The 115,343-nt window shown below is 38.7% G+C and carries 107 protein-coding genes, 3 pseudogenes and 5 riboswitches (1 of these 115 running past the window's edge); of the genes and pseudogenes, 37 read left to right on the forward strand and 73 right to left on the reverse strand.

Translation table 11 applies throughout. The annotated features are described in order from the left end of the window. The first annotated feature begins 110 nt into the window (after positions 1-110). The 3 genes from FNK51_RS23385 (at position 111) to FNK51_RS23395 (ending at position 1,397) form a co-directional block, all read left to right on the forward strand. Positions 111-632, forward strand: a complete 522-nt coding sequence (locus FNK51_RS23385) for a hypothetical protein (RefSeq protein WP_141994854.1) — start codon at positions 111-113, stop codon at positions 630-632. 186 nt (positions 633-818) lie between these two features. Further along, the gene (locus FNK51_RS23390; RefSeq protein WP_098372359.1) at positions 819-1,013 is read left to right on the forward strand and encodes a hypothetical protein; all 195 of its coding nucleotides are present in this window, start codon (positions 819-821) and stop codon (positions 1,011-1,013) included. 171 nt (positions 1,014-1,184) lie between these two features. Continuing rightward, the gene (locus FNK51_RS23395) at positions 1,185-1,397 is read left to right on the forward strand and encodes a hypothetical protein (RefSeq protein ID WP_098372358.1); all 213 of its coding nucleotides are present in this window, start codon (positions 1,185-1,187) and stop codon (positions 1,395-1,397) included. Positions 1,398-2,045: 648 nt separating this feature from the next. Here the strand turns inward: FNK51_RS23395 and FNK51_RS23400 are convergent. The 5 genes from FNK51_RS23400 to FNK51_RS23415 form a co-directional block, all read right to left on the reverse strand. Then, positions 2,046-2,240, reverse strand: coding sequence for a hypothetical protein (locus FNK51_RS23400; RefSeq protein ID WP_141994855.1), 195 nt, complete (start codon positions 2,238-2,240; stop codon positions 2,046-2,048). A 206-nt stretch (positions 2,241-2,446) separates the two neighbouring features. Then, positions 2,447-2,617 carry a hypothetical protein gene (locus FNK51_RS26770; protein WP_181762326.1) on the reverse strand — a complete coding sequence of 57 codons (171 nt, stop codon included), beginning with the start codon at positions 2,615-2,617 and terminating at the stop codon, positions 2,447-2,449. Between the two features lie 157 nt (positions 2,618-2,774). Next, positions 2,775-3,068, reverse strand: a complete 294-nt coding sequence (locus tag FNK51_RS23405) for a YolD-like family protein (protein WP_141994856.1) — start codon at positions 3,066-3,068, stop codon at positions 2,775-2,777. Positions 3,069-3,228: 160 nt separating this feature from the next. Then, positions 3,229-5,886, reverse strand: a complete 2,658-nt coding sequence (locus tag FNK51_RS23410; RefSeq protein WP_141994933.1) for a heavy metal translocating P-type ATPase — start codon at positions 5,884-5,886, stop codon at positions 3,229-3,231. A gap of 41 nt (positions 5,887-5,927) precedes the next feature. After that, on the reverse strand, positions 5,928-6,248 hold the full coding sequence (locus FNK51_RS23415) for an ArsR/SmtB family transcription factor (protein ID WP_098372355.1): 321 nt from the start codon (positions 6,246-6,248) through the stop codon (positions 5,928-5,930). A gap of 233 nt (positions 6,249-6,481) precedes the next feature. On the opposite strand from FNK51_RS23415, the gene FNK51_RS23420 reads away from it, so the two are divergent. From FNK51_RS23420 to FNK51_RS23470, 11 genes are all read left to right on the forward strand, one after another. Continuing rightward, positions 6,482-7,165: a DsbA family protein gene (locus FNK51_RS23420; RefSeq protein ID WP_141994857.1), complete on the forward strand. Its 684-nt coding sequence runs from the start codon at positions 6,482-6,484 to the stop codon at positions 7,163-7,165. Further along, the gene (locus FNK51_RS23425) at positions 7,165-7,602 is read left to right on the forward strand and encodes a disulfide oxidoreductase (RefSeq protein WP_141994934.1); all 438 of its coding nucleotides are present in this window, start codon (positions 7,165-7,167) and stop codon (positions 7,600-7,602) included. Before FNK51_RS23420 ends, FNK51_RS23425 begins: the two co-directional genes overlap by 1 nt. 168 nt (positions 7,603-7,770) lie before the next feature. Beyond that, complete coding sequence (locus FNK51_RS23430) at positions 7,771-8,391, forward strand: class I SAM-dependent methyltransferase (RefSeq protein ID WP_141994858.1); 621 nt, start codon at positions 7,771-7,773, stop codon at positions 8,389-8,391. A 9-nt stretch (positions 8,392-8,400) separates the two neighbouring features. Continuing rightward, on the forward strand, positions 8,401-8,937 hold the full coding sequence (locus FNK51_RS23435) for a copper resistance CopC family protein (RefSeq protein WP_098372352.1): 537 nt from the start codon (positions 8,401-8,403) through the stop codon (positions 8,935-8,937). Then, the gene (locus tag FNK51_RS23440) at positions 8,934-10,013 is read left to right on the forward strand and encodes a copper resistance D family protein (protein WP_286178845.1); all 1,080 of its coding nucleotides are present in this window, start codon (positions 8,934-8,936) and stop codon (positions 10,011-10,013) included. Before FNK51_RS23435 ends, FNK51_RS23440 begins: the two co-directional genes overlap by 4 nt. Before the next feature lie 319 nt (positions 10,014-10,332). Beyond that, entirely contained in the window at positions 10,333-10,818 is a 486-nt protein-coding gene (locus FNK51_RS23445; protein WP_141994859.1) for an arsinothricin resistance N-acetyltransferase ArsN1 family A, read from the forward strand. 22 nt (positions 10,819-10,840) lie between these two features. Next, positions 10,841-11,026, forward strand: a complete 186-nt coding sequence (locus tag FNK51_RS23450) for a hypothetical protein (protein ID WP_141994860.1) — start codon at positions 10,841-10,843, stop codon at positions 11,024-11,026. Between the two features lie 56 nt (positions 11,027-11,082). Next, a complete protein-coding gene (locus FNK51_RS23455) occupies positions 11,083-11,538 on the forward strand; it encodes a MarR family winged helix-turn-helix transcriptional regulator (protein ID WP_141994861.1) in 456 nt (151 codons plus the stop codon). 52 nt (positions 11,539-11,590) lie between these two features. Beyond that, the gene (locus FNK51_RS23460; protein ID WP_141994862.1) at positions 11,591-12,964 is read left to right on the forward strand and encodes an FAD-dependent oxidoreductase; all 1,374 of its coding nucleotides are present in this window, start codon (positions 11,591-11,593) and stop codon (positions 12,962-12,964) included. Positions 12,965-12,989: 25 nt separating this feature from the next. After that, on the forward strand, positions 12,990-13,271 hold the full coding sequence (locus tag FNK51_RS23465) for a hypothetical protein (RefSeq protein ID WP_141994863.1): 282 nt from the start codon (positions 12,990-12,992) through the stop codon (positions 13,269-13,271). Between the two features lie 1,106 nt (positions 13,272-14,377). Beyond that, a complete protein-coding gene (locus FNK51_RS23470) occupies positions 14,378-14,692 on the forward strand; it encodes a hypothetical protein (protein ID WP_141994864.1) in 315 nt (104 codons plus the stop codon). Between the two features lie 153 nt (positions 14,693-14,845). Here the strand turns inward: FNK51_RS23470 and FNK51_RS27350 are convergent, their stop codons facing one another. Next, complete coding sequence (locus FNK51_RS27350) at positions 14,846-14,977, reverse strand: hypothetical protein (RefSeq protein ID WP_286178846.1); 132 nt, start codon at positions 14,975-14,977, stop codon at positions 14,846-14,848. A gap of 1,010 nt (positions 14,978-15,987) precedes the next feature. Here FNK51_RS27350 and FNK51_RS23475 point away from each other — a divergent pair. Genes FNK51_RS23475 through arsC form a run of 3 tightly spaced genes read left to right on the forward strand, consistent with a single transcriptional unit; the run spans position 15,988 to position 18,105 of the window. Beyond that, complete coding sequence (locus FNK51_RS23475; RefSeq protein WP_141994865.1) at positions 15,988-16,335, forward strand: ArsR/SmtB family transcription factor; 348 nt, start codon at positions 15,988-15,990, stop codon at positions 16,333-16,335. Positions 16,336-16,352: 17 nt separating this feature from the next. After that, positions 16,353-17,651, forward strand: a complete 1,299-nt coding sequence (locus FNK51_RS23480; RefSeq protein WP_141994866.1) for an arsenic transporter — start codon at positions 16,353-16,355, stop codon at positions 17,649-17,651. 34 nt (positions 17,652-17,685) lie between these two features. After that, entirely contained in the window at positions 17,686-18,105 is a 420-nt protein-coding gene (gene arsC, locus FNK51_RS23485) for an arsenate reductase (thioredoxin) (protein ID WP_141994867.1), read from the forward strand. A 570-nt stretch (positions 18,106-18,675) separates the two neighbouring features. Here the strand turns inward: arsC and FNK51_RS27355 are convergent. The 19 genes and pseudogenes from FNK51_RS27355 to FNK51_RS27395 all read right to left on the reverse strand — a co-directional run bounded on the left by FNK51_RS27355 (position 18,676) and on the right by FNK51_RS27395 (position 40,248). Next, a complete protein-coding gene (locus FNK51_RS27355; protein WP_286178856.1) occupies positions 18,676-18,954 on the reverse strand; it encodes a tyrosine-type recombinase/integrase in 279 nt (92 codons plus the stop codon). 140 nt (positions 18,955-19,094) lie between these two features. After that, positions 19,095-19,301 (reverse strand): tyrosine-type recombinase/integrase, encoded by a 207-nt coding sequence (locus FNK51_RS27360; RefSeq protein WP_286178847.1) that lies wholly within the window; start codon positions 19,299-19,301, stop codon positions 19,095-19,097. Between the two features lie 35 nt (positions 19,302-19,336). Further along, complete coding sequence (locus FNK51_RS27365; protein ID WP_286178848.1) at positions 19,337-19,516, reverse strand: hypothetical protein; 180 nt, start codon at positions 19,514-19,516, stop codon at positions 19,337-19,339. Positions 19,517-21,264: 1,748 nt separating this feature from the next. Beyond that, positions 21,265-22,242: an NAD(P)H-dependent flavin oxidoreductase gene (locus FNK51_RS23495; protein WP_141994868.1), complete on the reverse strand. Its 978-nt coding sequence runs from the start codon at positions 22,240-22,242 to the stop codon at positions 21,265-21,267. 72 nt (positions 22,243-22,314) lie between these two features. Next, positions 22,315-24,201 carry a sigma-54-dependent Fis family transcriptional regulator gene (locus FNK51_RS23500; RefSeq protein WP_141994869.1) on the reverse strand — a complete coding sequence of 629 codons (1,887 nt, stop codon included), beginning with the start codon at positions 24,199-24,201 and terminating at the stop codon, positions 22,315-22,317. Positions 24,202-24,414: 213 nt separating this feature from the next. Then, entirely contained in the window at positions 24,415-25,191 is a 777-nt protein-coding gene (locus tag FNK51_RS23505; RefSeq protein WP_141994870.1) for an acetoin reductase, read from the reverse strand. 43 nt (positions 25,192-25,234) lie between these two features. Continuing rightward, complete coding sequence (gene lpdA, locus FNK51_RS23510) at positions 25,235-26,617, reverse strand: dihydrolipoyl dehydrogenase (protein WP_141994871.1); 1,383 nt, start codon at positions 26,615-26,617, stop codon at positions 25,235-25,237. A 17-nt stretch (positions 26,618-26,634) separates the two neighbouring features. Then, positions 26,635-27,858 (reverse strand): dihydrolipoamide acetyltransferase family protein, encoded by a 1,224-nt coding sequence (locus tag FNK51_RS23515; protein WP_141994872.1) that lies wholly within the window; start codon positions 27,856-27,858, stop codon positions 26,635-26,637. Positions 27,859-27,965: 107 nt separating this feature from the next. Beyond that, positions 27,966-29,000: an alpha-ketoacid dehydrogenase subunit beta gene (locus tag FNK51_RS23520; RefSeq protein WP_141994873.1), complete on the reverse strand. Its 1,035-nt coding sequence runs from the start codon at positions 28,998-29,000 to the stop codon at positions 27,966-27,968. 21 nt (positions 29,001-29,021) lie between these two features. Next, on the reverse strand, positions 29,022-30,014 hold the full coding sequence (locus FNK51_RS23525) for a thiamine pyrophosphate-dependent dehydrogenase E1 component subunit alpha (RefSeq protein ID WP_098372333.1): 993 nt from the start codon (positions 30,012-30,014) through the stop codon (positions 29,022-29,024). Positions 30,015-30,491: 477 nt separating this feature from the next. After that, positions 30,492-30,851 (reverse strand): MFS transporter, encoded by a 360-nt coding sequence (locus FNK51_RS27375; protein ID WP_286178849.1) that lies wholly within the window; start codon positions 30,849-30,851, stop codon positions 30,492-30,494. Positions 30,852-31,160: 309 nt separating this feature from the next. Next, positions 31,161-31,358 carry an MFS transporter gene (locus FNK51_RS27380; protein ID WP_353617969.1) on the reverse strand — a complete coding sequence of 66 codons (198 nt, stop codon included), beginning with the start codon at positions 31,356-31,358 and terminating at the stop codon, positions 31,161-31,163. Positions 31,359-31,705: 347 nt separating this feature from the next. Further along, a pseudogene (locus FNK51_RS27385) lies at positions 31,706-31,901 on the reverse strand (IS110 family transposase); the annotation flags it as partial. A 725-nt stretch (positions 31,902-32,626) separates the two neighbouring features. After that, positions 32,627-32,728: riboswitch (glycine riboswitch) on the reverse strand. A 160-nt stretch (positions 32,729-32,888) separates the two neighbouring features. Beyond that, positions 32,889-33,890 (reverse strand): agmatinase, encoded by a 1,002-nt coding sequence (gene speB / locus FNK51_RS23535; protein ID WP_141994874.1) that lies wholly within the window; start codon positions 33,888-33,890, stop codon positions 32,889-32,891. A 415-nt stretch (positions 33,891-34,305) separates the two neighbouring features. Continuing rightward, positions 34,306-35,778 carry an aldehyde dehydrogenase family protein gene (locus tag FNK51_RS23540; RefSeq protein WP_141994875.1) on the reverse strand — a complete coding sequence of 491 codons (1,473 nt, stop codon included), beginning with the start codon at positions 35,776-35,778 and terminating at the stop codon, positions 34,306-34,308. A 182-nt stretch (positions 35,779-35,960) separates the two neighbouring features. After that, positions 35,961-37,139 carry an iron-containing alcohol dehydrogenase gene (locus tag FNK51_RS23545; RefSeq protein WP_141994876.1) on the reverse strand — a complete coding sequence of 393 codons (1,179 nt, stop codon included), beginning with the start codon at positions 37,137-37,139 and terminating at the stop codon, positions 35,961-35,963. 102 nt (positions 37,140-37,241) lie between these two features. Beyond that, positions 37,242-38,714 carry an aldehyde dehydrogenase family protein gene (locus FNK51_RS23550; RefSeq protein WP_141994877.1) on the reverse strand — a complete coding sequence of 491 codons (1,473 nt, stop codon included), beginning with the start codon at positions 38,712-38,714 and terminating at the stop codon, positions 37,242-37,244. Positions 38,715-38,851: 137 nt separating this feature from the next. After that, on the reverse strand, positions 38,852-39,673 hold the full coding sequence (locus FNK51_RS27390) for an APC family permease (RefSeq protein WP_286178850.1): 822 nt from the start codon (positions 39,671-39,673) through the stop codon (positions 38,852-38,854). 59 nt (positions 39,674-39,732) lie between these two features. After that, positions 39,733-40,248 (reverse strand): APC family permease, encoded by a 516-nt coding sequence (locus FNK51_RS27395; protein WP_286178851.1) that lies wholly within the window; start codon positions 40,246-40,248, stop codon positions 39,733-39,735. A gap of 151 nt (positions 40,249-40,399) precedes the next feature. Between FNK51_RS27395 and FNK51_RS23560 the strand changes: the two genes are divergently transcribed. Together FNK51_RS23560 and FNK51_RS23565 are read left to right on the forward strand one after the other, a co-directional pair. Further along, a complete protein-coding gene (locus FNK51_RS23560) occupies positions 40,400-41,203 on the forward strand; it encodes a MerR family transcriptional regulator (protein WP_141994878.1) in 804 nt (267 codons plus the stop codon). A 286-nt stretch (positions 41,204-41,489) separates the two neighbouring features. After that, entirely contained in the window at positions 41,490-41,816 is a 327-nt protein-coding gene (locus FNK51_RS23565; RefSeq protein ID WP_141994879.1) for a hypothetical protein, read from the forward strand. Positions 41,817-42,207: 391 nt separating this feature from the next. On the opposite strand, the gene FNK51_RS23570 is transcribed toward FNK51_RS23565, so the two are convergent. Further along, positions 42,208-42,420, reverse strand: a complete 213-nt coding sequence (locus FNK51_RS23570) for a cupin domain-containing protein (protein WP_286178852.1) — start codon at positions 42,418-42,420, stop codon at positions 42,208-42,210. Positions 42,421-42,798: 378 nt separating this feature from the next. On the opposite strand from FNK51_RS23570, the pseudogene FNK51_RS27400 reads away from it, so the two are divergent. Then, positions 42,799-43,191, forward strand: a pseudogene (locus tag FNK51_RS27400) (IS4 family transposase); the annotation flags it as partial. A gap of 410 nt (positions 43,192-43,601) precedes the next feature. Here the strand turns inward: FNK51_RS27400 and sdaAA are convergent. From sdaAA to cdaS, 21 genes are all read right to left on the reverse strand, one after another. Beyond that, complete coding sequence (gene sdaAA, locus FNK51_RS23575; RefSeq protein WP_141994881.1) at positions 43,602-44,471, reverse strand: L-serine ammonia-lyase, iron-sulfur-dependent, subunit alpha; 870 nt, start codon at positions 44,469-44,471, stop codon at positions 43,602-43,604. Between the two features lie 40 nt (positions 44,472-44,511). Further along, positions 44,512-45,174, reverse strand: a complete 663-nt coding sequence (gene sdaAB, locus FNK51_RS23580; protein ID WP_141994882.1) for an L-serine ammonia-lyase, iron-sulfur-dependent subunit beta — start codon at positions 45,172-45,174, stop codon at positions 44,512-44,514. A gap of 690 nt (positions 45,175-45,864) precedes the next feature. Further along, complete coding sequence (purU, locus tag FNK51_RS23585) at positions 45,865-46,734, reverse strand: formyltetrahydrofolate deformylase (protein WP_098372273.1); 870 nt, start codon at positions 46,732-46,734, stop codon at positions 45,865-45,867. Between the two features lie 252 nt (positions 46,735-46,986). Beyond that, positions 46,987-48,384, reverse strand: coding sequence for a dihydrolipoyl dehydrogenase (gene lpdA / locus FNK51_RS23590; protein ID WP_141994883.1), 1,398 nt, complete (start codon positions 48,382-48,384; stop codon positions 46,987-46,989). 113 nt (positions 48,385-48,497) lie between these two features. Then, positions 48,498-48,809, reverse strand: a complete 312-nt coding sequence (locus tag FNK51_RS23595) for an iron-sulfur cluster biosynthesis family protein (RefSeq protein ID WP_141994884.1) — start codon at positions 48,807-48,809, stop codon at positions 48,498-48,500. A 38-nt stretch (positions 48,810-48,847) separates the two neighbouring features. After that, positions 48,848-49,726, reverse strand: coding sequence for a lipoyl synthase (gene lipA / locus FNK51_RS23600; protein ID WP_098372270.1), 879 nt, complete (start codon positions 49,724-49,726; stop codon positions 48,848-48,850). Between the two features lie 251 nt (positions 49,727-49,977). Next, a complete protein-coding gene (gene gcvPB / locus FNK51_RS23605; protein WP_141994885.1) occupies positions 49,978-51,465 on the reverse strand; it encodes an aminomethyl-transferring glycine dehydrogenase subunit GcvPB in 1,488 nt (495 codons plus the stop codon). Then, positions 51,458-52,810 (reverse strand): aminomethyl-transferring glycine dehydrogenase subunit GcvPA, encoded by a 1,353-nt coding sequence (gcvPA, locus tag FNK51_RS23610; RefSeq protein ID WP_141994886.1) that lies wholly within the window; start codon positions 52,808-52,810, stop codon positions 51,458-51,460. Before gcvPA ends, gcvPB begins: the two co-directional genes overlap by 8 nt. 1 nt (position 52,811) lies before the next feature. Continuing rightward, positions 52,812-53,207 (reverse strand): glycine cleavage system protein GcvH, encoded by a 396-nt coding sequence (gcvH, locus tag FNK51_RS23615; protein WP_098372267.1) that lies wholly within the window; start codon positions 53,205-53,207, stop codon positions 52,812-52,814. A 164-nt stretch (positions 53,208-53,371) separates the two neighbouring features. Next, the gene (gcvT, locus tag FNK51_RS23620) at positions 53,372-54,481 is read right to left on the reverse strand and encodes a glycine cleavage system aminomethyltransferase GcvT (protein ID WP_141994887.1); all 1,110 of its coding nucleotides are present in this window, start codon (positions 54,479-54,481) and stop codon (positions 53,372-53,374) included. Positions 54,482-54,615: 134 nt separating this feature from the next. Then, positions 54,616-55,866, reverse strand: a complete 1,251-nt coding sequence (gene glyA, locus FNK51_RS23625; protein ID WP_141994888.1) for a serine hydroxymethyltransferase — start codon at positions 55,864-55,866, stop codon at positions 54,616-54,618. A 173-nt stretch (positions 55,867-56,039) separates the two neighbouring features. Further along, a riboswitch (glycine riboswitch) is annotated at positions 56,040-56,144 on the reverse strand. Positions 56,145-56,473: 329 nt separating this feature from the next. Continuing rightward, positions 56,474-57,853: an amino acid permease gene (locus tag FNK51_RS23630; protein WP_098372264.1), complete on the reverse strand. Its 1,380-nt coding sequence runs from the start codon at positions 57,851-57,853 to the stop codon at positions 56,474-56,476. A 299-nt stretch (positions 57,854-58,152) separates the two neighbouring features. After that, positions 58,153-58,209: riboswitch (glycine riboswitch) on the reverse strand. A 3-nt stretch (positions 58,210-58,212) separates the two neighbouring features. Beyond that, a riboswitch (glycine riboswitch) is annotated at positions 58,213-58,312 on the reverse strand. A gap of 109 nt (positions 58,313-58,421) precedes the next feature. Beyond that, positions 58,422-58,664 carry a hypothetical protein gene (locus tag FNK51_RS23635; RefSeq protein ID WP_141994889.1) on the reverse strand — a complete coding sequence of 81 codons (243 nt, stop codon included), beginning with the start codon at positions 58,662-58,664 and terminating at the stop codon, positions 58,422-58,424. Positions 58,665-59,266: 602 nt separating this feature from the next. Further along, a complete protein-coding gene (locus FNK51_RS23640) occupies positions 59,267-60,454 on the reverse strand; it encodes an amidohydrolase (RefSeq protein ID WP_141994890.1) in 1,188 nt (395 codons plus the stop codon). 1,003 nt (positions 60,455-61,457) lie between these two features. After that, positions 61,458-63,446 (reverse strand): acetoacetate--CoA ligase, encoded by a 1,989-nt coding sequence (locus FNK51_RS23645; protein ID WP_141994891.1) that lies wholly within the window; start codon positions 63,444-63,446, stop codon positions 61,458-61,460. A gap of 107 nt (positions 63,447-63,553) precedes the next feature. Continuing rightward, positions 63,554-64,825, reverse strand: a complete 1,272-nt coding sequence (locus FNK51_RS23650; protein ID WP_141994892.1) for a sensor histidine kinase — start codon at positions 64,823-64,825, stop codon at positions 63,554-63,556. Between the two features lie 214 nt (positions 64,826-65,039). Further along, positions 65,040-66,182, reverse strand: a complete 1,143-nt coding sequence (locus tag FNK51_RS23655) for an acyl-CoA dehydrogenase family protein (protein ID WP_141994893.1) — start codon at positions 66,180-66,182, stop codon at positions 65,040-65,042. Between the two features lie 115 nt (positions 66,183-66,297). Next, complete coding sequence (locus FNK51_RS23660) at positions 66,298-67,545, reverse strand: GTPase family protein (protein WP_141994894.1); 1,248 nt, start codon at positions 67,543-67,545, stop codon at positions 66,298-66,300. 116 nt (positions 67,546-67,661) lie between these two features. After that, complete coding sequence (locus FNK51_RS23665) at positions 67,662-68,414, reverse strand: PadR family transcriptional regulator (RefSeq protein ID WP_181762328.1); 753 nt, start codon at positions 68,412-68,414, stop codon at positions 67,662-67,664. A 245-nt stretch (positions 68,415-68,659) separates the two neighbouring features. Next, on the reverse strand, positions 68,660-69,406 hold the full coding sequence (map, locus tag FNK51_RS23670) for a type I methionyl aminopeptidase (protein ID WP_141994896.1): 747 nt from the start codon (positions 69,404-69,406) through the stop codon (positions 68,660-68,662). A gap of 276 nt (positions 69,407-69,682) precedes the next feature. Beyond that, positions 69,683-70,309 carry a sporulation-specific diadenylate cyclase CdaS gene (cdaS, locus tag FNK51_RS23675; RefSeq protein WP_141994897.1) on the reverse strand — a complete coding sequence of 209 codons (627 nt, stop codon included), beginning with the start codon at positions 70,307-70,309 and terminating at the stop codon, positions 69,683-69,685. 270 nt (positions 70,310-70,579) lie between these two features. Here cdaS and FNK51_RS23680 point away from each other — a divergent pair, with 270 nt between their 5' ends. Further along, complete coding sequence (locus FNK51_RS23680) at positions 70,580-70,900, forward strand: 2Fe-2S iron-sulfur cluster-binding protein (protein WP_098372254.1); 321 nt, start codon at positions 70,580-70,582, stop codon at positions 70,898-70,900. Positions 70,901-70,977: 77 nt separating this feature from the next. Here FNK51_RS23680 and FNK51_RS23685 read toward each other — a convergent pair whose 3' ends face one another. After that, positions 70,978-71,358 (reverse strand): VOC family protein, encoded by a 381-nt coding sequence (locus FNK51_RS23685; RefSeq protein WP_063233829.1) that lies wholly within the window; start codon positions 71,356-71,358, stop codon positions 70,978-70,980. A 434-nt stretch (positions 71,359-71,792) separates the two neighbouring features. Between FNK51_RS23685 and FNK51_RS23690 the strand changes: the two genes are divergently transcribed. The 4 genes from FNK51_RS23690 (at position 71,793) to FNK51_RS23705 (ending at position 74,404) form a co-directional block, all read left to right on the forward strand. Next, positions 71,793-72,260, forward strand: coding sequence for a DinB family protein (locus FNK51_RS23690; RefSeq protein WP_141994898.1), 468 nt, complete (start codon positions 71,793-71,795; stop codon positions 72,258-72,260). Between the two features lie 65 nt (positions 72,261-72,325). Further along, positions 72,326-72,739: a VOC family protein gene (locus tag FNK51_RS23695; RefSeq protein WP_141994899.1), complete on the forward strand. Its 414-nt coding sequence runs from the start codon at positions 72,326-72,328 to the stop codon at positions 72,737-72,739. A 379-nt stretch (positions 72,740-73,118) separates the two neighbouring features. Continuing rightward, entirely contained in the window at positions 73,119-73,619 is a 501-nt protein-coding gene (locus FNK51_RS23700) for a VOC family protein (RefSeq protein ID WP_141994900.1), read from the forward strand. Between the two features lie 233 nt (positions 73,620-73,852). After that, positions 73,853-74,404 (forward strand): ribonuclease FAU-1 family protein, encoded by a 552-nt coding sequence (locus tag FNK51_RS23705; protein WP_141994901.1) that lies wholly within the window; start codon positions 73,853-73,855, stop codon positions 74,402-74,404. A gap of 90 nt (positions 74,405-74,494) precedes the next feature. Here FNK51_RS23705 and FNK51_RS23710 read toward each other — a convergent pair whose 3' ends face one another. Continuing rightward, positions 74,495-75,142: a lysozyme family protein gene (locus FNK51_RS23710; protein WP_260398090.1), complete on the reverse strand. Its 648-nt coding sequence runs from the start codon at positions 75,140-75,142 to the stop codon at positions 74,495-74,497. A 227-nt stretch (positions 75,143-75,369) separates the two neighbouring features. On the opposite strand from FNK51_RS23710, the gene FNK51_RS23715 reads away from it, so the two are divergent. Continuing rightward, entirely contained in the window at positions 75,370-75,525 is a 156-nt protein-coding gene (locus FNK51_RS23715) for a DUF4021 domain-containing protein (RefSeq protein ID WP_098372249.1), read from the forward strand. Between the two features lie 249 nt (positions 75,526-75,774). Here the strand turns inward: FNK51_RS23715 and FNK51_RS23720 are convergent, their stop codons facing one another. The 5 genes from FNK51_RS23720 to FNK51_RS23740 form a co-directional block, all read right to left on the reverse strand. Further along, the gene (locus FNK51_RS23720) at positions 75,775-76,560 is read right to left on the reverse strand and encodes a glucose 1-dehydrogenase (protein WP_141994902.1); all 786 of its coding nucleotides are present in this window, start codon (positions 76,558-76,560) and stop codon (positions 75,775-75,777) included. 44 nt (positions 76,561-76,604) lie between these two features. Beyond that, positions 76,605-77,357 (reverse strand): SDR family NAD(P)-dependent oxidoreductase, encoded by a 753-nt coding sequence (locus FNK51_RS23725; RefSeq protein ID WP_098372247.1) that lies wholly within the window; start codon positions 77,355-77,357, stop codon positions 76,605-76,607. Positions 77,358-77,391: 34 nt separating this feature from the next. Continuing rightward, the gene (locus FNK51_RS23730; protein WP_141994903.1) at positions 77,392-78,180 is read right to left on the reverse strand and encodes an SDR family NAD(P)-dependent oxidoreductase; all 789 of its coding nucleotides are present in this window, start codon (positions 78,178-78,180) and stop codon (positions 77,392-77,394) included. Between the two features lie 113 nt (positions 78,181-78,293). Next, positions 78,294-78,944: a GntR family transcriptional regulator gene (locus FNK51_RS23735; protein ID WP_141994904.1), complete on the reverse strand. Its 651-nt coding sequence runs from the start codon at positions 78,942-78,944 to the stop codon at positions 78,294-78,296. 249 nt (positions 78,945-79,193) lie between these two features. Further along, a complete protein-coding gene (locus FNK51_RS23740; RefSeq protein WP_141994905.1) occupies positions 79,194-79,991 on the reverse strand; it encodes a DUF2935 domain-containing protein in 798 nt (265 codons plus the stop codon). Between the two features lie 345 nt (positions 79,992-80,336). Between FNK51_RS23740 and FNK51_RS23745 the strand changes: the two genes are divergently transcribed. Next, positions 80,337-80,975, forward strand: a complete 639-nt coding sequence (locus FNK51_RS23745) for a formylglycine-generating enzyme family protein (protein WP_181762332.1) — start codon at positions 80,337-80,339, stop codon at positions 80,973-80,975. A 283-nt stretch (positions 80,976-81,258) separates the two neighbouring features. On the opposite strand, the gene FNK51_RS23750 is transcribed toward FNK51_RS23745, so the two are convergent. Further along, a complete protein-coding gene (locus FNK51_RS23750; RefSeq protein ID WP_098372242.1) occupies positions 81,259-81,519 on the reverse strand; it encodes a hypothetical protein in 261 nt (86 codons plus the stop codon). Between the two features lie 175 nt (positions 81,520-81,694). Here FNK51_RS23750 and FNK51_RS23755 point away from each other — a divergent pair, with 175 nt between their 5' ends. After that, positions 81,695-82,408 (forward strand): class I SAM-dependent methyltransferase, encoded by a 714-nt coding sequence (locus FNK51_RS23755; RefSeq protein WP_141994907.1) that lies wholly within the window; start codon positions 81,695-81,697, stop codon positions 82,406-82,408. A 102-nt stretch (positions 82,409-82,510) separates the two neighbouring features. Here FNK51_RS23755 and FNK51_RS23760 read toward each other — a convergent pair whose 3' ends face one another. The 6 genes from FNK51_RS23760 to kdpA all read right to left on the reverse strand — a co-directional run bounded on the left by FNK51_RS23760 (position 82,511) and on the right by kdpA (position 92,968). Next, positions 82,511-84,061: a histidine kinase N-terminal 7TM domain-containing diguanylate cyclase gene (locus FNK51_RS23760; protein WP_141994908.1), complete on the reverse strand. Its 1,551-nt coding sequence runs from the start codon at positions 84,059-84,061 to the stop codon at positions 82,511-82,513. Between the two features lie 269 nt (positions 84,062-84,330). Next, positions 84,331-86,130, reverse strand: coding sequence for a S9 family peptidase (locus FNK51_RS23765; protein ID WP_141994909.1), 1,800 nt, complete (start codon positions 86,128-86,130; stop codon positions 84,331-84,333). A gap of 140 nt (positions 86,131-86,270) precedes the next feature. After that, a complete protein-coding gene (locus tag FNK51_RS23770) occupies positions 86,271-88,586 on the reverse strand; it encodes a histidine kinase (RefSeq protein ID WP_141994910.1) in 2,316 nt (771 codons plus the stop codon). Between the two features lie 63 nt (positions 88,587-88,649). Next, entirely contained in the window at positions 88,650-89,207 is a 558-nt protein-coding gene (gene kdpC / locus FNK51_RS23775; RefSeq protein WP_141994911.1) for a potassium-transporting ATPase subunit KdpC, read from the reverse strand. A 25-nt stretch (positions 89,208-89,232) separates the two neighbouring features. Beyond that, positions 89,233-91,272 (reverse strand): potassium-transporting ATPase subunit KdpB, encoded by a 2,040-nt coding sequence (kdpB, locus tag FNK51_RS23780; protein WP_141994912.1) that lies wholly within the window; start codon positions 91,270-91,272, stop codon positions 89,233-89,235. A 22-nt stretch (positions 91,273-91,294) separates the two neighbouring features. Next, complete coding sequence (gene kdpA / locus FNK51_RS23785; protein ID WP_141994913.1) at positions 91,295-92,968, reverse strand: potassium-transporting ATPase subunit KdpA; 1,674 nt, start codon at positions 92,966-92,968, stop codon at positions 91,295-91,297. 719 nt (positions 92,969-93,687) lie between these two features. Further along, positions 93,688-93,829: riboswitch (cyclic di-AMP (ydaO/yuaA leader) on the reverse strand. A gap of 242 nt (positions 93,830-94,071) precedes the next feature. Here kdpA and FNK51_RS23795 point away from each other — a divergent pair. Further along, positions 94,072-94,446 carry a Na-translocating system protein MpsC family protein gene (locus FNK51_RS23795; RefSeq protein WP_179086106.1) on the forward strand — a complete coding sequence of 125 codons (375 nt, stop codon included), beginning with the start codon at positions 94,072-94,074 and terminating at the stop codon, positions 94,444-94,446. Between the two features lie 556 nt (positions 94,447-95,002). Here the strand turns inward: FNK51_RS23795 and FNK51_RS23800 are convergent. From FNK51_RS23800 to FNK51_RS23830, 7 genes are all read right to left on the reverse strand, one after another. After that, entirely contained in the window at positions 95,003-96,004 is a 1,002-nt protein-coding gene (locus tag FNK51_RS23800; RefSeq protein ID WP_141994915.1) for a C40 family peptidase, read from the reverse strand. Between the two features lie 71 nt (positions 96,005-96,075). Then, positions 96,076-96,942 (reverse strand): carbon-nitrogen hydrolase family protein, encoded by an 867-nt coding sequence (locus tag FNK51_RS23805; RefSeq protein WP_141994916.1) that lies wholly within the window; start codon positions 96,940-96,942, stop codon positions 96,076-96,078. Between the two features lie 51 nt (positions 96,943-96,993). Then, positions 96,994-98,478, reverse strand: coding sequence for a sodium:solute symporter family protein (locus FNK51_RS23810; protein WP_098372231.1), 1,485 nt, complete (start codon positions 98,476-98,478; stop codon positions 96,994-96,996). Beyond that, the gene (locus tag FNK51_RS23815; protein ID WP_095393819.1) at positions 98,475-98,675 is read right to left on the reverse strand and encodes a DUF3311 domain-containing protein; all 201 of its coding nucleotides are present in this window, start codon (positions 98,673-98,675) and stop codon (positions 98,475-98,477) included. The genes FNK51_RS23810 and FNK51_RS23815 overlap by 4 nt, the downstream gene beginning before the upstream one ends. Positions 98,676-98,811: 136 nt before the next feature. Continuing rightward, complete coding sequence (locus tag FNK51_RS23820; RefSeq protein WP_141994917.1) at positions 98,812-100,044, reverse strand: Zn-dependent hydrolase; 1,233 nt, start codon at positions 100,042-100,044, stop codon at positions 98,812-98,814. A gap of 91 nt (positions 100,045-100,135) precedes the next feature. Continuing rightward, positions 100,136-101,755, reverse strand: a complete 1,620-nt coding sequence (locus FNK51_RS23825; protein ID WP_141994918.1) for an amidohydrolase — start codon at positions 101,753-101,755, stop codon at positions 100,136-100,138. Positions 101,756-102,073: 318 nt separating this feature from the next. Then, positions 102,074-102,958: a hypothetical protein gene (locus FNK51_RS23830; RefSeq protein ID WP_141994919.1), complete on the reverse strand. Its 885-nt coding sequence runs from the start codon at positions 102,956-102,958 to the stop codon at positions 102,074-102,076. A gap of 191 nt (positions 102,959-103,149) precedes the next feature. Between FNK51_RS23830 and FNK51_RS23835 the strand changes: the two genes are divergently transcribed. The 3 genes from FNK51_RS23835 (at position 103,150) to FNK51_RS23845 (ending at position 107,260) form a co-directional block, all read left to right on the forward strand. After that, the gene (locus FNK51_RS23835; RefSeq protein WP_141994920.1) at positions 103,150-103,881 is read left to right on the forward strand and encodes a hypothetical protein; all 732 of its coding nucleotides are present in this window, start codon (positions 103,150-103,152) and stop codon (positions 103,879-103,881) included. 616 nt (positions 103,882-104,497) lie between these two features. Continuing rightward, positions 104,498-105,451: an arginase gene (rocF, locus tag FNK51_RS23840; RefSeq protein WP_141994921.1), complete on the forward strand. Its 954-nt coding sequence runs from the start codon at positions 104,498-104,500 to the stop codon at positions 105,449-105,451. A 372-nt stretch (positions 105,452-105,823) separates the two neighbouring features. Next, positions 105,824-107,260, forward strand: a complete 1,437-nt coding sequence (locus FNK51_RS23845; protein ID WP_141994922.1) for an amino acid permease — start codon at positions 105,824-105,826, stop codon at positions 107,258-107,260. A 291-nt stretch (positions 107,261-107,551) separates the two neighbouring features. On the opposite strand, the gene FNK51_RS23850 is transcribed toward FNK51_RS23845, so the two are convergent. Then, positions 107,552-107,830: a hypothetical protein gene (locus tag FNK51_RS23850; RefSeq protein ID WP_141994923.1), complete on the reverse strand. Its 279-nt coding sequence runs from the start codon at positions 107,828-107,830 to the stop codon at positions 107,552-107,554. A gap of 393 nt (positions 107,831-108,223) precedes the next feature. Here FNK51_RS23850 and FNK51_RS23855 point away from each other — a divergent pair, with 393 nt between their 5' ends. Both FNK51_RS23855 and FNK51_RS23860 read left to right on the forward strand, forming a co-directional pair. Next, the gene (locus tag FNK51_RS23855; protein ID WP_141994924.1) at positions 108,224-109,555 is read left to right on the forward strand and encodes an oligosaccharide flippase family protein; all 1,332 of its coding nucleotides are present in this window, start codon (positions 108,224-108,226) and stop codon (positions 109,553-109,555) included. 179 nt (positions 109,556-109,734) lie between these two features. Then, entirely contained in the window at positions 109,735-109,926 is a 192-nt protein-coding gene (locus FNK51_RS23860; RefSeq protein ID WP_098372221.1) for a DUF3934 family protein, read from the forward strand. Between the two features lie 284 nt (positions 109,927-110,210). On the opposite strand, the gene FNK51_RS23865 is transcribed toward FNK51_RS23860, so the two are convergent. Together FNK51_RS23865 and FNK51_RS23870 are read right to left on the reverse strand one after the other, a co-directional pair. After that, positions 110,211-110,498 carry a DUF948 domain-containing protein gene (locus FNK51_RS23865; protein ID WP_181762330.1) on the reverse strand — a complete coding sequence of 96 codons (288 nt, stop codon included), beginning with the start codon at positions 110,496-110,498 and terminating at the stop codon, positions 110,211-110,213. Between the two features lie 107 nt (positions 110,499-110,605). Beyond that, positions 110,606-110,983 carry a DUF948 domain-containing protein gene (locus tag FNK51_RS23870; protein WP_141994926.1) on the reverse strand — a complete coding sequence of 126 codons (378 nt, stop codon included), beginning with the start codon at positions 110,981-110,983 and terminating at the stop codon, positions 110,606-110,608. Positions 110,984-111,146: 163 nt separating this feature from the next. Between FNK51_RS23870 and FNK51_RS23875 the strand changes: the two are divergent. After that, positions 111,147-111,476 (forward strand): annotated as a pseudogene (locus FNK51_RS23875) (four-helix bundle copper-binding protein). A 229-nt stretch (positions 111,477-111,705) separates the two neighbouring features. Further along, entirely contained in the window at positions 111,706-112,017 is a 312-nt protein-coding gene (locus FNK51_RS23880) for a hypothetical protein (protein WP_141994927.1), read from the forward strand. A 126-nt stretch (positions 112,018-112,143) separates the two neighbouring features. Here FNK51_RS23880 and FNK51_RS23885 read toward each other — a convergent pair whose 3' ends face one another. Then, a complete protein-coding gene (locus FNK51_RS23885) occupies positions 112,144-112,815 on the reverse strand; it encodes a hypothetical protein (protein ID WP_141994928.1) in 672 nt (223 codons plus the stop codon). Between the two features lie 337 nt (positions 112,816-113,152). On the opposite strand from FNK51_RS23885, the gene FNK51_RS23890 reads away from it, so the two are divergent. Next, complete coding sequence (locus FNK51_RS23890; protein WP_098372280.1) at positions 113,153-113,362, forward strand: YqaE/Pmp3 family membrane protein; 210 nt, start codon at positions 113,153-113,155, stop codon at positions 113,360-113,362. Positions 113,363-113,439: 77 nt separating this feature from the next. Here FNK51_RS23890 and FNK51_RS23895 read toward each other — a convergent pair whose 3' ends face one another. Continuing rightward, positions 113,440-115,343, reverse strand: the 3' portion of a protein-coding gene (locus FNK51_RS23895) for a helicase-related protein (RefSeq protein ID WP_141994929.1). It continues 667 nt past the right edge of the window; the window shows 1,904 of its 2,571 coding nt (coding positions 668-2,571); its start codon lies off the right edge, out of view; its stop codon occupies positions 113,440-113,442.

Here is a 115,343-nt window from a genome sequence, read left to right on the forward strand (position 1 = left end):
GTTATGAAATCCTGCGAATAAGTGAGCATTCGAGAGATATTCGCATCAAACTGAGGGAGTTCACTAAATATGGATACTTTTTCAATTTACATATATTGTAGAAGGAAGAAATGGAGGGATTAAATTTGAGGATTTTCAAGATATTTTCTATGTGCATTTTAATGATAATATTCTTAAATGCTTGTAGTTTAGAAACTACAAAAACGAAAAGTGGAATTTTGGAGATACCTAATGAAGATGAATATACAACTTTATTAGTGCAAGGTGTTGATGAGGACGGGCTAACTTCCCAGTCAACTTCAAAGGTCATTACAGATATTAATGAAATACAGGCTTTTATAGAAAAAGTGAACAAAATGGAAGTTGTGCAACCTCCTAATAAGGAGTTATTGGAGAAGAGTAAAGAATTAAATAAAAAAGGGAATTACTTTTTTGTTTTATCCGATAAGGAAACCATGGATAACAAAGTATACACTATAAATTTTTTTAGTGATGGAAGGATTATGTTTCAAGAACCGAACGGAAAGAAGCAAGAAACAAATGGAGCAGAACAGAAAATGATGTATTTATCAAAAGAAAAACATTCTGAAGTTCTTCTTGAAATGAAAGAATTATTAAACATTAAGTTTTAATTAACCATTCTTCAACTAAAAGGTCGATAGTTTAACAAAGGGTTGCTGCCGCAACCTTTTCTTATGGCACTAAAGGGGCAGGTTAGTTGAAGAACGGTAACAGAAAAAGTAGGGTAATTTGTAGGAGGTGCTAGTATTCGAGTTTTCTTATGTTTTTTTTATTTGTTTCTTTTAAGTGGTCTAGTAATGGGTTCAATGGAAAGTATTTTTTTTACTGATATTTTTGGTAAGGCAGGTAAGGTTATTCCAACACTTTTTGCAATACCTTTAATTTATTTGATACGGGATCATTTTAAAGAGATAAAAGAACTGGATTTTGGAATGATGTTGTTTTTAAGTATTGCTTCTTTTACAGGACTTGCAGTCATCTTTGTTGTTTAGAGATGTTAAAAGGTGATTTTAAAATTCCTTTAATGAACTAACGGGTGCGTTAGCTGAAGATCAGAGCTGTCTTTAAGGCAGCTTTTTCTTTATGGAACTATCGGGGCAGGTTAGTTGAACAAGGAATTAGATAATTAGGCTAATATTAGACTTAAGTTAGGGGGAGGTAATGTGGATGACAAATTAATGGAAATGCCCTTTCCAGAACTTATCTCAAAATTAGCGATAGCACCTTTATATATTTTAGTGGTAATAGTGGCTATTTTAAATGTAATACTAAATAGAAAAAATAAAGGGTGTTTTAATTTTTTCTTGATAATGGGTTCTTGGGTATACATTTGTATATATTTATTAGCACTGTATTTCTTTTTCTTTGGAAAATAAATAGTTATACAACTAGCATGAAAATAAGTTTCTTTAAAAATGAAAAATGACAATACTTAAGAAGACCCTGCTCAATCGTTTAAAAAAAGAGGGAGAGCGTTAATTAATTAGTCTATGGATTAGGGTTGACTGGATTAAGGTCAGTATCAGTATTGACACTTCCTAACCATTTTCATTCTTTGTGGTGAATCGCCGATTTTTGCGATTCATGGATGGCTAAAGGGTGCGTTAGTTTAAGATTGGAGCTGTCTTTAAGACAGCTCTTTCTTTATGCAACTATCGTGCAGGATAATTGCATAGGAATGGCTTAAGGTGGCGGTCAATGGGTGAGGTATACCCTGAAACAGGGTATACCCAAGACTCATTTTTTCCTTTTTTTATCCAAAAAGTCCAGAAGGAAGGAACAAAACAGTGCGTAGAACCCTATTACAAGAAGGTAGTAACTTGGAATGTCTCCTCTCACGAATAAGAAAATTGCAAATAACAAGTACGGAATTGTTAAAATGATTCGCAACTTTATCACATGGTCACCTCCATATTCATGGTTACCTTGGGAACTGCTTAACCATTTCAATCATTTCGGCTTCCGTATAACCAATGACGGATAGTGCGATTTCAATTTCTTCAGCAGCTTTATAGTCAAATAAATTAAAATTTAGACAATAAAGCGAACGCTTGTTTATTTTCTATTGCCAAGGAAACTGCTTCGACGTCTTGTAGTAACTTCAGGTCCTCAATGTAGAATTGGGCGGTTCTCATCGCTAAGTATTCATTCAGTGCAGTTGAACTGAAGAAGAGTCTTGTCAAAGTGGTGATTGCATGAGGGATGAAAATTTTATTCATCGTAGCACCTCTTACTCATAATATTCTGTTACTTAAATGAGGTACCATGTGTGGGTTGTAAACCTTTATTCCAGCTAATATGTGATGAGAAAAGTTACTCACCAAATGAAAATAATAAGGACTAACCAAGTTGATTAGTCCTCATGAACCATGCAGTCAATTGTCGCTGATAATATTTTTTCTGGAGTGCTGCGGAAATTATGCTTTTAATCAGTAGTAATCTCTTGTATTCCTTCATTTATATAAAAGAGTTTTTCTTCTATGCCTTGAAGGAAAATTCCCTCATCTAATTTTTTAATTTCCAAAAGAATTAACAAAAGCAAAAAAAGCAACAGAATACCAAAGATATACAAACTAAAAGTATGCACCTTTTTCATAGTTGTTTTTATCTCCTTTTTTGCTGAGATGGGGATGCTTTGTTAAGAAGTATTATATATTTGGAATTTCTCGATTATGTTCTTTTTAAATACTCTTTATTTTTATTTTTACAATCAAATTTACTGCACCAAAGTAAATTATTTTACAAAATATAATTTATATCTTTTTCACTCCCATAATAGTTGAAAAGGGTATGCTATGTATTCGTTCGTCCACATTAATTACTCTTAAATGTCCGTTCATTTGATCCACATAATGTACCAATCCTTCTACGCTACTCAGTCGATTATTTTTGTAAAGCGTAAAGGAAATCGGAAAAGTAAACTCCATCGAAACAGCAATTAAATCATTCATCTCTTCCAGGTATTGTTCATCCAATACGGGTTCGGGTTCATCGTAGTATTCCTCGCCAAAATAATGCCGTAGCATTTTTATAAGTTCAGGTAGCATCAGACTGGTCCATTTAATATTACCTCTGAACAGATGCGATTTGTAGATGGCTAACGATTTGTTAGCTTAAGATCGAAGCTGTCTTTAAAGCAGTTTTTTCTTAAAAATTCTAATTATAAAAAAATGAGATGTTTCTTATCAAGAAACATCTCATAAATATCTATTCTTTAAATTTTAACAATCTCATTGCATTTAAAATAACAATTAAGGCTGCACCTGTATCACTTAATACAGCCATCCATAGTGTAAGCCAACCTGGGAAGATAAAGACCAACGCAAGGACTTTAATAATGATAGAGAACCAAATATTTTGTTTAATAACCGTTAAAGCTTTTTTGCTTAACTTCATTGTATGAGATAATTTATCAAGATTATCAGCCATTAAAACAATATCAGCTGTTTCCATCGCGGTATCAGTTCCTGCACCACCCATAGCGATACCTAAATCTGCTGTTGCAAGTGCTGGCGCATCATTAATACCGTCTCCAACCATTGCCACCTTATGACCTTCATTTTGTAATTTCTTTATGGCATCTACTTTATCCTCTGGCAATAATTCTGCGAAATAACGATTAACATTCGCTTCTGAAGCAATCATTTTAGCGGTTCCTTCATTATCTCCAGTCAACATGACAGTTTGATTAACTCCACTTTGTTTTAATGCTTCTAAAGCTGATGCTGAAGTGTCCCGTATTGTATCAGAAACAGCAATAATCCCGATAACTTGATTTTGTGTCCCTATTATAACTACTGTTTTCCCTTTGTTCTGTATTTCATGAATATGTTTTTTTATATCCTCTAAATATACATTCATTTCTTCGAATAGCTTTAGATTACCTGCGTAAAAAATATCTCCTTGAATTGTAGCTTGAACGCCTTTTCCTACAATACTTTTGTATAACTCACCATTTTTAGGTTGGATTCCTTTTTCGTTGCCGTAACGAACAATCGATTTTGCAATAGGATGTGTTGAGAAACCTTCTAGTGTTAATGCTATGGACAGTAATGTCTCTTCTGATACGTTTATCGTCTTAATTTCTGATACTTTAGGCTTTCCTTCCGTTAAAGTTCCTGTTTTATCAAATGCAATGGCCGTGATGGCACCTGCTTTTTCTAAAAACGTTCCGCCCTTAATTAATATTCCGTTCTTTGCGGCGTTTCCAATAGCTGATACGATCGCAACAGGAGTAGAAATGACTAAAGCACAAGGACAAGCTACAACTAGTATTTCAAGTCCTTTATAAAACCACTCTCCCCAAGTGCCAAATCCAAGGAGTGAAGGTACAACCATAACTGCCATTGCTAAAATAAATACAACAGGTGTATAAATACTTGCAAACTTATCTACAAATGCTTCTGTTGGTGCTTTTTGTTCTTGTGCTTCTTCAACTAAGTGAATAATTTTTGATATAGTCGTATCTTCCACTAACTTAGTGACCCTAATCTCAAGAGAACCATTTTCATTTATAGTTCCTGCGTATACTGTATCACCAATATTCTTATCGATAGGAATTGATTCTCCTGTAATAGGTGCCTGATTTACACTTGATTCACCTTGAATAATTTCACCGTCTAATGGGATTTTATCACCTGGTTTAACAAAGATAATGTCACCGACATTTATTTCTTCAACTGGTTTTTTAATGATTTCTGAGCCAGCATAGATCCAAGCTTCAGGGGGAGCTAAATCCATAAGATTACGAATCGAATTCCTTGTTCGTTCAATTGATTTTGTTTGTAGTAAATTGCCGATTGCAAATAACCAAACAACGGTGGCACCTTCAAGCCATTCACCGATTAGAGCAGCTCCAATAGCCGCAACAGACATTAGGACATTCATATCCAGTGAACGACTTTTTATTCCATAGAATGCACTTTTAACTGGCTTAGCCCCACTTATCACCATTGCAATGGCGTAAAGTATTGAGGACATCATTGTAGAAACTCCATTAAATGAACCGATAAAGCCAAGAACTATTAGTACACCAGATAAGATCACTAAACCATTTTCGTTTTTATTTTTATGAGTCTGTATCGACTGATTGTTTGATGGTAAGGAAGCTTTAAATCCGATTTTAGAAACTTCAGTCATAATATCTTCAACACTATTGGAATGTTCGATTTTCATTTTTCCAGTCGAGAAATTAACGCTGACATTTTTAACGGATGGAAGGGTATTTAAGTGGTTTTCAATGCTCTTAGCACAACTACCACAATCCATTCCTTCAATTTCAAATGTTTTTATATTACCATTTTGATTTAAAGGTTCAATAGAAAATCCGAGTTTTTTGATTTCACTCTCAATCGGGATAAAGGCATCAGCGTTACTGGCTGCAACTTGCATTTTCGCTGTGCTGTAATTAACCTTTACTTCAGCTATATCCTTTAATGTGCTTAAACCTTTTTCAATGGTTTTTGCACATGCAGGACAATCCATTCCATGCACTCTATATGCCATCTTTTCGCCAGGAGGAAGAGAATTCGAGATTGTATCTTTTGTCGGTTGATTATTACTACTACAACGGTTTGTTTTCACGGTAATTTTATTTTCTGTTGTTTCACTGTTACAACAAGCATTGTTTTTTTGCTTTTTGTCACTTGTAGGGGAAGGGCTACAACAGCTTATTTTTTCTAGTTCATTGACGGTTTCCTTCGATGAATAAATGCTACAACAATTATTTTTTTCTTGAATTAAAATAGGTAATGGATTAATACCATCTACTGAAATATTGTTACTTGAACAACAACTTGAATTCTCTAGTTTTGCAATTGATTTATCAGAAGCGCTACAACCATTTTCCTCTTTATTTTCATTCATTTTATTTGAGCCACAACATTGTTCATCCAATTTAATCACCCCTAATCTATATGACGATCGCAACATGCAACATCATTTTGAACATCTCCAAGAACTGTATCAAACATCGTTAATAAATCTCGTATATGTTGATTTCGTAAACTGTAATAGCTGTATTTTCCTTCGTTCCTCCCCACAATAATTCCACAACCTTTTAAACACGCAAGATGTTGAGAGATATTAGATTGATTACCGCTAATCTCTTCTACAATTTGGGACACCGTTTTTTCTTCGTTTTTTATACTTTCGAGAATTTGAATCCTTGTTTTATTAGAAAATCCATGGATTAGTTTAACTTTCATATCGATATCAATATTTTGCATATATTTACCTCCGAACATATTAGACAGAGCTAATGTGTTTTGTTATTATCATATTAGCAACGCCTAATATGTGTGTCAAACAATATTAAATAATTACATAATTAATGAAAAGGAGTTTATTGAATGACTAAAAGGTAATGGGAGTATTGTGCGTTTAATCATTTTATTTAACTCTAAAGTATCCAATAAGATAAGTTTATAAGTTTAGAAAATAGTTTCAAAGAGGTGCTCTGATGACGAAAAGAGAAAATTCACCATTTAAGATTGCAGTAATTCTAACATTAGCTGTATTTGTTTTATTGGCTGCATTAGTTACGATTAACAAAATGAAGTCTAATGCAAATAGTGAAACAACTTATGATAAACAGCCACCAATAGAAGGTCAACCTACGTTAGGTGATTCTGATGCTCCGATAACAGTAGTGGAATTCGGTGATTTTAAATGCCCTTCTTGTAAAGCTTTGGGGGAAACAATTTATCCACAATTAATGAGTGATTATGTAGACACGGGCAAAGTGAAGTTTTCGTATATAAATGTGTTATTTCATGGGGATGAGTCCAAGCTAGGTTCATTGGCTGGAGAAGCAGTATATAAACAAAATCCAGAAAGTTATTGGATATTCCATAAAGAGTTATTTAAAGCACAACCAAGTGAGAATCACGACGGATTATGGATAACAAATGAGAAAATTTTAGAAATAGCTAAGACTATTCCTGAGATTGATGTACAACAATTACAAAACGATTTAGAGAACCAAACGAGTTTAGAAGAAGTAAATAAGGATGAAAAATTAGTTGAAGAGTTTAAAGTACAATCTACACCAAGTATCATGCTAAACGGTACGATGCTTGAAGACCCCTTTGACTATAAAAAGATTCAAAGCCTTATAGATAAAGAGTTAGAGGAAAGTAAATGATGAAAGAAGCTGCAAGAAGGTCAAATAATACACAGTTATTTCTTTATATGGCATGGCTAGTTTCTGTTGTGGCTACGTTGGGAAGTCTTTATTTTAGTGAAATTCGAGGGTTTATTCCTTGTGAACTATGTTGGTATCAGCGTATATTGATGTACCCATTAGCCTTAATTCTTGGAATTGGAACTTTTCAAAATGACGCTTCGGTAAAAAGATTTATACTACCAATGGCGATAATTGGTTGGTGTATCTCTCTTTTCCACTACCTTGAACAAAAAGTTCCAGGTTTTGCCGAATTAAAACCATGTGTAAATGGTGTTCCTTGTAGTGCAGAATATATTAACTGGCTTGGCTTTATCACGATTCCATTTTTAGCATTATCAGCTTTTTCTTTGATTATCGTGTTCATGCTTTTGATAAAAAAACCAAAAAAAGATTAAAGATAAAGGCGATCCGATAGGGGGAAGAGCTTGAAAAAGCATTCATCAGATATGGGCGCTACTCTAATTGTCACACTCAACAACCTACGAGTTCTAACTTCTCAGATTAAAAGACAAATAACAGAGGGCTCCCATCGAGGGAGCCTATTTTGATAGGAGGGGAAAGCGATGAATAACAAGTGGAATAAATTTATTTATAAATGTTGGTCGCCTATTTACGATTATGTCTTTAACGCTGGATTATTTTTAAAAGCAAGAAAAGAAATCTTTCATGAAGTTAGCTTGGACAAGGGAAGTAAAGTTCTTGTAGTCGGTGTTGGAACGGGTGCGGACCTCCCATACTTACTCCATAAGGGATATGAGATTACGGCTATTGACTACTCGGGTGATATGTTAAAACAGGCACAAGGGAAATATGCCGATTCATCCATAAGGTTTAGAGAAATGGATGCACAGCAAATGGACTTTGAGAACGAAACATTTGATTTTATTGTTGCCAACTTAATACTTACGGTGGTACCTGATGCGGAAATGACAATAAAAGAAATGGTAAGAGTATTAAAGAAGAATGGCAGATTTCTGGTGTTTGATAAGTTTGTACCAAAAGGAAAAAAAATAAGGATGGGGCAGAGAGTATTCCGTCCCATACTAAAAGGAATGGGAACAGATATCGGAATGGACTTTTATAACGTTTACAAAATTGTCGAAAACACCTGCGAAGTTATAGAGGATAAGGATGTTATGATGAATGGGTTGTATAGAAAAATAACAGCTAACAAGAAAGGATAGATCATAAAAATGAAAAAGATACTCTTTATGTTGATGTGCATGTTTATATGCATTCCTACCATAGCTAATGCACATACGGAACTTACTTCCTCCAATCCTAAAGAGGGGCAAATGGTTACCGAGGAACTGGATGAAATCGTTCTGGACTTTGCAGGATCTATCGAGGAATTAAGCACCATGAAACTAATGAAAGATGGAGAAGAGGTTTCCCTTTCTCAAGTTCAGGTACAAGACAAGAAAATGGTTGGGTCACCTTCTGCCCCTCTTGAAAATGGTTCGTATATCATTGACTGGACTATTGCAGGGGAGGATGGTCATCCCATTTCTGGCAAGGTTTCATTCACTGTACAAATAGAACAAATGCAAGAAGAAAAAGAAGAGGCACAACCAAAAGCAGCTAACAAAGAAAATGAACAGCAGGATAAAGGAGAGGTGCAAAAGGAAAATCAAACCTCATCCAATTCAGTAACAACCATCATCACCGTAATTCTTTTAGTCGTTTTATGCTTGGGTGTAGCTTTGATGTTCAGGAAAAAGCGTAAATGATGAATATACTTATCCCTTTTGCTGAATTAGGAAACTATATATTGTTTTCGATTCTTGCGGGGCATGTGGCACTACAATTTGTACCAGAAGAAAAAAAACCAGTAATTAGGATACCGAAACCTGTTTTGCTTCTTTCTACTCTGGGTATTATTATTTTTACATTAGGACCCATTGTTCAAGTTATCTCCTTTTTTAAGGAAGGTATTGGGTTACAACAAGCTACCCTGTCCGCCTTTACTGAATTTCAGGTAGGAAAAGCCTGGACTTTCATTAGTTTTATGGCGACGTTATTATGGATGACCATCCATGTACAAGGATCAAAATATGTACAGGCGTTGTTGTTATTTCTAATGTTCCTTGGAGTGGGCTATGCAAGCCATAGTGCATCGTTGTCATTTTGGTCGGGATTGTTCTCTCACACGACACATTTCCTTATTGTCTCATTATGGACAGGCATACTCATCCATGTTTCTTGGTTCTCAAAGAAACAGTCCAATTGGTTAAGGTTTTTACGATGGTTTACACCATTTGCTCTTGCCTGTTTAGTCATCATATTAATAAGTGGGTTTATCATAATGTTTTCTTTTGTGGAACCACAGGATTATATGAAATCTTGGATGCTGCCTTACGGGCAGATGCTGCTTCTTAAACACATAAGTATCATACCTGTTATCGCTTTTGCATTTGTTAACGGTTATCTTGTAAAAAAAGCATTGTATCTTTCATCTTTTAACCCACGTCCTTGGCTAATAGGTGAAACCATTTTACTGATGATTGTTTTCTATCTTACAGGAGTATTAGGGACGCTCATGCCTCCTCATGAAATTGATTTTACAGTAAGTTCAGAAGGTGCCTCTCCTTGGGTAGAATGGTTATTAAGCAAAGATATTATTGCTCCATTGTACATACAGTTCATCCCATCTCTTCAAACCATCTTGTTAATGATAATTTCCATCTTATTTTTGACGATGATTGTTGTAAGCTTTAGAAAAGCAAAACCCTATTTAGGACTCGTATTCGGAATATGTTTTATTGCGGCCTTATATATGGGGTTGATGCTGTCCATTTCCATATAAAAAGTAGAAAGTTCACTTATAAGCAATTTAACCTAATCCCGTTATAAAACCTCGGCAATTGCTGAGGTTTTTTTGCATATAAACAAATAAGAACTATAAAAGTAACATTAAGAACGATGTGATTCAAATAGTAAATTGCATTGCTCTTTTTACTCGTATTAATTAAAAACGAGGAACCCCATTTATGACTTAGTGAAAACGTAATGTTTGTATCACTTAAATTATACTTGCAACTTGCAAGTATTGGTATTATAAATTGGATATAGAATATTTGTAATGAATAATTTGCTTTTACAAGTGAAAGGAGAAGGGGAAAGGTATGATCATTCGTGAAGCGATGGAAGCGGACATAGATTTCATCAAAGAAATTTACAATCAAGGGATTGAGGATCGGGTTGCCACGTTAGAAACAGAACTGAAGGACCAAACTTACATGGAAGAATGGTTTGCCAAGCACATTGGACGATATAAGGTAATTGTGGCTGACCAAGAAGGAGAAATCGTTGGATGGGCTTCCTTGAACCCATATAACAATCGTAGTGCTTATAAAGGGGTTGCCGATTTATCAGTTTATATCTCAAGAGATCATCGAGGAAAAGGAGTTGGCGGTTTATTGCTGCAATCAATCGAAAAGCTCGCAAAAGAAAATGACTTCAATAAAATTGTGTTATTCACTTTTACCTTTAACCAGATGGGTCAAGGATTGTACAAAAAACGGGGATATCGCGAAGTAGGAGTATTTAAGAACCAGGGAATTTTAGATGGGGAATTTGTCGATGTGATGGCTATGGAGAAATTACTGTAAACAATTAGGGGGTAGGAGGATTATGACAGTGAATCATTCAAGCGTATTGTCTGTTGGTTATTTTGATGCCTATTTCAAGCTGGTTTTAGCTTCTCGTGAACCTGTGGTGGAAAAGGCAAAAGAATTCATTGAAACCAACTTTTTTAAAGGCAAATCGTGTTATTATGGCGAGCAAACTTACCGAAATTTCATGAAAAAAAATAGTTGAATCAAATAGTTGCAAAATGCAAATAATTTACGTATAAATAAAGAGAGGTGAAAGTAATGGAAAATGAAAACCTTAGAGGTCTCTTCCAACTCTTAACTAGACGTTTTGGATTATTGAATAAAAATTGTTGCAGCGCTGATGGAATTGAGATATCCCTTGTTCAAAGCCATATCCTGTATGAAATACATCGACAAAATAAGGCTTCCATCCAGCAAATTGCAGAAACATTGGGAACGGATATTACGACGTTCAGTCGACAAATCCAATCCCTAATAAAATTGAATTTAGTCACAAAAACCCCTGATGCGGAAGATCGGAGAATTTCTATTCTTTCTCTGACCGATGAAGGCGTGAAAACCAATCAAACCATCGACCAACAAATGAATGATTACTTGAATGAGATTTTCAAAACGATGAATGAGTTTGAAAAGGAATCAGTCGTGCGTTCTCTGCAATTGCTTAATGATCGAATGTTGAAGTCTTCCGTATGTTGTACTACTCCTTGGGGGTAGTATAATTTTTCGAAAATACTTGCAAATTACAACTAAAATATAGGAGGGAATAATGATGGTCCAATTTGATAATAGTACATTACCCGTAGCAATTATAGGTGGGGGACCTGTGGGGCTGGCCGCTGCCGCTCACTTACTAAAAAAAGGGGAGAAGTTTATCGTATTGGAAGCGGGGGATTCCGTTGGTTCGAGCATGTTGGAGTGGGGACACGTTCGAATGTTTTCTCCGTGGCAGTATAACATCGATAAAGCAGCAAAGGAATTACTAGAGAACGCTGGATGGACGTCACCTGACCAAGAAGCTTTGCCGACAGGTCGCGAATTGGTAGAAGAGTACCTTCTGCCGCTAAGTAACCTTCCAGAAATGAAGGAAAACATCATGTTACAAGCAAAAGTAGTCGGTGTTGCCAAAAAGGCTCACGATAAATTAAAAACAGGACAACGAGACACTGTTCCCTTTCAACTGTATGTAGAAGTGAATGGTGACACAACAGCCATTGAAGCGAAAGCAGTGATTGATTCATCAGGTACTTGGACCAATCCGAACCCGATCCTTTCAAATGGAATTTGGACGAATGCGGAGAGACAATTACACAAACAAATCCACTATGGCATCCCAAACATCGAACAATTAGAAAACAGATATCAAAATAAAACCACCGTGGTAATCGGAAGCGGCCATTCTGCCATCAATGCCTTATTGGATCTGGCAACCTTACAGCAACAATATACCGATACAAAGATCTACTGGGGTCTTCGTAAAAAACAGATCCATGAAGTGTACGGCGGGCAAGAAAACGATGGCTTGGCAGCTCGTGGAGAATTGGGCATAAGAATTCAGCAATTAGTGGAGTCTGGACGAATCCATATTCTTACTCCCTTTCATATTAACGGAGTGTATCCAACAAACGGTCAAATCACTGTGGTGGGGGAACTAAACGGAGAAGTATTCACACTTGGTGATATCGATGAAATCGTTGTGAGTACGGGTTTCAGACCTGATATATCCTTTTTAAATGAAATTAGGATAAACCTTGATTCAGCTGTGGAAAGCATAGAAGCGCTTGCTCCGTTAATTGATCCTAATATTCATAGTTGTGGAACCGTGCGGCCGCATGGTGAACAAGAATTACGGCACCCTGAAAAGAACTTCTACATTGTTGGCATGAAGAGTTATGGAAGAGCACCTACATTCTTACTGGCGACAGGCTACGAACAAATCCGTTCGGTAGTGGCTTATCTTACTGGCGATATTGAGGGAGCAAAAGAAGTACACTTGGAACTGCCTGAAACAGGAGTTTGCAGTGTGAACCTGACATCTAGCTCCTGCGACTCTGATACCCCAGCAACTGAAACTAAGGATAGTTCTTGCTGTGGGAGTCCTGTTTTAGAGAGATTGGAAATTAAAAAGAATTCTTGTTGCTAAAGAAACGGAACAGTGGAAAGTTGAATTGCTGGAACCATCCAAAGATAAACACTTAGCACAAAGAGAAAAAGGGAAATACGAAGTATATAGCTTGTTGGTGACTAACCAAAGCAAAAAAGCATACAACGTTAATATTGGGGCTTTTAGAAATGAACCAAGTAACAAGAAAATGTTTGGGCTAGCACCACAAGTGGAGAATGAGATAATGAACGCTGGTCAAACCTTTAGTTTTACAAACTTTCTAGTTAAGGAAAAAACAGAAGAATTGGAATGTTTTGTACCTTGGGAAGATGAACCTGTTACATAAAAAAATGGTAAGAAAGCATCAGGAAGAAAATATAAGGAATCCATTGTTTTTACTCCTTAAATATAAGTGGAGTTACTAACGGGTGCATGAAAAACGGACTTTCGAAAGTCCGTTTTTTGTTTTTTACGCCCCCCATTAACCCGTTGGAGGTTGTACGGTTTGGACGTGTTTTTGTACACTTCTTATGGGGTATACCACATAACGCACCTTTAATTCCTTACCCATAACAAATCTGGTAAAATGATTAAGACAAAAAACAAAGGCATTATGATCCAACCTATTTTCTTTGGTATCGTCTTCTTCAAGTAAGGAATTTTCTCTAATAGATAAAAACCCATTCCAATGGAGATAAAAACAAAAAGAAAACTCAACCAAATATTTTCAATCATAGGGGCAAAATATGTAATAATGATTACGAACCAACATCCCCTTGCTATAGCATTTAACTCCATCTCTTTTTCCTCACTTTTACTTCTTCCTCAGAAGAAATCCAATAGTTACAACTATTATCACTAGAAAGCTACCTATACACGCAGTAACTATGCCTTCTGTTTTGTCTTTTGCAAAAAAACAAATATATGTATTAACGGAAGCAAAAATTAAAAAAATTAATAACTTTGTAACTAAGTTAATTCTATTTATTGCTCTCACAGTAAATCACAGTCCTTAATGGTGAATTAACGATATCATATTAAAATAATTCGAACCTTTAAATAATAACAATAAAGAGTAATTATTCATAAGGGTAAAATAATCCATAGTAGATAAGTTATATAATTTTAATTAGACTTCAGTACCAATAAAAAAAGAGCTATAATCATAGCTCAAATTCATTTATATAATAGAAACCTGTTAGTTCTATAAGGATTTTAAACCAATCTTCATATATCCAACAACCAAAGCATCCAATCTTTCTCCTCCTAAAAGGCTGTAATTCACATCATTTTATCAGAAAACAATCATTTAGCTTTTAGGTAGAATATGGACATTCTTCTTCAACAAACCTGCCCGTTAGTAACTAAACTGTAAACGGATTGTTACGCAAATAGCATTGTTGGAGGAGACTTCAATATATATAATTAAGACTCGTTAAGGAGTGATGAAAGATGATAAGCGTTACAGTAGATAAGTTAAAATTCAAGAAACAATTATCGGGGATTGAACAAATCACACTGAAAGATTTTCTTTATACCTGGGTAGGTAGCTCAAGCAAGGGATTTGATGATTTTTTTCACCTTGAGTACACAGTAGATGTATTTGCCAAAATGGAAAAAACGACGAATGACACCGATTTGTTGATTTCTGATGATGATTATTTCAGATACATAACATTGACGGAAGATAATCAAATTGTGATAGGTGTTTTAGATATGAATTCAGAATTAAAACATAGAATAATTTCACTAGATATGATTAAATAATTCTTCGTTTTCTTTAACCCATACAAAAAAAGGCAGTGGTACACTGTCTTTTTTTAATTGTTCACTATATGTCTTATGCGACGTTACTGAATTATCCTGCCCCGTTAGTTTCCATAAGAAAAAGCTGCCTTAAAGACAACTCCGATCTTCAACTTATGCACCCGTTAGCCATCCATGAAATGAACAAAGATAGCTGTTAGCTGATATTATTATCGTTACACCAAGCACTAAAACAGGGAAGAACGCTGTATTTATGAAATGACTAGAAATCCATGTATCATACATTAAACTCCACCTCAGTTTTTGTTTTTAATGGTGTGAACGAAACTCTGGTGTTCCACTCAATGTTAAAGTCCATATTTTTTAAAGAGAAAACTACCAGCGACAAAAAAGAGAAATTTTAATATGTAAATTGAAAAAACTATTATTAGGATAGGGAGTCGTTTTATATTTTTCATCATTTTAATAATATGGCTCTTACTTAGAGCTCACAGTACGAATACACTGCGTTAGTTGATTAAGAAACACTATTTTTCATTTATTAGTATTCCGCCTTTTGACTGATAAACTCTCAATGTCTTTCCTTGTTCAGTTTGTTGATAATACTCTACTTCACAGTAGTAGTACCTTCTTCTACACCCTGATAATTCTTAGGAAACATAATGCTATGCTTTCCAAAGTTAGCCTCTGTATGTCCCCCTCTTGTAATATCGAATATGACGACCTCACAATCAGAAACATTATCCTGATAGGAGAAATAAAAAGGCGACTCCAAAAATGTCCTTGATCGGTATCTTATACGAATCTCCGTTTTTTTTTTTCAATTTATAAAAATGCCAAAAATAAGCCGACATCCCCACAAGCATTACAAATGACAAGATTAGTAAAGAGTAATACTGTGCCAATTTCCTTCAATTCCTTTTTTATAGTTTCTTCTTATACGTTTCCCGATGATGTTTCAATTCACTCGTTTTTAACCCAAAAAAGGAATGAAACCTTATGGAACTATACTGCCCCGTTAGTTGCATAAAGAAAAAGTTGCCTTAAAGACAGCTCCGTTCTTCAGCTAACGCACCCGTTAGTTCATCAAGAAAATTAACAACACCCTTAAACAAGTCTTTGAAGGGGGCTAATAGGCTCGGAGATATTTTGAAACCATCTTTTAAGCAGACTAAAATAAAAAATTATTTTGTTGAATAGTTAAGCCTTGATTAAATAAGAATATGCTTATACAATGATATTGAATAACCACATAAGCATTTAATTATATATTCAATTAGGCTAGGAGGGATAACATGCAAACGAATGAAGCGTTGGAAATAGAAGGTACTGCAAACGTTCTTAAACTTTTAGGTGATAAAACACGTTTGACCATGGTGAAAATTATGTCTGAACATGAATGTTGTGTCTGTGAATTTGTAGACCTGTTTGATATGAGCCAACCTGCTATTAGCCAACATTTAAGAAAGTTGAAAGATAGCGGAATTGTGAATGAAGCGAGAAGGGGACAATGGATATTTTACTCGTTAAACCAAGCATCCTCGTATTACTCATTTATTCAAACGGTTATCAAGGACTTGCCAAGTCAAGCATTTAAAGTAGAAAAATTAACAGCACAAGGAAAACGAATTTGTTGTGACTAACGAGGAGGAGAACATCAGTGGGTACAGTTATATTAGCGAGTATCATCTTTTTGCTGACGTTGACATTCGTCATTTGGCAACCCAAGGGATTGTCAATCGGCTGGTCAGCATGCGGGGGTGCGGTACTTGCCTTACTCGTTGGAGTTGTTGACTTCAACGATGTAATTACCGTTACGGGGATTGTATGGAACGCGACGTTGGCGTTCATTGCTATTATCATTATTTCTTTAATTTTAGATGAAATTGGTTTCTTTGAATGGGCAGCTCTACATATGGCGAGAGCGGCCAAGGGAAATGGAGTTAGGATGTTTGTGTATGTGAGCATTCTCGGAGCTCTAGTCGCTGCGTTCTTCGCAAATGACGGAGCCGCGCTCATCTTAACTCCGATTGTATTGGCGATGGTTCGAAACTTGAAGTTGGAAGAGAGAATGATCTTCCCATTTATCATCGCGAGTGGGTTTATTGCGGACACTACATCCTTACCGCTTGTGGTAAGTAACCTGGTCAACATTGTTTCTGCTGACTTTTTTGATATCGGGTTTATTGAGTTCGCATCTAGAATGATCGTTCCCAACCTGTTTTCATTAGTAGCTAGCATCCTGGTATTATATTTGTACTTTAGAAAGAGCATTCCGAAGAATTATGATATGGCTCAATTGAAGAAGCCAGTCGATGCCATTCGGGATGTAAAAATGTTTCGCCTGTCTGGGATTGTTTTAGGTGTTCTGTTGGTAGGCTATTTTATCAGTGAATTTTTCAACATTCCTGTATCCATCATTGCAGGTGTTATCGCCATTTTCTTCTTGGGTATGGCAAGAAGAAGTCCAGCTGTAAATACCAAGACCGTTGTAAAAGGCGCACCATGGGCGATTGTGTTCTTCTCCATTGGAATGTATGTCGTGGTGTATGGATTGAGAAACGTTGGATTGACGAACATTTTAGCCGACCTAATCCAAGTGACGGCTGATCAAGGATTATTCGCTGCTACTGTCGGAATGGGATTCATCGCAGCTATTCTTTCATCGCTTATGAATAACATGCCGACGGTCATGATAGACGCTCTGGCTATTTCCGACACGAATACAACGGGCGCGATTAAGGAAGCCCTTATTTATGCCAATGTCATCGGTTCGGACTTGGGACCAAAAATTACACCGATTGGTTCTCTGGCTACCTTATTGTGGCTGCATGTCCTTTCATTAAAAGGCGTGAAAATCTCATGGGGAACCTACTTTAAAACGGGTATTATCTTAACCATCCCAACATTGTTCATCACATTAGTTGGCCTATATATATGGTTGAACATTATTCACTAAACACATCATTTTACTCATAAAGGAGAGAAACAACATGACTAAAAAAACACTTTACTTCTTATGTACAGGTAACTCGTGCAGAAGTCAAATGGCTGAAGCATGGGGTAAGAAATATCTAGGAGACGAATGGCAAGTTCTAAGTGCAGGAATTGAAGCACATGGGTTAAATCCGAAAGCTGTTAAAGCGATGAACGAGGTTGGAATGGATATTACCAATCAAACTTCCGATATCATTGACCCTGACATTTTAAATAATGCCGATTTTGTGGTCACATTATGTGGCGATGCGGCGGACAAATGTCCCATGACGCCACCGCATGTGAGACGTGAACATTGGGGCTTTGATGACCCAGCAAGAGCGGAAGGGACCGATGAAGAAAAATGGGCGACCTTCCAACGTGTTCGTGATGAAATCGGAGAAAGAATTGAACGTTTCTCTAAAACGGGAGTATAAATAAAACTGAAAAGCCGAGTAATCACTCGGCTTTCGTTTTATCCATAGCATAAGTAAATGATTATATAAGAAGGGGAGAGAACAAATGATGAAAGTGGAAATCTTTGATCGTGCCATGTTCTGTTCGTCCTTTGTGACCAATATATAAACTTTGCATGCCTGGCTTCATAATCATTTCACGTCTTTTGTAGTTCCAAAGAGAAGCCTATGTACACATCTATATTCATAAATGACACTCAGAAAATGGTTTACACCGAGCCATTATTGTACACCGTAAAGGAAAGCGGGAAGGATATACCATGCATTCTTCAAATTAACTATTCATTTCTTTCAATTGCTGTTCATCTAACCAAGATCGGGGACGTCATAATATTCCTTGTGAAAGTAGTTCCGAAGCATTTTAATATGCTCTGGTAGCAGGCTGGTCCATTTTATATTTCCTCGGACGCGGATAGTCTTGTTCAACAACAAATCATAGAACAGTTGTTAAAGTGGAAAGATGTAAGGTTAAAGTTGTTAACATAATCAAAAAACGGCATCTATTTTGCCGTTTTCAGCGGTAACTTTTAATTAACTAATAAAAAAACTGTTTATGGCTTTTTTCTTCTGTTCAAAATCTATATGGGTGTACATACTCGTAGTAGCAAGACTTTCATGGCCTAATAATTCCTGTAACGTTCTTAAATCCACTTTATCTTTGTTTTCTTGCAATAGTAAGGTAGCAAACGTATGCCTCAAATGGATCAGAGAGAATCGGTGAGCGGGTAAACCAGCTCGTTCTAAAACCTCTTTAAATATTTTGTGCAATCCACGCGGATTTAAAGGCTTATTTTTTTGATTATAAAAGATTGGTTCACTATAATGTTTTTGCTGCTTTAAAAGAGTTCTTTATAGTCTTGAAATAACGGAAAGACAATGGGATGAAGGGGAAGGAGGCGTTCTTTTCTCCCTTTTCCTCGAACTAAAATCGTTTGATTTTCTAAATTTACTTACTCCCATGTTAAATCCACTAATTCTTGACGTCTCATTCCTGTTGTTCCAAGTAGTTTAAACATTAATTCATTTCTAATTCTTTGGGGTCGTGGATCATGCTCTAAATAGGTAAATAACTTTTGAAGATCCTGTAAGGTCATATATTCAGGTAAATTCTTATCGACTTTAGGTGCTTGAATACCTGCTGTGAAGTCAGACTTCATGTAATTTTCTTTTAGACAATATTTACTAAATGATTTTAAGCACGAAATGCGGCGTTGTAGCGTTCTTGGCTTAATACTATGATTGATGACTGATCTTGCACAAAACGACGCACACTGGACGACGTGAGCTCATCTAAGTCTAATGATCGGTTGTTAGCAGTTAATAACTCACCGTAGAGCTTTAAATCGAATGCGTAACTAGTTAAAGTGTTCAAGGAGTAATTTTTCTCAACTTCTAAGTGAGATAATCATCCGAAGCTTGAACGTAATTCATAATTATCATTCCTCTTGGGAATTATTCTGTCCAACCCAAGGAATTATGTTCGAATCCATTTATTATGAGTACTAACCGACTAATCGGAAGCAGCATTGAATATTATAGTCAACTTGAGCCAAGTTAGGGGACAACAATGAATCTTATGGGAACTTGAAGCTGAGACCACTTGGTACTATTATGTTTGTATCTAGTTTACATAATATATATTATAGGAAGTTATATTTTTATTGTTAATTTTATCTCATATCTTAAGAATACTTAACTTAGTGAGACGAAATGCAAATTTTTATAATTATCTGCACAATTATTTATTATTATCTTTTTATCTAATTACTCATTGTTAACTAATACTTTAAGTAAATCTTGTTACGTTTAGTTAGAAAAAAATGATTGATCTTCAATTTTATATTGGGATTAAATATTGGCAGTGAATTTTGCTTGGATTTAAGCTAATTTCACAATGAGTTAAGTCCCATAATATTTAATTCTCAAATGTCAATTAAATTTCAGGTTTTTATTCTCAATCGTAATTTATCTGTTAATGGCTAACATTTTTCGTTTTTGTCTATTTTGTTTGTTTACGATTAATCACTTAATCGTTTTAGTTCACTTATTATTTATTATACTTAGTCATTTGACTCTAAGGATCTCAAATCATTTTGTTGTATTAATTCTAATCTATATTATGTTTTTCCTTCATGTAAAAACCGGTTTCAGTATTTCTCGATACAAAGAATTTGGATAAATCTTCAGTTGTTGTGTATGAAGATATAGACATGAAGTAAATAAACGATTCCCCCCTTCTATTAATAAAAATAACGCCGCTCTGCTGAGACCCCTCTAATCTTTTTATTCAAGTTGCTCATTTGAAATTCTATAGTTTTCAAAACATTACGCTTAACTGACCTGATTTACCAATTTTGTTATTCTGATATATATAATATATGGCAATATGAGAAAAATCACGGGTTAACACTTCTAAAAAGTTATATTAATATATTTTCCCTTATAACAACTCTAAGGGTTTTTATCTTGAAATTTCCGCTTTTTCTTCCTGAAAGTGATTATAGGGTCCTCTATTTAGCAATATAATCTCTCTTTAAACTTATAACTGCCTATTTCATGAATAACCTTTAATAAATGATGAACAATCCGCCTGTTTTTAAACTTATTTTTAAGTAAAGGTTACGATTTTAAGGAACTGCTTTCATAATTGCAAGGAAGCTGCCAAAGGCTATAAAGTAAACCTTCAAATTGATTTTGTTAAAAAACACTTCCTACCTTCAGCAATCAGTTCTTTGGTATAATGGGTGTAATTCATTTATATGTAATTCGTAAAAGTCGATTTTTACATATAAATGAATTACAAGGTTTCACAAATCAAGGCAGATTATAAGTTAATGCGAGATGACAACATATTTTTATAAAACGGAATAATAATGTTATGTAAACTCTAATCACGAAATGTTGATTACCTATTTCTTTGGTTCTTTTACAAAAGTCTTTATTAAGAAGTTGAGGAAAGTTGGTTAGCAAGTTATTGATGAGTTATGTACCTTTTTTTCTTATTTGAAGGGGCATTTCGCGTTAGAGTTTCGATTAAACGAGTTTTTCCTTCAACCTTATGTCTAATAGACAAAAAAGGAACACGAAATAGCACTTGATCTCATGTTCCTGATACATTATTCATGTTCGAATGGATTCGATACGGCTTTGGATGAATTCGAACGAGGTTTTTGCTTCTTGGACGATTTGTTTTATTAGTTCATTGACGGTCAATATTTCTTTTATCAGTCCTACGGATTGACCGCAAGACCAGATTCCTCCGTCTAAATTTCCTTCAAAGTATACTTTCTTGCTTCGTTGTCCCGTAATCAGTGGAATCAATTCCTCTATAGTGGCACCTTCATTTTCAAGTTTGTCAACTTCTTTACTGACTGCATTTAATGCTACACGTGACGGACTGCCTATATTCCGTTGGATGACAACCGTATCCATTTCATTGGCAGATACCATCCACTGCTTCACGTTATCATGGATCGGTGCTTCTTGCGTTGCCATAAAGCGAGTCCCCATGACGATACCTTCAGCACCGAGTGACAAGGCACTAATCAGGCCTCTGCCATCCGAAAATCCTCCGCCTGCTATTACTGGTATAGTAACGGAGTCAACGGCTCTAGGGAGCATGACAAGCGTTCCTACATCCCCCATGCCTGGATGTCCGCCTGTTTCATTCCCTACAATTATAATGGCATCGACTCCTAATTTCTCAGCCGACATTGCGTTTTTGATGTTCGCTACCTTATGTATCACGGTAAAGCCGTGCTCTTTAAGTTTGGGCATTAAACTTTCTGGGCTTCGGCCACTCGTTTCAACAATTTTTACATCTTCGTCAATTAAAATATCGATGAACTCATCATTCGGAGTTGCCGTTTGACTTGGAAACAGGTTCAGGTTGACAGCAAAGGGCTTCTTGGTCATAGTTTTCACTTTGCGTATTTCATCACGTAGACCTTCTGGTGTCACCTGTGTTTTCGAAGTTATGATGCCTAGTCCCCCCGCTTCTGAAACGGCGGCTGCAAGCGGGGCTCGGCCAACATGAAACATCCCGCCGCAAATAATCGGATATTCAATCCCCAATAATTCTGTAATTCTTGTTTTCATTTGCCATACCCCTCTCATTTTCCATGGATTTCTATCAATCTACTCTTCTTACATAATGTACACACGCCATGTCTATATCCCATACTTATGAAGCCGCTTGTAAAATGTACTTCTGGGTATATCCATCAACTTTGCTGCAGCCGTTACATTTCCTCTTGATTTTTGTAATGCCTCTATCATTAAATCCCGTTGAATTTTTTCACGGATTGTCAGTTCATTTCCCTTGATGCCTTTTTTACCATGTTCATCCCATGAAGGGAAATCATCATGTCGGGTAACGGCCTGTGAATGCATGGAATTCAACACTTTAGCATAATCCAGAGGTCCTTCTGCAAGTAAGATGGTCAATCGCTGAAGTACATTCTGCAGTTCTCTAATATTGCCTGGCCAATTGTAATCATTTAAATGTATCAATAATTCTTCGGTTAATGGAATATTCCAATTATTCTTCGAACACAAGTAGTTGACTAGATAAGGAATGTCTTCAATTCTTTCTCTCAATGGAGGTACATGAATGGGGTAAACGTTCAACCGATAGTATAAATCCTTCCGAAAGGACCCTTCATTGACAAGCTCTTCAAGATTACGGTGTGTTGCAGTGATAATGCGAATATCCAATGAAATGCTTTTTGTGCCACCGATTGGAACGATTTTTCTTTCTTGAAGTACACGCAGTAAGGCAACTTGCATCGCTGAAGGGATTTCACCGATTTCATCGAGAAAAATGGTCCCTCCATTTGCCTGCTCGAACTTCCCTTTGTACCCTTGCCGTTTAGCCCCTGTAAAAGCACCATCAACATACCCGAATAATTCACTCTCCATTAAATCTTTAGGTATGGCTCCGCAATTTATCGTGACGAACGGTCCTTTTTTACGGAAGCCATTTTCATGAATGGCCATGGCAATAAGCTCTTTCCCGACCCCTGTTTCACCAGATATATACACATTGGCTTCTGTCGGTGCAACAAGCTTCACTTTGTGTAATGTGTTATGAAAGGATTCGCTAATCCCGCTTTCCCCTTTGAAGGCAAACCTTTCTGCAGGCATTGAAGCAGGGAAAAGCCTATTGGTTTCATGACCATGATTCTCTGATAAGAATAAACACTTACCTGAAATCCTATTATCCTCTTTGGATAGAAGCGGATTTTCCTTTACGATTCGATATCCATGATTTAATAGATCAGCCAATGCCATACCAATGGATTGAGGAATTTTTTTGCGAATCTGTTTACTGGCGGAGATTATCATTTCTTTATGATTACAAACGATAAAAGGCAAATCCGGATAGGTCTCTGCAAGTTCTATCGAGTGCTGGGTCAGTGCCAGCTCCTTTTTATAGGAACGCACTCCCATTTCCTGTTCGATCGTATACGCCAAATTGGCTACCATACCCAGCATGGAGGGATGGAAATAATCTACTGGACAAGATATATCCAAAACTCCCAATATCTTACCGTCTTCATTTAAAATGGGCATGGCAGAGCAACTCCATTTGTGGGAGGCAATTGAATAGTGCTCGGTACCTTGGATCATTACGGCTTCACCCGTTTTCAAAGCTGTTCCAATTGCGTTCGTTCCGACCTCACCCTCCGTCCAGCATACGCCCTCCACAAAATTTATTTTTCCTGCCTCCTCGAGGATTTTCTCGTTTCCGGAAAGTGAAAGGACATATCCATCCGGATCGACCAATAGAGCCATCATTCCAGATTCTTTTATCGATTGATTCATCCTAGTTAATTGGGGTGATGCCACTTCTAATAGGAAGGAGTTTTTTTCTCTTTGAATGTCCAATAATTCAGTCGTCAAAATGTGTTTGCCTTTGTTAAGGTATGGGTTGACTTGTTCTTTTTTGCAGCGATGCCAGGATTCCATTATTCGCTTGTTCAGACGATTTGAATCGAGAACCCCTTCACTGACAAAGCGTTCCCATGTGCGTAGATAACAACTAGTGGATAGCATATAATCCTCCTCTAATCATTTGGTTTAAACCTTCATTCGAACAGTCAATCTAGAGGAAAAATACCATGGAGTATAAAATAAGATGTTAATCGAGGTCCATTTAATTATAGTAGATTATGTATTCGCTTACAATATATAGATTTAGTTTACACAAAAAGCATCATGTGATCATTCACACGATGCTTCTCCTTCTAACAATATAATGCGTTAGTTTTATGAAAATATAACCCCACCATCAATCATGATGGATTGCCCTGTCATATAATCCGAATCCGGTGAAGCAAGGTAAGATACGAATTTCGCAACATCCTCTGGGGTTTCAGAGCGTCCTAAGGTTATGGAATCTGTAAACTTTTTAAATGTTTCACCTTTAGCAAGATTCATATATTGGCCCATTTTTTCATCGATTAAATCCCACATTTGCGTCCCGACAATTCCTGGACAGTATGCATTCACCGTAATGCCAAACTGGGCCAATTCCTGTGCTGCCGCTTGTGTAATGCCTCTTACGGCAAATTTTGTGGCCGAGTATGTACCTAATAAACTAAAGCCTTTGTAACTGGCGATGCTGGCAGCACTTATAATTTTTCCGCCTTCTTGCTTTTTCATTTGTTCAGCAGCGGCTTGCAGGCAAAAGAGGACACCATTTACATTTATATTGAAAATCTGTTCCAGATCCTCTTGAGTTACCTCCAATAGAGGCATTATTTGAGCAATTCCTGCATTTGAAACCATAACGTCAAGTTGTCCAAAACGTTCCACAACTTGATTCACCATATCGAATACTTCCCGTCTATTGCTTACATCCGCTTTAACGGCAAAGCTTTCACGTCCAATTTCCCTGATCTCATTCACGACCGATTCAGCCGTATCCATATTGACATCGTTAATGACCACATTCAATCCATCTTGAGCTAATCTTAATGCAATGGCACGTCCGATACCACGTCCGGCACCAGTGACTACCGCCGTCCTTTGACCGCTAGCCATACAAAAATCTCCCTTCTGTCAAAAAAAGCTTATTTATATTTTTTTATGAATGCACAGCTTGACCTACAACGTTCAAAAAAGCTTCATGTATGGATTCCGACAAGGTTGGATGTGCCGCTACAAAATCTCCCATCATATCTGCCGTTATTTCTGCATGCAGCATGACCGTACCTTGACCAATCAATTCTGTCGCATGTTGACCAACAATGGTAAAACCTAGAATTTCATTATATTGTGGGTTCACTAGGACTTTGACCTTTCCTACCGGTTTATTGGAAAGGATTGCTTTCCCATTTGCCGAAAAAGCGAATTCACCAACTTTAATTTCCCCATATTTTTTACGCGCTTCTTTTTCAGTCAAGCCTACACTTGCAATCTCCGGGGAGGTATAAATGCAGCGAGGGATTGCCCGGTAATTAACTTGTGCAAATTGACCACAGGCATTTAGAGCCGCAACTCGCCCTTCATGAAAAGCGACATGGGCAAGTTGTATGCCCCCTATCACATCACCACAAGCATATATAGATGGATTGCTTGTTTGCATTCGATCATCCACCGAAATGCCAAGTCGGGAAAAATCAATATCATTTCCCTCTAAGCCCATTTCGTTCACTCTTGGTTTTCTCCCTATTGATACGAGTACGTAATATGCATGAAGTTCTTCCAATTCGCCATCGCTTTTCTCTAAAAATACCGTCTTACTGGCTGCATTGATGCTTTTGACAGATGTGGATGTATGGACCGTTACACCTTGGGTTTTCAATTCTCCATGCAGGATGCTCGTAATATCATCATCTTCCCCCGGAAGCAGCTTTGGCCCCATTTCGATAACGGTAACCTTGGTGCCCATCCTGCTATAAATACTGGCAAATTCACATCCGATGACGCCGCCTCCGACAATTAGCAGCGAATCGGGAATGGCAGGAAGTGACATGGCATGGCCACTGTGGATGATCCATTCACCATCAAACGGCGCAAAAGATAAAGGAATCGGTTCGGACCCCGTTGAAATGATGATCTTACTTGCTTCAATCTCTTCATTTTTATTTCCGTTCTCGATCCGAAGTCGATGGCTCGTCAGGATAGACGCTCTTCCCTGAATGACTTTTATTTTATTCTTATTCATTAAATATCGAATGCCGTTCACTAGTTTAGATATGACATCTCTCTTTCGTTCCTGTACGGTTTCCCAATCGACTTCAATCGAATTGGAGGGCAGGCGAATTCCCATTTGCCCGGCATTTTTCACCAAGTCATACGTATCGGCACTTTTCAATAATGACTTCGTTGGCATACAGCCTTCGTTTAAACAGGTGCCCCCCAATGGCCCATCGACTACCAATATGACTTCCTTATCCTGCTGGGCAGCAGTGATTGCAGCTACATACCCAGCAGGACCGCCGCCTATAATAGCTATACGATTCAAGAGCTTTCCCTCCTTTTTTATAAAATCACGGTGATCGGCTCTTCTAAATACCGTTTTAGTGTTTGTAAAAAGGCAGCAGCGGGTGCCCCGTCGAGTACACGGTGATCAAAAGTTAAACTGAGTGGCAAGATCGTTCTCCTCTCCAATTCTTCGCCAATATAAAGCGGGGTATCATAAGCAGAGCCAATTCCCAGTATCCCCGTTTCCGGTGTATTGAGAATCGGAGTAAAATGCTCAACGCCATATGCCCCAAGGTTACTGATGGTAAAAGTGGACCCTTGCATGTCTTCAATAGGCAATTGACCGTCACGTGCACACCGGGCCAATTCCTTACCTTTATTCGATAACTGCCTTAGGGTACAATTTTCGGCATTTCTTATGACAGGAACAACGAGCCCCTTCTCCAAGGCCACCGCTAATCCAAGATGGATATGCTCATTCAAAATGATGTTATCTTCAATATAAGCACTATTCATTTTAGGATGCTCATTAAGTGAAAGCACGACAGCCTTGGCAACAAAGTCCGTTATAGTCAATTTAGTTGATTCCTGTTTTTGTAGCGTTTCAGTAGCCTTTTTTTGCAAAATGAATAAATCGGTGACGTCAACTTTCATCGTTAGAGTTAATTGGGCACTGCTTTGCAAGCTCTCTTTCATACGTTTTGCAATGATTTTCCTCATTCCGGTAACAGGGATCTGTTGCCGACTCTCTAAAGTAGGTTGGGGAGGAACTATTCTTTCTTCTGTTGTATTTACCGACATGGAATCCCTTTTTTCGATTACTTTCTGTACATCTTCTTTAGTGATTCTTCCTCCTGGCCCGGTGCCTTGAATCTTCTCAATGTCAAGATTCGCTGCCTGTGCCATTTTTCGTGCAACCGGGGTGATCATCAAACGATCTCCCATTGACAAAATGGGTGACTCTTTTGTTTTCGGCTTTTCTTGTTCAGCAATTCTCGACTGAGTTTGTTCAGCAACATGATCATCTATCACTATTTCTTCATTCGGATTTCCGATATGACAGATAACGGTTCCTGGAGGTACTCCTTGTCCTTCTTGGACAGCTATATTCAGAATCGTACCTTCCGCCGGAGATTCAATATCCATTTCGATTTTCTCTGAATTGATGCTGGCTATTGCCTCACCTTTTTCGACTGGATCCCCAACAGCCTTACTCCACAAAGAAACGGTGCCTTCTTTCATTGCCATGCCTAATTTCGGCATTACTACTTCGACCGCCATAACTTTTTTCTCCCTTCAGATTGGTTTCTGTGTCCAACTTTGGTTTTGTTGCTCCAACTTTTGCAGTTCTATTCGAAAAAGCTGGAGCATGCATCATATTGATTTATTTACACCCTAAGAATGGAAGGCTCCCCCAATAATTCTGAAACGACTTGTATCACTTTTTCTGATGTTGGAAGGTAAATATCTTCTAGCGGTGGAGAAAAAGGTACAGGTGTATGTGGTGCCGTAATCCTCTTAATTGGCGAATCGAGCGTGTCAAATCCCTTATCCGCCACCAGTGCGGCAATATCCGTTGCGACGCTGCATCTTGGGTTCGCTTCATCAATCACGATCAAACGATTTGTTTTTGCCACAGAATTGAGAATCGATTCTTCATCCAGTGGTGACAAGCTCCGAGGGTCGACAATCTCAACTTCAATGCCTTTAGCAGTAAGTTTTTCAGCAGCCTCCATCGCGGTGTGAACTTGTTTACCGATGGCAACGACCGTCAAATCCGAGCCTTTCCTTTTAATTTCAGCTTTGCCGATTGGGATTGTATAGTAGCCTTCCGGAACCTCTCCGACCATGTTGTATAGCGTTTTATCTTCAAAAAAGATGACAGGATCATTATCTTCTATGGCTGAAAGTAAGAGCCCTTTTGCGTCATAGGGGGATGAGGGAACAACTACCTTCAATCCAGGAATGCTAGTGAACAAGGCATAAAGGCTTTGTGAATGCTGTGCTGCAGCCCTGAACCCTGCACCATGCATCGTACGGATTGTCACGGGAACCTGTGCTTTTCCTCCAAACATATAGCGGAACTTCGCACCTTGATTCAATACTTCATCCAAACAGCTGCCAATGAAATCGTTGAACATTAGCTCGGCAATCGGTCGTAAGCCTGTCGAAGCGGCTGCCATGGCCGCACCCATATAACCGGCTTCCGCAATGGGAGTATCAAGGATTCTATCGCGGCCAAACTCTTGAACCAATCCTTTTGTGACACCTAAAACACCACCCCATGCTTCGTCATCCTGCAAATGATCAACCTCTGCGCCTCCGGCTACATCTTCTCCCATAAGAATGACATTTTCATCTTTTCTCATTGCCATGGCCATTGCTTCATTTATTGCCTGTGACATACTGATTTTTCTACTCATTTCAATTCCTCCTTTTATAATTTAATAGGATACATAAACATCTTTTAATAAATCGGAAGCCTCTGGATATGGGCTATCTTCACTGAACTTGACTGCTTGTTTAATAGATTCCTCAACGGCAATCTCAAGAGAAATCAGTTCTTTTTCCGCCAGCAGATTCTGTTTGAGTAAGTAATTCCTAAACAGGGAAATCGCATCTTTCTCTTGTTTATGCTCCTTTTTGTCTTGTTCTTTTTTATATTTCTGTGCATCTCCCTCGAAGTGTCCATAATTACGATAAGTAACGCATTCGATCAATGATGGACCTTCTCCCCTGCGAGCCCTCTGAACGGCTTCTTCGGCAGCCTTATACACAGCCAATACATCTTTCCCATCCACTCGGACACCCGGGATATTGTAGCTAATCGCCCGATCGGCTATCGTTTTACAGCTTGAAGCATAATTGAATGGCGTGGCCTCCCCATACCCATTATTTTCTGCGATGAATATTACGGGTAGCTTCCAAATTGCCGCCAGATTTATACCTTCATGGAATGTCCCATGATTATTGGCACCATCACCAAAAAAACAAACACTAACATGATCGGTCTTTTTATATTTCGCAGTTAATGCTGCACCGCATGCGAGCGGAAAGCCTCCACCAACTATCCCGTTTGCACCTAACATCCCCTTATCCAAATCGGCAATATGCATGGAACCGCCTTTTCCCTTGCAAAGCCCTGTCACTTTCCCATAGATTTCAGCCATCATCCCGTTAAGGTCACATTCTTTTGCGATACAGTGGCCATGCCCCCTGTGAGTGCTTGTAATGCTGTCCTTTTCAGAAAGGTGAGCACATACTCCTACAGCTACCGCTTCTTCCCCAGCATACAAATGGACAAAACCTGGTAAAATCCCTTTTGCAAAAGATTCATGAACTTGGTCTTCGAATTTCCTGATCTCCAGCATTTTTTTGTACATCCAATAAGCCTTGTCCTGTGATAACTTTATTTCATTCGATTGAACCGTTTCCATTTTTCAGCCCCCAATCATTAATAATGAGTCAATCTTTATATTGATATTGCAAATGCCGTGCCAAGATGGGAGGTCGGTAAATTAGGATTTTATCTATTTTTCAGTCGAAACAAAACGAGACAAAATGAGATTGTTGTCTCGTTTTGTCTCGTTTTTTAAAAATATACAATCACTCATTTGAGAATCTCTTTTCTTCGTTGCAAATACAATTGACTTTTATATATGTAAATCAAGGATAAACAAGAAGCCAAGCGCCTATTCAAGAAAGCCTTGGACTTTTCGTGCGTGTCTAAGCCTAGCGTAATAAAAATAGATGAGAAACATGCTTACCCTGCCTGATGGCATGCAGGTAAGGCAAGTTAGTTAAAGAGGAACAAGATCTTCTTTTTATTAAGAAGCGCGTGTCTTCTAAGTTGGAGTTCAAGTCATTTATAACAGTAACCTCTATAATATGTGGTGCACCAGTACCAGTTCATATTATAGAGATGGATTCAAGTGCAAGTTGTCCTTGAAATCACGAGTATTCTCCGCTGCTAATTGCCATTGGATCTTTGACGAAGGAAAGACCTTTTTCAAATTAAGCCCCACTGTAGCAATGATGGTCAAAACAGCGCAAATGATTAAATAAATGAAAGCTGATGTAAAGGATCCGTTGAATGTTTCAATTAAATAGCCCATTACCATCGGTGCAAGGAATCCACCGATCATCCCACCAAGGTTAATAACCCCGATTGCCAATCCAATATTATTCTTTGAAAATACTTTATGCGAAATCGTACACAAAGACTTAAACGTAATGACAAGGGTAACGGATGGTGCGTTGAATATTAAATACAACAAAATGACCAAGATAGAACATAGAATAGCGAGATATTTTTCCTTTCCATATAAGTAGGACTGACGAGTTTACCGCCTATTATAGTGCCGATCGCGCCAGTAAGTCCTGGAATGGAGGTAGCATACCCATAGACAGGAGGTCAAAGCCTCTTTCTCCTACTAGATAAGGAGGCATCCATGAAGTAAGTCCCAATATAAGCGGACTCATCCCAAACCACATTATAGAAAACTGCCATACAATTGGAATCTTCACTAAATCTTTAAAAGATATTTTCTCTAAAATCTCCTTTTCCGGAACTGTCCGCCTGCCTATTTTCCGGCTTCAAGTAATACCATAACAACGCTGCCACTAATGACAATAAATTGATTTTGCCAACCGATCCACACAAGTAATGGTGTGGCAATTAGCGGTGCTATTACGCCTCCAAGTGAATTGGATGACATCATTGTAGTCTGCGCACTAGGCCGCTCTTCCTTAGGAAAAACATCCGCAATCGCCTTGGAAATTGCTACCGGATACCCACCTTTTCATAGACCGAACATAAAGCGGTTGATAATCATGGACATTAGGGACCAAGCCATCCCTGTAAAAACGGTAAACAAAGACCAAAACAAAATAGCAACAACGGTTAGAACATGTTCTTGTTCGGAATACAGTCCAGCGATTACTGGTTATTGTACAGCTGGAATAAGTTATTGAGGCGAGGACATCGTAGGAAAAATGACAATTTAATTTGGTTTTCTCAGAGTGAAATCTCAACAATATTTTCAATCTGTGAAAAAGGGGGTTTTTACCGTAAAAGTTGGAGTTCATGCTCTATTGCCATTTTCCTTATCTTCACATATGCAGTAATTTCTAAAAAGGTTAGTAAAGAGACAACTGAATATAAGTTCCAAAAACACGATACTTAGAGAAAACCTGATCAAGCACTGCTTGAAATTGAATTTTCGTTTGTACATTTAACCTTATACATGTACATGTCTTCTAGTACTACTTCGAAGGATTATGATTTGAATTCCTCGTTTTTTATTTGGCTCCAAGACTTCTTTAATTTACTACTCGCAGAGATGGGAAATTCTGAACATGATTAAGCCAAGTAAACCTACTGAAGCTCCCACAACTTTACATATCCCAGCTGTGATCCGTCACTTACAAGATAATGGAAACCGTACATAACTCCCAACCCTGCGATTGGTTTGGCCCCTCCCGGTTTACATGGTCAGCTTTACAAGACGAGAACGGCCGTTGAACCCGTCGATGCTAAATAAGAGTTCTTTCAACTAATAATTTCAGTTATCGAACAGGCGAAAAAGCTAAAGTACATTTCGAACTTAAGATGCTGTTTTATTTTATAAGCTCCGAAATTAGCAGTAGATCGCCTCAATCAAAAAATGCACAAAAATAAGGCTGTTATTCGTTTTTGAAATGAATGACTAAAATTCTATCACTCTAACGAGGGCACTACTTTTATGGAATTGATTCAATCATAATATAGATTGAGGTGTGGGTATTATATAGGAATAGGAATAGGTATAAATAGTAATGGTGTCCCATTTGAGATGTTTGATTATTTTCTGCAAACTCATTCCTATTCCCTCCTCTTTTTAGATAGCTGCTCCAGTCTAAATCATGTCCCCTGTTTTTGCACGTAAAAAAAGGACAGAAAAGAGTAATGGTAACATTCCCTTCTCTGTCCTTTTATCTGAGAGTTTAACTCTCAGATAAAAAGAGTATTCCCTTTTGTGGCGTTTTATAAACGCGCTCTCCAGAGTTGCGTCCCATTGTGGTTCTTTTGCCTGAGAGATTTGTTCCAAGATTTTTTATGGAAATTGCTCATTCGGTCACTGTCTACATTGCACTCTCTCACAATCTTCATCCTTTATTTTTGAACAACTATAGTTATTCTGAATAAACAATTATTTACATAAGTGTTTTTATGATATTGCCTCTATATTTTTACATATTCAGGAAACTAAAAAAAAGATAAAACGGAGGAAAATTACTTTATATCAGCAAACGCTTTCAAATTTAACAGACTAATGCTTCTTTATGAAGTTCTGCTCTTGATGATCGCTGATTGCATCCTGGTTTTTCTCTTTTTCTTTTAAAACATAACTAAGCAAGTCTAATGAGAGGCGCGCTGCCACTTGTCCAGTTATTCCCGTATGATCGTAAGGTGTAGCTACTTCTACCATATCAAAACCGATTACTTCTCCTCTTTTTGCAATTCCATGGAGTAATTCGTTGACTTCATCATAAAGCAGGCCTCCAGGAGAAGGTGTGCCTGTCGCAGGGGCGATTGATGGGTCGAGGCCATCAATGTCCATGGTAATATAATATTTTTCACCTGCTGGAATAAGTTCCAGAACTTGTTCAAATCCCATCTTTCTCATTTGGCGGGGAGACAAGATGACACTTCCGTATTCTCTGGCAGCATCGACATCTTCTTTTTTACTGCTGCTGATTCCACGAATGCCCAATTGAAAAATCTTTTGAACATGATTCATTTCAGATAAGCGGCGGATGCAGCTTCCATGTCCAACCCGCATTCCTGAACGGTGATCTGCCCAGTCTAAATGCGCATCAATCTGGATCACATGAAATGGCCCGAGTTCACCCAAGCCCTTTCCTACTGGAATTGTAATGGAATGATCTCCACCTAAAACAACCGGCATTGCACCTTTTGAAACGATTTTTCGAATGGCTTCTTCCGTATTATCATGGGATTGCATCATATCCCCATGTACCATGTCTACATCGCCGCAATCAACAACTTTCCATTTCGGGCCAAGATACGTGATATCATTTTCAATATCATAGGCTCCATCTAACCCGAAACTATATAATGTAGAGCCTTCACGAATTCCTCTTGGACCCATTCTTGCGCCTGACTTCCATTGTGTTCCCATATCATTTGGAACTCCAATGACAGCTACATCTGCATCTAGCTGATCTAGATCCGGACATACGGGATATTTCCCGAAAGTACAGATTCCGGTAAAAGGTAAATTAAGATGTTGTTTTTCATTATTCGACATGTACTTTGCCTCCCACTTGTATTACGTACTCGTTAATATATGCAAGCTTCATGCCAACCTATAAAACTAGGAGTCAATAATGACTACTAGGAACCAACATATTTTCTGATTACTCGATTTTTCTTAGTAAACGCCACTGAGAAAGAGCTCGGAGAATATAATTCATATACTATGCTGTCTTATTAGGTCTTAAAAAAGACAAATCTTGATGAACTGGTCTTTTACTCGTAAAATAATCAAGTAGGCTGACAGCTTTCTTTCTGTTAAAGCCCATCTTCAGAATTAATATTTGAAAATTATTAAATTTTAAAATATTGGCAAATTAAAAAAATGCATCCTCTATTATTAGTCAAAAATTTCTTCGATGTAAGCATTACTCACTCTCTTTTACTCATTTATCTCTACTTCTCCATTTTTAATGATCAAACCACTTGGTTGGCTCCACTTCTAAATTAATGTTGATTTGTTTTACCTCACTAAACTCATCTAAACCAAAAGTTCCTAACCCCCGGCCAATTCCGCTCTGCTTGTAGCCTCCCCACGGTGCTTCGTTGTAGGCTAGATTGTAGGCATTAATCCATGTAATTCCGGCTCTTATTTTCTTAATCACTCTTAATGCCTTCGCACCGTCTTGGGAAAATACACCTGCTGCGAGGCCGTATGGGGTATCATTCGCAAGCTGGATGGCTTCCGCTTCATCTTTAAACTTTTGCACAGTCAGTACCGGACCGAATATTTCTTCCTGTACAATTCTCATGTCAGGTTTAGTGTCAACAAATATCGTCGGCTCAACAAAATAACCATTTTCAAGCCCCACGCTTGTGATACGCTTGCCTCCGCAGGCTAGTTTCGCCCCTTCTTCTATACCTAGTTGAATATAGCTGAGCACCTCATTCATATGGTCTTCACTGACAAGCGCCCCCATTTCTGTAGACGGTTGATCGCCAGGGCCGACCCGGATTTTTTTCGCCTTCTCTACCAGTCTCTCGATAAACTTGTCATGAATGCTCTCTTCAAGCAGTAAACGAGATCCTGCATTACAAACTTGGCCGGAATTGACAAAAATTCCATATAAAGCATAATCCACGGCTGTCTCAAAGTCTGCGTCGGCAAAAACGATGTTAGGTGACTTTCCGCCTAATTCAAGTGCAATGTTTTTAATATTTCCAGCTGCTGTTTTCATGATGTTTCTGCCTGTTTCTGTGCTGCCAGTGAACGAAACCATATCGACTTTATCGCTTTCCGCTAGTTCATTTCCTACTGTTCCCCCGCCGCCCATAACTAGGTTGGCAACGCCATCCGGTATGCCGACTTCTTGGATAATCTCAAATAATTTAACAGTCGTAATCGGAGTGATCCCGGCTGGTTTAAACACAATCGTATTTCCTGCAGCAAGGGAAGGGGCTATTTTCCAGGCTCCTGTCAGTAAAGGGAAATTCCATGGAGCGATTAGTCCGCATACCCCTACCGGCTCCCGAACAACCATAGCCTGTACAGGACCGGAAACCGGGTATGTTTGTCCATCGGGTTTAGTGACTAAACCGGCATAATATCGAAAACAATCCACTGCATCCGCAATGTCAAATTCCGCTTCTCTAAGAGGTTTTCCGGTATTCGCTGTTTCAAGCTGGCTAAGCTCAGATGCACGTTCTTCAAGTGTCTCCGCTATTTTAAATAGGTAGGAAGCCCGTTCTGAAGCTGGCAGATCTGACCAAATCCCGGAATCAAATGCGGTTCTCGCCGCATCAATGGCCATTCGGGTATCTTCTGCATTTCCCCTGGGAGCCTCTGCAATGAACTTGCCGTTTGCAGGGTTTACAACTTGACTCTTTTGTTTACTTAAAGAATCCATCCATTCACCGTTTATGAACATTTTCAGATTTAACACTGTAAAAACACCTCCAGTTTTTATGTAAGCCATGGTGGCCGCCCAATTAAAACTCCTATCAAGCTGACCACCGATTCAAAAACTCTTAATCCACATGAACACTTAATAACTCGACACATCTTCATTCCATCGAGGAACATTTAGAATTGGTCATGTCAAATTTTCTAAATCGATCTATATAGTTAAATTAATGTTGTGTTTTTCGCCTCATAAGTCTTTTGGAATAATGCCAAATAATCTTCGCGTGTCACTTTTCTTGAATTCGTCTGTGTACATAAATGAACTGCTGCCCCTTCAGCAAGGAATGGGAAATCTTCAGGATTGACATTATTTAAATCTCGAAAATCAGGAATGCCAATTTTACGAGCAAGCTCTTTTAACAATACAACACCTTCATAGGCAGTTTCTTCAATTGTTTTACCTTCTTTATTTGCTCCAAGTTTTTCAGCTACAATTGCATGCTTTTCAGGGTTTGAAGGAATATTAAATTCAAAAACATGTGGAAGAAAGATAGAATTTGCTACCCCATGTGGAGTATCATAAAGACCTCCAAGTGGTTCAGCCATAGCATGTACAGCACCAAGATCCGCGTGATTAAATGCCATACCTGCAATTAAACTGGCTACAAGCATATTTTTCCGTCCTTCTAAGTCGTTCCCATTTTCTACAGCTAACGGAAGGTACTTAGCAATTAATTCAATTGAATAAAGACTGAGAGCATCGGAAATGGGTTCAGCAATATTGCTGGTATAAGCTTCGATAGCATGTGTAAGTGCATCCATTCCAGTAGCAGCAGTAATAGATTTAGGCAGAGTTAGAGTTAATTCAGGATCTAAAATTGCTAGTTTCGGAGCCAGTCTAATGTCAAGTATAGCCTCTTTCTGTTTTGTAACTGTATCTGTAATGACAGAACCTGTTGTAACCTCACTTCCAGTACCTGAAGTTGTAGGAATACAAATAAGTGGAGTGATTTCTCTCTCTAGTAAATTAAAACCGTAACGATCTCTAAGCTCTCCTCCATGGGTTAAAAGTGTACCAATTGCTTTTGCTGTATCCATCGAACTTCCGCCGCCAAGACCTATCAAAAGATCTATTTCTTCGTCTTTAAATTGTTGATAGGCTCTATGGCAATCTACATCTTTTGGATTAGGAGTAATTTCATCAAAAACAATATAATTGACACCTTCTTGGTCTAACGAATCGGTAACCTTTTGTAAAATTCCAGTTTGCGCAAGTCCTTTATCGGTAATAAGAAGTGCCTTTTTTCCTCCTAGCTCTTTTGCTCTTTTCCCAATATTTTTAACTTTTCCGTTCCCAAACTCTATAGAGGTAGGAATATTGAAATTAAAATCCCAGATCATGATTAATTTCCCCTTTCAATTTTTCAAATATTGTAATAGTATAGTGACTCACACTCTTTTACTCTTTTACTCTTTTACTTTTTTATTTCTACTTATCCATTTTTAATGATCAAACCACTTGGTTGGCTCCACTTCTAAATTAATGTTGATTTGTTTTACCTCACTAAACTCATCCAAACCAAAAGTTCCTAACCCACGGCCAATTCCGCTCTGTTTATAGCCTCCCCACGGTGCTTCATTGTAGGCTAGATTATAAGCATTAATCCACGTAATTCCGGCTCTTATTTTCTTAGTCACTCTTAAAGCCTTCGCGCCGTCTTGTGAAAATACACCTGCTGCGAGGCCGTATGGAGTATCATTGGCAAGCTGGATGGCTTCCGCTTCACCTTTAAATTTTTGCACGGTCAGTACTGGCCCGAATATTTCTTCCTGAACAATTCTCATGTCCGGTTTGGTATCAACAAATATCGTCGGCTCAACAAAATAGCCCATTTCAAGTCCATAGCTTGTGATACGCTTGCCGCCGCAGGCTAATGTCGCCCCTTCTTCTATGCCAAGTTGAATATATTGGAGTACCTTATTCATATGCGCTTCACTGACAAGGGCACCCATTTGTGTAGACGGTTGATCACCAGGGCCGACCCGGATCTTTTTCGCTTTTTCTTTCAGTCTATCGATAAACTTGTCGTGAATGCTCTCTTCCAGCAGCAAACGCGATCCTGCATTACAAATTTGGCCGGCGTTGACAAAAATACCATATAAAGCATAATCTAGAGCTGTCTCAAAGTCTGCGTCGGCAAAAACGATGTTTGGTGACTTGCCGCCTAATTCGAGTGCAATGTTTTTAATATTTCCAGCTGCTGCTTTCATGATGCTTCTGCCTGTCGATGTACTGCCAGTGAACGAAACCATATCAACTTTATCGCTTTCCGCTAGTTCATTTCCTACTGTTGCACCACCACCCATAACTAGATTTGCAACGCCATCTGGTATGCCAACTTCTTCGATAATCTCAAATAATTTAGTAGTTGTAATCGGAGTGACCTCGGATGTTTTAAATACAATCGTATTTCCTGCAGCAAGGGAAGGGGCTATTTTCCAGGCTCCTGTCAGTAAAGGGAAATTCCACGGAGCGATCAGTCCACATACCCCTACCGGCTCTCGAACAACCATGGCCTGTACAGGACCGGAAACAGGATACGTTTGGCCGTCCGGTTTTGTGACTAAGCCGGCATAATAACGAAAACAATCCGCTGCATCCGCAATGTCAAACTCTGCTTCTTTAAGAGGTTTTCCGGTATTGGCTGTTTCAAGTTGGCTAAGCTCAGATGCATGTTCTTCAATTTTCTCTGCTATTTTAAATAAATAGGAAGCCCGTTCCGAAGCCTGCAGGTCTGACCAAATCCCGGAATCAAATGCGGTTCGTGCCGCATCAATGGCCATCCGGGCATCTTCTGCATTTCCGTTGGGAGCCTCCGCAATGATCTTGCCGTTTGCGGGGTTAACAACATTACTCGTTTGTTTACTCAAAGAATCCATCCACTCACCGTTTATAAACTTTTTCAGCTTCAACAATTTGAAAAAACCTCCTGTTCGTTATTCTTACTTTAACAATCCCGCTTTAAAAATAGGTAACGCTTTCATTTTTCCTTATTTTCAAAATATTCACACCTCCTTTAGTTACATATACTTACTTCAGTGTAAAAAACGGATTAAAAGTCTTCTACCTTTTGGGAAAGAATTTTTTCATTCATATCTTCTACCTCTTGAGGAATGATCTCCTCATCAAAATGAAACTCAGGAAGAGGCTTGCGGAAAAAATTTGTCATATAAAGAAGATATGCCAAGCCACATATCACCCAAATGCCTCCAAGAATCAATGCCTCTATTTCTAAATGTGACCATAACCACATAGTAAATACTGCGCCAATGAACGGTAAAAATAAATACCTTATGCAACTGTTAAAAGATCGTTTCTGATTTTTTATAAAATAATGGGCGATGACAGATAGATTAACAGATGTAAAAGCAATGAGCCCTCCAAAATTGATAAACTTGATGACTTGCTCCAGAGTTAACACGACGCCTAGTAAAGAAATTATTCCTATCACGATAATACCGTGTGACGGTGTTTTAAATTTGGGATGAATATAACCAAATAGATTTTCAGGCAATACTGAATCCCGGCCCATTGCATATAACACACGTGATGCGCTTGTAATTGAAGCAACTCCTGAAGAAAAGTTACCAATAATTACCGCAGTAATAAATAATGATTTAAATAGGTTTCCTCCAACAAGTATAGCGATTTCCATGGCTGCTGAATCAGTGTTTTCAAATGAAAAACCCGGATAGACCAATTGTGCTAAGTAGGATGAGCCAATATACAAAACCCCTATTAATAGCAACATTATGATAATAGCTCTTGGGATGGTTTTTTCAGGATTGATTGTTTCCTCTGACAAGGTAGTAAGTGAGTCAAAACCAAGGAAACTAAAACAAAGAATTGAAGAGCCTGCTAAGATTACTGACAAGGGAACCTCTGAATTGAATAATGGTTTACTCGAGAAAAGAGTTCCTGTCCCAACTCCATCTAATAAAAATTTTTGACGGTTAATATCCAGAAAAAACAAACGAAAATGATTTGAGCAATAACGAAAATTTTACTTGCGGATGCTGATGTCTTTACCCCTAGTATGCTTGGTACAACTATGATAGTAGTTAAAAGAATAATCCACACATAATGTGGAATCCCTGGAAACACTGCACTTAAAAAGACAGTGGACATCAAACACGTCACCATAGGTGTTAAAATATAATCAAGCATAATTGTCCAACCTACAAGAAACCCAACTTCAGAATTAATAGACTTTTGAGTAAATGTATAAGCTGAACCTGAGATAGGATATGCTTTTGCCATCTTTCCGTAGCTGAGGGCTGTAAACAGTATCGCTAGAAATGCAATAATGTACGCACCCGTAATTACACCATGTGAGGTTACGGCAGCTATTCCATAGGTATTAAAAAATACCATGGGGTTATTCCAAGCAATCCCTAAAAAAACAACCTGTGACAAAGTAAGTGTTCTAGCAAGTTTCTTCCGTTTCATAATCAGCTCCCTCACATTTATAAAGAATACTCAGAAGATTTAAATTATTGTGTATTTTGATTATAAAGGTTGTTGTAACACAAAGGTCAACACCTGTATTATATTTTTTAAGGGGGCGATTAAACTGAAAGAAAAATTAACAATTGGTGAGATGGCAAAGTTACGAGGGATGACTGCGGAGACCTTGCGCCATTATGATCGGATTAACTTATTCAAGCCGCAATATATCGATTCACATTCGGGATACCGCTATTATTCTATTTTCCAGTACGAGGTTTTAGGAACCATCAAAGAATTACGGCAACTTGGAATGAGTACGGACGAAATAAAGGATTATTTCAATGAACGCAATTTTAGTAAGTCTTTGGACATTCTTAAAGCAAAGCACGCAGATCTTGTTTCAAAGCTGAACGAATTAACAGACTTGGAGGAAAATATCCGCGAAAAAATTGTATATTTGGATCACGTAGCAAGAGAAAAGGAACTTCAAACGGTTATGTTTCGTGAATTAGGACGCAGGAAGTTAATTACATTGAATGAAAAAATCAATACTAATTTGGAACTCTGTTATGGTGTTATAAGGCTAGAAAATATGCTTGCTGAGAAGACACCGATTCTGGCCAGTAACAGACTAGGCATTCTCATTCAGGAAGCGGATCTTAGAACTAAACGTTTTGAAGAACCATCAGTCATTTTCGTTGTGGCAAAAAGTAAAGAAAAAATACCAAAACAGTACCAACGGATCGTTCCGGCTGGGTTATTTGCGTGTATCCGATATAACGGAGAATTACTATGGAACCGAAGCGAAAGCTTGAGTAAAATATTTGATTATCTTGATGAAGGTGGTTATCAAATTACCGGCGATGCGCTGCAAATTATGCATGTTGATATTACGATCACAGATAAACCAAACGAGATTACCTTTGAAATTCAAGTTCCCGTTCAAAAGGTCTGACCTATTTGCGCAGGACAAATGTTTATTTGTATGGTTTAGACGAAAGATATAGGAGAAGTTTTGATATGGAATTGAACTAGCTAATGGCTAGTTCTTTTTTCAGAAGGGATGCCAACGAAAAAACAATTAAGTGGAAATCCTCACTCTTCGCGTTGTAAAATTTACATATTACCCCTATACACCGATGAAAAGTTTCGTTCATTTCTACAAAGTCGTAGAGCACTGATGCTAAATTGGCATTATTACAAGTTATGGGGAAAAGATTGAAGATTACATCGGAGATCTTGTGATAATATTTAAGGTGATTTTGAAAGAATATATCTCTTTCGTTTTACCTGAAGAGTTTTTGCCCATAGAAAAAGCTGTAACATTTATTGTTGATCAGTTCGATGTTATTGTAGAGATTATTACCACTGAAAAACCCAAACCAATATTGGACTCAACTATCATTAAAAAATATATGGATGGTGAATTAGATACTCAAACGCAAGAAACTATATTATCTAATATTCTAGATAACATAGTTTCAACTGTTCGAGAACTGCCCATGTGTACCACTCGTCGAGAAGAACTGTTGGCGTCAGTAGATTTATTAAATATCTTACATACCTAATATTCAACAAAATAACTAATGGAAGGTTAGTCTTATTCAAGAAAAGGGCGCGATTGCTAATGAGAAGTCGCTTTTTTTTACTAAACCGATCACAATAGTTCTATAAATGATTGAATATAATAATTATGAATCCCATCTAATCTTCTTACGTGAAAGTAGCTGTTTTTTTAAAGTTGGTTGTGCAAAATATCGCCTATAATAAGTGCAAAATAACTCCTAAAGTGACAGTATAGGGATAAATTTTGCCGCTTGGCAATCCCTTCAAATGACATCGGTTTGCAATAATTTTTTTCAATAAAAGTAAAGATGTCCCTAATTCTTTCATCCTTCATTTATATAACCCATTATTCTCTTGGATGAATGGCAGTCGAAATAACACCCATGAATATCCTTATAATGCTTCTCGATGGAACTGCAACAGCAAGACTACATTGTCTTCATGCCCCTTTACGGTATGGACATCATTAGCATTAATAAGCAGAAGATCATTTTCTGCCAAATGGTAGGAATCTTGATTGACGATAACCTCAATTTCTCCCTGAATCACAAGAAGAATTTCAATTCCTAAATGAATATGCTGTGAATGATGGCGAATATTTTGCAAACTGATTTGATAAGAATCTTCTATTACTGGTTTTAGACATGAACATTCACCTTTTTTACTGGGTTCTTACCACAGCCCATCAAGCTATGGCAAATCATAATCCCTAAAATGAAAAAAACGCTATTTTTTTATGTAATATGATGGGGAAGGAAGGTGTTTTTTTGTGTAGCGAGATTCCAAATGAACTTTTACTCTTTTCTTAGGAATTACAACGATTTTTTTCCCCACAAGCTCTCCAACAGCTGACCAAAAAAAGTAAATTTTGTTCAATGGACGAGTAAGTATCAAGCCAAAGATTTAATAATGAGGTAATGAACATCTCAACAGGACACGATCACGATCTTTATTCATTACGTTGACAAGTTCTTTAAAACATGAAAATCTTTCTTAGAAATAGATTATTGTAAAGAAATCAAGAGAGCATTAGAATGTCATCTCTATGGACAACTGATTGGCATCCCCCTCTGTTTCTCCACCATGTTTCTAATGCGGCAGCAACTCCTCACCACGAAAAAACAAGAACTCAGCGAATATAAAGCCATTTATATCAACCATTTATATCATCAAAGATTATTTATTACTAATGTTAAAAGCGATACAAAAAAGCATCCTAGAGTTAGCAAAGATACTGCTTCGCCTTTTTACCCTCCTACAGAAAAACGGGCGAAATCCCACCACTTTGTGAAAAAGACAGTCTTTGATATATTGAAAATCGTCTATCAGTATACTATGTCTAATAAGAAATATTATGCTTTTGCTGTCTGTCTTTAGTGCACTTTATTTTTTATTTACGCCCAGTCAATTTAACCAATAAACTTAACATCATCAATCATCCAACCTTATCTTTTACATAAATAATTGATGTTTTAACAATAATTGTGTCAGTTGCAGCCACATTATTAAATGCAATGGTAAGCTTAAATTCATAAAAAAAACTCTAATTCCGTCATCGAGGATTGATATTCAAAGGGTGTCAGTCCTACAATATATGACTTAGCCGATTCCTCTGAAACCGTAAGTTCCGTAACTAAAGCGTGGGTTCGCCTTATATCCCTGATTAGTCATGAACAGGTTTAATTTTGCACCTAGAAGTGACTTTGTTTTTTCTCCAATGCTATTGCAATACAGAGCAAACTTTTGAGGACAATGATTTCATTATTGAGCCTAAGGCGTAGGTTTATTTATATGCCGAAAATTTCCTTTGCCAATTTACGCCCAGTAGGAGTCGCAGCCAGCCCGCCCTCTGCCGTTTCGCGAAGTGCAACCGGCATGGTCAATCCTATTTTATACATGGCGTCGATAACTTCGTCACATGGAATGCGGCTCGTAATGCCTGCAAGCGCCATATCAGCTGCCGTTATCGCGTTGGAGGCACCCATTGCGTTACGTTTCACGCAAGGAACTTCAACCAATCCAGCCACTGGATCACAAACCAGTCCAAGCATATTTTTCAATGTGATCGCCATCGCTTCTGCGGCTTGGCTCGGTGTACCGCCGGCCAGTTCTACTATCGCAGCTGCGGCCATGCCACTTGCCGAGCCCACTTCTGCTTGGCAGCCACCAGCCGCTCCAGAGATGGAAGCGTTGTTTGCGACCACGAAACCGAAGGCAGCGGAAGTAAAAAGAAATTCAATCATCTCTGTTCGGGTTGGGTTTAATTTTTCTTTCACAGCAAATAATGTCCCGGGAACAACGCCCGCAGAACCGGCAGTCGGAGTGGCACAAATCATTCCCATTGCTGCATTCACTTCGTTCGTCGCAACAGCTTTACTGACGGCATCCAATAATAAATCGCCTGCGAGCGCCTTGCCCGACTTGATATAATTTTGCAAAAGAACGGCATCCCCACCCGTTAGACCTGTAACGGACTGCACTCCTTTCAGACCTCTTTCCACCGCTTGTTCCATCACTGTCAAATTCCTGTCCATCTTTTCAATGATCTGTTCTCTCGACAAGCCTGAGAACTCCATTTCTTGTAAAATCATGATTTCCGCGATTTTTACATTTTTACTTTCAGCAAGTTCAACCAACTCTGCTACATTTCGGAACATGTTTTTACCTCCATATCTATGCCAACACTTTTACTGATTATCATTCAACCATCCTTATGACTTGCGACACATTTTCCAATCCTTCAATTTCCTTCATGATATCGCTCTTGATTTTCTGATCGACCTCAATCACCATGAGGGCCATTTGACCTTTTTCTTTTCGTGAAACTTCCATATGTCCTATGTTAATTTCATGATTCGCCAATACTGTCGAAACGGAGGATATGATTCCAAAAACATCGTTGTGCACGACTAGAATGGCTGGGTTTTCACCCGACAATTTAAGCTTGAACGTATTCAACTCCGTTATTTCTATCGTTCCGCCGCCAATTGAGATTCCCACAAGTTCTAATTCTTTATCTTCGTCGAACAGTCTGATTTTGACTGTATTAGGATGATCCATCACAGTATCCTCGATTGTAAAGGAAACTTCCATACCGGCTTCTTCCGCTATCGTTAAAGAAGCAGGGATTCGTTCATCATCCGTATCAAAGTCCAATATCCCGCCTACGACGGCAACATCCGTACCGTGTCCCCTGTATGTTTTTGCAAAAGAGCCATATAAAGAAATGATGGCTTTCTTCGGTTGCTTTCCGAATAATGTCCTTGCTACTCTGCCAATTCTGGCAGCTCCTGCTGTATGTGAGCTTGAAGGTCCAATCATGACGGGACCGATTATATCGAATGCAGATCTGTATTTCATCGTGTAATGCCCCTTTTCTGGGAAAAGATTTGTTTAACCGTCTTCATTATGCCGCTTTTTGTTCTTCTTTCGCCCTTATTCGTGAAAGGGCCTAATCTTTTAATTTTGAATACGATTACCAAGGAAACCTACCGAATCTCCCACAACTTGCACATAACCCAGCTGTGATAAGTCACCTTTACAGGATCATTGAAATCGTACAAAACTCCAAACCCTGCGATTGGTGTGGCCGCCCCGGTTACATTATGGCTCAGAAGCAGGGAAAAAGCTTTACAAGACGAGAACGGCCGTTGAGTGCGTCAATGCTAAAAAAAGAGTTTATTCAACTAATAATAATTTCAGCTATCGAACAGGCGAAAAAGGTAAAGTACATTTCGAACTTACAATGCTTGTTTATATTTATAATCCTCCGAAATTAGCAGTGAATCGGCTCAATCAACAAATGTACAAAATGAGCTGTTATTCGTTTAGGTAAACGAAGGCAAACCCTTTTATGGAATTAATTCAATTATAATAGAGATTGAAATGTGGCATTAATATAGGAATAAATAGTAATGATGTCCCTTTTGAGATATGACAAAATACTCACAAGGTCGAGGATTTTGTCTGCTCTAATAGAATTAGTAGAGAAAAATCTCTAAAAATAGTGTAAAGTTTATCTCCTATCTTTGAAGCATCATAATATTGTATTCACTCAAACACGATTGTTTTATTACCATGAATAATAACTCTATCTTCAATATGCCAAGAAACAGCTTGGGCAAGAACCTGTCTTTCCACATGACTTCCGGTAACCTTTAATTCTTCGATTGTATGTCTATGATTAACCCGCTTTACATCTTGCTGAATAATGGGTCCTTCATCAAGATCATTCGTAACATAATGAGCAGTTGCCCCAATTAACTTTACACCACGGTTATAGGCCCTCGCATAAGGGTTTGCACCGACAAACGCCGGTAAGAAAGAATGATGAATGTTAATAATTTGATTTGGGAACTCCGATACAAAGGTTGGGGAAAGAATTTGCATATATCTAGCCAAGGCAATAAAGTCTACTTTCCCTTTCAATAGATCTATTGCTTTCTGTTCTGCTTGTTGCTTCGTTTCATGAGCTAAAGGAATATGATAATAAGGTATGCCATAACTTTCTACTATTTTTTTTAAATCAGGATGATTACTGATCACCATCGGAATTTCCACTGGAAGTTCATTCGATTTCCAACGCCATATAAGCTCCATAAGACAGTGATCCATTTTGGATACAAAGATAGCCATTCGTTTTCTTTTATTATTGCCGCTTAAGCTCCATTCCATCGCATAAGCCTGGGCCAGCACATGTAAGTCCTCTTCAAGTTTTGCATAGGAAGCATCAAAGTCGTTTAAATCAAATTCGATTCTCATAAAAAACATACCAGCTTGTGGATCCGTCGTATGTTGGTCAAAATGAACAACATTTGCTCTGTTTTCTAATAAAAGGTTAGATACGGCCGAGATAATACCTGGTTTCTCTGGACAAGATATTAATAATTTAGCACGATTAACATTCACTACTTGATACAATGGACTCTCACCATCCTTTAGATTTGTAATAAAAATATGTAAAAACTTTCGAATTCAGAATGATGGCTAAACTCAACCGCTATAGGTGTCCGAACAATACCGTTACTACAATTTCATTTCTAGCAATCTTGAACTACGGTGAGGGAGGGCTATGGACCTTGAATTTTTTTTACTGACTCCCACCTATCAAATGGTTCGCCTTCCCCCATGAAGGAAGAAGTATTCAACTCTTCTTTTTACTATCCTTTATATCTATGAGTGTATTTCCTTACCATATACAGCTAGGGCAGCTTCCCCAATTGCTTCCGCTAATGTAGGGTGAGGGTGTATCGTATGTGCAATGTCCATAGCTGTTGCATTTAATACTCGTGCAAGACCAGCTTCCGAAATCATATCGGTTACATGTGGCCCAACCATATGCGCTCCTAACAACTTACTAGATTCTTCTTCAACAACGAGTTTGACAAAACCGTCTGATTCACCAAAAACAAGAGCCTTTCCAATCGCACGGAAGGAGAACTTCCCTGTTTTTACTTGATACCCTTTCTCCTTTGCATCCTCTTCTGTTAACCCAACACTAGCTACCTCCGGGTTACTATATATGCATTTGGAAACAAGAGATTGATCAAGTGGCACTGGTTTTTCTCCTGCCATATGTTCAATGGCGATGATCCCTTCATGTGAAGCAACATGGGCAAGCTGTAATCCTCCAATCACATCTCCAATTGCATAAATGCTAGGCTCATTCGTTTGATAAAACTCATTTGTTTGAATCACACGTTCGACTTCAACTTTGGTATTTTCAAGGTGAATGCCTTCTATGTTTGCTAATCTTCCGACAGATACTAATAATTTTTCTGCTGAAAATGACGTGTCTTTTCCTTTATATTCCGCCTTTATAGAGACACCGTCACCTTTTTCTAACGATTCTGGAAGCACCTTTGCCCCTGTTACGATTTTCACACCTTTTTTCTTCATTAGTCGCTGTACTTCCTTTGAAATATCTTTATCTTCCGTCGGTAAAATGCGATCGGCATACTCAATCACAGTCACTTCTAATCCAAAGTCAATAAGCATCGAAGCCCATTCTATTCCAATAACACCGCCGCCGACAATAATGATGGAATTTGGGAGCTCTTTCATTTGTAGCGCTTCATCCGATGTCATCACATATTCGCCATCTGCTTCTAGGCCGGGTAATGTCCTTGGACGAGATCCTGTAGCTATTAAAATATTTCGAGAGCTTAATATTGTTTCCCGTTCATCATTATTAAATCTCACTAAAACATCTCTCGACTGTAAAATACTCCCTTTCCCTTCAAACACATCTATTTTCCCTTTTTTCATTAAATGTTGTACACCTTTAAATAAGCGTTCAGTAATTTCTTCTTTCCTGGCCTGTACTTTTGAGAAGTCCAGTCCAACTTCCGGTGCAATAACACCATATTTATCTGCATTTTTTGCATTCGAATATATCTCTGCACTTCTTAATAATGCTTTACTTGGAATACAACCTGCATGAAGGCATGTTCCACCAAGTTTACCTTGTTCAACTACCGCCGTTTTTAATCCTAATTGAGACGCACGAATGGCCGCAACATATCCACCGGTGCCCCCACCGATGATAACAACGTCATATTTTTGATTCACCTAATACTACCCCCTTTTGTTTTCATAACCATAGAGATATATCGATAGTCTAAGATAACAACTAACTTATTAAACACGATCTATTCTATTAATAGGTAAACGATCATGATACTTTAAATTATTTCAATGGCACATGCATTGGATGCAAAGCTTTCTCCAACAATAAAGCCACTATCTTCTATATAATCAATTTCTGTTTCTTCATCTAAATAACGTTTTGTAAAATGATCTAATCTAAGCTGAACTCCCTCATATTCAATAATTACATCGTTTCTGCGGGGCTCGTCCAATAAGAGGGAGAACTTCACCGACACCCCGCAGCCGCCGGCAATATCAGCGTCAATGCGAGGAACTTGCGCACCCTTACATGTCATTTCCTTCAGTTTATTCATAGCTGCCTCTGTTATCTTTATTTTGACTATCATCTGATTCTCCCCTTTCTTAATGGATTATTGAAAAATGATTACGCATTAGCCTTAGTTGCACGGACTTGTTCATCTGCATGATAGGAGGAGCGAACAAGCGGACCGGCTTCGCAATGACTAAACCCTTTTGACATGGCAATGTTTTTCAGTTCTTCAAACTCTTCTGGACTCCAATATTTTTCGACTTTCAAATGTCGTTTAGTCGGCTGCAAATATTGACCAATAGTCATTATGTCTACATCGTTAATACGAAGATCATCCATTGTTTCCATAATTTCTTCTTTTGTTTCTCCTAGACCAATCATAATGCTTGATTTCGTAGGGATAGTGGAATTCATTTGCTTTGCCCGCCTTAAAAACTCTAATGAACGTTCGTATGTTGCACGTGCACGAACTTTTTGGGATAAGCGTTTTACTGTTTCAATGTTGTGATTCAAAATGTCTGGCCTTGTATCCATTAATGTTTTTAAGCTGTCATATTCCCCATTCAGATCTGAGGGGAGAACTTCAATGCTGCAAAATGGATTTTGCCGCCTCACTGCCTTTACAGTTTCTGCAAATACCTTTGCTCCGCCGTCTTTTAAATCATCACGAGCAACAGCGGTAATCACCACATGTTTTAGGTTCATTTGCTTTACTGATTCTGCGACACGTTCGGGCTCTTCCCAATCAAGTTCTGATGGTAGCCCTGTTTGAACTGCACAGAACCTGCAAGCTCGGGTACAAACACTTCCTAAAATCATGAAAGTTGCCGTTTTTCGTACCGCCCAGCATTCATGAATATTAGGACATCTTGCTTCTTCACAAACAGTATGAAGTTTTTTTTCACGCATCATTTTCTTTAAGCCTGTATATTGTTCATTCGTATTTAATTTAATTTTAAGCCATTCTGGTTTACGAAGATCAGTGATGGACATTTTATTTCTCACTCCTATGAGCAGATGTAATTTTAGATTTAAAGAGGTTGCTCCATACGCCTAAAAAAAAAGACCGATAGAGTTTCTCCGTTGCTCTGTCTTTTTAGTTCTCAAGACTATTTTCTCCTTGCACCACTTGGCACTATTTTCATCCTTTATAAACACGCTTAAATGAAACCACCTTGAATGAAATATTGAGATTCTTGTCTTTATATTCATCCTTGGTGGTTCATGTTCATTCAAACATTCATTTATGACGTTACCGTTGCTTCCTCTACTACTACTTCTTCTTTGGAATAACGCAAGATAGGTTGTCTAGCTGCTTGGACCTCATCCAATCGCCCAATCACTGTTGTATGTGGTGCTTCTAAAACAACCCCTGGGTTTTCTTCCACTTCTTTGGCAATTGTAATCATTACCTCCGCAAATGCATCGAGTGTTTCTTTCGACTCTGTTTCTGTCGGTTCAATCATCAAACATTCCTCAACATTTAACGGGAAATAGATGGTCGGCGGATGGTAGCCGAAATCTAGCAGGCGTTTTGCTATATCAAGCGTTCTTACACCTAGCTTTTTCTGTCTGGATCCGGATAGGACAAATTCATGCTTGCAAATTTGTAAATATGGCGCTTCAAAGTATGGCTCCAATCTTTTACGAAGGTAATTAGCATGAAGCACAGCACTTTCTGATACTTGGCGAAGCCCAACAGGCCCCATCGTGCGAATATAAGTATACGCCCGCAGGAGAATTCCGAAGTTTCCATAATACCCTTTTACCCTTCCGATAGAGTGCGAATAATTAGCGTTCAGCACATATTTATCACCTTCTTTTTCTATGCGCGGAACTGGCAAGTATGGAGTAAGTTTCTCTTTCACACCGACAGGGCCTGCCCCTGGACCGCCACCTCCATGAGGAGTCGTAAATGTTTTGTGAAGATTTAAGTGCACGATGTCAAAGCCCATTTGACCTGGTGTTGTTTTTCCTAAAATGGCATTGGCATTCGCTCCGTCATAATATAATAGCCCACCTGCTTCATGAACAACCTGAGCGATTTCCACAATTTCTTTTTCAAAAAGTCCAAGGGTATTCGGATTCGTCAACATTAGCGCAGCTGTATCAGATCCCACATGTTTCTTTAATTCTTCTAGGTCAACTAATCCATTTTTATCGGATGGAATCGTGATCGTTTGAAAACCAGCAACACTTGCACTTGCAGGATTTGTACCGTGCGCTGAGTCTGGAACAAGTACTTTCGTTCTGGTTTCACCTTTTTGAGCATGATACGCCTTAACCATCATTAAACCTGTCCATTCCCCTTGAGCCCCTGCGGATGGCTGTAATGTTACAGCATCCATTCCTGTAATGACGGCTAGCTCTTCCTGTAATTCATATAAAACTTCTAATGCACCTTGTACTGTTTCAACGGGCTGATAGGGATGAATGCGGCTAAAGCCTTCCAACCGTGCCACATCTTCATTTATTTTCGGATTGTACTTCATCGTACAAGAACCCAGTGGATAGAATCCATTATCGATTCCATGGTTTTTATTAGAGAGCGCTGTGTAATGGCGGACAAGCTGCAACTCTGATACTTCTGGCAGCTCAGCAGGTTCGTCACGGATTAAGTGCATTGGAAATTTTTCATTTATATCAACATAGTCAACGTCACTATCCGGAATACTTGAACCTACCCGTCCTGGACGACTTATTTCAAAAATCAACTCATTATATTCAACCATTTACAATCGCCTCCAAAGCATCAACAAATTGGTCAATTTCTTCTTTTGTTCGCTGCTCAGTCACAGCTAGCAGCATTTTGTTTTCAAAACCGTAATCACTTTCTAAATCAAATCCACCGATAATACCCGCCTTAAGAAGTTTTGCATTGACTTCCTTTACCGAACGAGGAAGCCCGACTATAAACTCATTGAAGAATGGTGCCTCATTGATTATGGTATAGCCCTTCTGTTCTAGAGTTTTCGCCATGTAATCAGCTTTCTCAATGTTTAGCTGTGCCATTTGACGAATCCCTTGCTTTCCAAGTGATGTCATACAAATAGAAGAGGCAAGAGCATTTAATGCCTGGTTGGAACAAATATTCGATGAGGCTTTATCACGGCGAATATGCTGTTCACGTGCTTGAAGTGTTAACACAAATCCACGCTGTCCTTTTTCATCTGCTGTTTGGCCTACAATTCGTCCTGGGATTTTGCGCATGAGTTTTTTATTTACCGCAAAATAGCCGCAGTGTGGACCGCCAAAGGACATCGGGATTCCTAATGGCTGCATATCACCGATCACAATATCTGCCCCAAGTTTCCCAGGTGCCTGCAAGAGTGCTAGTGCAAGAGGATTGGCGCTTACGATTAAAAGGGCACCTTTTTCTTCCGCAATTTTCTTAATTGCTTTTATATCCTCAATGGAACCGAAGAAATTTGGATATTGAACAATTACGGCAGCAGTGTCATTATCTATTTGTTCTTGCAGCTTCCCTAAATCTGTAATCTCATCAGCTAGGTTTACTTCCTCAGCTGTGTATCCCGGACCACCTGCTACTGTATGTAAAATAGCACGGGATTCAGGATGTACCGCTTTGGAAACAAGAACTTTCGAACGTCTCGTAGCCGCAACAGCAAGTGATGCAGCTTCTGCAAGCGATGTAAAACCATCGTACATGGAAGAGTTAGCCACATCCATTCCTGTCAACTCACAGACCATCGTTTGAAATTCAAAAATTGCTTGTAATTCACCTTGACTGATTTCCGGTTGGTAAGGTGTATAGGCTGTGTAAAATTCGGAGCGTGAAATCATATGGTTTACCACACTTGGAATGTAGTGATCATATGTCCCCGCGCCTAGGAAAGTCGGGTAATGATTCGCATTTTTGTTTTTTGTAGCAAGCTGGTTCATTTTTTTCACAAGCAGCGGTTCAGGAACCGCCTTTGGGATGTTTAGCTCCCCCTGCAGGCTGATTTCAGCTGGAATATCTTCAAATAACTCATCTATAGAAGAAATATTTAAAAATGTTAGCATCTCGTCTTGGTCTTGTTTCGTATCAGGAAGGTATCTATAAGTGGCTGTCATATTATTCCTCTCCCTCATTAGTAAATGCTTGATACTCATCTTCGTTTAGAAGTGAGTCTAATTCTTCTGGATTGGACATTTCTACTTCGACTAACCACCCTGCTTCAAATGGATGCTCGTTAATCGTCTCTGGAGCGCCTTCTAACTCTTCGTTTACAGTAACTACTGTTCCTGAAACAGGTGAGTAAAGTTCGGAAACTGCTTTAACTGACTCGATCGTTCCCATCGATTCATTGACAGTTACTTCATCATCAATCGCTGGATTTTCAACAAAGACGATATCACCTAACGCTTTTTGTGCATAATCAGAGATTCCAATACGAACACGGTTTCCTTCTAATTGTTGCACCCACTCATGTTCTTTGCTATATCGAAAACTTGATAATAATTTCGTCATTGTATTTTCCCCTTTTCTTTTCTTTTTTTGTTTTTTAACTATTCCCATAATTCAGACTATAATTTAGGTAATTTTGCTCTTAAGTAGTCGATTTTAGGCTGCATGCAAGGTAACGGATATCGACTCATGAAAACTACACGATAACTCTATTAAAATATTTCCGCTTACCTTTTGTAGAATGGTGCATTAACAATAACGGCTTCAATCTGTTTATTTCGGATTTCCACTTTTATCGGTGTCCCCACTTCAGCTTGATCGGCTGATACCAAGGCAAGACCTAAGCTTTTCTTCAAAGATGGTGATTGTGTTCCTGATGTAACAATACCTATTTCCTCTCCATCTTTAGAAATTACCTTGTAACCATGACGCGGAATCCCCCGGCCTGTTACTTCAATCCCTACTAATTTTCGTTTTAATCCAGTTTCTTTTTGTTCTGTAAGAGCAGACTTTCCGATAAAGTCACTTTCTTTGTTCGTCTTTACGACAAAGCCGATTCCTGCTTCAAGCGGGCTGATATCATTACTTAGTTCTTGGCCATAGAGTGCAAGACGTGCTTCCAGCCGAAGCGTGTCCCGTGCACCAAGTCCGCATGGTTTTAATCCACTCGTGGCTCCTGTTTCTAAGATCTTTTCCCAAAGTGCTACCGCTTTGTCTGCAGATAAATAAAGCTCATATCCATTTTCTCCTGTGTAACCTGTACGGGATACAAGTACATCGGAAATCCCCGAGATGTTGACGTGCTGGGCGAATTTAAAAGAACCAATTTCTGATAAATCAATTTCCGTTAACTTTTGCAAAATGCCTTCTGCCTTTGGTCCTTGGATGGCAAGCTGAGCGATGTCTTCCGAAATATTTTGGAGCTCCATCTCTCCTTTTACATGCTGCTTCATCCATTCGTAATCTTTCTCAATGTTTGCAGCATTAATGACAAGTAAATATTTTTCATTTCCTAATTTATAAACTAATAAATCATCGACCGTTCCACCGTCTGGATAACACATTGCGGTATACTGTGCTTGATTGATGCCAAGCTTTGTTACATCGTTTGTAACAAGGTAGTTAATATAACTCTCGGCATCTTTCCCTTCCACAAGTACTTCTCCCATATGAGAAACATCAAAAAGTCCTGCTTCAGTTCGAACAGCTTCATGCTCTTCTAAAATGCTGGTAAATTGAACCGGTAGAGCCCAGCCACCAAAATTTATAACTTTTGCCCCGTATTTTTTATATACTTCAAAAAGCGGTGTTTGCTTTAATGCTGTTTCAATACCCATGATTTACCCCCAATTATGATTTTCTGCAAAATAGTTCAACTGTTACAGGTTTCTTTATTGCTAGTAGTATCTCGCTGCCATGGCAGTTGCTCAGGTTTCAGCAAAGGCATAATTCCATTAAGCTGCCCCTTTCTTTACACAGTAGTTGGCTGTTGAAATAACGGATAAACATCACAAATCTCTTTGGTTGTTTCTCTTGCTTTCTGAATGACGTCTTTATTACCTTTACTCTTTAGAACAGTTGCAATCACTTCACCAATTTTCACCATCTCTTCCCTCTTCATGCCTCGAGTTGTTAAAGCTGCTGTCCCCATTCGGATACCGCTCGTAACAAATGGCTTTTCTGGATCATAGGGAATCGTATTTTTATTCACGGTAATGCCTGCGTCTTCCAATAATTTCTCCGCTTCTTTTCCTGTTAAATTCCACGGACGCAAATCTAAAAGGACAATATGATTATCTGTTCCACCAGAAACAAGTGCTGCACCTTCATTCTTTAATGTTTCGCCAAGTGTTGTAGCATTTTCAATGACTTGTTTCGCATAATCCTTAAAGCTTGGTTGTAAAGCTTCGTTGAATGCAACTGCTTTTGCTGCAATGATATGCATAAGTGGACCGCCTTGAATTCCTGGGAATATGGATTTATTAATCGCTTTGATAATTACTTCATCGTTCGTTAAAATGATGCCCCCCCGAGGTCCTCTTAATGTTTTATGAGTTGTACTTGTCACAACATCCGCATATGGGATTGGGGATGGGTGAAGACCAGTAGCTACCAGCCCGGCTATATGAGCCATATCCACCATAAGTTTTGCACCAACTTGATCGGCAATTTCTCTAAATCGTGCAAAATTAATCGTTCTTGGATAGGCACTTGTTCCTGCAATAATCAATTTAGGTTGTTCTTTCTTTGCGATAGCTTCCAACTCATCATAATCAATTAACTGAGTATCTTCTCTAACTCCATAAGACACAACTTCAAACCATTTTCCTGAAACGCTGACTGGACTTCCATGAGTTAAGTGGCCACCATGTGAAAGGTTCATTCCCATTACCTTATCACCAGGCTGAAGGAGTGCGAAAAAAACTGCGAAATTGGCTTGTGCACCTGAATGAGGCTGAACATTTGCATATTTGGCACCAAAAAGCTTTGTTAGACGCTCAATGGCCGTTTGTTCTGCCACATCGACAAATTCACATCCACCATAATAGCGCTTTCCTGGATAACCTTCTGCATATTTATTTGTCATCACGCTTCCCATTGCCTCTAATACATCTGGGCTAACAAAATTTTCTGATGCAATCAATTCCAGTGTTTGATGTTGACGTTGTCCTTCTTTCTCAATCGCTTTAAAAATGGTTGAATCATTTTGTTGTAAACTCATTTCATTTTCCCTCCCGGACATTTTTGTTAATTCTGAATTTTTACATAATTTTCAATTCCAATATGGTGCTCTTTCCCGCTACAGGCCTGCTTTTCTATGAAAACTGCTAAAAACAGTATGCTTTACAACCTTTTTTGCACGCAAAAAAGGACAGAAAAGGGTCGTAGCGTTCTCTACCCTTCTCTGTCCTTTTACCTGAGAGTTTAGCTCCATTTTTTAATAGAGCCTTTCCCCTTTGGTGGCGTATATGTTTATACGCGCTCTCCAGAGGTGCGTCCATTTGTGGTTCCATCTACCTGAGAGATTTATTCCAAGGGTCTTTTTGGAACTTGCTCCTTCGGTGGCTTGTCGCTTTGCACTCTCCCACAACTGTCATCCGCTTATTCAATTTGGTACATTTAGAATAGTTGTTGAGAATAATTATGTCAAGCATTTTTGAAAGCGCTAACAATACTATTCTAAAATATTTATTTCGAATTATCATAGAATCAACCAGATATCTTTGGCTTTTTAAAACGGGCAGATTTTTTACTCACCGAGTTGGAAAAAATGGAGCGGCAACTATCTGGACAAACACAGCAAATAGAATCAAAGGATTTCTTGCCTCTTAATTCCCCGCTACCTCTCTCTGATTCGCCTGATCCACCTTCGTTATGCGCATCTTATAAATCGCAATCAGCATAATGAACCAAACAGGAGTAACGAATAAGGCAACACGAGTGTCGTCCGCAAGTGCAAGAACAACAAGGACGAACGCTAGGAAAGCAAGGATCAAGTAATTGGAAATTGGATAAAGTGGTAATTTAAATTTGTTCTTTTTCACTAGATCTGGTCTTGTTTTACGGTATTTCAAATGACTGATGACTGTAATTCCCCAAATAAAGATGAAACATACGGTAGAAATACTTGTAATCAAGGTAAATACTCCTTCAGGCATTAAATAATTCAAAACAACAGAAATTAAAATGACAACAGTTGAAAAGAACAATGCATTGGAAGGTACTTTACGGTCATTAAGTTTTGCAAACGGTACAGGTGCATTTTTATCTTTGGCAAGTGAGTATACCATCCGGCTTGTACTGAAGATTGCGCTGTTACATGCCGAAGCAGCCGATGTTAGGACTACAAAATTAACGATACCAGCAGCTCCAGCAATACCTACAGCCACAAATACTTGAACGAATGGGCTTTCCGTTGGGATGATTGCGTTCCACGGATAAACACTCATAATGACAATAAGTGCGCCAATGTAGAAAATTATAATCCGAATAGGAATATTATTGATCGCCTTGGGGATAACTTTTTCTGGATCTTCTGTTTCACCTGCTGTAAGTCCTACAAGTTCAATGCCCACAAACGCAAACACTACCATCTGGAATGAGAGGACAAAACCATTTATTCCATTTGGGAACATACCTTCGTGACTCCATAGATTCGTGAAACTTGCTGCGCCTGAATCAGTGGAAAAGCCTTTAATAATCATGAAAATACCGATAACAATTAATGCTAGAATAGCTATGACCTTAATTAATGCGAACCAGAATTCCATTTCGCCAAAAAGTTTTACGGTTGCAAGATTCATAAATAGCAGAATGACTAGTGCAATTAATCCAGGCATCCACTGCGGTACGGAGGGAAACCAATACTGAGTATAAAGTCCAACTGCTGTTAAGTCGGCCATTGCGATTGAGATCCAGCAGAACCAGTATGTCCAGCCGGTTACAAATGCTGCCATATTACCTAAATAGTCTCTTACAAAGTCAACAAAGGAATGATAGTTCAAATTAGATAAGAGTAGTTCTCCAAGTGCGCGCATGATTAAAAAACAAATGATGCCTGTAATCATGTAAGCAAATAGAATTGATGGCCCAGCTAAATGAATAGATTTTCCTGCTCCAAGAAATAATCCCGTTCCGATTGCACCACCAATAGCTATGAGTTGTACGTGCCTGTTTTTTAACCCTCTATCCAACTTTTGTTCCTGCATACGATTCCCCACTTTCTACTTTTATAGGCTACTTGGAATTTTTTCCTTATAAAGGTTCAGTCCTTGAGTGTGAATTATTAGCATACTGGGAGACTGCCCTATCACTGTAAGCGCTTTCTTGTTGGGTACTAGATATAGTTTTTTGAAATAGATCTACCAGCCTTTTTTGAAAATATACCATTAGTTGTACAAATGAAAGGATAGACTCATTTATCTACATATCTCCATGCACTCTCCTCTCTTTTTATCTTTCCAAGTACAAAAAAAGACAGAGGAAAGATAGGGATTTTCCTAACTTCCTCTGTCCTTTTACCTGAGAGTTTAGCTCCTTCGGTGGCCTATGGCGCTCTTCAGAGACGCGTCCAATTGTAGTCCTTTTACCTGAGAGATTAGTCCCCTGCTTTTTAGGGTTTGCTCCTTCGGTGCTAAACAATGTTTAGTCTCTCCCACAATCTTCATCCGCTGGTATAGAGTTGTACTACTAGTTGTATATTATCGGGTTTTAATAGATATTTCAATTATTATCTGAAAAAGCTCTATTTTCTGATAATTAAATATGGACAAAAGTCTATAGTTTTAACATAATTAATGTATGGAAAAAGAGAAAATTCGAGACTCGCGAAAATCCTTGCAGCAGTAAAGATTGTCTAGGAGCTTCCTCCCTAAGTTCAGCAGTATCAGAAGCCTTCTCTTCTTTATCAACTTCCTCTTCAGCCCCACCACCTGCTATATTAGCAATGATGACTATTGCTAGAACCCATACCCACCACTTCTTTGGCTTCTTTAGCTTGATTTTCTTTTCCTTAACCATTAAGCCTTATACCCCCTTTACAGTTTTTCAGACGGACTGTTGTAAACAAAAATAGAATAACATAATTTGGATCAATACGGTTTATATTTATCATCAAGCATTCATTTTCACAATGCTTGACGTGTTAACGAAACCATCTCCCATTTCACTTTACCAGCGTCAAACCAGGCCTCTAATTTGGTTAGCCTCTTTTTTTAAAACATATCCATAAAGTATGATCAATTCTATACCTTACCTTGATAAAATGACATATTTTAAGGGCGTGTTTAGGATGATCCAAACACACCCTTATAAAAATTCAATTGATTCATTCTATAAAAAGGGTTGATTTATTTGCATTCCCTATTTACAGATAGGTGAAAATTCGAAGTTATCGTTGCCTTTTCCATAGTAATAGGGTGGTTAGATTTTTTATTTATAGAATCAATCAGCCCCTACCTCGCACCGTGCATGAAAGTTTCCCTTCACACGGAGATCCGTCTATCAGGTACTGCCATTAGCCTTTCTCCGCAATCGTTTTACTTTTTACTAATAAAAATATCTAATTCAGCAAATCCTGTGGTAATCTGAACCACACCTTACAAATGAATCTATTCTTTTCCTTAATCTAACTCATAATAACCACAAACAACATACCCTACTGCTTTTGCTGCCACGAGAAGGGCATCTTCATCGATATCAAATTTAGGATTATGATTAAAATAAGGTTTTTCTACTCCTTTAGGTGTACATGCAATGTAAAAGAAGCAGGAAGGGATTTTTTCAGCATAGTAAGCAAAGTCTTCAGATGGCGGCATTGCTGGAAATTCCATTACTTCTTTAATATCTTTATCCTTTGCATTCTTAAGAAACTCAGCAACCTTTCCTGTTAGTTCGGGATCATTATATAAAGGTGGATAGTCATTCGTATATGTAAGATCACATGTTACACCAAACTCTTCTTCAAGTCCTTTTACAAGGCGTTTAACTTCCTTTTCAATTTTTTCTTTTGTTTCAACAGTCATATAACGGATATCGCCTTCAAGCTCTACGCTGTCTTTTATTATATTAAATGTTCCTTTTCCATCAAAAGATCCAATAGTAATCACACCAATATCAAATGGACTTAATCGACGGCTAATAATCGTTTGAGCAGCTGTAACAAAATGAGCACCAGCCACAATGGCATCATTCGCTAGGTGTGGTGAGGAACCATGTCCACCTCTGCCTTGAATTTTTAATTTCAGATAAGCCCTGCCGTTAAAAGAATATCCAGCGTGATAACCAACAACTCCTGCTGAATCCATTGGCAGCAGATGGATTCCAAATATATTATCTAAATCGTCAATCACGCCGGATTCTACAATACTCTTTGCCCCGCCTGGCGGAACTTCTTCCGCATGCTGATGAATAATTTTGATTGTACCGGGAATTTCATCTTTTAATTGAATGAGGCAATCCGCCAAGACTAACAAGTAGGCTGTATGGCCATCATGACCACACGCATGCATAACGCCTTCATTTTTTGATTTAAAGGGTATATCCGTTTCTTCAACAATTGGAAGCGCATCAAAATCAGCTCGAAGACCGATGTTTTTTCCAGGCTTTCCACCTTTAATGGTCACGATAATTCCGTATCCATTACCTACATTAGATTGAACTTCTACGTCCTTTTCTTTATAAAAATCGATAATATATTGAGCTGTCTTTTCTTCTTTAAAAGAAAGCTCAGGATTTTCGTGTAGGTGCCTACGAATTTCAATCATTTCAACTTTACGGGATTGTAGCATTTCCATTAATTCACTTCTCATAATCTTTTCATCCCTTCATTATTTTTCGAAAACGCAGTTAAATGTGGCATTTTACATTTCCAACAGCTAATTATTCTGCAATAGGGTTCCGGTTGCTACCAGCCTGTGATTTTTTAGGAGCATTAGATGTTTTAGCAGTACCTTTTGCACCAAAAAGATAATAGATGATATTGAAAGCACAGCGAATATAACGTTTACGAAAATCCCTATTGAAGCCGCTGTTTCAAGCTTTCAATTTGCTGCTATTCCACCGTAAACAGCAGCTGAAGAAATCGCGACGCCGAATGCACTGCCAAGTGAGCTTGCCACCTGTATATGGCTTATTTTGAAATACAGCAAAGTCAATCAGAACGATATCTTTGCTATTTTCAACGATTAAAACAATAATGCCTATGATTGTGGCAACGAGTAGGACGATTGAAATCGGACTTGTCCATCCTAATCTGCTCCGTAATTAATAAATACATTCAAGGCAATCATTATAATGGTAAAAATGATCAAGCCAGTGTAATCGAATTTATAGGCACCGTTTCCTTTCTGGTTTATCTTTCAGCAGAAACATACCAATTATTGCAATGAATGAAAATCCACCTCCGCCACATGGAAGTTGCGATTGACCTTCGCAAAAGATATTACGTCTTTTCCCGTTTACCTTTCTCCTGCTTCTTCATAGCCTTCTAATTGCTTCCTCTAAATTAATTATAATAATACTATTCAAATATAATGAGTCATTATTGGGTATATTGCCTACAGGGACACTGTTGGATAGTTCTTATCGTCATCCAGGTGTTCATAAAGGCAGCGAAATTCATAATCATGAACTATTACGCCTGCAGCTCTGGATTTATGCTAATGAGCTTTCCTTTTTCGTATATCGTGTAAAAATATTTTCATATTGACTTCGAAAATAAAAACCCATATCCAGAAATAGAAGTGCTTGTTGGGGAAATAGCACCAGGCCCATTAAACTAAAAAAGACGGAGCTTTTTGCTCCGCCTTAATGCTAGAATATTTTTTTCTCATTCAACTCGAGAGCTAATTCTTTAAAGAACTGTAGCGATTCTGGATTTCCCATTGAGTCTGCATTCACTACCTTATCAAACTCGAACCCTAATAACACTTTACGAATCGGGACTTCCATTTTCTTTCCGTTCAATGTTTTTGGAATTTGTTCAACGACATGGATTTGGTCAGGAATAAAGCGAGGGGACACATGCCCTCTGATTTGTTCCTTGATTTTTGCCGTCAATGAAGTATCCAGGGCTTTACCGGGCTTAAGAACAACGAACAGTAACAGTGAGGAACCCCGGCCAAGCACTTCCCTATCAATGACAAGGCTTTCCATCACCTCGTCTATCGCTTCGACGACCCGGTAGATATCGCTAGTTCCCATCCGTACACCAGAACGGTTGATGGTCGAGTCGGAACGTCCATAAATGATACAGCTGCCCTTGTCGTCGATTTTTATCCAATCACCATGTTTCCATATGCCAGGATACGTTTCGAAATAACTCTCGTAGTATCTTGACCCGTCTTGATCATTCCAGAAGTATAACGGCATGGACGGCATCGGTTTGGTAATGACCAATTCACCGACTTCATTAATCAATGTTTGACCATACTCATCAAAGGCTTCCGCACAAACCCCTAATGCCCTTCCTTGTATTTCTCCGATTCTCACGGGCAATGTTGGGACACCGCCAACAAAACCGGCACAAACATCGGTTCCGCCACTGGATGAACTGAGCCAGATATCCTTCTTGACATTCTCATACACCCATTTATAACCGTCGCCAGACAATGGAGCTCCAGTGGAAAAAAGAGCCTTCAATTTGGATAAATCATATTTTCCCATGGGTTTATTTCCTAACTTCATGGAATTGGTAAGGAAAGGTGCACTTGTTCCAAAGAAAGTCATGCCTGTATCTTCCGCCAATTCCCAAAGGGCATTCACATTCGGAAAAGAAGGACTGCCGTCATAAAGGACGATGCTCCCTTCATTAAGTAGACCGCCCATAAGGAGATTCCACATCATCCAGCCTGTCGTCGTAAACCAGAATACAGTATCCTCGGAAGTCATGCCTTGATGGATTCTTGTTGATTTAAAATGCTCCAATAATATACCGCCATGCCCTTGTACAATTGGTTTTGGCATCCCGGTTGTACCTGATGAATAAAGAATCCACAGCGGATGATCGAACGGAACACTTTCAAAAGATAATTCTGTCTTTTCTTTTAAAAGGTCATCCCAAGGAATCACATCTGCCAGATTCACTTCCAAATTCTTTTTTTCTATGTAAGGAACTAACACGGTATGCTTGAGAGTGACCAATTCCTGTATAAGCTGTGAGACGACTGATGTTTTATCATATACATTTCCATTGTACTGATACCCATCAACCGCCAGTAATACAACCGGTTCAACCTGTTTGAAACGATCTATGACACTTCTTGCCCCAAAGTCAGGTGAGCAACTGGACCAGATGGCACCTATGCTTGCTGTTGCCAAGAAAGCTATGACCGCTTCAGGAATATTCGGCATATAGGCAACAACACGGTCACCGGATTTCACACCAAGTTTCCTTAATGAATGGGCGACAGAAGCTACTTTTTCTTTCAGCTCTTTCCAGCTAACCTCTTGCTGCCTGATATGTTCGGAACGAAAAAAAATCGCCGTTTTTTCTTCTTGATCATTCAATAATGCATTTTCAGCATAATTTAGCCTTGCCCCCTCGAACCATTTCGCACCTGGCATTGTTTGCTCCGCTAAAACCCTATCATATTTCCTGGCTGCTTTTACATCACAATATTCCCAAATGGAAGCCCAAAATTCCTCCAGTTCATCTACCGACCATTTCCATAATTCATGATAATCATGAAATGTTAAACCTTTCTTTTCTTTTAACCATTTCACATATTGAGTCAATACCGTTTGCTCGATTTGTTCCTTTGTCGGTTCCCAAATGATTTGTCCATCTGTAAGCGATTTCATTTCATCATCTCCCTTAGGTATCAAATGCGTTATTGAATCATTTCATAATATTGGTAGTTTACTTAAATTGTAATCTATGAGTTTAAAACCGTCAATTTACACTAAACTTAAATCAGCTCGTTTCTATGTATAGGCAGGTTAATAGAGAAACATGTCCCTTTCCCTTGTACACTTGATACATGTACCGTTCCATCCATGCTTTTGATAACGCTATATGAAACCATCATTCCTAATCCCGTCCCTTTATTTTTTGTCGTGAAGTAAGGCTCACCTAAACGGTATATTTGTTCCTGTGTCATCCCAATTCCCTGATCTTGAATCTTAATTTGGATGGTGGTGGCAGCACGAATTAACTGTATGTATATTTCACCATCATGGTGCATCGATTCTACGCCATTCTTTAAGATATTGAACAAGCACCGCTGGAATTTCTTCCTTTCCCCCATGACATAATAAGCTTCATCTTCGATTAGGGATAGCTTCAATTCTGTTCGATTATTGTTAGCCAATGGTTTTATGTTGTTCACGACATGCTGAATTTCCTCGGATACCCTTAATCGCTCTGTGTTTTCAGGGCTTATGGCAGCAAACGTCAAATAATCATTAATGACATCTGTGGCCCGATCTAATTCCTTCAATGCAATATTTGCATAATTGACCTTCGTGTGGGAAGACACGTCTTCGCTTAACATTTGAATATATCCCCTGGTAACTGTAAGGGGATTTCTGACTTCATGAGATATGCTTGCAGCCAGATGACTAACGAGCTGCAACTTTTCCGCTTTCACTAATTTTTCGAGAACCTGAAAATTAGTGAGGATGACTTCCCATAATATGATCACAACAACGATTCCTATGACTTGAATCGTGAAGTATTGTTTCCATAGACTTATACCGATAGTAAGTTCAAATATTACTGTTGAAATAAACTGTGTGAGAATATGAACTATGAATATTAATGATATACCAATGCAGATTTTTTTACTGACAGACATTTTTAGATAGTATTTAGATATAAAAAACAAGGAAACACCCATGAGTGGAAAAGTGATGCATGAGATATAAAATCCATTTTCCCCCCCTGATAAATAGCGAATAAGAAGAGTGATGACTATCAATATGATTCCTAGCCGGTAGCCTCCATATAAACCGCCTAAAAGAAAAGGGATCCATCTAAGATCCCAAACAAAATCCTCTTCTATAACAACGGGAAACAGCATGCATAGAACAAGTGAAAGAATAGGGAAAATCGATAGGAAGGATCCTTTTAATGCATCTAAACGGTATACGTACTTCACTAGATAGCTCATTTGCAATAAAAAGATCGGAAAAAGGATAATTAAAAAGTTAATCAGTAAATCTTTTGTCATAAGATTCATTATTACACCGAACTTTCGATATTTTTCGAAGATTTAGACAGGTATATCAATCATAACAAGATAGAGAATGATAAGCTAGTGAAATTTCCATGCTGGACTAAAAAAAGATGCAGCTAGAGGGACCAACAAAGAAAGCGGATGATTCAGGGCTAAAAAAAAACACTGAAACGACGAAGTCATTTCAGTGCCATCAAAATAATATCCGAATACGAACTTAATAAAGAGCTGACTTTGCGAGCGTGGTGATTGTCGCATCATCCATCGGAGGATTATGAAGTCCTGCTCGTACATCCCTATAGTAACGTTGCAGGGGATTATTTCGTTGTAAGCTTTTGGCACCGACGACTCTCATCGCTTTATCGACGATGGAAATCGATTTGTTGACGACCGATAACTTAACAGCACCCAATTGCTTCGATAATTCATCATGACTTTCAGGGTGCCGCACCCATTTTTCTGCGACAGAGTAGAGGAAATGGTGTGCTTCGCCCAATTCCAGTTCCATCTCCCCGATTGTCCGTTGAACATTCGGAAGGTCCCTGATTGGTCCTGGTAAACTATTGGGAGAATAGGTTTTCGCAAATTCGACTGCGTAATTTCTGGCAGCCACTGCGATACCCAAGTAGCAAGCCGGTATATGTAATAGCCACGCTTCAGGCTTTCTTTTTTCACCAGGATTGCTTTTCATCACATAATACTTTTCAGGCAGGCTGACATCATTTAATACCAAATCGTGACTTCCTGTCCCCTGCATGGAAATCATATCCCAAGTTTCTTCTATACTTACCCCCATTACATCACGATGAATTAAAAATGTGCCTAGCTGCTCATCCTCGGGAACCCATGCCGTTACTAGAAAAATATCAAGGACGGGTGAGAGTGTAGTGAAAGTCTTTCTGCCATTCAAATTCCATTGTTGACCCTTTTTGATAGCGATCGTTTCCGGTCGGCCTCCGCGCGTCGGGCTTCCTGTTCCAGCCTCAGATGCTGCCGTGTTGATGAGAGCGCCTTTAGACACTTCATCAAACAATTCATTCATGACTCCTTTTTCCCATGGTCTCTTCTCCGTTAAGGATAGGACCGTTCCGACATGCCACCCTATTCCTAAGGCTGTCGGGCCGCAATATTGGGCTATTTTTTCTTGGCATAGGAGAAAATCATATAACGAACCGCCATATCCGCCATCTTCTTTTGCTAAAGTTAATTGGGGATATCCGAATTCCTTTAACTCCTGAATGTTTTCAAAAGGAAATCCCTTTGAATCATCAAGCGCTTCAGATCGGCCGGAAAAGGACTGAATCGCATCCTCTAATTTTTGTATATATTCTTTTTGCTTCTGTGAATGAAAAAACGACATGAAGATCATCCCTTCTGTAGTAAACAAAATCCTGAACCATTTTGCAGCAGAAACAGAACTGCGAACTCCACTTTATCATATCACCTTAGTGTAGTTTATGGTTTGAATCTGCCCATTAAGAGTCAATATCTTCATTTTTATATTCTTTGTTCGCGTTCTTGTAAGCTTCCTTCGCCTGATCAATATCTTTGTTTTCGAGAAAGTAAGCTATCGCTGCTTGCCCGATTCCATATGTGACCGCGCCCGCTACCGCACCTGAAACCGCTAGACCAGCTCCTGGGATGAATCGGACTGCAGCCCTGACACCTTCCCTCACAAGGAGACCGATTCCAACATTGATCCCTAATGCCGCAATGAATTCACTTGCAGTTTTTGTATTGATTTCTTTATCCGCGATAAAACCAATCACCACAATCATCAAACCTTGAATGCCGGTCAAAATGGGAAAATCAGCGAAAGGTATCGGCTCTGCACCTATTAAACCAGCTATTGCCGTAAACGTTCCCACTATCGTCCGCGCGAATTTCTTCTTAACGAATTGGCTCTGCATCGCTTTGGCGGTCTTCAGCTTCGCTTCACTGGGTAAGGCCTCGATCAAGTAATCAGAAAGCAAATCTATGTTCCAACGCATATCATATTCAATATTTCCATTTTCATCAAAATCAATATACGAACAAATAGGAATGATGTTCAATAGTGGTATTTCACTCTCTTTAAATCGTTTTGACATCAAAGCGATGGCTTCATCAATATTCTGTTTTTTCTTAGGATTGGCATCAAAAGGTGCTTGTTTATAATGTGGCGGATCTAATTCATCCACTTGGGTGACCACACAGATTACGGGTACATCATAATGGTGATTCTCTTTAACGATTTTGCGCAGCTTCTTCAACTCTTTTAAATCTTCTTCAACCCTTGAATCTGTTTCTTTTGCTTTAATCAAAAAAAGAAACACATCAGGCTGTTCTTCGGTTACCGCTTTTATCAATTCATCCATTGGTGTTTCTTCTTCGAACTCTTCCGTAGGAGCTTCACTCTCACCCAGTCCCCGGGAGTCCAGCAAACGGATTTTGGGCTCGGCATCACTCGGGTACCAAAGCCATTTTCCCTTACCCGTTCCAGATTTAACGGAACTGACATATTGCCGTTCCTGTCCAAACATCGCATTGATCAGTGATGATTTTCCGGACCCCCGCCTTCCTACAAGAGCAATTCGCGGTTCCCTTGCATCAACTGTCATCGTTTTAAGCTTTAGGAGCTGGTCGAGCATTTTGTTCTTTTTCGATTGTGAAATGGGCAGTTTATCTACCTGGCCTTTAATGAAACTGAATATGCTTCCCATTTCTTCGTGTTTTTCCACCATCAGTCATTCCCCCTTGTTAAGAAGTTTTTTAAGTAACATTTACCCTTGAACGATTCAATTTAAGCATGTAACTTCAATCTCCTTGCAAAATTAAGGGGCTCCATTTCTTATTTCATTTAACTCTTTTCTTTTAAGAACATAACGACACTGGCCATGTATTTTTGGATTTCCTGGACTTGAAAGGCTGCAGAATCCGCAATCTGTTTGTAATGATGCTGTCCTTCATCGGTGATTCGTAAATACCGTTTAGTTCGTTTTTCACTTTCCCACCTGCCGACAAGAAGGCCGTTCTCTTCCATTTCATGAGATAAATCGTATAAATAGCCGTTTGAAGCGATCCAACCGAACTGATTTTTAAGGAGATCGCCAATTTCCCCCATGTAAATGGGCTTCTTAGTGAAAGCGGCTTTTAAAGTTACATAACGGACAAGGTCTTTCACCGATATTATTTTCGAGAAATACGACCTGTATTCTTCTGGAAGTTCATTAATAACTGGTGGGTTTTCACCAGAACCCCTTAAATCGAACATGAAGCGATCAATGACCTTTTTCACTTCGGAAAACCGTTCCAGGAAATTTTCTTGATACCATATGTAAAGCTCTTTGCCTTTTTCAGTTATTTGATAATAATTTCTTCCCTTATTCGTATATAATGATAAATGATTGGATTCGACTAGCGTATTGGATATTTTACATAGATAGTCATAGCTATGCACTTTTCCAGTGAACGTATTTTTTAGGTCCTGATGAATCGCCCTTGGATAATTCGCTTTTATTCTCAAAGAGTGTAGTAAAAAAATCGTTAAAAATTCCCGCTGGCTCAACCCAACCGTTTCAACCGTTGCAGACAGTTTCTCCCCTTTCTTCACAGTCATTACCCCCTTTATATAGTGTTTATATAACATATTATTAATTATTTCTTCCTTCCCCTTATTATCCTGTGCTCCCACATAATAGTAAAGTTTTTAATGCCTAACTGCCTAGTACTAATTTTTCGAATTTGATCTATTGTGGGTAAAGGGTATTCAGAATATTCTGCCGAGGTTTATTGTGAAATATTTCAATAAAACAAAAAGAAGAAACGGCACATGATTAGGCCGTTTCTTCTTTTTGTTTACTGTTCCGTTAAAATGATCGGATCTTCTTTTGTAATGACGAGGGTATGTTCATATTGGGCGGAGAGTTTTCCATCTGCCGTTCTTGCCGTCCAGCCGTCTTGGTCCATTTTCATATGCCATGTTCCTGCATTCAACATTGGCTCGATCGTGATGACCATTCCCTCTTTTAAACGGGCACCTTTACCTGGCTTACCATAATGTAGGACTGTTGGGTCCTCGTGCATGGTTTTACCGATTCCGTGCCCTGTAAAATCGCGAACAACAGAAAACTTTTCACCTTCTGCATATGACTGGATTGCATGCCCGATGTCCCCAAGACGATTTCCTGCCCGTGCAACTTCGATGCCTCTATATAAAGCATTCTTGGTTACATCCATTAAACGCTGAGTTTCATCGGAAACTTCTCCGACTGCATATGTCCAAGCTGAATCCGCCAAACCTCCGTTAAGGTTCACTACCATATCAATCGTAACGATGTCTCCCTCTTTTAAGGCTTTCTTTTGCGGAAAGCCGTGGCAGATTACATCATTCACTGATGCACACGTTGCATATTTGTAGCCGTTATAGCCCTTTTGTTCAGGAGTGGCACCATGCTCTGCCAAGTACTTATCGACAAATTCTTCGATTTCCCAAGTCGTGATGCCCGGTTTTATCATTTTTGCAATTTCTCTATGCGTCGCAGCAAGAAGTTTGCCCGCTTCATGCATCAAATTTATTTCTCGGTCACTTTTAATGGTTATCATTTAAAATCCTCTTTCGTTTTATAACTTTTCTGATTGAGACTCCTTATTTATCATATGCCTTTTTTTATATAAAAAGCAACCAAAAACCCGGTAAAAATCACCGGGTTAATTAATTCATGACCTTTTCCGTACCTGTAATACCGAGAAAAATAAGCTTTTGAATTACAAAAGTAAAAAAAATACGTTTTCCTTTACCCAATTGCTCTATGATTATTTTTTCGTGGGTGAATTACCTACAGAATTATAATTACTATTGACTTAATGGTCTCAAAAATTCTAAATGGGCCCATGAGCATTAATTGGGTATAAATTCCCATTAAACGCGAATGAAACTCTTCCTGTTTCCTCTGATACTACCAATACAAGGGCATCACTTCGTTCAGATAAACCTAAAGCAGAGCGATGGCGTGTTCCAAGTTTTTTTCCCCCTGTTGGTCTGTCTGAAAGCGGAAGGACATTTGCTGCGGAAACAATCTGATTTTGACTAACCAATACGGCACCATCATGTAGTGGATTTCCAGGAAAAAAAATTGATTCCAATAAAGAATGGGTTAACTCCGCTCCTATTGAAATACCTGGTTGGATCAAAGAATCAAGAGAATCTCCCCGTTGAATAACAATCAACCCGCCATGTCTCAAGTTCGACAAATTTTGTACACAAATTGATAATTCGGGATATTTGTCCGTAAATGGTGACAAATAACAGTTCAAATAAAATGTTGCTGCTTTCATATCGATGTATACGAATTTATCCTTTATTTTCTCGAAATTTCCAAGAAGACAATAATTTTCATCACCCATTGCTTCTAAGTTATCCTGTAATGCCGATATTACTTGACGAATTTCCTCTTTTAACATTTGTTTCATTGGTGAAAAATCACAATTGCCATTAGTCACAGGCATGCACCTCCCTTTTATTATTTCACTCTCTTTTATTCAATAAATCTTAATTATCTCTCTAAATGAACATTCTTATTTTCCCTAGCTCTGTTTATGCTTTGTTAAATTTATTATTATGAATGTACTTAAAGTTTGTCTTCAAGATAATTAATTATTCATCTTAACTAGCAATCAGTAATGACTTCACATTTTTTTATGTCATATGGACAAGGTAAGAGAATAGATATGTTAATGACCTGTTGAAAGATATTTTATAATAAGAGGTGGTATTAGATGCCTTACGTAACAGTATTTGACCAAGGAACGTTTGAAGTTGAGAATGGAAAAAAGTTAGTATTAGCATTGGAGGATAATGGTATTAATATTCTTCACCGATGCGGCGGGAAGGCTAAATGTACAACTTGCAGAGTGGAAATATTGGCAGGTGATTTTTTGGAGGTCACACAAAAAGAAAAAAAGGTCTTTGAAGACAAAGGAATGGAAGATCATTTGCGTTTATCTTGTCAAATTTACGTGAATGGAGACATAACCGTTCGGCCGATCAAGACGGTTGAGAACTCTGGACTTCCTGCTGGGACAAGGCCTGCAGACTAAATAGTAGTATCAAAAACATCAAAATGACTAAAAAATAGTTTTTCTAGTCGTTTTGATGTTCTTTTATCTTTAATGATTTACTTCTTTTCCATGACCGCAAAGTAATTATCTTCATTATCAGCAAAATTGAAGACTCTTCCAGATGGCATATTCACAAGTTCCCCAACTTTGATATTCTTCTCCGAAAAGTCTTTATATAATTCATCAAGATTATCCGAGTAAAACATTAACGAAGGTGTATTAAGATTTAATTCCGGCTGCATTTTAGCAATGAATTCCTTATTATGCAGGATGATACTCGTTTGTGCTTCCTTTGTTGGGGCTATTTCAATCCATCTTAGCCCTTGGCCGTTATCTTCTTCAGAAATTACACTAAAACCGAATTTTTCCGTCCAAAATTTCAATGACTCGTCTTGGTTATTTACATATAACATGATTTGACCGACTTTATTAATCATTTGCTTCTCTCCTTTTCTGCTGGCTCCGTTATTAATGATATCCATTACGTATAAGCATATTGTTGGTTGGAAATATATAACCAATTGAATCGTATAATAAATACAAGATTTAATCAATATTCACATTCCATTTACCGACTTTGGGAAGTCAATTTCTTACGTATTTTGCTTAATTATATAATCCAAATAATCTGTATGTGCGAATTCCCTTCCAGATATTGCGATACCACAGTTAATGGTACTTTAACTCTAACTCTCTTGGAGTAAAAAACCGTCTATGTGTTAATGCAAAAGAAAAATGATATTTTTAGGAAGCTTCCCCTGGTAGTTAAAAAAAGCTGTGTAAACTTTACAAACAGAAATTCACAGGAGTTGCAGGACTTTTCAATTTTCTCCAGAACTTCTATACAGAGTATTTCTCAAAGGAGGGTGAAATGGTGGTTCTATCGAAAGAGGGTTTGTTAAATATATTGGAAGGCAACAGGAGATTAACAATGCGGGTGGTTGAAGCCTTTCCTGAAGAGGAATTATTTCACTATACCCCGGCAGGGAAGCTTCGCCCTTTCGCAGAGATGGTTAAAGAAATCATGAACATTGAGACTGGATATATGCGTGGTATTGCACTTAGTGTTTGGGAGTATCCAGATTCGTTTGCTGGAATTTCCACCAAAGAGGAACTAGTTTCAGCATGCGAAGCAGTAAGGGATGATACTAGGAAACTGTGGGAGGAAATGACCGAGGAAACGCTTGCAATGGTGGAAAAGGATCCCTTTTTCGGTCCCTCACAAAGCCACTTTGACAGACTTCAATATGCCTTGGAAAATGAGATCCATCATAGGGGACAAGGTTATATCTATCTTAGAACGCTCGGAATTGAACCACCGGAGTTTTTCGTCAGGTAATAATGCAACATGATGTCAATAAACTTGTAGCAACGAATAAAAATAAAAAAATTGGAGTGAGATAGATGTCAGTTGATGCATATCTTAATTTTAATGGGAATTGTCGAGAAGCAGTAGAGTTTTACGCAGAGGTTTTTGGAACGGAGCAACCAAATATCATGACCTTTGGTGAAACACCGCCTAATCCGGAATTTGCACTTCCAGAAGAAGCGAAAAATTTAGTCATGCATACAAGGCTAAATATTAATGGAAGCAATGTCATGTTTTCCGATACTTTTCCTGGTATGCCCTTTGTTGAAGGCAACAATATCAGCCTGGCATATGTCGGTAGTGACTTGGATGAAATTAAATCGATTTTTAACAAACTAAGTGTAGGCGGCACGGTTGGTCTAGAGCTCCAAGAAACATTCTGGAGTAAAATTTACGGTCAGTTAACCGATAAATTCGGAATCAAATGGCAATTCAACTTCGAGAGCTGAGAAATGAACATGACACTTTATTGATTATTCTTCAATTTGGATATAGGTCTTTTCACTGGTGAAAAGTTTCTATATCCTTTTTTATTTCCATCACACTAGGGGCAAAGATACCGTAACTAGCATAAGGAAATAATTTTTCGTTAACCCTTAGGGGATGCTATATAAAGGTAATTAGTTAAATGATTGGCTAGTAAAAATTGAATTCTCAAACGGTTTTTAACTTCACCCTAACCCTTACATAATTTTCTAGGTTCCTGATAAATGGTGTATAGTAATAGGGTATTTCAATACTCGAAAAATAAATTTCACTTATAACCCAAATAACTGAAGGGTTTAGTTATCAAAGACTTACTAAATATGTAACCGAAAAGGAGAAATTATGAAAAATAAAATTCAAAAAATCACAACCAACTTGTGGTTTGATAATCAAGCTGAAGAGGCGGCAAAGTTCTACACATCCATCTTCGAAAATTCTAAGATCGGTAGGATCACTCGCTATGGAAATGAAGGAAATCAAATCCACGGGAAGCAAGAGGGGTCAGTGATGACCGTGGAATTTGAATTGGAAGGACAAGCATTCGTAGCATTGAATGGCGGCCCTCAATTCAAATTCACAGAGGCAATATCATTTATCATCAATTGCGACGATCAAGAAGATGTGGATTATTATTGGGAAAAACTTTCCGAAGGCGGAGACGAAAAAGCGCAAGTGTGCGGTTGGCTGAAAGATCGATTTGGTGTGTCATGGCAAATTGTCCCTGCAGAACTAACCGAGATGGTAAACGACTCCAATCCTGAAAAATCGGAAAGAGTTATGAAAGCGCTGCTCCAAATGAAGAAAATTGACATTAATACTTTAAAGCAGGCGTATATAGGATAGGTTCCAAGAAACAACTATCTTGTAAGTTGTGTTTATTCCAGAAGTGTACGATTTTGAAGTAACTAAAACCTAGTTTCTCGTTATTGTAGGTGTGAAATTAGGTTTTAATATTTGAATTTCCTTAAAGCTGTTAATCCCCATTTCCCTGGCGATCCCCCTATTAGAAAAGAAAAACCTTATTAAGTATAATGAAATAAATGATCTAGATAGTTTTTAAGGGAGAAATAGAAACGATGGACAATATATTTACACCAGCACTACAGCGTGGCGATGAAATAATAGAAAGAAAAATCCGCTATGACTCCTTAGTTGTGGAATATAACTGTTTGCTGTTAAAAGCACAAAATCAACATGTCGTGCTTTTTCATGAAATCATGGATTCTTTCACGATGAAAGCGGGTCCTATAAAACTAACCATTCCTATAGGCAGTTATACGATTGCTCATTATTGGAAAGACCGTCCTTATAATTTATACATTTGGAGAGATAACCAAGGGAATTATTTAGGATCCTATTTTAATATTGTAAGGAATACATATTTGGAGGATAAGTTGGTTTCCTTTGAGGATTTGATCATTGATATCTTGGTGCTTCCGGGTGGGGCACATTTTATTTTAGACGAGGAAGAGTTACCTGTGCCCTTAGAGCACTATGAGAGTGGTTCTGTTAAACAAGCCCTAAACTCTTTACTTGATTCCATTGATATTCTTCTTTCACAAACCATTTCAGAATCCGAGAAACTCTATAAACATAAAGACCTCCTTCCATGGTTGAACAACAAATGACATTGGTTTTGATACTTTGAACTCAACAACAGTGAAACCTTTAGCATGAACAAAAAGCCTACTTCATTCAGCAGGCTTTTTTGTTCTCCCTCACTCACCATCAGCTTGAGCCGATATACTGTCGGCAAGCTCCTCAATGTTCTTAGATACCTTCGCACTGTATGAGTAATCACCGTAGCAATATGGGTATCGAAAATTCTCTTTGTCTCCGCCGCAATCATAAAGGGTAGGGTTTTTTTCGACCTGAAGCATGGAAAACTTCTTCGCAAGCTCCTCAGTATGCTTGCCCCCTTTATTCGCAACGAAATCAATATAACCAATTCCCATGTTATATGCTTGAATGATCGTGGCAAAATCCACGTCCTTTTCATTGCCATATTCATTGATTCTCTTAAAATGTTTCACTCCATACTTAATGCTTTCCGTTGGATCTGTGATTGTATTTGGATCAAGACCCGCTGACTCAGATGCCTGCATTGGGTCACCGCCCCGTCCTCGGCTTTCCTGCTGCATCAAAGCAATCAATGTCGAAGTATGCTCCTCAAGCCCGTATTTAGCCAACTCGTCTCTGAGAAGTGAACTATACTTTTTCACGTTCGCAAAAGAATCAAGCGTATTTACTGATGTGGAAACATTTTCAGAATTGGGGGTTCGCATGATCTCCTTTATTAGCAAAAATGCAAAAATGAGGATAAAAATGACAAAAACATTCTTTGATTTCTTACGTTTCTTCTTCACAATCTCTCTCCGTTATCTCTAAGTTATATATTTATATCTTAACAAATAGTAAGAGTTATAACTATTTAGAATACCAATTAAATGTTCTTGAAAATGAGATTACTAGTAATGAATTAGTATTTTATGTTTAACTCTTAACTTAAACGCAAGAAAACTTAAAAAGACCTGGTCGCTCAGCGTATGTTTTTTCGGATAATGAGACACCCTATTGTGTGGAGGTGATATGTATGGATAGGAAGAATGATAAAGAAGAAATCCTTGATGATAAAAAGAAAAAAAATAGAAATGAGTTTGGGGCAGATCCTGATGAACAAGAAATGAATGGTCTGTATGGTATGTTGGAAACTGAATATGAAGATAAGCTTCATGATAAAGAAAAATAACGATTGGTTCCTTGAAATTTTGTTAAGCGCCTTGTATGGCGTTTTTTTAATGAGTTCATCTGTTTTTTAGCTTCTTGAATCTATTCTAAAGGTTCGCATTTAGGCTATAAACTGATTTTTTACATAAGCAAAAAAAACGAAAACCCAGAAAGTCTTCGTTTTCATCAAATCCAAAAAAGTTTTGGTCTCTAACCATAAAGGATACGATTAAAAAGGGAGTGACCTAATACTGGCACTCCCTTTACTTAATTAGTATTGTGATGATTGTCCGCCATCAATCGGAATGACTACCCCGTTGATGAACTCTGATTCCCCTGATAATAAGAAAGCGACTAAACGGCCGACTTCTTCAGGTTTACCAAAGCGTTTCTTAGGATTCACACTGACGAAATCCGCCATTGCTTCTTTCCAATTCTCCCCGCCTATTTGCCTGAATGAACCTTCTACCATCGCTGTTAATATTACTCCTGGTGCAATGGCATTTATGCTGATTCCGTATTGACCATATTCTATGGCAGCTGTTTTTGTTAATCCTGCTACAGCATGTTTACTTGCAACGTACGCAGCTTGGTTAAGCACAGCACGAATTCCGCCTACAGAAGCAACGTTCACCACTGCCCCTGATCCTTGTTCTTTCATGATTGGCAGGATGTATTTCATGCCATAAAATACACCATTAATATTGATGTCCGTTACTTTGTTGAAAACGTTGCTATCGTATTCAGCCGTTGGTGCCTGTTTACCTTCGATACCCGCATTATTATAAAAACCATCGACTCTACCATATTTGCTGACTGTTTGGTCTACATAGTTCTTTACTGCTTCTTCATTCGAAACATCTGCAGTGATCAGAAGCACTTCTGAATTTGGTGCAATTTCAAAGATTAATTTTTTTGTTGCTTCCAAAGATGCATCGTTTAAATCAACTAATGAAAGTTTAGCTCCTTCTTTAGCCATTTCCAATGCGGCTGCTTGTCCTAAACCTGATCCTGCACCTGTAATGATTACTACTTTGCCATCGAATCGTTTGCTCATATGTTAAAACTCCTTTTTCTGAAAAATCTATTTGATTATAATGATTACCCCTTAAAGCTTAAGAATCCATCATCAACAGGAATGACTTGTCCATTAATGGCATCCGCTTTTTCAGAGAACAAGAACGTTACAACTTCAGCAACTTTTTCTGGCTGAATCAATTTTTTCCTCATATGAAGTTGTGCCAAACTGTCCAGGAACTCTTGATCATCACCAATGATCGGCGTTTCGATAAAACCTGGTGCCACACCGACAACACGAATCCCATATTGCGCAAGTTCAATTGCTCCTGATTTAGTCATGGCGATGACTGCAGCTTTTGCAGCATGGTAATTAAAGCTGCCAATTGAAACCATCGTCCCATATATTGAAGCTGTATTAACAATCGTTGCGCCTGTTACCCCAAGCTCCACCATCTTCCTTGCTGCATAATACATGCCATAATAAACGCCGTGTTGATCAACATCAACGACTCTGTGATAAGACTCTGGATCCATCTCTAAAAATGGTTTTACTAGTCCAATTCCAGCGTTGTTGAAAATTCCGTCGATGGTGCCATGATTGGCAACTGCAGCTTCTACCATCGCTTCCACTTCTTCCGCTTTAGCTACATCCACTTTCACAAAAGAAGCCGTGCCTCCCTTTTGTTGAATAGATTCAGCCGTTTCTTTAGCAGCAACATCATTGTAATCAGCCGCTACGACAATAGCTCCCTGTTCAGCTAATTTAAATGCCGTTTCCTTTCCAATTCCGCTGCCTGCTCCTGTAATTACTATGACTTTTCCTTTTAAACTCATGTATTCGTCCCCCTATAATAAAGTCTATTGCTTATCAGATTAAAATGGCCCCGCCGTCAATTACAAGTTCTTGACCCGTAATGTGGCTGGAAAGATCTGATACTAAGTACATCATTAGATTTGCAATTTCCTGCGGCTCAGCATACCGACCATCCGGAGTCGTTGCTTCCAACTGTTTTCTAGCCGTTTCAGCTGCCGCGGAATCACCTTGACCAAATCCGCTTTCAATCGACCGCATCATAGCCGTGTTGACGACACCTGGGCAGACTGCATTCACCCGTACACCATGGGGAGCAACTTCGACACCAGCAGTTTTCGTCATTCCAAGAACCGCATGTTTACTTGCACCATACGCCACCATGTTTGGCGTTGCGAGTAAGCCAGCTCCAGAAGCTGTATTCACGACCGCCCCGCTTTTTTGTTCAATCATATATGGCAATACATGTTTCAAACCCAAGAAAACGCCGCGTACATTTATTGACATTAATTGATCGAAAACTTCAGTAGGATAATCGACAAGTGGCATGATTTTGCCTTCCCACCCTGCATTATTCAGGAAAATATCGATTTTCCCATAAGAATCTATCGTTTTTTGAACATAATTTTTTATCTCGTCTTCATTTGTAACATCGGCTTTAACGAACTTCGCTTCTCCGCCTTTTTCTTTGATTTCATTAACCGTTAACATGCCAGCCTCTTCAGAAAGGTCTACAACAACCACTTTGGCTCCATACTCTGAAAGTGTAATAGAAGCTGCCCGGCCGATACCCCCGCCGCCGCCGGTAACAATTGCTACTTTTTCTGTAAAATCAAATGCTTGCATAATATTCTCCCTTTCTCCCTTTGATCTTGGTGATGATATTCTTGTTTGTATACGATTACATCATAACACTAATTTTGTCGATTGTCGACAATTTGGTTTTAGAGTCAAAGACTCTACATCACTCCACGATTCAGAGCTTCATGAATTTCATTTTTTGCCTTAACGAAATCGTCTTCGATAATGGCCTCAATGGACATTTTTAATCTGAAATGGAAACTTTCCATCGTTTCCGTATTCCATTGACTTTGGGCAAAAACCATTAGGATATGACTGGCTTCTTCAAAAAATCTTGATAATGCTTTGTTATTAGCGACTGAAAAAATATATCGAAATATCTGTGTTGCCCTTTTTTGATACTCGATTACATTACTTTTTTCACACTCATCGGTTGCACTTTCCAAATGCTTTCGTAATGATTGCTTATTTTCTGCGTGCCACTTCCCTTGGGAAAATTCAATGCACATCTGGATCAGCCCGATTGTAACATCATTATATTCAATGATTTCCTTTTGTGAAAATGGCTTTACGATCGTTCCCCGCCTCGGCATTCTCTCAACAATACCGTCAACCTGTAATAGATAAAGGGCTTCGCGTACTGGTGCACGGCTCGTATTCAATTCTTTGGAAATGTCCTCTTCGACGATTTTCTCTCCAGCTTCTATTTCACCTTCAATGATTTTTTTTAAAATGTGTTTAGCGATTTGTTGTGGTAACGATTCTCCAAAATAAATGCCATCTGTCAAATTGGAAGTATTTCCAAACATCTTTCAGCACTCCTATACTTCTATAATTGATTTTAGTTCTTTTAGTATAACATAAGGATAGGAATTAACTTCCTTAAAAATTACACTCCGTAATGTTAACCAACCGAGAAAAACGTATTAAACTATACGAGGCTAAGAAAGACAAGATGACCGAACGCTTCTTTGAAGAGTTAAATATCCTACTGAGTTTGAAGGTAAATTCAACAGATTTGAGCCCCTTATATAGAAAGGGCTCTATGGTTCACTTTTTTATTCCACTAGCCTAGGTTTCGCTGGATCGCAGTTTGGCTTTTCTGTGTCTGTCGATTCAGCGAGTTTCGTTAAATAATAACATTCTTCACGCCACATATGATCTGCCATTAATGGTGAAAACGTTCCAAGAGCCTGCGCACTGAGGTCAAGCTCCTCCAATTCAAGCAGAAAGTGCTGAAAGAATTTAATTTCCAATGTAACGTCCTGATTCATTTTTTCCAATGCTGGGAATGTTGACAGATTGGTTCGTAAATATCCAGCCATTTCAACAGCTTTTAAATAAAAATCATTAAAATGTTTTTTATATTGATCACTTTTCTCCTTTAATCTTTTTTCAACATCATCCATATTAGATGAAATTGCACTTGCATGCCCTGCTGCATCTAAAAGCCAAATCAAATGATGATGAAGTTCATGGAAAACAGGCGGCATTTGATTTGAATTGAAGTATTTCAATAATCTTAAATATTCTTCTAATTCGTTCACCATATGATTAATGAATGAAGGTGAAAGATGTATTTTTATTTTACCTACCAGATGTTCTTTAAGTAGGCATAGCTTAAACTCTCGAAACCTTAATGCCTCTTCTTCCGCCATGGCAGTTAGTTGCGAAATCTCTTCTGAATTGGCTTTACCAAGGAGAGTATCAAAAATTCGAATGAATTCTGAGGCAATTTCAATGTTTTCCACTTCAACCGGAGCTAAAGACTCATGGATGAACCTGCCATGGTCTCCTAAGATTTGCAGCCAAAACCGATGCTCGAATCTTGCTGTTTTTTCCAAAAACTCGTTCATTCGCTCTCCCCCCATAATTTAATGTATCGAAACTCACTTATAATTTGTATTCCAAAACCTACAAACTTATTAATATTAATTAAATGGGGGTCATGAAGCTTAAGCTTGCTCCCTTCCCCGCTCGATAGTTCATGCACCAAGAAAAATTAATGTGTCCCAATCATAATTGCATTACATAATCACATCTACTCCGCATACCCTCTTCAAAAACGGTGGTTTTTGTACTTATTTGAATCTATATTTGTATTGATTTAACAGTTCTGATTGTGGTAAGATTTGTAAAATTCTGATCATTTGGAGGAAGGTAGATTGTCAAAGGAAATAACGAGTTACATTTACTGTCCAATGGTGAAAATTCCAGGGGGAGAAATAGAATTAAGGGACGACAGAATTAAAAGCAAATGGAAAGCTGAAATAAGACCATTTCTTCTTGCCCGTTATCCTGTTACTGCGGATTTCTACTATGCTAATACGAACAAATCACCTAATTCCTTTGATGGGGATCTAAAACCTGTTGTGAATATTTCTTGGAATGATGCAATTTCTTTTTGTAATCTACTTTCACGGAAAGCTGGACTGGGAGAGTGTTATTCTAAAAATGGTGAAAACATAGTTTGTGATTGGGAATCAAGCGGTTTTCGACTTCCTTCAGAAGCAGAGTGGCAATATGCATGTAAAGCAGGGACAGCTGGTTATAGATACGGAGACCTAAATCAGATTGCCTGGTATAACGAAAATTCAGGGGGAATGATCCATGAAGTAGGAACAAAGGAACCGAATCCATGGGGTCTGCATGATATGCTAGGGAATGTTTGGGAATGGTGCTGGGATTTATATGATGAACAAGTGTACGGCACCTACCGTATTTTTCGAGGAGGAAGCTGGGCTGAGGATGCCAGGGGTTGTGGAGCTTCATGTCGTCGGCGCAGTCATCCGACATTTTGCATAGACGACCTAGGATTCCGTCTTGCCCGCTCTTTATAACCTCGGCAAGTCAAATTCATTCCAGGCTTTACAGTTTTACTAACGGATAACAGGCGAGAAAAACAGTGAGACCAGCTGTATGTAATTGTGATGTACCAAAAAAACTGGGTTCATTCCAAAAAAAATCGTATCTAAGATTGAAATCCAGAAAAATGACCTGTCTTACATGTATCTTAGTCGTACATCAATTCACACTTTATTCCATTTTTTAACACAATTACATTGGGTACAAAATAAAAAAACCTGATGATTTTTCAGGTTTTTTAATATTTTCATCATTCGATTACCAGAGAAATGCGAGAAAAACTAAAGATGCAATTGCCCCAAAGGCAAATCCATTTGCAGCACCCCAACCAAATCCTGCATTAAAGCCTCCATAACCAAACCCACCAAGGTTTCCGCCACCGTCAAATGGACGAATATATACACGGTTCGGCGTAACCCGGTGTATGATTCCCCGATGAACGGTTCCTCTACTTGTACGAATTTCAACCGGCCTTCCAACACCTTGCCTGCATTTATGATAATAATTATGATAACCCATTTTACACTCCCCTTGTTCGTCGATTATACATCGTATGCATCCGGGGACTAGCCTGCATGAATTAAATACCCACCAAACCTTTAAAAGTCTTTCCCATATTTCTTGTCATTGGTTAAACACTCTTTGAAACCAAAGCATAAAATACATTTATACATGTACCAAAGGAGATTATGCCATGAACCACTCATACCAAGACGCACTAGCCATAATCGGAATTGAAGGGGCACACCCTGGCGGATTTGAACTGACTAAGCAGCTCTTGAAAAATGAAGAACTCGATCATACGTCAATAATCCTTGATGCCGGATGCGGGACAGGGCAAACCTCATCTTACTTGGCAAAAACGTTTCTTTGCCAAGTATCCGCGCTTGATCATCACCCAGAGATGGTGAAACATGCAAAAAAAAGATTCCAACAAGCTAACTTAAACATTGACCTATATAAGTCTTCAATTGAAGAACTGCCTTTTGACAATAATTCTTTTGATTTTATTATAGCCGAATCAACGACTGCATTCACGGATATACAAAAATCGCTCCGTGAATTTTTCAGGGTCCTTAAACTAGAAGGAACTTTGTTATCCATTGATATGACAGCAGAAACCAGCCTTGATTCTGCCTCAAAAAAAGAAATCATGGACTTTTATAATTTAAGAGAATTATTGACGCAATCCGAATGGTTAAAGGCCTTCCAACAAAACGGATTTACAGATTTAAAAATCTTGAGATCGAGTACCGTCTTAGAGGAATTAATGAATTCTTCAGCATCAAATAGCCTCGTTCAGCCATGGAATGAATCCTTGGAACGAGTCATGGACGAACATTACCGCCTCATTCTATCTTATGGAAACAGCCTCGGATATAGAGTATACAGAGCAAGTAAAAAGTAGGGCATTTATTATGCATTATGCAGTTCAATATTGTCGGGAATTATGAACACAATAAAAAAAACCTAGAACAAGTTCAAGGTTTAATCGGATGGTTCTGTTATCTTAGGCGATGATCTTTACACAATTTCGTCCATTCTTCTTTGCGGCATATAAGGCTTGGTCGGCCCGTGGCATCAATGTTTTGATGGTTTGGCTTCGGTCACCAGCTTTAATTAAGACATGAGTCACCCCGAAACTGCAGGTAACGGAAATCTTCTCTTCATTAACAACTGTAATGCTTTCAGATACCTTTTTCCTTATAATATCGGCCAACTCATATGCAGTGGCTAAAGCGGTGTCCGGCAAACATATGATAAATTCTTCACCGCCATAACGCCCCAATAAATCTCCTTCCCGAATGTGTTCCTTTGCAGTATTTGCAACAAGCGTTATGACCGCATCCCCTGTTTCATGTCCAAAAGTATCATTTACATCTTTGAAATGATCGATATCGAACATGATGACTGAAACACTGCCGCCTTCCATGCTTAGAGCATCGAATAACATTTCCGATTCATAAATGAAAAATGTTCTATTCAATATTTGGGTTAATCCATCCAAGCTGGCCAGTTGTTTCAACTTTTCCAGCATAAGCACTCTTTCAGTTACGTTGGTGAAGGTGATGATCTGTCCGATAGGCAGGTTACTTTTGTTGAGCACGGTTGAAAAACCAATATGGTAATGAACCAATTTACCATTTAGGCTGCAATTAAAATCACTGTCTTGCTTAAGTTCGATTATTTCGCTAAGATGATGATTCCCATTTAGCACACTTGTAATCGATTTACCTATGGAATGTTCATCCAACATGGGTATGACTTTGCGCATTCCATGGTTATAGTCAACAATCAAACCCTGTTGATTTAAAACGATGACTCCCTCTTTCATACTTTCAAAGACAGTTTCCCGAGCGATCGGTGCTACATTGAACATTTGAAAAGTCAAAAGTGCCGCACCATGAAAGATAAACGTGATACTCATGGATACAGGACCAAGATCGATACCATATGAGCTTAATCCATTAATATAATAGTAATTTGCCATTATAGGAATAAGAAGACCTGCCACCATCATTGATATTTGCATCCTGAATCTGAATGAGGATTTTTTCACCTGCTTTAGCAATATGATTATACTTATCATGACACATAAAAAAAGAAATAGGGATTGGACGTAAAACCAAGGGCCCCCCACCAATTTTATAATTGGAAAAGGACTATCGCTTCTCAATTCCATTGATTTGTAATACAAGTGATGAAGGTCATTTGTATAATGCAAGAAGATGGTGATGAACGGAATGATGAAGAGCGCATATTGCCAAACCTTCTTAATTCTCTGCCCTATATATTCAATGCACATCAACAAAAGGAATACTGGGATGAATGGTAAGGCCAAGTACTCGACCCTTAACCAGAATATGATTTGTTCCAAAGATGTACTGGAAAGTTCGAAAGCATAGGAAAAAGTAAAAATGGAAGACAATAATGTCACGAGAATATAGGGTTTTGCTCCAGGTGCATCCTTGATCCTTAACTGTGCAAATAAACATAGGAACAAGCTTAAAACACCTGCCATTATAACTACGAGTATGTATAACAATAATTCCCGTGGCAATGCGATCAACTCCGTTTAACAAAAAAATATTTTTCCGTATATTATATAGCACTTTATGACTAGGTGACCAGAGTTTATTCAGGGAATTCTGAATTTTAATTGTCAGGTTTTTTTAAACACGCCAAATTGGGAAGCTATTTATTAACTCCCCAAACCGCCGAACCTAAAATAACATCCAGTTTTCAAACATAAAAACCCTGCTTCATCGCTTTGAACGTGAGTGGCAGGGTTTCCAATTAAATGAAATAAAACGAATTTTTAGATGCGGATTATACCTTCTCTGTTATTGCTGTGAATCGCTTTAAGAATGTGAGTATTTTTTGATAGACGGCAATTTCATTTTCTTTTTTGGAAAATCCATGTCCTTCATCTTCCAGAAGCATATAATCGACATCTCTTCCTTTATCCTTCAACGCTCGAACGATTTGATCTGATTCTGCTTTGACGACACGGGGATCGTTTGCTCCTTGAATGACAAGCATTGGCTTTATCATGGATTCTAAATAGGTGATAGGCGAAAACTCGATTAGTTTTTCTTTATCTTTTTCCGGATTTCCTACCCACTGATCCATGACTGGCTTCCAGTCTTCTGGAACGGAATTGATAAATGAGAAGAGGTTGGATGGTCCGAAAATATCGACAACCGCTTTAAAATAATCCGCATGACGACCGTGTAGCAGAAGTGCCATATACCCTCCGAAGCTTCCCCCCATCAATAGAATGTTACCTTTTTGTGCATGCCCTTGGTTAATGAGCCAATCAAGGCCGGCTACATTATCAAGTCTTGGTCCATTTCCCCAATCTCCCTCAACCATTTTCGTGAATTCCAAACCATATCCAGTAGAACCGCGGAAGTTTGGCGCAAAAATACTGTAACCGTGATTTAGGAAAAATTGAAATGATGCCCTAAAGGACTTCCGTTCTGCCGCTTGAGGACCTCCATGTGGCCAAAAAATGACTTCACCATTGTCGTTTTCCCTTTTTGCCCTAAAAAATAACGATTCGATCTCCAGGCCATCAAAGGAAGGGTATGTAATGATGTCCGGTTCAACCAATTCATTGGAATCGACGCCAGGAACAGTATATTTAGTTAATGATACCCACTCATCACCTGTTTTTTTATAGATATTATGAGGCTTTGTTGCGCTCATGCCAAATAAGTAAAGCGTGCCAGATGAAGCAACCTCAAGTTTATTAATGACGCTGCACGGCACGGGAATATTTCTCCAACCTTCATTTTGCAGATTGAATTCATATAATTGATCCTCTACACCCTTTTGACTGGTTATATATAATAGTTGATTCTCTTTACTATATTTAATGGCAGTAAAACTCTCATTCTCCAATTCTTTAACTTTACTGAATTTGTTTGTTTCAAGATGGTATGAAGCCAAATAGGTAAAGTCCGAATCATAATCAGTCAATAAATATATCATCGAATCCGAAACAAAAACACCATCATTCACTGTGTGTTGTTTCTCAGAGGGCGGAGTGAGCAGGATATCTTCGTTCCCTTTTTTTGCATAGAGAAGGGTATATGTATTAGCAAAGTGTTTATAGTAAAGTAAGGTTTCTTCATCTGGGCTGAAGCCAAATAAATAGGTCGCTGCGCCTTTCCCCTCCAGTACCAGCCTCTCCTGTCCTGATTCTAAATCTAAACAATAGGAATTCAGAAAGGAAGGATTTCCTCTGGATGTCGTGTAATAGAGCTTTTTACTGTCATTCGATAATTTTGGCATGAAATTACGTGTATTTTCATGATGGACGATTTCCTTCATTGTCCCGCCATTCAAAGGAACCCCGTAAAACTGGGTATTTTCATTGCCGTCTTGATCGAAACCAGCAATTATAAACCGGCTCTTCTTATCATATATCAGCTCTTGGCAGCTCTGATCAATGGATGTAAGCGGATATGGAAAAGAGGTTGGCAAATCCATTCCCCATAAATTATACTTGCCGCTCAAATTGGTACTGAAAACCAGATGTTTTTCATCTGGACTTACAGCAAAATCAGCAATGGAAAAGGTTCGTAAAAATTGCTCAACATCAGGTTTTGGAAAAGTGATCATTTTGGCAACCCCTTACATTTATAATATAAAGAAAAATCCGTAATTAATTATACCATATTTTCCCTTACACCAGCAGGTAAAATGAAATCTGGAAATTCACGATCGCCACTTCTTAAAAAATTACTGCCCTGATATAAGAATTAATCAGCTACGATTAAAACATCAAGATGTCTAGCTTCTCTTAGAAGACGAGCAACAATGGATCCACCCATAATTTCTTGCCATCTCGTTCTTGCTGATTGCCCTAAAATGACTTGTGTTGCTTTTTTAGTGTGTAATTGTTTCTTGATCTCCTTGACCACAGATTGCCTATCCCTCGTTGTATATAATTTAAAAACGCCTCCTAAGCGATGTGTAAGGCTTAGCAGTTTATCAAGTATCAATTTTTCATCAGTTCGCAGTTCATTTTGATGTTTGACGAAAATAACATACCAATTCGCTTTAAGTCGATAGGCTATACGAAACCCCCTTCTAATTAAACGCTCAGAATTCGCTCTAAGATTGACACAGACAAAAATCACTTCATCTTTTCTCCAAGGACCTCTTACTCCTTCCTTCCGTTTCATGGATTCTAATCTGTCATCCACATCATCCGCCAATTCTCGGAGCGCAAGTTCTCTCAACGCTATAAGGTTCTGTGTCTTGAAGAAATGGCTAAGGGACTGTTCGACTTTATCCATGGCATAAATATTACCTTCCTCCATCCTTTTTCTGAGAGCATTTGGTGAGATATCGATCAACTCAAGTTCATCCGATAAGTGGAGAATGCTGTCAGGTACTGTTTCTCTTACGAAAACACCAGTAATTTGCTTCACACTATCTTTCAAGCTTTCTATATGTTGAATATTCATCGTGGAAATAACCGAAATTCCGGCTTCCAAAATGTTCATTGCATCTTGATATCTTTTTTGATTCTTGCTTCCCGGTACGTTCGTATGTGCTAATTCATCTATTAAGACCACTTCAGGATTCCGAATGATAATCGCATCTAGATCCATTTCCTCCAAAATTACGTTTTTATATGGAATGAGTTTTTTCGGCAAGATTTCTAAATTTCCCACTTGGGCAGCTGTTTCTTTTCGCCCGTGTGTCTCCAATAATCCAATCACTACATCTATTTCATTTTCCTTCAATTGATTCGCTTCCCTAAGCATTGTATAGGTTTTTCCAACACCTGGAGCAGCTCCGAGATAAATCTTAAACGTCCCTTTTTTTACCTGTTCCAATTTATCGTGCATTTCATCAGGGGAGAGTCTGCGATAAGGATTTTCGTTCTTTTTTTCCGTCTTGATAGCGGGGATGACCCGCTCACCAAATGCTTTTACACGGTCTGCCATAATATATACATCGATGCCACTGGATTTTCTCAATATTTTATTGACTATGGAACCGTTGACAATTACTTCCCACTGTGGCTTTTTGGATTGGCCCAGGATAATTCGAGTTATATGATGACTCATGGAGAATCCAACTATTTCTTCTGCTATTTCGTCACCATTCATTGTAATCTCGATAAAACTCCCATTTAATTTATTGATCAGTTTTTGCATGGAGCTTTTAAAGGTTTCTTCCTCTTCTGATAGTTTTTTGGATAGTGGGATAAAGCTGGCGATTATAAGCTCTCCTCCCAACCGTTTGGCAATTTGCTCTCCTCTTCTTATTAATATGGAGCCATTCCAATGATATTGTACACAGACCAATATTCGTTCCGTGGCACCTGAAGGTCCCATTAACCCTTCTAGTTCCCTGTGTTCAGTTAGGTCATCTTCCACTTCTTCCGCTAAAAACCGAAGTGACAATTCCCTAAGGGTGGCAAGATTTCCGTTGTTGTAAAACTGTAACGTCCCTTCGTTTTTTTTACCGATTTCCCCATTTTGCAGACGTTTTAAAATGGCTTCTGGAGTGACGTCCAATAAACGTACTTCATCAGCCTTTGTCAAAGTATCTTCTGGAAGCGTAACCTCTACGTGAAGCGGCAGATTCAGCAATTGCTCTGCGACTTTCTTCACTCCTTTCAACTCATAAATATTTATCGTCGTAATGACACTGATTTCATTCTTAATTAATTCCATAACGTCTTCCAATCGGGTGGCGTTTTTTGAATTTATATGATTTTCATGAGCCAATCGATCAACTAAAACAACCTCCGGATTCCGTTTGTAAATCTTATCTAAATCAAGATCCTGTTCTACGTGTCCATTTCGCTCCCATTCTATAATCGGGATAAGTTCTAGACTGCCTAATTGCTTAAGTGTCTCAGGACTGCAGGACTTATTAACGACCCCGACAACTACATCAATCCCACGTTTCTTCATTTCATTTCCTTCAAGAAGCAATTGATAAGTCTTGCCTGAACCGGTTACAGCTCCAAGTATGATTTTCAGCCGTCCCCTTTTGATATTGGAAATCGACTCTTTAATTTCATTTGGTGTTTTCCTTCGAAACTGTTCCGACATATAACCACCTCCAATTATTGTTCTATATCAAAAGGTGAGTCTACTAAACTCTCCAAATCTTCATTATTTCAATTTGTCCAATGCCATATTCAACTCCAAAACATTAATTCGCGGTTCACCAAAAATTCCAAGCGATCGGCTGCTCGTATGTTTTTCCACAAGAAGATATACCTTTTTTTCAGATAATCCCCTTTCATGAGCAATACGGGAAACCTGAACCTTCGCGCCATTAGGGGAAATATTGGGATCAAGCCCTGACCCCGAATTTGTCATTAAATCAGATGGTATGTCTGCTTTATCGACAGTAGGGTTTTCTTCTAAAAATTTTGAAATATCCTTTTTTGTCCTATCAATGAGCTCCTCATTTGAAGGAGAATAGTTTAACGTACCTGAATTAGCTGCATCATATTCAATAGATGAAATACGACCTTGAAAGTACCGAGAATCTTTAAACGATTGGCCGATCATTTCGGAACCGATTATTTCTCCCGATTCATTCTTAATTAAACTGCCCTCTGCTTTTGCGGACATCGTCAACTGTGCCAGGCCTGTCATCAGCACCGGATAAGCCACTCCACATATGAGAAGAAGCACAATAACCAAACGTAAGTTTTTTAACATGGAATTCCACCCTTAATTTATATTTTTAAACCACTCTTAACACGACAAGAAGTAAATCAATCACTTTAATTCCAATGAATGGAACTAACACTCCCCCCACTCCATAAAGGGCCAAATTCCTCTTCAACAATCTTGTAGCGCTCATAGGAACATATTTAACCCCTTTCATTGCCAATGGTATTAGCAATGGAATGATAATGGCGTTAAATATTAAAGCTGATAATATGGCACTTTGTGGTGTTGCTAAACCCATAATGTTCAGGGCTTTCATTTGAGGTATCGCCAACATGAACATGGCTGGGATTATCGCAAAATATTTAGCTACATCATTAGCGATGCTAAAGGTTGTCAATGCCCCCCGGGTCATGAGCAGCTGTTTGCCAATGGCTACCACTTCAATGATTTTTGTCGGATCCGAATCTAAATCCACCATATTAGCGGCTTCCTTCGCCGCGTTTGTTCCTGTATTCATCGCCAACCCTACATCTGCTTGTGCCAATGCAGGGGCATCGTTTGTGCCATCTCCAGTCATAGCAACAAGCTTGCCCTCCGCTTGTTCCCGCTTGATGACGGAGATTTTATCCTCCGGCTTAGCTTCTGCGATAAAATCATCGACACCTGCTTCTTTGGCAATAGTTGCAGCAGTTAAAGGGTTATCCCCCGTGCACATTATGCTTTTAATCCCCATTTTCCTTAACTCATCAAATCGTTCCTTCATGCCTGGTTTCACTGTATCTTTCAAGTAGATTGTGCCAAGTATACGTTTTCCCTCTGTGACAACCAGTGGGGTACCGCCTTTTTTGGCCACTTCATCACAAGTATCTTTTAAACCGGCTGGCACTTCTCCCCCTTGATGCTCTATATATTTCATGATCGTATCAACCGCACCTTTTCGGATCCTTTTCCCATCAGAAAAATCAGTTCCGCTCATTCTGGTTTCAGCTGTAAATTCAATTCCTACCGAACCGGTTTTATTCAGCGTATTTTCAGGCAACCCGATTTTTTTGGCGAATTCCACAACGGAACGGCCCTCAGGGGTATCATCATGTAAAGATGCGTATACAGCATATTGGGTAAGCTCCTCCTGACTAATACCGCTAGCCGGTATTAAGTCAGAGGCCATGCGGTTTCCATGTGTTATCGTTCCTGTTTTATCAAGGATGATTGTATTGATATCACCAGCGGCTTCGACAGATTTTCCAGACTTCGCAATAACATTGAATTGTGTCACCCTATCCATCCCCGCTATTCCTATAGCTGAGAGCAAACCGCCTATCGTTGTGGGGATCAAGCAAACCAGTAAAGCTACCAAGGTAGCAATCGGAAGGGTAACATGAATATATGACGCAATCGGAACCAGCGTGGTACATACAAGTAAAAAGATGATGGTTAAGCTAACCAGGAGTGTACCTAGTGCGATTTCATTCGGTGTTTTTTGCCTTTTAGCTCCTTCGACCAAATTAATCATCCGATCAAGGAAGGATTCACCAGGGTCTGCACTGACTTTAACTTTGATAAAATCACTGATGACTTTTGTACCTCCTGTTACAGAACTGAAATCTCCACCAGGTTCTTTTATTACGGAAGCTGATTCACCCGTGATCGCTGATTCATCTATGGCAGCCACTCCTTCGATGATTTCTCCATCGGTTGGTATTAAATCGTTTGCCTCCACTAAAACAATATCGCCTTTACGTAAATGCAAGGCATCGACTATTTTTATGGAACCATCTTTCTGGATTAACCTTGCTTTTGTATCCTGCTTTGTCTTTTTCAGGCTATTAGCTTGTGCTTTTCCGCGTCCCTCAGCAAGAGCTTCCGCAAAATTAGCGAAAATGATCGTTACAAATAAAATGATGGTTACTGCAACGTTATACCCCCTGTCAGCTATTCCACCAAAAATTTCAGGGAATATAGACAGAATTAAGGTAATGACAAATCCCACTTCAACAACAAACATGACTGGATTGCGAGCCATGACTTTTGGATTCAATTTCTTGAGTGCATCTTTACCTGCCTCATAAACAATGCTCTTATTTAAATTTGCAATTCGCTCTGTACTCATTTGGAATGCTCCTTTTCAACATTTATCTAATCGTAAGCCATTCAGCAATTGGTCCAAGTGCCATTATGGGAAAGAAGGTCAAAGCTCCTATAATTAAAACCGTTGCTAACAGAATGACAAGGAAGGTACCATTATCCGTTTTGAATGTTCCCATTGTCTCAGGAACACGTTTCTTTACCAGTAATGATCCTGCGACCGCAATCATTGCGAACATGGAAAAGTAACGGCCGAACAACATGACTAAACCGGTGGAAATATTCCAAAAAGGTGTATTGTCACCTAAGCCTTCAAAACCGGAACCATTATTGGCAGCAGAAGAGGTAAACTCATAAACTACTTGAGAAATACCATGAAAGCCAGGATTTGAAATAGCTGCTGATCCCATTTGTGTCGCTAAAGCGATGGCGGATGGAACTAATATGATCAATGGGTGGAGAAGAATGGCTATAGCTATTAATTTCATCTCCTGCCCTTCAATCTTCTTACCCAAAAACTCAGGTGTACGTCCCACCATAAGGCCGGCAAGAAATACAGCCATTATTGAATACATGAGAATGTTGATTGTCCCCACACCTTCTCCGCCAAATACACAATTCACCATCATCATTGCCAGTGGAGCTATACTTCCCAGAGGCGTTAGGGTATCATGCATATTATTTACCGACCCTGTAGTGGCCGCTGTAGTGATGCTAGTGAATAATGCACTCTGAGCTACCCCGAAACGAACCTCCTTCCCTTCCATACTCCCATTCTCTTGTGAAAGGCCTATTTGCTCTAAAGATGGATTACCATTTTTTTCATTAAAATAAGTCATGCCCAAGAAGAGAAGTAGCATGAGTCCCATCGCTGAAAATAAGATCCAGCCTTGCTTCTTATTTCTCGCCATATATCCAAACGTCAACGGAAGGGCAGCAGGTATAAGAAACATGGATAATATTTCTAATACATTAGTGAAACCATTAGGATTTTCAAATGGATGGGCTGAGTTAACCCCAAAGAACCCTCCTCCGTTTGTACCTATGTGCTTAATCGATTCCAGTGCCGCTACAGGTCCCCTTGCTATATTTTGGGTTGCTCCTTCTAATGTTGTCGCAATTGCAGTAGGGCTAAATGTTTGCGGAACCCCTTGGGACACAAGGATTAAACCAATCAAAATCGATAAGGGAAGCAGCACTCGGGTAATCGTACGGATTAAATCCACATAGAAGTTTCCTAGATTCCTCTGACCAGTTAACCCTCTAAAGAAAGCCATACACATTGAAAGGCCTGTAGCGGGGGTCGTGAACATCAGGAATATGATTACTGCCATTTGAGATAAATATGACAGGCCCGATTCCCCGCTATAATGCTGTAAATTGGTATTCGTAAGGAAACTTGCAGCGGTATTGAATGCCAGCAATGGCTCCATGCCGTCTACATCACTGGGGTTGCCTGGTAACTCCCCTTGGAAACGAAGGATCATATAAGAGATAAAGAACATCACTAAATTACTCAATAACAGGGCCTTGGCGTACTGCTGCCAAGTCATATCATGCGTCTTAATTCCGGACAGTTTATAGATATAACGTTCCATACTTCCAAAAATGCGATCTTGTTTCGTTATTTCAAGAGAATAAACACTCGTTAAATACTTAGCCAATGGCACGGCTAATATTACCGCAATTGCCAATACCACAACGATTTGTAAAAAATCCATTTGCAATTCCTCCGATAGTAACCATTAGTATTTTTCCGGATATATTAAGGCATGTATTAAATACAGTGTAACCGCTCCGACGATGATCATTAAAAACATCACGCTACTCACCCTCATTTGCTATGACTTTATTACAAAAATGAATGAACCCTAAAAAGAGAATAAACGGTGTAACCATTAGTAAAATTGTTATCACATCCATTTTGTATCACTCCTCCCACACAGCTACTAAAAACTTTTATTCCGATCCACCTCCTTAAAAGGTAAGTATCTTAATCTAGAAGACCTTTTGCTAAAAAACTAAAACCATGGTTTCAATCGTTTACATCCCTTTTCTTTGAATGAAATTGGATAATCTCTTTCGTTTTTTAAACACTTTGACTTTTCTCAGGCAGAGGAAAACGTCAGTTAAGGCAAAAAAAATAGACCAATGCTTACTTTCCCCCAGTACAGCTGCCCTGCTCAAATAAATCCTTATTCTTACAGCGTCACGAGCTTTGACGCATCAGAAAAAGAAAAGATATGCAGAAGCAAACATATAGTTGGAGAAAAAGTAATCATTGGTCTACTTAACGCCCAGCAAGCCAAAAAGCTTACTTTGCGATCCGTCTTCCAAGAAACCTTTTCAATTATAGGCATAATAAAAAGACCTACGAAATGTCAGATTGCCATTTTGCTATAGCATAACAAAAAAGCCTCCTGAAACAAGGTGGTCTTATGACCTCCTTCGCTTTAGCCGACGAAGTTAGCTGACGGGTAGGATGGCGAAAGAGTATCTCATCCCTTCTGCAAATGCAGAATTAACCCCAAAAATAGTGGGTCCTCCGTTCTCAATCACTTGAGATTTGGCCGGTATCAAATTGTATTTCTTGAGGTTATTGTACGCTCCTCACCGAAGGTTTGTAAACTCAAATAAATCTTTAAAAACCTTCATATTCGTTCATTACAGACCATATTTAACCATTTAAGCTACAAGAGTGCTTTATTTCTTTAAAACACTAACTATTTCGCATTTTTCTAAAGTTTTACAAACTGTTATTGACAAGAACTCAAACCTGGCATTATGATAAACCCCATAAATTGGTCAGGTAATTGGAGGCATTATGATAAATACAAAAAAAAGGCTTGAAGCTGAAATAAGTGAAGCATTCATTAAGTTCCAGCGCGAATTGATTGGAAGAGGACCTCAAGAAACTAAAACGTATATTATCAATGATATGTTGATAACCCGTTTCAAGGGTGTTCTGACTGTTGAGGAAAAGCACCTTGTAAGTCACAATTCCGGTAAAAAACTTGTAAAGAAAATGCGTTCGCTGCTTCGTGAAATGTACACGAAGGATTACGAAAAAATTGTTGAAGATCATACCGGATGTAAGGTTCTTTCTTCTCACAGTGATATAAGCACCAAAACAGGTGAAAGAATTGAAGTTTTCATAATGGATAAGGATTTAGAACGTCTTTTTGAAACGATCAAGTAAAAAAGCTATAAAGTTACGATTCTACCAAACAAATATTACAGTAAATTATTTCAAAAGAACTTTATATGAAGAAAACATCAGTGGGACGACAAATATTACTGCCCCTTCACTGATGTTTATTGTTCTTTTAAATAAAAGGTAAAATCACCAATCATGAAAAACAGTTTGGTTATTCCAACTTAATACACTATAAAAGTATACGGATATTCAGGTTCTTCACTCCTATTCCTATCATCAATATGAGATACGGGATGTTCGCTTTGAATGGCGGATGGATGATTTTCCTGAAACTTGTATCCATTCATCTTCATAAAACCCATATGTATTCGTCACACAATACACAATAGTATGAACCATAAACTTAACAACAATAAAAGGTATATCAAAATATAACTTTTGAGGAAATAGTGATAAGGAGACATGAAGAAATGGTTTTTCAGTATATGCAGGAAGATAAGGGCATTGGTCGGTCATAAGTTTTGTCATCCGTTAGAGAGATTTGAAATCTTGTTTACATAAAAAAACCTGAGAGCACGGTGCTCTCAGGTTTTTAAAATCAATCGATATATCTTCTTGCTCCGGCATATTCCTCTCCGTATCCGGATGTTTTAATTTCATCTATCCTTACATGTGTTGAGCTGTTAGGCGAATGGATCATTTTGCCGTCACCAATAAATATTCCGACATGATGGACCTTTCCTTTCCCTTTATCATGGGCAAAAAATAGTAGATCACCTGGCTGAAGATTTTCTTGTTCCACCTTTTTGCCATATTGCGCCTGAATGGAAGAGTCCCTTGGGATCGTTATTCCATTAGCATGGTACATTGTATAGGTAAATCCAGAACAGTCAAATCCAAATCCGGACATTCCAGCCCAGAGGTAAGGAAGCCCTAAAAATACCTTTCCTGTTTCAACGATGTCCTTACCGGTTGGAGCTGGTATTTGATTTTCATTTTGATAGACGGAAACATCCTGCTTTTCTATCCATTTTGCTCCATTACTTAGTGTCATCACCTTTACTTTATCCTTTTTAACCTGCAATAGCGGGAGGCGGGTATCGAAGCTGACCTCCATGAATTTGGACCGAAGTTTCGAATCCGAATAAAGCCAAGTCTTCGGGGCATTTACAAGGGCAAATCCTCGTTTAAATTGCTTCTCAATAGAATTTCCGTCTTTTAATTGTGCCTTTGGCATCCATCCTGGATAACCAATATCATTTCGGGGCGTCGGTTGATTGGCAACGGCTACTTTCACCCATTCACCCCTTTCTTCTAAAATCGTCACTTTTGAACCATATAAAGCTTGTGTTTCCAAGTTACCCACAAGCCACAGCTTGTCTTCATAATTCATCGAGCCGATCCAGGCATTCAAATCAACGGGATTCGATGCAGAAGGAGTATCGATTTCCCTTAATAATCCCGGCTCCGTCCAAAGAGTGGCCACGGCTACATCCACATAGGCAATTCTCTCCTTCTCTCTTGAACTAGCTTCATTGGGACTGAATACTAAAATACTAAGAGCAAATAAAGATAGCACTACAACGGTTAACCTTTGCAAAATAATCACCCTTTCGAAATAGTTTTTATTAGTAAAAAACACTATTGTATTAATAGTGTTTTTTCAACAGATTATTTCAGCCCTTGATAAGGCTCATATTTTGCATACATATCTTTTCGGCGATTACGATCCTTGAAAGTGGTCGCCGCACCATTCTTTCGATTCTCATATAGTTCGTCCATATCGACCGTACCGGTAATGATTGTATGTTCATTCATTACCGCCTCGGCTACTATTCCATTTGCTGGCCAAGCGCTGTCACAAGGGCTAAGTATACTGGCGCGGCCGTATCCGTTCGGCAGCGGTGTCCCTGGTTCACCAACAGTGGGGCAATGAACAAAATATACCTGATTCTCGATTGCACGTGCATGTGCGCAATGGCGTACCCGCCAAAAACCAGCCTCAGTAAATGTGTATGATGGGCAAAAAATGATGTCGGCCCCATTCACAGATAATATCCTTGAAATTTCAGGTATCTCCGCTTCATAACATACCGCTATTCCTATCTTAACCGGACCTACGGAGTAAACTTCCAGATCATCACCTTCAGAAGTATGCCAATTCGCTTCAGCAGGAAAGATATGAGTTTTTTTATGCTCAACGACCGATCCATCTTTATCAAAAATGTATGCGATATTGAAGTATTCATTTTCGCGGCGTTCTAGATGCGTGCCCGCAATGATGACCTGCTTTCTTTTTCTGGAAAGTGAACTGAAAAGATCTTTGTATTGATTGGTATATTCATCAATCCTGATAACGGACGAAGCATCTTGTTCTCCAAAGGCCGCTGATAACCCGATGGTTAACAGTTCAGGAAAAATGATATAATCCGAGTTTTCGGGAACTTGGGTGATCAAGTCTTCTACTTGTTTCTGAAATTCATTGAAATTTGACACTTTTTCTACTCGAAATTGACAAGCCGTTATTTTAATTTTCACAAAAGCCCTCCCAAATCATGCTTTTTATTCCATTAGCCTTGTTAAAAGAAATTAGGATATCTTGTCCAGATCATTCATTTCGGTCTGTTGCATAGAGATATGTTTAGTCAGTGCACTTACTATGAATGTTACTAGAATATTAAACAACAAAGCTATGACGCCTGTACTGATATCATTAATTACATGTGGAATATCCGGCAGGAATGTAGCAACCTTCACATCTGCAATTGTCGCATATAAAACAATCAGGACGCCTGCCAATATCCCTGCCATTGCACCATACTTATTGATTATATTGGTTTTTGGTAAACTGCAAAACAACGAAGGTGCCAGTTGTGTAATTAAACTGTATGACATGATATTCAAGATGGCCAAAGCCTCGCCGCCTGTTACCGTTACAATTAAAGCAATGATTGAGATACCGATGATGATGATCCTGGAGACAATCAATTGATGTGTTTCAGTCGCAGCAGGGACGAGAACTTTGTAAAAGCTATTTGTCAGACCTACTGATGCAGCCATTAGCATGACTGAAGCAGGTACTAGGGCCGTCAATAACCCTGCAGCTCCGATAACCCCTATCACCCATGGATCGAATGTTTGAATCGCCAGCCTTAAAAGTGAGAGATCCCCATCAGCCCCTTGCAAACCCGGGATTTCCAAGATGGCTGTAAATCCGATGAAAAAAACGAATAGCAATAACAATGTGTATAAGGGTAAAGCAATCGCATTTTTGCGAAGGGTCCTTTCCCCATTGGACGATAAAACGACCATGAATGTTTGTGGCAGCAAATAAAATCCTAGTGCATTCAGCAAAACGGTGGATACAAACCAGGACTGACTCAATCCCTGATCTGCCAAAACCAACATTTCCGGTTTAGCAGCTTGGACGGTCTCGAACATTGGCTGTATGCCTCCGAAGTAATGAAATGGAATGTAAATCCCTAAAAAGATAACGACCACCAAGATCATGAAATCTTTCAGTATGGCTGTCCATGCTGATCCATGAATGCCTGAAATCATTACATAGGTAGTTACGACAACAGCACCGATGACACTTGCAGCAACTGGAGAAATTGCTCCGTAAGATGCTTCGGAAACAATGATACCTAATCCTTTGAGCTGTATGACTATGTACGGCACGAGGGCTAAGCTTCCCAATACAGCTACGATCATCCCCATTGTCCTGCTCTTATATTTAGATGCAAAATACTCTGGCTGAGAGATAATGGAATGGCGTTTTGAATATCTCCATATTTTAGGGACGAGCCAATATGATAGGACGTAGGCTAAGAAAATATAGGCGGGAACATAATAAGCAGCGGCACCTTTTGAGTAAGCCCACCCACTTCCGCCCAGGAATGTAAAAGTTGTATAAATTTCACCTGCTATCAAGAGAAAAATGAAGAATGTACCGAAGCCCCTGCCCCCTACGGCAAATTGCTCCATGTCCATATCCTTCCCTTTTCTTGCTTTTATCCCTAAATAAAGTGCCAGAACCAAGAAGATGGAAATGATGAGTAATGATATATTCATTCAGAATCACTCCCTTTATTATCAGGATCGAACTTATAGACAATCATTAAGATGATCGATGCCATGACCATCCAAAATGCAACCCAAAATAACAAAAAAGGCATACCCAATATGTACGGTTCTATTTTATTTGCATAGGGCAATAAACCTAAGAACCCTATAAATGGAACAAAAAGCAATAGCTTAATAGCATCCAAATTATACCCTCCCCTAATTAGGTTCCGAACATGGATGTATCACCATCAGTCAAGCCTAGTTTCAAACTGAACTGATGGTTTGATAGCATCCGTGGCTTACTGTCATTAGCTGCTTTCAACCAACCGTATATGCGTCTTAAGTAGTTTGGATGGCAAGGACCGTTTCCAATATTACATTGACGCCTTTTTCACAATCTTCCCAAGTAGTAAGTTCCTCTTCACAATGACTTTTACCGTTGATGCTTGGAACGAAAACCATGGCAGTCGGTATATAACTGGCTATAAACTGTGCATCATGTCCTGCACCGCTTACCATTCTCTTATAGGGTAGACCTAATGTATTGCTCGATTGCTCAAGCAAATTGCAAATGGATTTTTCGAACCAAACGGTATCCCTGTCCCATAATTTTTTCACTTGGATGTCGCAGCTGCCTTCTAAACCTGTTGTTGTAAGGCTTTCAATGACTTCCTCCACCTTTTCGATGACATTGGAATCCTTATGTCTCGCTTCTAGCGAAAAAACCACTTTATTAGGGATAACCGTATGGATATTAGGAAACACATTTACCCTTCCCATCGTAAAAACCAAATCGTCATCAAGCATGCCCAGCTTCTGACGAGCCTCCATAATCAAGCTATTCGCAGTGAAGAAAGCATCTTTTCTCATATTCATCGGGGTGGTTCCGGCATGATCGGATTCTCCTGTAACTTCTATCTCATAGCACACCATACCAAGGACACATTCAACGACACCGATCGTTAGTGATTCACGTTCAAGAATCGGCCCTTGTTCAATATGCAATTCTAGAAATGCAGTCGCTTCTTTTAAACGATTCTCTTTATCCCCTGCATATCCAATGGCATTCAAAGCACTTTCAAAAGTCGTTCCGTCACTATCTGTCTTTTGCAGCATGATGGATTTTTCGAATTTACCTGAAAGAACTCCCGAAGACATCATGGAAGGTTCGAATCTGGCTCCCTCTTCGTTCGTAAAATTGACGATCATTACCGGAATTTTAGGTTGGATATTATTTTCCACCAGAGTCCTCACGACTTCCAAGCCTGCAGCAACACCCAAGATACCATCAAACCGCCCGCCCTTTTTTACGGTATCCATATGTGATCCCATCACAATAGGCGGTTTGTTTTCAAGTCCCGCCAAAGTAGCGTAAATATTCCCCATATCATCAAGCTTTATGGTCATACCCAATTCTTTACAGCAAGCACAAAAGTAATCACGGACTAATCGATCTTCTTCGGAAAGGGATAGCCGTGTGACTCCATTGTTTTCTGTCCTTCCAAAATCAGCAAATTTCTCGAGCGTATGACTCAGCCTCTCACCATTAATTAATAATTTTTGCTTTTTCATAGCGAATATCCCCCTTTTAAATTCAACATGCGTTCGCTTAAGCCAAAAATGAAAGTGAAGGTATTGTTGTTTTAGAATAGTTACGCTAGATTTATATTTCTACTAATGTTCCCCTATGATAAAGAATCTCCCCATTCAGAATCGTTGACTCAACATTCAAATCCTTGATATTTTGGGAATCCACTTTCAATATACTATCATTCAATACTACTAGATCGGCCAGCTTGCCTGCCTCCAGGCTGCCTTTGACATCTTCATCGAAACTCGCAAACGCGCCATTCCATGTGTATAGTTTTATGGCTTCCAATACGCTAATAGATTGAACCGGACCTATTTTCGTACCAGACCTGCTTGTTCTATTAACAGCAACGTGTATGCCTAATAAAGGGTCGTGATCAGTAACGGGTGCATCGGAACCGCCTGCGGCCAAGATGCCATTATCAATATAATCACGGGCGGCGTACATGTGATTGACCCTATTGCCGTAGTGTTCAATATATATATCGCCGAATTCATAAGGAAAGGGGGGGTTGGGGATTGGGATGACTCCAAGTTCTTTCATCCTCATTTGTAAATCAGGCGAAGATATTCCAGCATGCTCGATTCTATGTCTATGATCTTTTCTGGGCGATTCATTCAATGCCTTTTCCACGCAATTCAAATACATCTCAATCGCTTTGTCGCCTTGGGCATGGACTGTGATCTGATAGCCTTTTTTATGTGCCTGACCTAATACTTGATAGATCTCCTCTTCTTTATAATAAAGAATGCCAAAATTGCCAGGATCACTCGAATAAGGCTCACGGGTAGCGATTGTCGGACCGGTACTGCTGCCATCCGTAAACAATTTAGCTGGTCCGATTTTGAATCTTTCGTCCCCAGTTCCGGTTATGACTCCCGAATCGACCATTTTATTTACAAATTCATGAGAATTATTCAATGAACCGACCATCGCATAGATACGGACACGAATATCGTTATTTTTTATGGCCTGCTGCATTAAACGGAAACTTTCAGGACCATGAGCACCAGCTTCATGAATGCTTGTTATGCCTGCTGTGATGAAATGTTCCGAGGCTATTTTCACTGCTTCCAACAGTTCACTTTCTGAATAGCTTGCTCTGTCGGCCATTATCATATTTGCTGTTTCAATGAGTTTGCCTGTAATCCTCCCAGCCCTATCCTTCTCAATGATCCCTCCAGTTGGATTCTCTGAGTTCTCATCAATTCGGGCAATCGCTAACGCCCTGCTATTCACTACGCTTATATGGCTGCATGTACGGGTTACCATGATGGGATGGTCTTTTGAAATAGCATCCAACTCCGCTATTGTTGGATAACGTTTTTCTTTCACAGCGGTCTCATTAAAGCCCCAGGCGCGAATCCATTCACCTTTAGGGATCGTCGAAGCTTTCTTCTTGAGATCGATCAATAAATCTTCTACAGATTTGATATGTTCAGCTTTACAACTTACTGCCAATTGGTTGACTCCGTACAATATAAGATGAATATGAGAATCAATAAACCCGGGAAGTAATGACTTCCCCTGCAAATCGATTACATTTGTTTCTTCTCCGATAAATACCTTGATTTCATGATTCGTACCGACTGCCGAAATACGATTACCTTTAATTGCCAGGGCTTCTGCGACTTCATTTTTTTGATTTACGGTTATTACCTCGCCGTTTATGAACACGATATCAGCTTTCAAACAACACACCCCTTCCTTATTTTTTCACCCCTATTAGCACTTCCTCTTCCTTTTCCGTCTCCCTTTTTCACTTATCGGAATATTCAGTTTTCAACAGATTCATTATATCCACACCAGATTGTGAAATCATTAGACAAATAGTCAAAAATTTCATCGTTTTTTTATACCTTTTATATAATTATGTCTTATTCCCTATGATTTGCTGATCTCCCTTTTATCACGCAAAAGTGATCAATAATATTCCTAAGGGGTCTATAACCAATAAAAAAGGGATAGGTAAAGCTGCTGATATGCTTACCTATCCCGCTTTTCATTTTTTTACAATCCATTCAATCTTCCGATAATGCCAATGGTCAAATACTGTTTGTTAGCATTAAAATCCCATGTCCAGTAGCGAAGGCTTAATTCGCTTTTATCCACATTTTCAATAAACGTTTTTACCCCAATCAATGCTGCCCCATATCCCACGTTCGAGGCCAATGCAAAGATGGCATTCATCCCTTCATTAATTGTATCCATATACTCAGGTTCGATTTTTAAGATATCAGTCCATGTAATACAGAATCCATTTTGCTTGGTACATTTAGAAATAGAGTGATTCATTTTACGTACGATTTCATCCCTTAAATCTAAAATTCCATTCTTAATCTCTTCTGCGTCTTTTTTCTGATATTGGTGTTCATAATCAGAAAGCAGTTCCTTGGCCCAATTATAAAATAGTTGGGTATAAATGGCGGATGTTGCCACGATTTCAAAATCATTATAATAATTAGCAAAAACACTTTCAGAAAGCTGACCTAACCGATTCTCGGTTTCTTTTAAATATTGAATAATTCCCTTTGCCGTTTCACCACGATCCAGCATGGAAGATAGGTGGTGATTAAAATCCACTTTATCGAGTCCTGTTACATCGATTTCAACAAGTTGAATTTTCTTCCGGGTCCGTTCAGGCAAATTCGCCGTACCCTTTTCCATACTTTCCATATCAATATCAAATAAATATATGGAGTTGCATCTAGTCGCCAAATACTCTAAATCCAAATCATCGCAATTGCCTGCACCAACGATAGCCACTTTATCTGCGAACGAATTTTTCGAAAAAACGGCATCGAATAGCCCTGTAACTTGTATACGATGCGGTTGCCACCGCAACTTTCTGTATTCATCCCGATTATGATTCATTTTTCTTTGATAGATTTCCAAGTCAATCTCTCCCTTTAGGGTACTAACGATTTATTTATTGTAACAAAGTATCCCGATATTTTGGAGGGCGGGCAATTTAGATTTCGCACCGGGAATATATCTGCTCAATTTCCATAGTAAATTGAGCGATAATAATGTTAGAGTAATATGGTAATTATTGATATATAGCAGAGAATACAGGAGGGTGTTCCTTGAGCAAAACAAAAAAGATTTTACTTACTTTACTAGGTATTTTTTCAATCATCGTTGCCGGAGTAGTGATTCTTGTGTTTTCATTCACACAGAGTATGAAAGCAGATCCCGCTGAAGAAAAGAAGATCCGGGATCAAGCTGAACGATATTTAGAGAAAACTTTTCTTGACGGAACCGAAATATATGATGTCCTATACGACAATATGGGAAACCGGGGCTATTTTAAATACGCAGCTAAAGTGAAACATGAAAAATATGATACTCAATTTCTAGTTTTCTTTAATGATGAAACAGGGGAAATGGAGGATACATTCATATCTGATAAATGGCAAGATGATGCAGAAAAAGAAATCATGCCTTATGTTGAAAAAGAACTTGGTGACGTATTGATTTCCAAGGAAATGGGAGATATTGCAGAGAGTGATGAGTGGAAGGAGATTCAGGAAGAAATAGGCGATCATAATCAATTACTCTTGGTCTTTGATGAGGAGATAGGGAAAAAATTGAAGATTGATCCGAATAAACCAGCCAGCTATAAAGATTACGAAGTTTCCCCAACCATTCGGATTACCCTTTCACGTAAGAAACAGGACGCCGATGAAGACCGCTTTACCGAAATTATCAATGCCCTTAAAAAAGATGGCGTTCTAAAACATGGAAATATGATAGTAGAATATATTAGTACCAATGGTGTGCCTTTAGAAGATGAGGAATGGAGCAAATCTTTTTAAAGGGCTGAGATTTTTTTAAATAAAATACACAGCAAAAATTTTTATCAATTTTTTCTAGACCAGCGGTTCGATAAATACTGAATACTTTCAATCCTTTGACTCCAAGCCTTTTTCCCATTGTTTTCATCCATACTTTTTGTAAAAAGTACATTATATTTCAGATAATATATATATTTCGGGAAAATATTATGCTAACAAAGTGAAATGAAGTGTAAAATCATCTATTTTTAGTCTTCCTTATTATTCATTATGAAAATTATTAATCCTTGCATCTGAGTTATAGCCTCATTTTATGAATAAATGTACCTAGTAAAATATATTCACTAACTCTTTAATACCGTTAACGATAAACGTTAAACGGAAGAATCCCCCCACTCTTATTGAATTTTCAAATTCAATAAGAATGGGGATTTTATTGTATTTAACGCGCTTTTCAATCATACAATATACCCTATCCGGTAAAAATTTCGGAATTTTCACAAAATTAAAAATAGGGATATTAACCCAAGACTTTTACCCTTTTCTCAATCGTATAAATATTCAAAAAAATGTCGAGTTGAGTCATCTATCCTTTTACGCTTATACTAGGGAAGAAAAATTGAAGGAGGAATTACATATGAACAAGGAAATTTCAATTATTGGTGTGCCTATGGATCTTGGTCAAACTAGAAGAGGAGTGGATATGGGGCCTAGTGCCATTAGATATGCAGGGTTGAGTGAAAGACTTGAAAACATTGGCTATACTGTCCGTGATGAAGGTGATATTAAAGTAGAAATACAGGAAAGAGCACAAAGTGATAGTGACACAAATTTAAAGAATCTGCAGGACGTAGCAGAAGGTAATGAAAAATTGAGTCAAAAAGTGGATGAAGTCATCCAAGCAAATCGTTTTCCTTTAGTATTAGGGGGAGATCACAGCATTGCTATCGGGACATTAGCCGGTTTAGCGAAGCACTCTGAAAACTTAGGGGTAATATGGTATGATGCACATGGCGATTTAAACACTTCCGAGACTTCCCCATCAGGAAACATACACGGTATGTCCCTAGCTGTAAGTTTGGGTCTTGGCCACCCTGCACTGACTAACATCGGCGGATATTCTCCAAAAGTCAAACCAGAGAATATTGTCATCATTGGTGCCCGTTCTTTAGACCAAGGTGAGAAAGAGTTAATCAGGGAAAAAGGAATTAAAGTCTACACTATGCATGAGATTGATAGAATGGGTATGACAAAAGTGATGGAAGAATCGATTGCCTACCTGAAAGAACGTACGGATCTTGTACATTTATCACTTGATCTTGATGGTCTTGATCCAGATGATGCTCCAGGGGTCGGAACGCCTGTAATGGGAGGTATTAGTTACCGTGAAAGCCATCTTGCCATGGAAATGCTAGCTGAAGCTAATATCATTACATCAGCAGAATTTGTTGAGATAAACCCAATATTGGACGAGCATAATAAAACGGCTGAAGTTGCTGTCGCTTTAATGGGCTCATTGCTTGGGGAAAAATTACTTTATGGAACGGAAGCACATATCACTCCAGATTTATTGGCTCATGTTGTTAAATAATCAGACGCTATGTTTTTGATAGAAATATAGAGAGTTCGTTAAAATTGATATTCCATAGGAAAAAGCCTATACTTCATTATGTGCTTTTTCCCCCATTGGCGGATGATCGACATGAATCAATTTACATTCCTAGTTTCCTGACGCTTGGCTTCCTTTTCTTTATAAAGCGGCGCTTTCGAAATTAATTCTGCATAGGTACCTATGTACATTGACTCATGCTTCTTTAATGCAGAAGTAATCTCTTTTCGAAGGGGATTCGACATCATCTAAGAATCAGAATCAAAGCTATTAGACTTGTGAAAACACAAATTCCCTAATAACGTCCCAACATAAATGAAACCGTTTGCACCCATCAGGTAAAGGAGTTTTTCAATGAAAACAGCAGAAAATCAACCAAATGAATTAAAACGGAGCATGAAAGCAAGACATTTATTTATGATTTCAATAGGGGGATGTATTGGTACGGGCTTTTTCATTGGTTCAGGCTATACCATTCATGAAGCAGGAGCTTTCGGTGCTATCCTCTCTTACATAGTCGGCGGCTTCATCATGTATTTAACGATGCTTTGTCTAGGTGAACTATCCGTTGCCATGCCTGTTTCCGGTTCGTTTCAGACATATGCGACAAAGTTCATCGGTCCGGGAACCGGGTTTGCCATCGGATGGCTTTACTGGTTAGGTTGGGCCGTTACAGTTGCCTTAGAGTTTCTGGCAGCAGGCCAGCTTATGCAAAGATGGTTTCCTGAATCACCCGTTTGGATGTGGTGTGCAATCTTTGCTTTTCTCATCTTTTCACTAAACGCCTTATCAGCAAAGGCATTTGGCGAATCGGAGTTTGTTTTTTCTAGCATAAAAGTATTGGCCATCATACTGTTCATCATCGTTGGCGGTGCTGCTATGTTTGGTATGATTGATATGAAAGGTGGACAAGAAGCTCCATTTTTCTCAAACTTTTTCGCTGAGGGTCTTTTCCCCAATGGAATATCGGCCCTGCTAATCACAATGATTACAGTGAACTTTTCCTTCCAGGGCACAGAATTAATCGGAATTGCCGCGGGAGAAAGTGAAAACCCTGAAAAGGTTATACCAAAATCGATCAAACAAACCGTTTGGCGTACCCTTTTCTTCTTTGTTCTTTCGGTCACTGTACTTTCGGCGATGATTCCAAGGGAAAAAGCCGGTATCTCAGAAAGTCCATTCGTTGTTGTACTAGATAGTATCGGAGTTCCGTATGCAGCTGACATAATGAACTTCATCATTCTTACAGCTCTATTGTCAGTGGCGAACTCCGGTCTTTATGCTGCGACACGTATGCTCTACTCGCTTTCAAGGGAAGGGATGGCAAGTCCGAAGCTCGGTATGGTAAATAAGCGAGGAATTCCGCTTAATGCCTTGCTTATCACCCTTGCAATAGCTGGTTTGTCTTTACTTTCAAGTGTAGTAGCTGCAGACACAATATTTGTCTTTCTTCTCTCCCTTGCAGGGTTAGGTGCACAAATTGGCTGGATTGCCATATCGGCTAGTCTTCTTGCTTTTAGAAAATCCTATACCCGCCAAGGCGGAAAGATAGAAGATTTGAAGTTTAAAGTTCCGCTATACCCATTCATCCCCATACTTGCTTTACTAACAAACTGCATCGTCATGATCAGTTTAGCATTTGTTCCTGAGCAGCGAATGGCCCTTTATTGCGGGGGAGCATTCTTCCTTGGATGTTATGCGGTTTATCACTTTAGAGTGAAGAAAATTAAGAAAATAGAATCTCCCAAGCAGGAAGTTGAATTAAATGCCGGTAAAAAAATGGTCATTTGATCCAGAATTCCGCGGGGTATAGTAAGTGGTGAAAAGCGATCTTTACAATCATTTAGATTGCTTTTCAAAGAAGAAATACCCTGGATGTTTTCACACCCAGGGTATTTCTTTTATTTAATCACCATTTCCTGCATAGCTACCCAATTGTAAACCGCTGTAAGAATTCTTCCTTTTCCCTTCCAGCTTTTTTAGTTCCCATCTCCCTGTCTATAATAATACGCATATAATAGGAAGTTAAATTTCCAGCTCCATCTAGGCAATAAAAACAAGCATCAAAACAAAAAAATCATCTTAATCGATGATATTATATTGTGCAAATTCCTTTAATCTAGGCAGGATTGGCTCTAAAATTTCCTTGGCTATGTAATCGGTATCCAATCCAATGAAGCGTTCACTTTCCATTTCGACCGATCTCGCATTTCCCGGGTCATTACAAAAAATAAACGATATGGTCCCGTTATCTTCCGTCATATCTACATATTTAAATGAAATGTCATGTTTCGTAAGACAACTTTCAAACGCAATGCACAATTCATCTATATTTGATTGACTAATAGATGTGAATTTCATATTGATCATCCCCTCTGCTAAAGGATAGCAAAATAAAGCATGAATTTCAAAGCGAAATTCAAGTCCCATTCTTATGTTCATGATTCATCTGACACTTTCGACAAAAGGGAACATGGCAACAAAACTTGCCCTTGTTTGGAATATCACCGTATGAAAGCCTTTTGATGAAGATGGCATGGGTAATGATTTCCCCATTAGAAATGAATGTAACCAATCGATTTTATTCAATTTCCCACCCTTACCCTGATTTAATTTTTTATCTTTCAACAGCGATTAATAAGGATTGCCCTGGGCATACCCGCATTTTGTATCGCCGGGATATGCAGTTCCTCATGAATATTCCATGGCATGTCTCATATCTTTATACAAACACCTTGTTAGGAGTGGACCAACATGAAATCTTTTTATAAAGGAACGCTCATTTTGATTGTCGCAGCGTTTTTTGGTGAATGTATCGAATTTTTAGTGAACATGCTCCTAGCCAGGGAATTACACGAAGAAGGCATGGGGCTTTATATGTCCATATTGCCAATTTTCTTTTTGATATATGTGATCGCCAGCCTTGAATTACATATTTCCATTTCAAAATTCGTTGCGGAAAATAAACAGGCAATGCATTATAATCTTATCATTCATGCACTTAAAATGGCTGCAGTCGTCGTATTGGTAATGTGTGTAGTCTTGCCTTTCATACTTTCCTTCTCATCCATAATGGACAAATACCATCCCTATATTAAATGGCTGCTCATTACATTGATCCCAATAGTTGCCTTTTCGTCGATTGCAAGAGGCTATTTCATGGGTGTCCAGCAAATGGGGAAGATCGCCTTTTCCAACTTTTTAAAAGATATCATTCAATTCGGCTTGCTTTTCCTCATCTTTAACTTATTTCATTTTAACCAGGAAAAGTCATTATTGATGGCCTTTTTTGTTTTGATTGGCAGTGAGTTCCTCGTTTTTCTATACTTGATCAACCTTTTGATTCTTCAAATGCGAATCATGAGGCGCGGTACGAACTCGCGGACAACTGGTAAACATGCACGGCAAAAGTTATTGGCGGTTTCGCTGCCTACCATGGGGTTAAGGATCTTTCATGCGATAACAAATGCCATCCAACCTTTTTTGATCCATACTGCTCTTCTCTCGGCAGGATTCGGTGCGGTAGTTGCTACAGAGCATTTTGGGATGCTCACTGGAGTTGCGATGACGATCGGCTTCTTCCCTGCCTTTATCGCACATTCCTTAATGATCATGCTCATTCCGAATGTTTCTAGTGCTTACAAGAGGCAGGATAAGGAAAAATTGAGGGTTTTATTGCAAAAATCGATGTCTTTCACCGTCTTGTATGGAGTTCCGGCTGTGATTTTCATTTATTTCTTTGCGGAACCTTTGACCTCCCTCTTTTTTTCTTCAACATCTGCCGCATACTATTTAAAATTATTATGTCCTTACTTCCTTTTTCATTTTTTTGTCATTCCCATGCAAGCCTATCTCATTGGCCTTGGTTTAGTGAAAGATGCTTTCATCCATACCGTATGGTCCCATATTGTTGCCTTTTTAATGATGTATATCCTAGGGTCTCAGGCTTCTCTTAATATGGGAGGAATCATTTTAGGAATGAATACTGGCGCTGTATTATTAACTTTCATGCACTACTTGACCATTTGCAAAAAAATCGGCATAAGCATCTTACTGACGAAATCAAGATCGATATCGATAAAGTGAGGCAAAAACAAGTTCCCCCCAGCAAAAACCTTGCTGTTATTGTTTTATTAAGAATTAGATTAAAAATTTTGAGCCTTTCCCTGTACATATCACCTTCGTTACTGTATATTTCAACATACTTGGGTAATAATCAAGTAAAATGGTTTAAACTAACCATACAATTGTAATGGAGTGATTTCATGAGTAAAGCTAAGGCAAAGAGTGGAACTGGTAAAGGTACGGGCACTGGAACGGGCAAGAAGGGCTGGAATCGTTGGAAAACAAGTGCCAACAAGAAAAAAAGCGCCAAACCATATGTAAGTAAAGGCATCAAACATTCCAATGACTCAAAAACATCCGGTCATGCTGCAGGTGACAAGACAGAAAAATAATTGCTTGTCCTATAATCCATACAATATTTATGTTTGTTCCATATTCTCATACAGAGTGTTAAGAGATCTGTATGAGAGAAATGGGTCTTATAGATATAAACCACGGGCGATATCCATATGAAGCATAAGACTACAGCTATTATACATACCATCAAAAAAGACACTCCAAATCCCGGTAGTGTCTTTCATTTTTTTATATTTTCTTTTTATCTAAATTGGTTTTTGGGTTTGATAGCATTGTTTTTTTTCGGGGTAAACTCTGTACGGAAACCGTTAGTGGCTTTTTAAACAGAGTCTGTAACTGAATGTATCGCTTCACCAACATCCTGAGCAGAATCCAATAATGGTTCAACCGTTTTCATTTTAGTTTTTACATCGTCGGTGATTTCATTTGCAGTTTGCAATAGTTGTTTCGATTCGCCGGACAAATCGTTGATGGCATTTCTCACCTCAACCAATGTTTGATTTGCTTCACCTATCGTGACCATTCCCTTTTGAAGAGTACTGATTAAAAATACGACCAACCAAATGAAGGCTAAAGCGATCGCAGCCACACTATATTGAATTATCAAGATAAAGCTCCCCCTCTAATTTAAATAGTAGAAACGATTACTTTAAATATGTTAGTGAATCCCGGGGTGCCTGCTTTTTAATGATAAATGATGATACTATTTAATTATTATTTGAACCCCTCAGCTTCAGTTCGAGTTGAAGGAACTGTCGGAGTGGATAAATCCTTAGGGCGGCCTTCCAAACTGGCTTCTTTCATGGAATTGGTTACATTATGAATCATTTCCCCAACATCTTGAGCTGATTCCAGCAATGGATCGACATTTTCCATCTTCCCTTTTACATCCGCTGTAATTTGATTGGCAGAGTGGATCAATTTTTTGGACTCTTGCGTCAATCCATGTACCGCATTTCTTACCTCTTCCAGTGTCTTATTTGTTTCTTCGAGCGTTCCCATTCCTTTACGCAGCGTCTGGTTGACATTATATATCAAATACACGACGGCTCCGGAGACACTGGCCACACTTAATTTAATAAACATTTTCATATATCCACTCCTTTCATTTAAATTTATGCCCTGTCCCTTCCATTAATTCCCTAAAGCCCTTCACTTGTCCAGTCAGTTTTATAGAAGGACCATTCACCTTAACCTAAAAGAAGTTTAAAGGGTAGTTTAAAGGATAATAGTAAGGGAGAAACCATATTTAGGAGTGTCACATGAGAATTATTCATCTGTTATCCAAACTTTACATGAATGTGTGACCGCGTGTAATCATTGTTAGGGCGCATGCTTAAAAGAAGATCATGTAAACATGATGGTGGAGTGCATTCGCGTGGATCGGGAATGTGCGGATATTTGCTCTTATTTAGTACAGGCGATAGGAAGAGGTACACCGTTTATATCAGAGTTGGCTGAAGTTTGTGCCAAGATTTGTGAAAGCTGCGGAAACGAATGTAAAAAACACGATCATGAACATTGTCAAAAATGTGCTGAGGCATGCTTGAGATGCGCAGAAGAATGCAGAAAATTAGCCGCTTAATGTAAGGAATAGCACTAAGCTATTCTTTACATATATTTCCCCCTTAACTACCCATTTCTTTGTTAAACCTATTTAAGGATGATGATATAATCTATATATTCTAGCGAGGTATATGTTGAAATTTTTTAATATAAATAAATATTTTAAAGATGATATTTGTAAAAATACAAAAACATATATTGAAAACTGCCATTTTTAGGCACACTAGCATTAAAAACAGGAGGATATTATGACACCTCGTAATGTTCCGGCTAAAGATGATTTAGAAGTGAAAGATACCCCCGCTTCACCTGATAAGGAAAGTGAAGTAGCCAAACTCAATCGATTATTAGGTGCGGTCATGCGATATTTATCAGATGATGAGCAAGAAGAAATTGATATAGAGTATCTTCTCGAAAACACCGAAGGGCTGCGAGATTGGTGGAGCGAATATAGGGAGCTTGATCGAAAACGGGTCGAAGAAGAAATAAAAAATTCCCTGACAGCTCTAACCCTTGAAGAACTTGAAAACATCCGTGAACAAATCCGCATAAAGGAATAATAAAAAAATCCCTGCACTGGGATTTAACCAGATCATGCAGGGATTTTTTTATTTTCTTCTATATACAAAGACATTATTTTGAAATTAAAAATCATGCCGTTCATGCGGCATCAGAAATCCTTTGATTCAAAGACCACTCAATGAACTTAGTTCTAATTGATTGATCATGGAATCAACTAATGCATCCAATGGGTTTAAAATTGTCTTTCCTGTCTGAAGTTCATATCTCTTTGCTGCTTCGACCATTGATAGTTGAGCCACCGACATAGGTCTATTTTCGTTATTAAACTGGTATAGGAAGTTCAAGATTTCCTGGTTATACCTCTCTCCCAATCCCTGCATAATGAATTCAAAGGCATTGTCGATGATGGTAACTTCAAAATCCACAGCCCCATATTTTTCAGCTTGGGCATTTAAACGTTTAACTGTTCCTTCAACAGTGGCAGGGTTCGTGAATAATATCATCTGCGGTTGCTGTAATTGGCAAATTTGCTCAAAATATGGTTCATCGATTTTAATGATAGGCATGGGTAAGGATAGCTGTTCTTCGTTTAAAAAGGCGATGTAGTTTGTACAGGTTATCAAAATGGCATCCACTCTACATTCGGCAATCCATTCGACTTGTTGTTTAACCCTTTTTTGAGCATCCGAATCCTTAAAATTTTCATCCGTTGACACCCGTTGCATCAATCCCGGATCTACAAAATGAAGCCATTCAATATCGAATTTTGAGAATGCGGTTTCTATGTATTCTATATTTGTATAGTGTGCATGCAAACAGCCTATCCTTTTTTTCATATAACTCCCGCTTTCAACAGTTAGTATTCTGATTATTCTAACACATAAAGCGACGTTACACTGGCCGTATCGACAAAAACGACAATTATCCATAGCCCTCCTGACATCATCGGGAGTCAAAAGACTGCTTCTTAGTGCCAGAAGCTCAGTTGGTATGAATTCGGCTCTTGAGCATATCAAGGCGATAGCAAGAGATATCATCAGGAAAATTGAACTTCAGTAACCGAATTACTTTTCGATTCAAGTAAAGCATTTGTTTTAGAATAAAAAATTAGCAAAAAGAGAAAAACAAACCTTAATAGTCAGATAAAAATCATTATATTGGAGAGTGTTCACCATTCTTTATTTAATTGCGATTCTTTTCCCTCCATTAGCCGTATTATTAGCCGGTAAACCCATCCAGGCTGTGTTTAATCTGGTCCTCACACTATTTTTTTATGTCCCTGGTTTAATTCATGCAATCTTAGTGGTGCATGATAAGAAAGCTGATAAACGAATGAAGCTGCAAGCAGCACTTATTGCTAAATCGAAACAAACGACAAAGTGATTTATACAACCGCTAATAACCCGAATGCCGACACCATGGTGCACTTTATTCGGGTTATTACTATTAAAACAATTTCGTTAATTGAATCTGTGCGTCTTTTTAATCCCTCTATGATAACAAGCATCACATATATGAAAACGCGAGTCATCCGGAAGCCTTTTTCCACAGCGCTTGCATTTTTTTTGATAATTCAACATTTCGTCTTTTAACTGATCATGAACGCCATCACTGATTTCTTCACGGATACGCTCCCAATAAACAGCTTCCGTCCGCTTACCCATCCGATATAAAAATAGTAGATGAAGACCTATCGCTTTATAAGATAGCTCCAATTCCTCCAGATTTCTAGTCTTGATGATCGGTTCAGGAAGGTCACTGTTCTCGGCAATCGCTTCGACCGTTTCCAGCCACTGCCTGATCAAACTTGGTTCCTTTGCCGAAAAAGGAATATGCAGGAAACCATATAAATCCATTAAAGAAAATCGCGCTTCGATTTCAGTATCCCGTATCAGTTCGTAAAGCTCCCTTTCTTCCGATAGAGAAGCCTTTTTCGTGCCTTTAGGAGGCTCAAATCTCTCCCACATTTCGAAAAATGTCCCTAGGTTCCGGTAATATTTTTGAAAACGTTCAAACACAGCAGAGGTTGGGGCGATAGTGAAGGTTTGAACTGGTTCATCTACCTGTTCCAGCAACTTATTCATGATTTTGATCTCTGCTGTAAATGCTACCTTTCCAGTGTCATAAATTCCTTTTCTACCCGCTCGACCTGCGATTTGTTTGACTTCTTGAGAAGTCAATCTTCTTCTCCGTGTCCCGTCGAATTTTTCATTTTCAAGAAAGACGATGCGGCGTATTGGCAAGTTCAATCCCATACCAATCGCATCTGTGGCAACGACAACTGATGTTTCACCACGATTGAATAACTCTATTTGCCGTTTTCTATTTTCAGGAGGCATACTGCCGTATATCATGCTGACATTATGTCCACTCTCTTTTAACCGGGACGCGGTTTCCAGTACCTGCCTTCTCGAAAAACAAATGAGGGCATCCCCTTTTTTTGTATACTTCAGTCCATACTCCCTTTGTTCTACCTCAAGCGGTATTTCCCGTCTGTATTCGTGGAGTTCTAAATCAGCTTCATTCAGAAGGTTCAGAAGCATCATTTTGATATTATTGCTTCCGATTATGTGTACTTCTTTCGCATTTGCTTGCGTGATTGCCCTGAACCATGAAAAGCCTCGATCTTTATCGGCAATCATTTGGGCTTCATCTATGACAATTACTTCATGGTAGTCTTTCTCATGAAACATTTCAACGGTGCTGGAGACATGTTTAGCCCCCTCAACAGCCTTTTCTTCTTCACCGGTTTTTAATGAACAAGGTACACCGTCAGCATTTAATTTATCAAATACCTCAAGGGCCAACAGTCTAAGGGGAGCTAGATACAAACCGCTTTCCGCTTCTTTCATTTTCTCCAAGGCCTTATGCGTCTTCCCGGTATTAGTTTCTCCGATATGCAAAACATATCTTACTTTTTTTCCTAATGATGGAGTATAGGCCTTACCTATGATGTCATCGATCATCCTTTGTTCTTCTGCGCGCTTCTTAGCTTGCTCTGCCAATACTTCAGCTTTTCTTCTCTCTCTGTTCTCAACGTCTTTTTCGTATATTTCTTCGTGCAATGTTTCATTAAAAGGAATTCCTTCAAGCTTCAGTAAATCAGAAAGGTATTCTTCCTGAAGTTCATCAAAACAGGACTGAGACAAATCAGCCAATTCATCGCTTAGTATACCTTGAAGGGCATCAACCGTCAGCCTTTCCCCATATGACTCAAAAAAATCATGATGCAGTGCAGCAGATAGATGTTGCATGTATTTGTCAGGGGCTAATTTCATTATGAAATCCGCAACTAATCTTTCATACCTGTAGAAGTAATTTTCATATTCATAACGGTTCCTTCCCCAACCGATTAATGAGTGAA

Source organism: Bacillus sp. B4EP4a (assembly GCF_006680105.1).
Lineage (GTDB): Bacteria > Bacillota > Bacilli > Bacillales > DSM-1321 > Peribacillus > Peribacillus simplex_E.

Coding starts and splice junctions, on each gene's coding strand:
- FNK51_RS23405 (WP_141994856.1), bottom strand. CDS start 3,068: ATGCTACCTGAACTTATAAAAATGCTACGGCATTATTTTGGCGAGGAA.
- sdaAB (WP_141994882.1), bottom strand. CDS start 45,174: ATGAAATACAGATCTGCATTCGATATAATCGGTCCCGTCATGATTGGA.
- FNK51_RS23455 (WP_141994861.1), top strand. CDS start 11,083: ATGGAAAATGAAAACCTTAGAGGTCTCTTCCAACTCTTAACTAGACGT.
- FNK51_RS23390 (WP_098372359.1), top strand. CDS start 819: ATGGGTTCAATGGAAAGTATTTTTTTTACTGATATTTTTGGTAAGGCA.
- FNK51_RS23650 (WP_141994892.1), bottom strand. CDS start 64,825: ATGAATCTTATGACAAAAGATTTACTGATTAACTTTTTAATTATCCTT.
- FNK51_RS23645 (WP_141994891.1), bottom strand. CDS start 63,446: ATGAAATCGCTTACAGATGGACAAATCATTTGGGAACCGACAAAGGAA.
- FNK51_RS23725 (WP_098372247.1), bottom strand. CDS start 77,357: ATGAGTTTAAAAGGAAAAGTCATAGTAATTACAGGAGCAGGCAGCGGA.
- kdpC (WP_141994911.1), bottom strand. CDS start 89,207: ATGTTAAAAAACTTACGTTTGGTTATTGTGCTTCTTCTCATATGTGGA.
- FNK51_RS23460 (WP_141994862.1), top strand. CDS start 11,591: ATGATGGTCCAATTTGATAATAGTACATTACCCGTAGCAATTATAGGT.
- gcvT (WP_141994887.1), bottom strand. CDS start 54,481: ATGGGTATTGAAACAGCATTAAAGCAAACACCGCTTTTTGAAGTATAT.
- FNK51_RS23525 (WP_098372333.1), bottom strand. CDS start 30,014: ATGGAAACGGTTCAATCGAATGAAATAAAGTTATCACAGGACAAGGCT.
- rocF (WP_141994921.1), top strand. CDS start 104,498: ATGAACAAGGAAATTTCAATTATTGGTGTGCCTATGGATCTTGGTCAA.
- sdaAA (WP_141994881.1), bottom strand. CDS start 44,471: ATGTTCCGAAATGTAGCAGAGTTGGTTGAACTTGCTGAAAGTAAAAAT.
- FNK51_RS23560 (WP_141994878.1), top strand. CDS start 40,400: ATGGCAAAGTTACGAGGGATGACTGCGGAGACCTTGCGCCATTATGAT.
- FNK51_RS27360 (WP_286178847.1), bottom strand. CDS start 19,301: ATGAAGTCTGACTTCACAGCAGGTATTCAAGCACCTAAAGTCGATAAG.
- FNK51_RS23440 (WP_286178845.1), top strand. CDS start 8,934: ATGATGAATATACTTATCCCTTTTGCTGAATTAGGAAACTATATATTG.
- kdpB (WP_141994912.1), bottom strand. CDS start 91,272: ATGAGTACAGAGCGAATTGCAAATTTAAATAAGAGCATTGTTTATGAG.
- FNK51_RS23870 (WP_141994926.1), bottom strand. CDS start 110,983: ATGAAAATGTTTATTAAATTAAGTGTGGCCAGTGTCTCCGGAGCCGTC.
- FNK51_RS27350 (WP_286178846.1), bottom strand. CDS start 14,977: ATGTATGATACATGGATTTCTAGTCATTTCATAAATACAGCGTTCTTC.
- FNK51_RS23430 (WP_141994858.1), top strand. CDS start 7,771: ATGAATAACAAGTGGAATAAATTTATTTATAAATGTTGGTCGCCTATT.
- FNK51_RS23720 (WP_141994902.1), bottom strand. CDS start 76,560: ATGAGCAAACGATTCGATGGCAAAGTAGTAATCATTACAGGTGCAGGA.
- FNK51_RS23705 (WP_141994901.1), top strand. CDS start 73,853: ATGGACAATATATTTACACCAGCACTACAGCGTGGCGATGAAATAATA.
- FNK51_RS27395 (WP_286178851.1), bottom strand. CDS start 40,248: ATGAAACGGAAGAAACTTGCTAGAACACTTACTTTGTCACAGGTTGTT.
- FNK51_RS23420 (WP_141994857.1), top strand. CDS start 6,482: ATGACGAAAAGAGAAAATTCACCATTTAAGATTGCAGTAATTCTAACA.
- FNK51_RS23690 (WP_141994898.1), top strand. CDS start 71,793: ATGGTGGTTCTATCGAAAGAGGGTTTGTTAAATATATTGGAAGGCAAC.
- FNK51_RS23750 (WP_098372242.1), bottom strand. CDS start 81,519: ATGGGTTATCATAATTATTATCATAAATGCAGGCAAGGTGTTGGAAGG.
- FNK51_RS23730 (WP_141994903.1), bottom strand. CDS start 78,180: ATGCAAGCATTTGATTTTACAGAAAAAGTAGCAATTGTTACCGGCGGC.
- arsC (WP_141994867.1), top strand. CDS start 17,686: ATGACTAAAAAAACACTTTACTTCTTATGTACAGGTAACTCGTGCAGA.
- cdaS (WP_141994897.1), bottom strand. CDS start 70,309: ATGCCTGTGACTAATGGCAATTGTGATTTTTCACCAATGAAACAAATG.
- FNK51_RS23495 (WP_141994868.1), bottom strand. CDS start 22,242: ATGAAAACAAGAATTACAGAATTATTGGGGATTGAATATCCGATTATT.
- map (WP_141994896.1), bottom strand. CDS start 69,406: ATGATAACCATTAAAAGTGACCGAGAAATAAATTTGATGCATGAAGCG.
- FNK51_RS23500 (WP_141994869.1), bottom strand. CDS start 24,201: ATGCTATCCACTAGTTGTTATCTACGCACATGGGAACGCTTTGTCAGT.
- FNK51_RS23885 (WP_141994928.1), bottom strand. CDS start 112,815: ATGAAAAAAAGGATAGGCTGTTTGCATGCACACTATACAAATATAGAA.
- FNK51_RS23595 (WP_141994884.1), bottom strand. CDS start 48,809: ATGATAGTCAAAATAAAGATAACAGAGGCAGCTATGAATAAACTGAAG.
- FNK51_RS23415 (WP_098372355.1), bottom strand. CDS start 6,248: ATGCAAAATATTGATATCGATATGAAAGTTAAACTAATCCATGGATTT.
- FNK51_RS23765 (WP_141994909.1), bottom strand. CDS start 86,130: ATGATCACTTTTCCAAAACCTGATGTTGAGCAATTTTTACGAACCTTT.
- FNK51_RS23520 (WP_141994873.1), bottom strand. CDS start 29,000: ATGAGTAGAAAAATCAGTATGTCACAGGCAATAAATGAAGCAATGGCC.
- gcvPB (WP_141994885.1), bottom strand. CDS start 51,465: ATGGTTGAATATAATGAGTTGATTTTTGAAATAAGTCGTCCAGGACGG.
- FNK51_RS23855 (WP_141994924.1), top strand. CDS start 108,224: ATGAAATCTTTTTATAAAGGAACGCTCATTTTGATTGTCGCAGCGTTT.
- FNK51_RS23685 (WP_063233829.1), bottom strand. CDS start 71,358: ATGATTAATAAAGTCGGTCAAATCATGTTATATGTAAATAACCAAGAC.
- FNK51_RS23700 (WP_141994900.1), top strand. CDS start 73,119: ATGAAAAATAAAATTCAAAAAATCACAACCAACTTGTGGTTTGATAAT.
- FNK51_RS23680 (WP_098372254.1), top strand. CDS start 70,580: ATGCCTTACGTAACAGTATTTGACCAAGGAACGTTTGAAGTTGAGAAT.
- FNK51_RS23745 (WP_181762332.1), top strand. CDS start 80,337: ATGGTGAAAATTCCAGGGGGAGAAATAGAATTAAGGGACGACAGAATT.
- FNK51_RS23820 (WP_141994917.1), bottom strand. CDS start 100,044: ATGAAAAAGCAAAAATTATTAATTAATGGTGAGAGGCTGAGTCATACG.
- FNK51_RS23880 (WP_141994927.1), top strand. CDS start 111,706: ATGACACCTCGTAATGTTCCGGCTAAAGATGATTTAGAAGTGAAAGAT.
- FNK51_RS23445 (WP_141994859.1), top strand. CDS start 10,333: ATGATCATTCGTGAAGCGATGGAAGCGGACATAGATTTCATCAAAGAA.
- FNK51_RS23770 (WP_141994910.1), bottom strand. CDS start 88,586: ATGTCGGAACAGTTTCGAAGGAAAACACCAAATGAAATTAAAGAGTCG.
- FNK51_RS23385 (WP_141994854.1), top strand. CDS start 111: ATGGAGGGATTAAATTTGAGGATTTTCAAGATATTTTCTATGTGCATT.
- FNK51_RS23435 (WP_098372352.1), top strand. CDS start 8,401: ATGAAAAAGATACTCTTTATGTTGATGTGCATGTTTATATGCATTCCT.
- gcvPA (WP_141994886.1), bottom strand. CDS start 52,810: ATGACAGCCACTTATAGATACCTTCCTGATACGAAACAAGACCAAGAC.
- FNK51_RS23410 (WP_141994933.1), bottom strand. CDS start 5,886: ATGAATGAAAATAAAGAGGAAAATGGTTGTAGCGCTTCTGATAAATCA.
- FNK51_RS23660 (WP_141994894.1), bottom strand. CDS start 67,545: ATGGTGGAAAAACACGAAGAAATGGGAAGCATATTCAGTTTCATTAAA.
- FNK51_RS23695 (WP_141994899.1), top strand. CDS start 72,326: ATGTCAGTTGATGCATATCTTAATTTTAATGGGAATTGTCGAGAAGCA.
- FNK51_RS23655 (WP_141994893.1), bottom strand. CDS start 66,182: ATGTCGTTTTTTCATTCACAGAAGCAAAAAGAATATATACAAAAATTA.
- FNK51_RS23755 (WP_141994907.1), top strand. CDS start 81,695: ATGAACCACTCATACCAAGACGCACTAGCCATAATCGGAATTGAAGGG.
- speB (WP_141994874.1), bottom strand. CDS start 33,890: ATGTCGAATAATGAAAAACAACATCTTAATTTACCTTTTACCGGAATC.
- FNK51_RS23505 (WP_141994870.1), bottom strand. CDS start 25,191: ATGGCTAGCGGTCAAAGGACGGCGGTAGTCACTGGTGCCGGACGTGGT.
- FNK51_RS23795 (WP_179086106.1), top strand. CDS start 94,072: ATGATAAATACAAAAAAAAGGCTTGAAGCTGAAATAAGTGAAGCATTC.
- FNK51_RS23475 (WP_141994865.1), top strand. CDS start 15,988: ATGCAAACGAATGAAGCGTTGGAAATAGAAGGTACTGCAAACGTTCTT.
- FNK51_RS23450 (WP_141994860.1), top strand. CDS start 10,841: ATGACAGTGAATCATTCAAGCGTATTGTCTGTTGGTTATTTTGATGCC.
- gcvH (WP_098372267.1), bottom strand. CDS start 53,207: ATGACGAAATTATTATCAAGTTTTCGATATAGCAAAGAACATGAGTGG.
- lipA (WP_098372270.1), bottom strand. CDS start 49,726: ATGTCCATCACTGATCTTCGTAAACCAGAATGGCTTAAAATTAAATTA.
- FNK51_RS23515 (WP_141994872.1), bottom strand. CDS start 27,858: ATGGCGGTCGAAGTAGTAATGCCGAAATTAGGCATGGCAATGAAAGAA.
- FNK51_RS23635 (WP_141994889.1), bottom strand. CDS start 58,664: ATGGTTAAGGAAAAGAAAATCAAGCTAAAGAAGCCAAAGAAGTGGTGG.
- FNK51_RS23845 (WP_141994922.1), top strand. CDS start 105,824: ATGAAAACAGCAGAAAATCAACCAAATGAATTAAAACGGAGCATGAAA.
- FNK51_RS23715 (WP_098372249.1), top strand. CDS start 75,370: ATGGATAGGAAGAATGATAAAGAAGAAATCCTTGATGATAAAAAGAAA.
- FNK51_RS23425 (WP_141994934.1), top strand. CDS start 7,165: ATGAAAGAAGCTGCAAGAAGGTCAAATAATACACAGTTATTTCTTTAT.
- FNK51_RS23640 (WP_141994890.1), bottom strand. CDS start 60,454: ATGAGAAGTGAATTAATGGAAATGCTACAATCCCGTAAAGTTGAAATG.
- FNK51_RS23860 (WP_098372221.1), top strand. CDS start 109,735: ATGAGTAAAGCTAAGGCAAAGAGTGGAACTGGTAAAGGTACGGGCACT.
- FNK51_RS23545 (WP_141994876.1), bottom strand. CDS start 37,139: ATGATCTGGGATTTTAATTTCAATATTCCTACCTCTATAGAGTTTGGG.
- kdpA (WP_141994913.1), bottom strand. CDS start 92,968: ATGGATTTTTTACAAATCGTTGTGGTATTGGCAATTGCGGTAATATTA.
- glyA (WP_141994888.1), bottom strand. CDS start 55,866: ATGAGTTTACAACAAAATGATTCAACCATTTTTAAAGCGATTGAGAAA.
- FNK51_RS26770 (WP_181762326.1), bottom strand. CDS start 2,617: ATGAAAAAGGTGCATACTTTTAGTTTGTATATCTTTGGTATTCTGTTG.
- FNK51_RS23850 (WP_141994923.1), bottom strand. CDS start 107,830: ATGAAATTCACATCTATTAGTCAATCAAATATAGATGAATTGTGCATT.
- FNK51_RS23470 (WP_141994864.1), top strand. CDS start 14,378: ATGATAAGCGTTACAGTAGATAAGTTAAAATTCAAGAAACAATTATCG.
- FNK51_RS23400 (WP_141994855.1), bottom strand. CDS start 2,240: ATGAATAAAATTTTCATCCCTCATGCAATCACCACTTTGACAAGACTC.
- FNK51_RS23630 (WP_098372264.1), bottom strand. CDS start 57,853: ATGCAGGAACAAAAGTTGGATAGAGGGTTAAAAAACAGGCACGTACAA.
- FNK51_RS23740 (WP_141994905.1), bottom strand. CDS start 79,991: ATGAACGAGTTTTTGGAAAAAACAGCAAGATTCGAGCATCGGTTTTGG.
- FNK51_RS23735 (WP_141994904.1), bottom strand. CDS start 78,944: ATGTTTGGAAATACTTCCAATTTGACAGATGGCATTTATTTTGGAGAA.
- FNK51_RS23810 (WP_098372231.1), bottom strand. CDS start 98,478: ATGAATATATCATTACTCATCATTTCCATCTTCTTGGTTCTGGCACTT.